General features: G+C 40.1%; 95 protein-coding genes, 1 pseudogene and 1 riboswitch (1 of these 97 running past the window's edge). Of the genes and pseudogenes, 50 read left to right on the top strand and 46 right to left on the bottom strand.

What is annotated here, in order from left to right:
* Both MWU56_RS00475 and MWU56_RS00470 read right to left on the bottom strand, forming a co-directional pair.
* Positions 1–2,721, bottom strand: partial view of a SusC/RagA family TonB-linked outer membrane protein gene (locus MWU56_RS00475; protein ID WP_247041124.1) — the 5' portion only. Its footprint begins 777 nt before the window's first position; only the first 2,721 of its 3,498 coding nucleotides appear in the window; it begins with the start codon at positions 2,719–2,721; the stop codon falls past the left edge of the window.
* Between the two features lie 102 nt (positions 2,722–2,823).
* Complete coding sequence (locus tag MWU56_RS00470) at positions 2,824–3,981, bottom strand: FecR family protein (RefSeq protein WP_247041108.1); 1,158 nt, start codon at positions 3,979–3,981, stop codon at positions 2,824–2,826.
* Positions 3,982–4,096: 115 nt separating this feature from the next.
* Here MWU56_RS00470 and MWU56_RS00465 point away from each other — a divergent pair, with 115 nt between their 5' ends.
* Complete coding sequence (locus MWU56_RS00465; RefSeq protein WP_247041106.1) at positions 4,097–4,702, top strand: RNA polymerase sigma factor; 606 nt, start codon at positions 4,097–4,099, stop codon at positions 4,700–4,702.
* Between the two features lie 1,074 nt (positions 4,703–5,776).
* On the opposite strand, the pseudogene MWU56_RS00460 reads toward MWU56_RS00465, so the two are convergent.
* A pseudogene (locus tag MWU56_RS00460) lies at positions 5,777–6,148 on the bottom strand (ATPase); the annotation flags it as partial.
* Positions 6,149–6,610: 462 nt separating this feature from the next.
* Here MWU56_RS00460 and MWU56_RS00455 point away from each other — a divergent pair.
* Positions 6,611–7,366 carry a hypothetical protein gene (locus MWU56_RS00455; protein WP_247041104.1) on the top strand — a complete coding sequence of 252 codons (756 nt, stop codon included), beginning with the start codon at positions 6,611–6,613 and terminating at the stop codon, positions 7,364–7,366.
* A gap of 1 nt (position 7,367) precedes the next feature.
* Positions 7,368–8,825 (top strand): pyridoxal phosphate-dependent decarboxylase family protein, encoded by a 1,458-nt coding sequence (locus MWU56_RS00450; RefSeq protein WP_247041102.1) that lies wholly within the window; start codon positions 7,368–7,370, stop codon positions 8,823–8,825.
* Here the strand turns inward: MWU56_RS00450 and ccsA are convergent, their stop codons facing one another.
* The 7 genes from ccsA to MWU56_RS00415 all read right to left on the bottom strand — a co-directional run bounded on the left by ccsA (position 8,826) and on the right by MWU56_RS00415 (position 16,809).
* Positions 8,826–11,939 carry a cytochrome c biogenesis protein gene (gene ccsA / locus MWU56_RS00445; RefSeq protein ID WP_247041100.1) on the bottom strand — a complete coding sequence of 1,038 codons (3,114 nt, stop codon included), beginning with the start codon at positions 11,937–11,939 and terminating at the stop codon, positions 8,826–8,828. It abuts the gene before it with no gap.
* Positions 11,940–12,062: 123 nt separating this feature from the next.
* The gene (locus tag MWU56_RS00440; RefSeq protein WP_247041093.1) at positions 12,063–12,845 is read right to left on the bottom strand and encodes a CPBP family intramembrane glutamic endopeptidase; all 783 of its coding nucleotides are present in this window, start codon (positions 12,843–12,845) and stop codon (positions 12,063–12,065) included.
* Positions 12,846–13,111: 266 nt separating this feature from the next.
* Positions 13,112–14,464, bottom strand: coding sequence for a hypothetical protein (locus tag MWU56_RS00435; protein WP_247041091.1), 1,353 nt, complete (start codon positions 14,462–14,464; stop codon positions 13,112–13,114).
* 89 nt (positions 14,465–14,553) lie between these two features.
* Positions 14,554–14,904, bottom strand: a complete 351-nt coding sequence (locus tag MWU56_RS00430) for a plastocyanin/azurin family copper-binding protein (protein ID WP_247041089.1) — start codon at positions 14,902–14,904, stop codon at positions 14,554–14,556.
* On the bottom strand, positions 14,904–15,425 hold the full coding sequence (locus MWU56_RS00425; RefSeq protein ID WP_247041088.1) for a DUF4142 domain-containing protein: 522 nt from the start codon (positions 15,423–15,425) through the stop codon (positions 14,904–14,906). Before MWU56_RS00425 ends, MWU56_RS00430 begins: the two co-directional genes overlap by 1 nt.
* Before the next feature lie 51 nt (positions 15,426–15,476).
* Entirely contained in the window at positions 15,477–16,136 is a 660-nt protein-coding gene (gene folE, locus MWU56_RS00420; protein ID WP_247041087.1) for a GTP cyclohydrolase I FolE, read from the bottom strand.
* A gap of 7 nt (positions 16,137–16,143) precedes the next feature.
* Entirely contained in the window at positions 16,144–16,809 is a 666-nt protein-coding gene (locus MWU56_RS00415; protein ID WP_247041086.1) for an FAD-binding oxidoreductase, read from the bottom strand.
* Between the two features lie 201 nt (positions 16,810–17,010).
* Between MWU56_RS00415 and MWU56_RS00410 the strand changes: the two genes are divergently transcribed.
* From MWU56_RS00410 to MWU56_RS00300, 23 genes are all read left to right on the top strand, one after another.
* Positions 17,011–17,691, top strand: coding sequence for an RNA polymerase sigma factor (locus MWU56_RS00410; protein WP_247041085.1), 681 nt, complete (start codon positions 17,011–17,013; stop codon positions 17,689–17,691).
* A 99-nt stretch (positions 17,692–17,790) separates the two neighbouring features.
* Entirely contained in the window at positions 17,791–18,159 is a 369-nt protein-coding gene (locus tag MWU56_RS00405) for a hypothetical protein (protein ID WP_247041083.1), read from the top strand.
* A 518-nt stretch (positions 18,160–18,677) separates the two neighbouring features.
* A complete protein-coding gene (locus MWU56_RS00400) occupies positions 18,678–20,480 on the top strand; it encodes a cbb3-type cytochrome c oxidase subunit I (protein WP_247041081.1) in 1,803 nt (600 codons plus the stop codon).
* 10 nt (positions 20,481–20,490) lie between these two features.
* Positions 20,491–21,504, top strand: coding sequence for a cbb3-type cytochrome c oxidase subunit II (locus tag MWU56_RS00395; RefSeq protein ID WP_247041080.1), 1,014 nt, complete (start codon positions 20,491–20,493; stop codon positions 21,502–21,504).
* 3 nt (positions 21,505–21,507) lie between these two features.
* Entirely contained in the window at positions 21,508–21,795 is a 288-nt protein-coding gene (locus MWU56_RS00390; protein WP_247041079.1) for a hypothetical protein, read from the top strand.
* On the top strand, positions 21,782–22,204 hold the full coding sequence (locus MWU56_RS00385) for a cytochrome C (RefSeq protein ID WP_247041078.1): 423 nt from the start codon (positions 21,782–21,784) through the stop codon (positions 22,202–22,204). The genes MWU56_RS00390 and MWU56_RS00385 overlap by 14 nt, the downstream gene beginning before the upstream one ends.
* Complete coding sequence (locus MWU56_RS00380) at positions 22,204–22,593, top strand: group III truncated hemoglobin (protein WP_247041077.1); 390 nt, start codon at positions 22,204–22,206, stop codon at positions 22,591–22,593. Before MWU56_RS00385 ends, MWU56_RS00380 begins: the two co-directional genes overlap by 1 nt.
* Complete coding sequence (locus tag MWU56_RS00375; protein ID WP_247041072.1) at positions 22,590–23,027, top strand: hypothetical protein; 438 nt, start codon at positions 22,590–22,592, stop codon at positions 23,025–23,027. Before MWU56_RS00380 ends, MWU56_RS00375 begins: the two co-directional genes overlap by 4 nt.
* 2 nt (positions 23,028–23,029) lie before the next feature.
* Positions 23,030–23,998 (top strand): tryptophan 2,3-dioxygenase family protein, encoded by a 969-nt coding sequence (locus MWU56_RS00370; protein ID WP_247041071.1) that lies wholly within the window; start codon positions 23,030–23,032, stop codon positions 23,996–23,998.
* Positions 23,943–24,236, top strand: coding sequence for a cupin domain-containing protein (locus MWU56_RS00365; RefSeq protein ID WP_247041070.1), 294 nt, complete (start codon positions 23,943–23,945; stop codon positions 24,234–24,236). The genes MWU56_RS00370 and MWU56_RS00365 overlap by 56 nt, the downstream gene beginning before the upstream one ends.
* A 103-nt stretch (positions 24,237–24,339) precedes the next feature.
* Positions 24,340–24,756 carry an OsmC family protein gene (locus MWU56_RS00360; protein ID WP_247041069.1) on the top strand — a complete coding sequence of 139 codons (417 nt, stop codon included), beginning with the start codon at positions 24,340–24,342 and terminating at the stop codon, positions 24,754–24,756.
* A 30-nt stretch (positions 24,757–24,786) separates the two neighbouring features.
* Positions 24,787–25,101, top strand: coding sequence for a carboxymuconolactone decarboxylase family protein (locus tag MWU56_RS00355; protein ID WP_247041067.1), 315 nt, complete (start codon positions 24,787–24,789; stop codon positions 25,099–25,101).
* A gap of 12 nt (positions 25,102–25,113) precedes the next feature.
* Positions 25,114–25,572 (top strand): carboxymuconolactone decarboxylase family protein, encoded by a 459-nt coding sequence (locus MWU56_RS00350; RefSeq protein WP_247041065.1) that lies wholly within the window; start codon positions 25,114–25,116, stop codon positions 25,570–25,572.
* 4 nt (positions 25,573–25,576) lie between these two features.
* Positions 25,577–26,296: an SDR family oxidoreductase gene (locus tag MWU56_RS00345; RefSeq protein ID WP_247041063.1), complete on the top strand. Its 720-nt coding sequence runs from the start codon at positions 25,577–25,579 to the stop codon at positions 26,294–26,296.
* 19 nt (positions 26,297–26,315) lie between these two features.
* Positions 26,316–26,675 (top strand): DUF488 domain-containing protein, encoded by a 360-nt coding sequence (locus MWU56_RS00340; RefSeq protein ID WP_247041061.1) that lies wholly within the window; start codon positions 26,316–26,318, stop codon positions 26,673–26,675.
* Between the two features lie 356 nt (positions 26,676–27,031).
* Positions 27,032–27,484 carry a hypothetical protein gene (locus MWU56_RS00335; protein WP_247041058.1) on the top strand — a complete coding sequence of 151 codons (453 nt, stop codon included), beginning with the start codon at positions 27,032–27,034 and terminating at the stop codon, positions 27,482–27,484.
* A gap of 35 nt (positions 27,485–27,519) precedes the next feature.
* Entirely contained in the window at positions 27,520–27,900 is a 381-nt protein-coding gene (locus MWU56_RS00330) for a hypothetical protein (protein ID WP_247041056.1), read from the top strand.
* A gap of 105 nt (positions 27,901–28,005) precedes the next feature.
* A complete protein-coding gene (locus MWU56_RS00325) occupies positions 28,006–30,321 on the top strand; it encodes a TonB-dependent receptor (protein WP_247041054.1) in 2,316 nt (771 codons plus the stop codon).
* 54 nt (positions 30,322–30,375) lie between these two features.
* The gene (locus tag MWU56_RS00320; RefSeq protein ID WP_247041052.1) at positions 30,376–31,608 is read left to right on the top strand and encodes a PepSY-associated TM helix domain-containing protein; all 1,233 of its coding nucleotides are present in this window, start codon (positions 30,376–30,378) and stop codon (positions 31,606–31,608) included.
* Between the two features lie 277 nt (positions 31,609–31,885).
* On the top strand, positions 31,886–32,815 hold the full coding sequence (locus tag MWU56_RS00315; RefSeq protein ID WP_247041051.1) for a helix-turn-helix domain-containing protein: 930 nt from the start codon (positions 31,886–31,888) through the stop codon (positions 32,813–32,815).
* 549 nt (positions 32,816–33,364) lie between these two features.
* A complete protein-coding gene (locus MWU56_RS00310) occupies positions 33,365–36,421 on the top strand; it encodes a SusC/RagA family TonB-linked outer membrane protein (RefSeq protein WP_247041050.1) in 3,057 nt (1,018 codons plus the stop codon).
* A 12-nt stretch (positions 36,422–36,433) separates the two neighbouring features.
* Positions 36,434–37,936, top strand: a complete 1,503-nt coding sequence (locus MWU56_RS00305; protein ID WP_247041049.1) for a SusD/RagB family nutrient-binding outer membrane lipoprotein — start codon at positions 36,434–36,436, stop codon at positions 37,934–37,936.
* Between the two features lie 12 nt (positions 37,937–37,948).
* Complete coding sequence (locus tag MWU56_RS00300; RefSeq protein ID WP_247041048.1) at positions 37,949–38,731, top strand: hypothetical protein; 783 nt, start codon at positions 37,949–37,951, stop codon at positions 38,729–38,731.
* Positions 38,732–40,009: 1,278 nt separating this feature from the next.
* On the opposite strand, the gene MWU56_RS00295 is transcribed toward MWU56_RS00300, so the two are convergent.
* Both MWU56_RS00295 and MWU56_RS00290 read right to left on the bottom strand, forming a co-directional pair.
* Positions 40,010–40,489, bottom strand: coding sequence for a carbonic anhydrase (locus MWU56_RS00295; RefSeq protein WP_247041047.1), 480 nt, complete (start codon positions 40,487–40,489; stop codon positions 40,010–40,012).
* 12 nt (positions 40,490–40,501) lie between these two features.
* Positions 40,502–41,128 (bottom strand): carbonic anhydrase, encoded by a 627-nt coding sequence (locus MWU56_RS00290; protein ID WP_247041046.1) that lies wholly within the window; start codon positions 41,126–41,128, stop codon positions 40,502–40,504.
* A 468-nt stretch (positions 41,129–41,596) separates the two neighbouring features.
* Here MWU56_RS00290 and MWU56_RS00285 point away from each other — a divergent pair, with 468 nt between their 5' ends.
* A complete protein-coding gene (locus MWU56_RS00285; protein WP_247041044.1) occupies positions 41,597–42,130 on the top strand; it encodes a universal stress protein in 534 nt (177 codons plus the stop codon).
* A gap of 1,417 nt (positions 42,131–43,547) precedes the next feature.
* The gene (locus tag MWU56_RS00280) at positions 43,548–45,221 is read left to right on the top strand and encodes a potassium channel family protein (protein ID WP_247041042.1); all 1,674 of its coding nucleotides are present in this window, start codon (positions 43,548–43,550) and stop codon (positions 45,219–45,221) included.
* Between the two features lie 349 nt (positions 45,222–45,570).
* Here MWU56_RS00280 and iolG read toward each other — a convergent pair whose 3' ends face one another.
* From iolG to MWU56_RS00210, 14 genes are all read right to left on the bottom strand, one after another.
* Complete coding sequence (gene iolG, locus MWU56_RS00275; protein ID WP_247041040.1) at positions 45,571–46,578, bottom strand: inositol 2-dehydrogenase; 1,008 nt, start codon at positions 46,576–46,578, stop codon at positions 45,571–45,573.
* A gap of 17 nt (positions 46,579–46,595) precedes the next feature.
* Positions 46,596–47,501, bottom strand: coding sequence for a sugar phosphate isomerase/epimerase family protein (locus MWU56_RS00270; protein WP_247041038.1), 906 nt, complete (start codon positions 47,499–47,501; stop codon positions 46,596–46,598).
* 10 nt (positions 47,502–47,511) lie between these two features.
* Positions 47,512–48,984 carry a CoA-acylating methylmalonate-semialdehyde dehydrogenase gene (locus MWU56_RS00265; protein ID WP_247041036.1) on the bottom strand — a complete coding sequence of 491 codons (1,473 nt, stop codon included), beginning with the start codon at positions 48,982–48,984 and terminating at the stop codon, positions 47,512–47,514.
* 40 nt (positions 48,985–49,024) lie between these two features.
* On the bottom strand, positions 49,025–50,623 hold the full coding sequence (locus tag MWU56_RS00260) for a solute:sodium symporter family transporter (protein ID WP_247041034.1): 1,599 nt from the start codon (positions 50,621–50,623) through the stop codon (positions 49,025–49,027).
* Positions 50,624–50,647: 24 nt separating this feature from the next.
* Positions 50,648–52,507 (bottom strand): 3D-(3,5/4)-trihydroxycyclohexane-1,2-dione acylhydrolase (decyclizing), encoded by a 1,860-nt coding sequence (iolD, locus tag MWU56_RS00255; protein ID WP_247041032.1) that lies wholly within the window; start codon positions 52,505–52,507, stop codon positions 50,648–50,650.
* A gap of 91 nt (positions 52,508–52,598) precedes the next feature.
* On the bottom strand, positions 52,599–53,612 hold the full coding sequence (gene iolC, locus MWU56_RS00250) for a 5-dehydro-2-deoxygluconokinase (RefSeq protein WP_247041030.1): 1,014 nt from the start codon (positions 53,610–53,612) through the stop codon (positions 52,599–52,601).
* A gap of 7 nt (positions 53,613–53,619) precedes the next feature.
* Positions 53,620–54,495 carry a 5-deoxy-glucuronate isomerase gene (gene iolB, locus MWU56_RS00245; protein WP_247041029.1) on the bottom strand — a complete coding sequence of 292 codons (876 nt, stop codon included), beginning with the start codon at positions 54,493–54,495 and terminating at the stop codon, positions 53,620–53,622.
* Entirely contained in the window at positions 54,492–55,457 is a 966-nt protein-coding gene (locus tag MWU56_RS00240) for a ketose-bisphosphate aldolase (protein WP_247041025.1), read from the bottom strand. Before MWU56_RS00240 ends, iolB begins: the two co-directional genes overlap by 4 nt.
* A gap of 139 nt (positions 55,458–55,596) precedes the next feature.
* The gene (locus MWU56_RS00235; protein ID WP_247041023.1) at positions 55,597–56,622 is read right to left on the bottom strand and encodes a LacI family DNA-binding transcriptional regulator; all 1,026 of its coding nucleotides are present in this window, start codon (positions 56,620–56,622) and stop codon (positions 55,597–55,599) included.
* Between the two features lie 280 nt (positions 56,623–56,902).
* A complete protein-coding gene (locus MWU56_RS00230) occupies positions 56,903–57,775 on the bottom strand; it encodes an alpha/beta hydrolase (protein ID WP_247041021.1) in 873 nt (290 codons plus the stop codon).
* A gap of 34 nt (positions 57,776–57,809) precedes the next feature.
* Entirely contained in the window at positions 57,810–59,717 is a 1,908-nt protein-coding gene (locus MWU56_RS00225; RefSeq protein WP_247041019.1) for a hypothetical protein, read from the bottom strand.
* A 69-nt stretch (positions 59,718–59,786) separates the two neighbouring features.
* Positions 59,787–61,310, bottom strand: coding sequence for a BspA family leucine-rich repeat surface protein (locus MWU56_RS00220; protein WP_247041017.1), 1,524 nt, complete (start codon positions 61,308–61,310; stop codon positions 59,787–59,789).
* Positions 61,311–61,326: 16 nt separating this feature from the next.
* Positions 61,327–62,703: a RagB/SusD family nutrient uptake outer membrane protein gene (locus tag MWU56_RS00215; protein ID WP_247041015.1), complete on the bottom strand. Its 1,377-nt coding sequence runs from the start codon at positions 62,701–62,703 to the stop codon at positions 61,327–61,329.
* Positions 62,704–62,716: 13 nt separating this feature from the next.
* A complete protein-coding gene (locus tag MWU56_RS00210; protein ID WP_247041013.1) occupies positions 62,717–65,878 on the bottom strand; it encodes a SusC/RagA family TonB-linked outer membrane protein in 3,162 nt (1,053 codons plus the stop codon).
* 364 nt (positions 65,879–66,242) lie between these two features.
* On the opposite strand from MWU56_RS00210, the gene MWU56_RS00205 reads away from it, so the two are divergent.
* On the top strand, positions 66,243–68,066 hold the full coding sequence (locus tag MWU56_RS00205) for an alkaline phosphatase (RefSeq protein WP_247041011.1): 1,824 nt from the start codon (positions 66,243–66,245) through the stop codon (positions 68,064–68,066).
* A gap of 711 nt (positions 68,067–68,777) precedes the next feature.
* Here the strand turns inward: MWU56_RS00205 and MWU56_RS00200 are convergent.
* From MWU56_RS00200 to MWU56_RS00180, 5 genes are all read right to left on the bottom strand, one after another.
* Positions 68,778–69,440 (bottom strand): ATPase, encoded by a 663-nt coding sequence (locus tag MWU56_RS00200; RefSeq protein WP_247041010.1) that lies wholly within the window; start codon positions 69,438–69,440, stop codon positions 68,778–68,780.
* Positions 69,437–69,979, bottom strand: coding sequence for a hypothetical protein (locus tag MWU56_RS00195; RefSeq protein ID WP_247041008.1), 543 nt, complete (start codon positions 69,977–69,979; stop codon positions 69,437–69,439). Before MWU56_RS00195 ends, MWU56_RS00200 begins: the two co-directional genes overlap by 4 nt.
* Before the next feature lie 3 nt (positions 69,980–69,982).
* Positions 69,983–70,261, bottom strand: a complete 279-nt coding sequence (locus MWU56_RS00190) for a helix-turn-helix domain-containing protein (protein ID WP_247041006.1) — start codon at positions 70,259–70,261, stop codon at positions 69,983–69,985.
* 273 nt (positions 70,262–70,534) lie between these two features.
* Positions 70,535–71,374: an RteC domain-containing protein gene (locus tag MWU56_RS00185; protein ID WP_247041004.1), complete on the bottom strand. Its 840-nt coding sequence runs from the start codon at positions 71,372–71,374 to the stop codon at positions 70,535–70,537.
* A 12-nt stretch (positions 71,375–71,386) separates the two neighbouring features.
* On the bottom strand, positions 71,387–71,668 hold the full coding sequence (locus MWU56_RS00180; protein WP_247041002.1) for a hypothetical protein: 282 nt from the start codon (positions 71,666–71,668) through the stop codon (positions 71,387–71,389).
* Positions 71,669–71,867: 199 nt separating this feature from the next.
* On the opposite strand from MWU56_RS00180, the gene MWU56_RS00175 reads away from it, so the two are divergent.
* The 4 genes from MWU56_RS00175 to MWU56_RS00160 all read left to right on the top strand — a co-directional run bounded on the left by MWU56_RS00175 (position 71,868) and on the right by MWU56_RS00160 (position 74,052).
* On the top strand, positions 71,868–72,245 hold the full coding sequence (locus MWU56_RS00175) for a hypothetical protein (RefSeq protein WP_247041000.1): 378 nt from the start codon (positions 71,868–71,870) through the stop codon (positions 72,243–72,245).
* A gap of 26 nt (positions 72,246–72,271) precedes the next feature.
* Positions 72,272–73,198: a helix-turn-helix domain-containing protein gene (locus tag MWU56_RS00170; RefSeq protein ID WP_247040998.1), complete on the top strand. Its 927-nt coding sequence runs from the start codon at positions 72,272–72,274 to the stop codon at positions 73,196–73,198.
* 96 nt (positions 73,199–73,294) lie between these two features.
* Positions 73,295–73,747 (top strand): MauE/DoxX family redox-associated membrane protein, encoded by a 453-nt coding sequence (locus MWU56_RS00165; RefSeq protein ID WP_247040994.1) that lies wholly within the window; start codon positions 73,295–73,297, stop codon positions 73,745–73,747.
* 59 nt (positions 73,748–73,806) lie between these two features.
* A complete protein-coding gene (locus MWU56_RS00160) occupies positions 73,807–74,052 on the top strand; it encodes a DUF6520 family protein (protein WP_247040993.1) in 246 nt (81 codons plus the stop codon).
* A 120-nt stretch (positions 74,053–74,172) separates the two neighbouring features.
* On the opposite strand, the gene MWU56_RS00155 is transcribed toward MWU56_RS00160, so the two are convergent.
* The 3 genes from MWU56_RS00155 to MWU56_RS00145 form a co-directional block, all read right to left on the bottom strand.
* On the bottom strand, positions 74,173–76,476 hold the full coding sequence (locus tag MWU56_RS00155) for a zinc-dependent metalloprotease (RefSeq protein ID WP_247040992.1): 2,304 nt from the start codon (positions 76,474–76,476) through the stop codon (positions 74,173–74,175).
* Positions 76,477–76,551: 75 nt separating this feature from the next.
* On the bottom strand, positions 76,552–77,985 hold the full coding sequence (locus tag MWU56_RS00150) for a RagB/SusD family nutrient uptake outer membrane protein (RefSeq protein WP_247040990.1): 1,434 nt from the start codon (positions 77,983–77,985) through the stop codon (positions 76,552–76,554).
* Between the two features lie 16 nt (positions 77,986–78,001).
* The gene (locus tag MWU56_RS00145) at positions 78,002–81,034 is read right to left on the bottom strand and encodes a SusC/RagA family TonB-linked outer membrane protein (RefSeq protein ID WP_247040988.1); all 3,033 of its coding nucleotides are present in this window, start codon (positions 81,032–81,034) and stop codon (positions 78,002–78,004) included.
* A 729-nt stretch (positions 81,035–81,763) separates the two neighbouring features.
* Here MWU56_RS00145 and MWU56_RS00140 point away from each other — a divergent pair.
* The 8 genes from MWU56_RS00140 (at position 81,764) to MWU56_RS00105 (ending at position 94,203) form a co-directional block, all read left to right on the top strand.
* Entirely contained in the window at positions 81,764–82,072 is a 309-nt protein-coding gene (locus tag MWU56_RS00140; protein ID WP_247040983.1) for a helix-turn-helix domain-containing protein, read from the top strand.
* A gap of 206 nt (positions 82,073–82,278) precedes the next feature.
* Positions 82,279–84,540: an AAA family ATPase gene (locus tag MWU56_RS00135; RefSeq protein WP_247040981.1), complete on the top strand. Its 2,262-nt coding sequence runs from the start codon at positions 82,279–82,281 to the stop codon at positions 84,538–84,540.
* 206 nt (positions 84,541–84,746) lie between these two features.
* On the top strand, positions 84,747–86,309 hold the full coding sequence (locus MWU56_RS00130) for a type I restriction-modification system subunit M (RefSeq protein WP_247040979.1): 1,563 nt from the start codon (positions 84,747–84,749) through the stop codon (positions 86,307–86,309).
* Between the two features lie 2 nt (positions 86,310–86,311).
* On the top strand, positions 86,312–87,523 hold the full coding sequence (locus MWU56_RS00125; RefSeq protein ID WP_247040977.1) for a restriction endonuclease subunit S: 1,212 nt from the start codon (positions 86,312–86,314) through the stop codon (positions 87,521–87,523).
* 11 nt (positions 87,524–87,534) lie between these two features.
* On the top strand, positions 87,535–88,719 hold the full coding sequence (locus tag MWU56_RS00120) for a PD-(D/E)XK nuclease family protein (protein WP_247040975.1): 1,185 nt from the start codon (positions 87,535–87,537) through the stop codon (positions 88,717–88,719).
* Between the two features lie 225 nt (positions 88,720–88,944).
* The gene (locus MWU56_RS00115) at positions 88,945–89,910 is read left to right on the top strand and encodes an Abi family protein (protein ID WP_247040973.1); all 966 of its coding nucleotides are present in this window, start codon (positions 88,945–88,947) and stop codon (positions 89,908–89,910) included.
* A complete protein-coding gene (locus MWU56_RS00110; protein WP_247040971.1) occupies positions 89,907–92,741 on the top strand; it encodes a type I restriction endonuclease subunit R in 2,835 nt (944 codons plus the stop codon). Before MWU56_RS00115 ends, MWU56_RS00110 begins: the two co-directional genes overlap by 4 nt.
* A gap of 388 nt (positions 92,742–93,129) precedes the next feature.
* Entirely contained in the window at positions 93,130–94,203 is a 1,074-nt protein-coding gene (locus tag MWU56_RS00105) for a nuclease-related domain-containing protein (RefSeq protein WP_247040969.1), read from the top strand.
* A 315-nt stretch (positions 94,204–94,518) separates the two neighbouring features.
* Here MWU56_RS00105 and MWU56_RS16500 read toward each other — a convergent pair whose 3' ends face one another.
* Positions 94,519–94,641: a hypothetical protein gene (locus tag MWU56_RS16500; protein ID WP_262917760.1), complete on the bottom strand. Its 123-nt coding sequence runs from the start codon at positions 94,639–94,641 to the stop codon at positions 94,519–94,521.
* A gap of 269 nt (positions 94,642–94,910) precedes the next feature.
* Between MWU56_RS16500 and MWU56_RS00100 the strand changes: the two genes are divergently transcribed.
* Positions 94,911–95,477, top strand: a complete 567-nt coding sequence (locus MWU56_RS00100) for an AAA family ATPase (RefSeq protein WP_247040962.1) — start codon at positions 94,911–94,913, stop codon at positions 95,475–95,477.
* A 30-nt stretch (positions 95,478–95,507) separates the two neighbouring features.
* On the opposite strand, the gene MWU56_RS00095 is transcribed toward MWU56_RS00100, so the two are convergent.
* The 11 genes from MWU56_RS00095 to MWU56_RS00045 all read right to left on the bottom strand — a co-directional run bounded on the left by MWU56_RS00095 (position 95,508) and on the right by MWU56_RS00045 (position 104,996).
* A complete protein-coding gene (locus tag MWU56_RS00095) occupies positions 95,508–96,527 on the bottom strand; it encodes an acyl-CoA dehydrogenase (RefSeq protein WP_247040960.1) in 1,020 nt (339 codons plus the stop codon).
* Positions 96,520–97,113 carry a nicotinamide riboside transporter PnuC gene (gene pnuC, locus MWU56_RS00090; RefSeq protein ID WP_247040958.1) on the bottom strand — a complete coding sequence of 198 codons (594 nt, stop codon included), beginning with the start codon at positions 97,111–97,113 and terminating at the stop codon, positions 96,520–96,522. The genes MWU56_RS00095 and pnuC overlap by 8 nt, the downstream gene beginning before the upstream one ends.
* A gap of 60 nt (positions 97,114–97,173) precedes the next feature.
* Positions 97,174–97,279, bottom strand: a riboswitch (TPP riboswitch).
* Positions 97,280–97,340: 61 nt separating this feature from the next.
* The gene (locus MWU56_RS00085; RefSeq protein ID WP_247040956.1) at positions 97,341–98,927 is read right to left on the bottom strand and encodes a type IV secretion system DNA-binding domain-containing protein; all 1,587 of its coding nucleotides are present in this window, start codon (positions 98,925–98,927) and stop codon (positions 97,341–97,343) included.
* 11 nt (positions 98,928–98,938) lie between these two features.
* Positions 98,939–99,958, bottom strand: a complete 1,020-nt coding sequence (mobB, locus tag MWU56_RS00080; protein ID WP_247040953.1) for a MobB family relaxase — start codon at positions 99,956–99,958, stop codon at positions 98,939–98,941.
* 1 nt (position 99,959) lies between these two features.
* Positions 99,960–100,547 (bottom strand): BfmA/BtgA family mobilization protein, encoded by a 588-nt coding sequence (locus MWU56_RS00075; RefSeq protein WP_247040951.1) that lies wholly within the window; start codon positions 100,545–100,547, stop codon positions 99,960–99,962.
* 265 nt (positions 100,548–100,812) lie between these two features.
* Complete coding sequence (locus tag MWU56_RS00070) at positions 100,813–100,974, bottom strand: hypothetical protein (protein ID WP_247040950.1); 162 nt, start codon at positions 100,972–100,974, stop codon at positions 100,813–100,815.
* Between the two features lie 102 nt (positions 100,975–101,076).
* Positions 101,077–101,256, bottom strand: coding sequence for a hypothetical protein (locus MWU56_RS00065; protein ID WP_247040947.1), 180 nt, complete (start codon positions 101,254–101,256; stop codon positions 101,077–101,079).
* Positions 101,257–101,712: 456 nt separating this feature from the next.
* On the bottom strand, positions 101,713–102,162 hold the full coding sequence (locus MWU56_RS00060; RefSeq protein WP_247040945.1) for a JAB domain-containing protein: 450 nt from the start codon (positions 102,160–102,162) through the stop codon (positions 101,713–101,715).
* A gap of 67 nt (positions 102,163–102,229) precedes the next feature.
* Positions 102,230–102,577, bottom strand: a complete 348-nt coding sequence (locus tag MWU56_RS00055) for a single-stranded DNA-binding protein (RefSeq protein WP_247040943.1) — start codon at positions 102,575–102,577, stop codon at positions 102,230–102,232.
* Between the two features lie 872 nt (positions 102,578–103,449).
* Positions 103,450–104,706, bottom strand: coding sequence for a type II toxin-antitoxin system HipA family toxin (locus tag MWU56_RS00050; RefSeq protein ID WP_247040942.1), 1,257 nt, complete (start codon positions 104,704–104,706; stop codon positions 103,450–103,452).
* A gap of 2 nt (positions 104,707–104,708) precedes the next feature.
* Entirely contained in the window at positions 104,709–104,996 is a 288-nt protein-coding gene (locus MWU56_RS00045; protein WP_247040941.1) for a helix-turn-helix domain-containing protein, read from the bottom strand.
* A 496-nt stretch (positions 104,997–105,492) separates the two neighbouring features.
* Here MWU56_RS00045 and MWU56_RS00040 point away from each other — a divergent pair, with 496 nt between their 5' ends.
* From MWU56_RS00040 to MWU56_RS00005, 8 genes are all read left to right on the top strand, one after another.
* Positions 105,493–106,632, top strand: a complete 1,140-nt coding sequence (locus MWU56_RS00040) for a tyrosine-type recombinase/integrase (protein WP_247040940.1) — start codon at positions 105,493–105,495, stop codon at positions 106,630–106,632.
* 182 nt (positions 106,633–106,814) lie between these two features.
* Positions 106,815–107,669: a bifunctional helix-turn-helix domain-containing protein/methylated-DNA--[protein]-cysteine S-methyltransferase gene (locus tag MWU56_RS00035; RefSeq protein WP_247040939.1), complete on the top strand. Its 855-nt coding sequence runs from the start codon at positions 106,815–106,817 to the stop codon at positions 107,667–107,669.
* A complete protein-coding gene (locus MWU56_RS00030; RefSeq protein WP_410548909.1) occupies positions 107,659–108,207 on the top strand; it encodes a GNAT family N-acetyltransferase in 549 nt (182 codons plus the stop codon). Before MWU56_RS00035 ends, MWU56_RS00030 begins: the two co-directional genes overlap by 11 nt.
* A 406-nt stretch (positions 108,208–108,613) precedes the next feature.
* Entirely contained in the window at positions 108,614–108,811 is a 198-nt protein-coding gene (locus MWU56_RS00025; protein WP_068452248.1) for a helix-turn-helix transcriptional regulator, read from the top strand.
* Complete coding sequence (locus MWU56_RS00020) at positions 108,812–110,671, top strand: DNA methyltransferase (RefSeq protein ID WP_247040937.1); 1,860 nt, start codon at positions 108,812–108,814, stop codon at positions 110,669–110,671.
* Between the two features lie 2 nt (positions 110,672–110,673).
* Entirely contained in the window at positions 110,674–113,241 is a 2,568-nt protein-coding gene (locus MWU56_RS00015; RefSeq protein ID WP_247040935.1) for a DEAD/DEAH box helicase family protein, read from the top strand.
* A 332-nt stretch (positions 113,242–113,573) separates the two neighbouring features.
* The gene (locus MWU56_RS00010) at positions 113,574–114,206 is read left to right on the top strand and encodes a hypothetical protein (protein ID WP_247040933.1); all 633 of its coding nucleotides are present in this window, start codon (positions 113,574–113,576) and stop codon (positions 114,204–114,206) included.
* Between the two features lie 152 nt (positions 114,207–114,358).
* A complete protein-coding gene (locus tag MWU56_RS00005; RefSeq protein ID WP_247040932.1) occupies positions 114,359–115,195 on the top strand; it encodes a hypothetical protein in 837 nt (278 codons plus the stop codon).
* The last annotated feature ends 148 nt before the right edge of the window (positions 115,196–115,343 follow it).

Raw genomic sequence — 115,343 nt, 5'->3', positions numbered from 1 at the left:
ATTGGTACTTATTGAAAGGGTTAAGTCGTCCGTTTCAATTAGTTTACCAGTTAAATCTATTTCAAAGCCTTTGTTTTCTATAACAGCGGCGTTTTTATAGTTAAAGTTGAAACCTGAGCTCGGATTGGCTTTCACAGCGAAAAGGATATCCTTGGTCTCATTCCTATAGTAGGTTACACCCAATCCCACTCTATCCTTGAAGAACCGAAGGTCACTTCCTACTTCCCATTCTGTTTTGATCTCCGGCTTCAAATTGGGATTCCCTTTTTCCGAATCGACCATAAAACTTCCGCCAAAGGTGGAAAATCCTGTAGTGGCCAAGGTCTCGAACTTATAGGGTGCCGGTTGGATACCTACTTTTCCCCAAGCAGCCCTAAATTTTCCAAAACTCAAGAAATCGGAATCCATAAAATCACTGAATTGCCATGCCATGTCGACAGATGGATAGAAAAAACTACCCTTTATAGTAGAAGAAGCTTCCATGGCTCCTGAAAAGTTGATAAACAGTTGATTGTAAAGGCTTACACCCAATATACCATAGCCACGGTTGGAACGAATGTGTTGAAGAGTTCGATTCCACGCAGAAGCCGCTTGATCTGGATTAAGATCAGGTGTGGGCAATCTTGAATCAACAGCAAAAGGGCTTATTGTGTTCGTATTGATGGTCCTCTTCCTATCATTGAAGTTCACACCGAGGGTAGCTGACACCCCAAAATCACTGTTAAAATCATGGGTAGCGATAAGAATCCCATCCAAATTGAATTCTTTACTGTTAATGTCGGTCTGGCTCCAATATCCCCCACTTCTTAGTCCGCTTGCCGATCCAATCGGATAAAATTGGCTTCTTGAGTCCGTATAGTAATCCAGACCTCCCCTAAGGATGACTTTTAGCCAATTTACAGGGTCAATGGTCAGTTCAGGATTTATGATAAACCTATTGACATCATTGGGTGCCTTCTGTTCATTGAGGGTCCATAAGGGGTTGTTGTAAATGGGGTTTTCCGACTCCCCAAGGTGTCTTCTGTACGAGCGTTGGCGATTTGTAAATATTTCCCCATTGGATGCGGTATAGGTACCGTTATAATCCGTAATGTCAAAATCTGGCGCGGCTCGTAAAAGCCCCAATAGGATACCGTTCGTAGTATTACCGGCCTGTTCTATACGATTGGATTTGGTATTGGTATAGGATAACCTATTGTTCCAAGATAACCAGTCGGTGACTTGGAACTTCGTGTTCAACCTAATATTTTGTCGTTTGTAATCATAATTTTCGATGATTCCCTTTTGATCGAGGTTTTCATAACTAAAAAAGTAGGAAGCTTTTTCCCCTCCACCACTTACCGATACATTGTGCTGTGAAAAGGTTCCTATCCGAAAGACTTTGTCATAATTACTGTCGGTATAGGTTTCCCTGGAATTTTTAGTAATCACAGGAAAATATCGTTCCCCTGTGGTATTCGGTACAAAAAAGGCCCCAGAGTTATCCACTTCATCCGGTCCACCGGCACGATCTGCTATCTTATCCCCCCATGATTCTGCGAACGATGCACTATACGCCCCATTACGCCCCTGTCCATAGGAATCTTGTAACGGCGTTCGGACATTGATGTAATCATAGGATTGTGAAAAGGAATATTGTACGGATGGTTTCTTGCCCAATTGCCCACTCTTGGTGGTGATGACAATAACCCCATTGGCCGCCCGGGAACCCCAAAGAGCGGCTGCGGATGCTCCTTTCAAAATTTGTACCGAGGCTATATCCTTGGGGTTAATGTCGTCCAATCTAGACTGTTGGCTCAGGGTAACGTCCCCGATATTGTCGTTGCTAACAGGAATACCATCCAGGATGATTAAGGGTTGGCTTGACCCTTGAATGGTATTGGCACCACGTATTTGTATTGATGAACCTGCGCCGGGATCTCCATTGGACTTACCGATCCGAACCCCGGAGGCCTTCCCTGCCATGGCATTGATGAGACCTGCTTCCCCTGCCCTTTCTATATTGTCCGATTGGATAGAGGAACTTGTGGAACCTGATTCATCTTTGAGCTGCTTGGTACCAATTGCCGTTACCACCACTTCTTCCAAGTTGCTAACACTAGGAACCATGGCTATATTGATGGTCGCTTCATCACCAACGATAATTTCAGTGGTTTGGTAACCAATGTAAGAATACAATAGAGCATCGTCTTTGGACGCTTCGATTGTATATTTCCCATCAAAATCTGAAGAAACCCCCTTGGTCGTACCTTTTAAAACAATACTTACACCCGGTAATGGAGCATTTTTCTCATCGGTAACGATACCGGTTACCATCATACTTTGCTTAAGTTTCCCTGAATTGATTGACTCGTCATTATCTGGGATTGATTCTTTTTTCAAAAGCACGATGAGCTTTCTTCGTACTTCGAAGGAAACATTGCTTTCTTTCAAAATAAGGTCCATAAGGGTTCCTATTTTTACTTTCTTCACATCGATAGTGATTCTTCTATTGATATCAAGAGCAGCGTTTTGATATAAAATATTGTAATCCGTATTCTTTTCTATTTCGATGAAAATCGATGAAAGGGTAGCATTCTCCATTTTCATGGAAATGAATTTCTGTGAATAGGAGCTGTTGGCTTGCAGTTGGAATAGTGCAACCAACAAAAACAATGCTGAAATTTTCATTTTCAAATCTATTTTAAGCGAAAAATAGTTTTTGCATAGTGCGTTTTTCATATTTTTGAAATGTTTTAAAAATTGGTCATTCAGTTTTTAAATTTGTTTGGAATCCAGGGATTGTTCCAGCAATTCCTGGTTCTACTAAGTTCATCTCATGGGCTATTTGATTTTTTGAGTTAGTATTATTTTTTTGTTGGATATATTGTAGTCAAAACCTTTGATTCTTTGGAAACCTTGGAATACCTCTTCGATGGTCTCTGTTTCAAACCTTCCGGTGTATTTTTCCTTTCTCAAAAGTTCATCATTGATTTCAATTTCTATATTGTAATGTCTTTCCAGCTTTTTCGTGATTTGGTAAAAATCTTCGTTCTTGAACAAGAGTACACCTTCCTTCCATGCAATGTGGCTACTCACATCGACACTGTCAACGACCATCTCTTTGGTAGAATCGGAATATGATGCGATTTGGTTGGGTTTTAAAAGAACAGGGGCCGATGCCGATAGACCATTATTTCCCCCAACAGTAAGACTGCCTTCCACCAAAACTACCTTGGTATATTCATCATCCGCGTAACCTGAAACATTGAATTGAGTCCCCAACACTCTGGTCTCTACCGTACCCGTACTCACAACAAAAGGCCTCAAGGAATCTGATTTTACTGTGAAATAAGCCTCACCTCTCAATACCACATTCCTTATTCCTTTTTTAAAAAATGCCACGGGATATGTTAAGGATGAGCCGGAATTAAGATAAACTTCAGAACCATCCGATAAGACCACTTGGAATTTTTTACCATAGGGCACTTCCAAGGTGTTGTACACCAATTGTTGGTCATGATTTTTATTTTCAACACTCATTTTATCATAAACAATTTTTGCCCCTTCCTGTCTGGCTACAAAATTGTTTGAACGGGACACTATTCCAATCGTATTGTCTTTCAAAGTTTCTTTGGTTTGTCCATTCCCCAAAGTAATGGTAACTTCCTTTGTCTTGGTCCTTTCGCCCCCATTATCGTGTAAATAGAAATAAATGGAAATGGAAAATACACCGATAAATATCGCTGCATATTTCAACCAGACCGTATTGCGTCTTCTTTTAGTCTTAATGTTGTGGTCAAACTTTAAAATCAATTCTTTTTTGTATTGCTCAATATTGTCTTCCCTCATGAATCGTGCAATCAAATAATGGAGTTCTGCAGACTCTTTAAAAGATGAGGGATTATCCTTTACCCATTGGGACAATTGTTCAATTTCTTCAGGGCTTGATGCATTTTCAAAGAAATTTAATATGATTTTTTCTATTTGTTTATCTTTCATTTTTGTTAAATGCGAATTACCAAATTGTTACTTGTTAAACGATTTGATTTTTAAAAACCCTTGGTTTTAATCAAAAAATATTGATAATATTGGGGAGACTTTGAAAATAGTCGGTATGAATTCGCAAGATCATAAGGAAAATATTGATATAGTCGCGATTCGGAAAGGAGACAGGGTGGTGTTCAAAAAGACCATGGTACTGTACTATGACGAACTATATATTTATGCCAAAAGTCTGTCAAGGGATGAGCTTTTGGCAAAGGACTTGGTCCAAGAGACTTTTTTTGGACTGTGGCAGAAAAAAGAGAATATCAGTGTCAATACTGTTCTAAAGGGCTGGCTATATAAAACCCTTAAAAATAAGTATCTGGATCATATTAAAAAGTACCGTAAAGAAACCTATTTCTTTGAAAGGACTTTTTCTGAAACGATGGATTCCGTAGTGAAAGAAGAGTGTCAAAATAATTTGAGCCAAAAACTTGAATTGTTGGATATAGAAATCCTGAATTTGCCCAAAAAATGCAAACAGGTCTTGATTATGAGTAAAAAGGAGGGATTGACGAATATTGAGATTTCAGATTACCTTGGAATATCTGTAAAAACAGTTGAAGGCCATCTCTCCAATGCCTACAAGATTTTAAAGGAAAAATTATATGGAAAATTCCAAATATTGTTCACTTTGATCTGTTTTCGAAAAAATGAAGCCACCAATTCATCATAAGACATGTCCGAACATTTGATTTTGGACAAAGTCGGAATGGAATAAAAAAACACACGCACACCTAATACAATTAATAAGTAGCATTTTTCAAATCTGTTAACCGAGTAGTCAACTTTAGACCGTTTCGATTGATTATATATAGTAGACGTAACAAAAAATATGGACTTACTATATTTAAATAGACATAAAGATAAATACATGTCGCCTGCTTGAATTAATTTGGAAACATGTCAAAAGAATATAGAATGACACGGTAGAGTTTTAAGAAAAGTTGTGGTACTCAGCTATGTTCATGGTTGCGTTGTGGAGATATACAGGGAACTGGACATACATACATCCGCATTGAACCGATAGCGATAGCGACGGGAATTCATCATTAAAGGGACAATAGTTCTCCCTGGATGGGGAAACCCGAAGTTGATGGACGAGAAACATGAAATGGCTGAATTAATTAAACATTTAAGGGGTACAGATCTGGAGCGGGATATACTAAAAAAGCCATCGCCTCTACAACAGCTGTCCCCTCGCTAAATAGGTATGCAATACCTTTTCCAAAGCAGGGTCCTTTTCTAGGACGGCATGAAAAATATAGGTTTCCTAAATTTAGATTTGCAGTTGGGAAGTTATGCAAAATGTTTAAGATACGTAAACGCGTTTCTCATAGAAATGGAAATCTAAAAAGTAACATATAAAAGTTAGAGTTAAAAGGGTCGATTAAAACTGAAAGGAACTTTTTCTAAAGGTGATTAGTTTGGTCCTTATGTGGCATATTGCCAAGGTGGTCAGGTTAAGGAAAATGGAGTCCTGAATATCCTTTTAACAAAAAAAGTTCTAAAAATTCTAACTAAAAATCTCTATCAATTACTTAAGATATGAGTATTTATCCATTTCTTTAATCATAGAGGTTGATAGGGATTCAGTTTTAGTTTTTGAATTAGAAAATTGAATTATGTTTAACCTACTTATGGAGATCGCTTTGATTAATCTGATTTTTGTGGTGACACTAGCCACTGGAAACAGATGGACTAAGAAAATCTCCAAAAGCACATGAATGGTCTTAGAACGGATCAAGGGTCAATACCGTTTGTCGCAGCTCTTTGCATCAAAAGCCATTAGGTTGAATAGTACACGCATCCTTGACCTTACTCGATTTCCATAACGCTCTTCCAATTCCCCCGCATTCAAATTGGTCGTGGCATGGGTCTTCCTTATCTCATATACTAACAACTCGTACTTGGAAAGTAATACTTCTCCCATGACATTGCACGATTTACCAAAATGTACACCATCTTGTTCCACGCCCAAGTCATCAAAACATAACAACTATGTAGCCCCATAGTCATGTATATCCTTGTACCCAAGGTGATTGAATCCAAATACGATATTCCTGCAGGGAATCACTTGATAGGGTCTTCGATGTGGCAGAACCAATAAAACCAACTTAATCTATTATTTTCCAGATATTTAACTTGTTATTTCCAAAATAGGACATACCATGGGACATCTTCATATGATTTTTGGACCTTCAATAATCAAATGTAGGGGATTTTACTCTATTTAGATCAATCATAGGAAGATGAAATCAAACATAATGACAATATTAAACAAGTACATATTTCTATAAATACCATACCTATTTATATTTAGTGAAAGACATACAATCGTAGACTCACTTGAATATCTGCAGAATTTTGCTAATACCAAAAGGCACAACTAAAATACCTGACCAATTTTCAATAGTTTCAGCATCAGAAGTCTTCCTTTTAAAGTGTCCAGTTCAACGGGAGGAGGTTACTACATATAATAAATTCACTTATTCAATCAAGCAGGTAGTCAATTTCAAGAACTATGACAGAAACCCTTGAAAGCCGTTTTGTAACCTGATAGGGTATTTTTAATCCAAATAGTATGCAACATACTAACAATTCAATAAAAGGTTTCGTTTTTCCTTACCAATCACGACTTATAAAAAAAGAGAATATCAATCAAAATATAATTCATCTTTTTATTCAAAAACCTTTTGGGTTAAAATTTATCGCAGGACAAGCTATGGATATAAGTATTGACCTACCAGGCTTTGAACTCGAGGTTGCTCCTTTCACCATCATAAGTTCCGAAGGTAATCATTGTTTAGAATTTATCATCAAGGTCCAGCCCCATAAACATAGTTTGACCTATCAATTGTCATTACTAGGGCCTGGAGCTATTATCCAGTTGAGCCAACCATGGGACACCTTTAAGTATAGGGGACAGGGTATTTTTTTTGCTGCGGGAACCGGAATAATCCCATTTGTGCCGATTATAGAGAAAATAAACGAAAAAACTGAGGGGTTCAAGTATGAACACACCTTGGTCTATGCCTGTGACCACCAAGAGAACATTTTGTTTGAAAAAAAACTTAAAGCAACTTTTGGTAATAATTTTTTAAAGTATATCAGTAGGTCGAAGCACAAGGAACCTTTATCTCAGCGAATCAATTGCAGTTTTCTCAAACGAAAGATTACGAAAAATGAGCAGTACTTTTATGTCTGCGGCCCCAAATCCTTTGAATATGACATTAAAAACTATTTAGTTTCCATGGGAATTGAAAGATATCGAATCCAAACTGGGTACAAGTTTGGACAATCAGAGCCCGTTATTTCAAATATTGCAATATCTGTATAGTATGAACAACAATACCACCAAGGACAGCAACTACCCACAAGATCTTATTTTGGAAGAAACCAAAGAACAACGTGAGTTCATGGAAAAAATTGTTTTGGATTTTGGACATAAATTTATCCATAATTTGGAACAGGATAAGGTTTACCATGGCCATCCCGATGTTCATGGTGACCAATTGCATGAGTTCGAAATTGATGCACATACGCAGAGCTTGGAGGAGTTATTGGACACCTTCGATAGAAATGTGTTGAAAACAGGGTTAAATCCCGCCTCGGGCGGCCATCTGGGGTATATACCCGGAGGTGGTCTTTACAGTTCTGCACTGGGAGATTTCCTTGCTGCACTAACCAACAGATATGCCGGTGTGTTCTATGCTTCACCAGGGGCGGTCAAAATGGAAAATGCCTTGATAAAATGGGCAGGAGAATTGATTGGATATGACCAAGGGTTTGGAGGCAATTTAACCTCAGGGGGGAGTATCGCCAACCTCATAGCACTTACATGCGCCAGACACCATGGTAAAACACTTTTCAATGAAATGAGCAAAAGTATAATTTATTGCTCGCCACAAGCCCACCACAGTATCTTCAAGGCCATACAAATTATAGGTATGGATAGCTATGCAATACATAAGATCCCTCTTGACAATGCTTTTAAGCTCTCGGTTGCCCATTTAGAGCAACAAATTGAAGTTGATCTCAAGGCCGGCCTCAATCCTTTTTTGGTAATCGCCAATGCGGGGTCTACAGATGTGGGCGCTATAGATCCAATTGAACAAGTAAGTGCAATATGTAAGAAACATTCCATCTGGTTCCATGTGGATGCGGCATATGGCGGTTTTTTTGCGTTGACTAAAACAGGAAGGGACAAACTTAAAGGACTACAGCACGCAGATTCCATAATTTTAGATCCACATAAGGGACTTTTTCTACCTTATGGATCAGGTATTGTATTGGTAAAGAAATTAAAACACCTGACAAACACTTTTAAATTTGATGCCAGTTATATGCAAGACAGCTACAAAATGGACAGAATCTCACCTGCCGATATGTCCCCTGAGCTAAGCAAGCATTTTAGGGGTCTACGAATGTGGTTACCCTTAAAACTTTATGGTCCTCAAGCATTTGCAAATTACTTGGACGAAAAATTGGTTTTGACCAGCTATCTATATACCGCTTTATTGAAACTAAATTTTCATGTTGTCTGTGAACCTGAACTCACCGTAGTGGCTTTTAGATATGAGGCCAACATTCATGAATTGGGCGAAATAAACAGAATCAACAAATTCATTTTGAAAACTCTTCTCGATGATGGCCGCATCTTTCTTTCGTCCACCATGATTGACGATAAATTCACCCTTCGTGCCGCCTTATTATCATTCAGAACACATAAAAATCATATAGACCTCCTTTTAGATCTACTTGCAAACAGTTTGGATACGTATTCCAAACGTTCATAGCTATATACGATATCGCGTTTGTTTGTATAGGGACACACTTGCCAATATAACAATGACGGCTATGGAGTAATATAAAAAGCTGGGCGTTACTATATTGTCACCTTGTGCATAGGAATGTAGCCCCGATAAATAGAAATTGACCCCAAAATATGTCATTAAAATGGCATAAAAACCTAATACTCCCATCAATGAGAATATCCATTTTCCCCTTAGTCCGGGAACCAATCGCATATGTATAATAAAGGCATAGACCAAAATACTGATCAATGCCCAGGTTTCTTTTGGATCCCAAGCCCAGTACCTTCCCCAACTTTCGTTGGCCCATTGTCCTCCCAAAAAATTACCAATGGTCAGCATGACCAAACCTATGGTCAATGACATTTCCGTGAGCAACACCAGTTTTTTAATGACCTTCCGCATATAGACCTGGTTGGTCTTTTGGACCAAAGACATCAACAGCAAGGCCAAAACACTTAAAACCATTCCCAACGTAAAAGGGCCGTAACTGGCAACTATGATGGCTACATGAATCATCAACCAATACGAATTGAGCACAGGTTGTAGGTTAGCTATTGCCGGGTCCAGCCAATTCCAATGGGCAACCATTAATATCATGGCATTTACAAATGCAGTGGCAGCCAATGCAAGATCAAATTTTCTTCCGAGTATGATACCAAAGAGCATTGTGGCCCAACTGATATAGATTATGGACTCATAGGCATCGCTCCAGGGGGCATGTCCTGAAACATACCATCTTGCCAACAAGCCCAAAGTATGCAAGGCAAAACACAAATATATCCCCACCCGTGGAATCCACATTGACAACTCAAAGGAATTATTTCTCTTAAAGAGCCCAATGACAGACATAGTCAACAATAGCATACCAAGTACCAGGTACCACGAAAACAAATTTTTGAATATATCATATTTGTTATAGCGAATCTCCCAATTAATTTTTGAACGTTCAGGAATGATATCATGGCCAAACTTGTTTTGGTATTTTTCTATTTGCCCCAACAAACCATAAGACTTACCGAAATCTCCTTTTCCATGTCCTATTTCCTCGGAAAAAGTATTAAAATAAAGCGGAAATATGTTGGCAACAAACAAGGAATCCTTTCTCTGCAAATCATGTTTCGATAAATGCAAAGTTGAAATCCAAGTGTTGTTTTTATCATTTGGGACAGGGAATATCCTTAAATCATTCCCATTGAGGGCATTATACAACAGGTTTACCCTTCGGTCAACTTCGATAAAGTCTTTTTCAAATTGGTTGGGAACAATGGCCTTGTACGCTACGGCCACTTGTTCTTGAAGTTTATAGTTTCCTTTCTTATCAAAGAACTTTGCCAGAGGGACCCGTTTCATACCTTTAGGAGTTTCCAAGATAACACGAAGACTATCATTTCCACTTTTTATGTAGACCAAGGGCATATTGATCCAAATATCCGGAAATTGTAGCATTGACAAAACTGCTTGGTTGGCATTTAAATCCTTATACCGGTCATCCTTGCTAATTTTTCGCAGTAGCTCAGAGGCGTAGGTGTCCATGGGTTTCATCCTTCCATTGACATCCTGTATGACCAATTGGGCAAATTTTTGTGCATGTGCATCGGGAACTTTATAATAAGTCACAATGGAGTCCAATTTATTCAAGACCATGGGGTCTATGGGATCTATTTCTTGCTGGCCAAATCCATGGAACGCAGATAGCAGTAATACAACCAGTATAGCCGATTTTGAACTGGAATTGAGTTTTTTCAACTGTTTGATGATATACCCAAACCTTGAATTTTTACTGAACAATATGGCCAAAAGACCCAAATACAATAAAAAATACCCTATATATGTAACCTGTGTACCCCAGTTATCATGATTCACCGATAAGATGGTACCTCTTTCATCGGGATGGAAAGATGACTGAAAAAACCGATATCCCTTATAATCCAAAACATGGTTCATGTAAATTTCCGCATCCATATCCATAGAGTCATCCAGCACCCTTACCTTGCTTTCAAATGCGGCATAACTATTTGTCGTACCAGGGTATTTCTTTGCAATAAACTTGTGTAGTTTTATTTTAAAAGGGAGCAGGTGGGTCTTACTTCCGTAAGAAAATGAATATGAAATTCCATCTAAAATGAGTTGGGTAGGATTACCGACTTTTCCTCTCTTTCCAAATATGATCACTCGCCGGGACCTACCATCAATGGTCAGTGTGAGAACCAGGGCATGGGGTCCACTGGATTGCTTAATATCGGTTCCATCGGTAAGTAGTGACAACTTTCCCCTTTTGGCTGGTTCGGGCACAACGAACTTTAGTTCACCAAAATCATAAAGTGCTTTGAACTTTATAGGTTCCCTATATCCCGCAGTTATTTGTGTTTCATTGCCAGATAACATCTGCAGTACCTTACCTGGCAATGGTGCATCCAACCATAATTTGTTAGCCACCATTGAAAAATTATAGGAACCCGATTGTGGGTTGTTGAACGTATAACGATTATGTCCACAATGCAGTATTTCCCCTTCCTTGATATAATGGTCATGCCGCTCCCCATCATGGGTCTCCACTATCTTGATATGTTGAGCATCCCCATAACTCGGAGAAAAACTCCATTGGGCATTTTCTATAAAGTTGTCATATGCTATGCCAATATTTTTTCCATTAAACTCTGTTTGTATGGCAAATGGGTTGAAGCCGGCGGTTGCTTCCGACAACAATACCTGTTTTTCTATTTGCTGTGTATGCTTTATTCCATCCTCCTTCACGTCCATTCGAAGCTGCAGATATGTTTCATCTGAAATAACTTTATTGGAGGAACTTCCCTCTCGAATGGACATTAAACCGGTAAAACCGTAATATCGTGTTATGAAGGCACCCATTATGATAATGACAAATGCCAAATGAATCACAAGCGTAGGCCACTTAGACCTCCTATTCAAAGAATATTTGCGAATATTGAATAAAAAATTGAACACGAACAATACCATCATCCCCTCGAACCACCAGGTATCGTATATATAAATCCTAGCCACGTCAATTGAAAATGAATTCTCAATAAAGGTTCCAATGGCCATGCTGAGCGCAAATGCAATAAAGAGTATGGCCATAAGGCGTGTTGAACCTATAACTTCTATAAGTCTACGGTATATCATTTTACTACTTAAAATTCATATGTTCAGGAAATGATCCTTCAGTTGATAAAAGACAATTCAACCAGCATTATGGATGAATCAATTACTTCGCTTCATCCAGAGAGACGAACGATTAATCCGGATCCCTTCCCCCTTACAACTCTTGTTATAAATGGTTACAACAATAAATAAGAAAATGGTCGTGAACCTAAAAATATTGGCATACCAACCACCCAATGCATCGGTATCCACTGAAAACAAGGTCCAGCTCAAATTCATCAATGCATGTGCAAATATGGGGACCCATAGGTTGTTGTTCCATTCGATATACAGCCACGAAAATATTACAGACCCCAAAAAAGTGACACCAAAGATTCCCAACGCCGTAAGTGGATCATTACTTTGATACAAATGCAAGAGACCAAATAGCAATGCCCCCAAGAAAACAGCGGGTATAAAACCAAGTTTTGTATACCTAAATAGCTGACCAAATAAAAAGCCCCTATAAAAAAGTTCTTCAAAAAACCCGGCTGCCACCACCGATATCAGGATACTGTTCAAAGTCACTTCGGAATCAAGTTCGTACAACAACCAAAACCCGAGAAACATAGGTGCAGTACAAAGCACTGAAAATATCATAGCTTTTCCTATGTTGCCATCCAATCCAAGATATTTATGGAAATGCCAATTACCATGAATGGCCCAAATCCCTATTAAAATTGGGATACTTGAGAAGGTATAAGCAATGATATGGCTAGTCCCGCTCTGTCCCAATAGTTCGTTTATAGCTGCACGGAACTGACCAAAGAACAGTGCATCCAGCACCCAATAGAGCACAAAGAAACCAATGGTCAAAACAATAATATGGCGTCCCCGTTTCATACGTTTCCTTTATTATCTCCCAACAAGATATCAATGGACAGACTTGTTGAATCACAGAGTGAGCAAAAAAACAAAAAGGGCATACTTCCAATCATAACTCAGTGTTTTACTAAAAACCAACTTCATCAACCTTTATCTTCTTAAAAAGTTTTATCTAAGAATCAGTCAAAACCCCATTGATCTATACTCAATGAGGTATTTGACGTGAAACAACTAAACATCAATCAAACCTTGGTTCAATTTCAATTTAACCAACCAACCAATAATTAAATAGACTTTAAATATTCTTCTAGGTCGTTTTTATCATCCTGTGAGAGCTGTAGATCCAAATGCCCATCATAATGTTCGATAACATCAGCTAAGGATGCAAATCTTCCATCATGATAAAAACCTCCTTTCATTCGTGCGAACAGACCTCTTAATGGGGTCGTTCTATACATACCTGTCGGTGACCTATTGGCCTCAAAATCATCGATTCCTATTTCTTCCGCAGTATGCAAATTAAACCCTGCATCGGTAAATATGGGTGCAATGTGACAAGTAGCACATTGCGCTACCCCATTAAACAGGTCCTCACCCCTCATTGCCGCCTCTTGGTCAAAACTGCCCTCCGGTGGTGTTGGGGCATCCAATGACAACTGATAGGCCTGTAAGGCCGGCAATTTACCTGTTATGAGGTCTGGCGAGTTGACCACATTGCCAAAATTATTCTCAGAAGCTATCGGAAATTTAATGGGATCGTTAAGTCTCTCATCTGTAAAGTTACCCTGCCCGTGCATTTCCAAATTTGCGACAAAGGCATTCCAGTATACCATATCCCCCCAACCAGTGTAAGTCGCCAGGTTAACGCCTTGAAGACCATAAGCTGCAGGCAGTAAATTGGCGGCAATGGATCCATCAGGTCGGGTTGCAACCCCATCAATAAACAATCCAGCATTGAATTTTCCTGGACCCCAACCATTTAAGACCGTATTGACCGTTGGAACATCAACATGTAAGAGATCTGCTAAAAATTGTGCATTATCGGTCAATGAGACAATGACCCCTACATTCAAGTCCCTATTGGGGTGACCGTCCAATCGTTTCCCAATACCATCACTAAATGAGTTGTCCACAGTCGAATGACAGAGTGCACAGGTAATCCCAATGGATGACAAATCACCTTCATCATCGAAATTACCTTTAATTCCAACTACTGAATTCAATCGTAAAAGTTCCACAGTAGTTGCTGGATCGTTCAAATCGATTTCCCCTGCCTGTATTAGATCAACAACTTCAACCGGCAATGCTTCGGCATCGACCTTAAGCCCAACCGCCAAAGCAGTTACGGGGCTTACACCGTCACCATACCCTCCATTGTCCGCTCCAAGGATGGCCTTGTCCAAGTGAAGCACATCGCTCCAAAATGCTTCATCCCCAAATGTATCGTACCTAAACACATCTTTTCCTTCCGCTACCAATACAGGGTCTAAATGCAAGGTATCAATCGTGGTCTCAATAATGGTATCTGTAACTGTTTCAGTAATCGTTTCTGTAATGGTTTCTGTCTTTGTACAGCTGGATACCCAAATAAGTATCGCAACCAGTATTGGTAAGTTATAAATTAAGTATTTCTTCATGGTAGTTTAAATTAGATTGTAATAAGGTTCATTGAACCGATTTGTTTAAAGTTTCAAATTGGTTGAATTTTAATTTTCCTTTTCAAAAATTACTTTATATCAATAGCTCCTTTCATTGTCTTGTGCAGATTGCAGAAATATTGTTCGTCTTTAGTGATAACTTTGCTCCAAGTCTCATTTTGATTAAAAGGTGACGATGTCCATTCCTTATTCTTTTCATCAGTCACATCATGTTGATAAAAATCTTTGTTTATCCATTCAACAGTGTCCCCTTTCTTTACGGTAAGATGATCTGGTATGAACTTCATCCTAAATATCTTTACGGTATGTTTAGTAGGAGGCTCGGTATTTCCAGAATAATTGTTGTACGCCCATATCTCCATAAATAATGTAAAGAGTACAATTGCGGATACCGTTATTTTTGCAACGAATGGTTTCATTAGTGGGATTTAATATTTTTCTGCACCATTTCTGCATGTCCCAAATGCGCTTCCAAGGCAGGAACCACATCGCTTAGTAATTGTTTTAACTCATCATTTTCAGTCTCTGGAATTAGTACACTATTGATTGCGTTAATCACTGCTTTATGATAGGTCACTTCATTATTGATATATGCCATATCAAATTGCCGTTTGGATGTTCGTTTAAGTTTCTTTATGGTTTCTTGCGCATCTTTTAACAAGGATTGACTAACGACATTGTCCTTGGGGTCGACTCCCAATTTTTTCACCAATGCTGCAGCTTGACCAATGACCGCCTTATGATCATTGACCATTCGATTGGCAAATTCACGTATTTCCTTGTTATCTGATTTTTTTAGAGCAATTTGGGCATAATCAATATCAATTTGGTTCGCAACAACAGCCACGGATGCCACTTCAGTATCTTCCAATTGTGTCCCCTGCCCGTAGGAACAAATACTTATTGTTGCAATCATCAAAAGACTTAAAATATTTTTCATCGTTTATGTTTTAAATGTTTATACCTGTTTGATGCATCATATCAAATACGGTTACAAATTATTTTGGGTAAAAGAGCACATGAATTCATTTCTAACCTTTTTACTTTTGAACTTGCCCAAATAAGTTCCTGTTTTTGTATAACTATTATAATCTTTGATACCTCGTGATGCCACACAAAGATGATCGGCCTGCACATAAACAGCCACATCCTTGGTTTCCAATAATTCCGCTAGCGTTTGGGCAATTTCAACAGTAAGCTTTTCCTGTACTTGAGGTTTTTTACTAATAAACTCCACCACTCTGTTTATTTTGGATAGACCGATAACCTTTTTATTGGGAAAATAAGCCACATTAACCTTTCCTATAAAGGGTACAAAATGATGTTCACAATAGGAATAAAGGGTTATGTCATTTACAATGACCATTTCATCAAATCCGTAATTGTTATCAAAAAATGATACGTCCGGAAATTGGGATGCGTCCAATCCCACAAACAATTCCTCGAGGTACATCTTTGCAACTCTTTTCGGGGTTCCCTTAAGACTGGGATCATTTAAATCAAGTCCCAATACTTCCATGATCTTTCCAAAATGATGGGCTATTTTTAATGATTTCTCACTTATTCTACATTGCTGACAATCAAATTCATTACAATCCCCTTGGTCCGCCTTTACCTTTACCTCACATGGCTTCGTATTACTTATTTCCATATAGTACTTAATATCCTATTTGAATTTTATCCTGGTGTACGCCAAGGGTTATTAAATAATCTTTGATTTTATCCGAAAAACTTTCTGGTCCGCATACATAGAAATACTGCTCCATATCAACTATCCTTATACTCAAGTACTTTCTGTCTATTCTTCCCTGGGAATATCCTATGATGCTTTGTTCACTGAGGATATTGTAAAAATGCTGTCCCAACAAACCCTCCAGTTCATCCTTTAAAATGATGTCCTTCTCACACTTGTTGGCATAAATCAGTTTATGTCCAATGGTACCGCCGTCCTTTTTTAATTGTTCTAACATGGGGATGAAAGGAGTAATGCCCGAACCTGCAGCAATAAAGGTTCCCTTACCATGGTACTGGTACGAATCCCATGGGTCGCTTATACATAGTACATCCCCTTCATTCTTCTTGGAGATCGCATAGGTAAATCCCATTTTTTTGGGGTAGATCTTGATGATGAGTTCCAAATATTTTGAATCAGTTAGATTGGTCAATGTAAAAGGCGCTGTTTTTTTAATCGATCCATCAATATCCAATTCAACTTCCACAGCCTGGCCAATGGAATGTTCAAAACCTCCTGGTCGTTCCAATCTGAAACGGATCACATTGTGGATCAACCACTCTTTTTTTACAATACCTACATTATGAAACATAGTTTATGATTATTTTTGATTTATAACAAGCTGACATCCAACACTTATGTGTCTTTTTTTAGCACGCCATTGATTGTTGGACCTATACAAGGAACACTCCTTGGCATTCTTTAGATGACAAATTCTTTCTTCGGTTACATTTTTGTAACCCATAGGTGAAAATTGCATCTAATTGACAGAATCAATGTAAAAACCGATATCGTGAGGTCTATTCAAAACAATTACACACAGACGGGTAAGTCGTTACCCGATTACTTGGTTGTGCAAAAAGTCCTAGAGGGGCAAACAGAGCTATTTGAAATTTTAATGAGAAGGCACAATGAGTTGTTGTTCCGTACTATACGTAGTTATTACAGCGAGGATTCAGATGTTGAAGATATCATGCAAGATGCCTATATCAAAGCTTATGAAAAGTTGTATCAATTTAAGAACAAATCTGCATTTTCCACGTGGTTGGTACGGATTGGGATCAACGAGGCATTGCAGCGAAAGCGAAAACAAAAATATCGAAGGACTACAGATATAACCCAAGAATCAGGTATACTTCAAATTGCAGACACTTCAATCATGAACCCAGAAAACAATACCATTTATAAAGAATCAACAGCTTTTATAGAAAAAGCAGTGGATACATTACCTCCTAAATACAAGATTATTTTTTTGTTGCGGGAAGTAGAGGGCATGGAAATCTCAGAAATATCGGCCAGCCTCGATTTAACCATCAGTAACGTAAAGGTTAGATTGTTCAGGGCACGTAATATGATTAAGGATAACATATTCAAAACAACCAACACCACGAATATATTCGAATTTGGCAATCATAAATGTGATCGTCTTGTGGAAGTGGTTCTTAAAAGAATACAGGGTAAAAAGTTAGACTGACCCACTCCACGAAGGCTATAGAAAAACAAATGATATCATAATTTTTGTAACCCTACCCTAGCATCTGTATCTAAAACATACATAAAAACAATAAAGATTATGATACATTCCAATGTACAAAAAGTGCAAAATTTATTAAAATATACTTTTGGAATTGTTCCAATCGTAGCTGGACTGGATAAGTTCACAAACCTATTGACCGATTGGTCCCAATATATGTCAACAAGCCTTATAGACATGCTACCTTTGGATATTGGGCTTTTTATGGGTGTTATCGGAATAGTGGAAATCATTGCAGGAATAATTGTCTTGGTCCGCCCATTTATCGGAGGTTTTATTGTTGCATCATGGCTCAGCCTTATTGCATTGATTCTTATTATCAGTGGAAGTCATTTTGATGTTGCAGTGAGGGATTTGGTAATGGCTATTGCTGCCTTCTCCATGGTTAAATTATATGAGAACAGTTAGTAATATTCAACAGTTTACTCATAATGAGTTTTACAAGGCCATGTTATTATTAAGACATGGCTTTTTTAATGGAACATACCTCCTATTTATGTTCATTGGTTGAATACGATAAACTGGAAATCTTGAACCGTATAATTTAAGACATTTTTGTCCTTTATTATTTTTAATATTATATTTGATTCGATTTTAAGAGTCAGGTAGCGATAAAACAAGAGGTGTGCTTTTTTCTATCCATGGAAATCAATACAACAGTTGTTCGAAACCACTGAATCTCTCATTGAGGTGACAATTATGGCCCCGAATAAAACAATAGAAATCCTTGAAAACAAATAGATGGTTACAACCATTTTAAAAATATCCAATGAATATCACAAAAAAATGTACCACAACCATACTGAAAAACCATGAAAAATAAGGGCAACTATAGCGATGATAGCAGCTGTCGGATATTTCAAATGACAACCGACCATTAAAAAATTTATCTATAAATCGGACAATTTTATCTTAATTAAGACATAATGGATTCCTTCCAATTTTTATCATTAACCCTTGACTTTTCAACTATTCCCATAATAGTACAAAATACTCAGATCAATTCGGACAATTGGATAGCAAACCCAGGCATCATTGGCACCCTGATATTGATTTTTATAATACTATTTGTCGCAGTGTTCATTCTAATGGCCAAACTCAACTCCTATGTCAATTTGATCAAGGAAAGACAAATTGAAAAGAAAAATTTGGCATTCAATGAAGAATTACTTTCCCTACAAGAGAACGATATTGATGATATTCTCCATCAACGAAAACGAGGATTGAAGTATCGTCTAAAAGGAACAGAACTTGGAAGTGACCAAAACGCCCTGGATGAAAAAGGATTGATAGAATGGGCCACCCACGAACCGGAAAACCCCTTGTTCGATGAAAAGAAAAAGACACTTTTAGGCCTCGAGACGTCCCTTGCGCTCAAAAAAGTTGTCACCTATTACTTAGGTGCCTCGATCTTCTGGTTAGTATTTGGAACATTAGTGGGCCAGTATGTTGGAATGAAATTTATGTGGCCAGAAATGGATCATTTTGCTTGGCTTTCCTTTGGAAGGTTGCGCCCTGTACATACCAACGCAGTATTTTGGGGTTGGGCTTCCTTGGCAATGATAGGTCTGGCCTATTTTGTTGTCGCCCGCACCTCCAATACAAAAATCCATAGTTACCAAAGCGCATGGTGGACCTGGCGCCTGATCAACATTTCTGTACTTTTGGGTACGCTATCCTTAATGTCCGGAATCAATAACGGTGGTGGTGAGTACAGGGAATACACTTGGCCGGTAATGTCCATTTTCGTCATTGGTCTTATCCTTACATTTTGGAATTTTTACAAAACAATTGCCTCTCGTAAAATAAAGGACATCTATGTATCCAATTGGTACATACTGGCTGCATTGATCTGGACAACGGTATTGGCCATAATCGGATACATGCCCTTTTTCTCGAATGGGCTGGGCGAAACCATTATTCAGGGCTATTATATGCACCAAGGCGTGGGTATGTGGTTCATGACATTTACCTTGGGATTGATCTATTACTACCTGCCATCCTCACTGAACAAGCCCATTTACTCCTATTCGCTTGGAGTATTGGCTTTTTGGACTCAAATGTTGTTCTATACCATGATCGGTACCCACCATTTCGTATTCAGTCCCCTTCCATGGTGGTTGCAAACAACAGCCATCGTCTTTAGTGCAGGCATGTTCATTCCCGTCGTTGCGGGTACGACCAATTTTTTGATGACCATGAGGGGAAGCTGGAGCCATATATCAAAGAGTTATGTCCTACCCTTCTTTTTGGTCGGGGTCGTCTTTTATTTTGTTGGTTCCACCCAAGGGAGCGTACAAGCTTTCAGGTTCACTAATTATGTTTGGCATTTCACTGATTTCAATGTGGCCCATTCACACATGACGATGTATGGCATCATTACCTTTATCCTCTGGGCCTGCATCTACACCATTTTACCAAAACTTACCGGTAAGGAGCCACCACAGGCCCTGGTAGGGGCACATTTTTGGATGGCCTTTATAGGGCTATTCGCTTACATGATATCCTTAATGGTAGGCGGAACCTATAAAGGTTTGAGTTGGATCGAGGGTAATGCTTTCCTCAATTCCGTCATATTGATGAAACCGTATTGGTTATGGCGTGCTATAGGTGGATCGTTGATGTTCACCTCGCATTTGATCTTTGCCTACAACTTTTACATCATGGTTTCCAAAAGAAAGTCAGTTGAACCAATTCATGTTTCCAGTGGGGAACATGTGAACAATTAAGCTTAAAATTATGTTCGATTTTCATAAAAATCATAAAGTACTGGTGATAACGGCCCTGGTCGGGTTTGTCACCCTCAGCTTCATTGTGGCAGTGTTTCCTGCCTATCAAATGCAGAACGTACAACCATTGCCCCAGCAACCGGAGATGGCGCAGAATGAAAGAGAAGGCCTAAACATCTACATTCGAGAAGGGTGTGTCGCCTGTCATACCCAACAGGTTCGCAATATAGAAATGGATAATATATGGGGAGACCGTCCTTCCATACCGTCCGATTATTTTTATAGCAAGAAACGCATGGGAATTTGGAGGCAATCCCCTTCCCTTTTGGGCAGCGAGCGGACCGGACCCGACCTGACCAATATCGGAAAGCGACAGCCCAGTATTGATTGGCACCTGCTCCATTTATACAACCCACGTTCGGTTGTTGCCCCTTCGATCATGCCCTCCTACCCTTGGTTGTTCGACATCGTTGACACTACTTCCATAAAAGAAGACGACAAGGTCGTCAATCTACCAGATGCCTTTGCACCGTCCCCTGGTAAGACCATAGTAGCCAAAAAGGAAGCTTTGCAATTGGTCGCCTATCTTAAATCATTACAACAAACCACCCTTCCCGATGGCCGGGAGGAAAAATTCATTCCCGCCATAGAACCAAAGCAAATGGCCGGTTCAAAGGACATCGACAATAGCTCCTCCCTTAACGGGGAACAATTATACCTACAGACCTGTGCCGTATGCCACCAAGACAATGGCAAGGGAGTGGCCGGTGCCTTTCCCCCTTTGGAAGGAAGCGATATCGTCAACGATAAGAACCCCGAACTGATGATCAAGATTATCTTGCAAGGTTATGATGCCCGTTCCGAATTTGCGACAATGCAAGCCTTTGCCGATCAACTTTCCGATGCGGAGATTGCGGCCATTGCAACCCATGAACGGATCAGTTGGGGCAATACCGGTTCGGCCGTTACGGAAGAAGAGGTTCGCAAAATACGAGAATATATAACCCAAGATCTAAACCCCTAGGAAATGAAACGATTGATTCCGATATATTGTATACTTTTTGGGCTTGGTCAACAGTTTGTCATAGCCTGTGACCTTTGTAAAAAAAACCAGCCCAAAGGATTTGAAAACATTACACACGGGCAAGGCCCAACAGGCAATATGGATTATATCATAACGTGGTCCGCCATAATCCTGGTCATTATCACCTTATTTTTTAGCATTAAGTTCTTGGTAAGACCCAGGGAGAACAACCCTGAACATATCAAGCATATCGTATGGGATCAAAATCTAAGAGAGCATGGAGGACAATAGGATCATTAAAGTCTATTTGGATCAAGAAACCAGACCTTTCGCTGAATTCTCCCCTCCGGTGAAATTTGTTTTGGATACTACCAAGATACCCGATGGAAAGCACAGTTTGCGCATTGTGGCCCGTTCATCCAATAACGTGGAAGGGATAAAGACCATACCATTTGAGGTGCGCAATGGCCCGGAGATAGCCGTTGTGGGCCTTAAAGACAACGAAGTGGTCGATACCCAAGTTCCCATTACCATAAATGCCTACGGTAGTGAAACAAACGATTCATTTGTTATCCGCGGGTCTGAAACCCCAAAGGCCATACCGGCATGGGTATGGGCACTATTGATCCTTTTTATTGGTTTTGCGCTTTTTTATGCGATCATGTACTGGAACTCTGAACTCTATACATCTTTTTTCTAATGAAACGTGACTTACAGCCCGCAGATGATATTGAACTTCTTGTTGACACCTTTTACGGTAAGGTTCATAACAATGATTTTTGGGGGGGCATTTTCAACGAAGCCCCTCAGGAGGAGTGGCCCGTACATTTGAACAAAATGTACAATTTCTGGCATACAGTATTGTTGGATGATCCATTATATTTTGAGAACCCGTTTTTACCACACGTAGACCTTCCAAATGGAAAACACTATTTTGATCATTGGTTAACATTGTTCCATAGCATCTTGGACCAGCTCTTTGAAGGTGAAAAAACTAAAGAAACCAAAAGACAGGTGAACAGAATGACCGAAATGTTCCACCATACCATTATGGCCTTCCCGAAAAATAATAAAACGACATGGAGATGAGGACTTCTGTAAAATTTCCGTTTGCCCTGCCCGTTACCTTTCTTTGGATTGGTTTTATCGGGGCCATTAGTTTTATGGAAGCATGGCTAAAGTTCCAGGCGCCGGGGATTACGATACCCTTAGGATTGGGTATTGGCCAGCTGGTGTTCAGTGCCCTGAACAAAGTGGAATGGGTATTTGCATTGGTCATACTTGGAAACTTTATACTGTGGAAAGATCATTATTCCCTATCTAGGAACAAGCTTTATCCCATGGTTTTGACCCTATTGATTCTTCAGACCCTCTGGTTGTTGCCGGCCCTAAATTCGCGAGTGGAACTACTTCTTCAGGGACAGAAAGTCGAAAACTCATATCTGCACCTTTATTATGTAGGTATGGAACTTATCAAAGTAATTAGTCTTTTCCTATTGGCTATCAAACTTTTAAAAAAATAAATATGTCCAATACTATTGATCAAATCATCAAAAAGTACCAAGAATTGGGGGAAAACCCGGAAACATATCTGGAAGGACTCCTACATGCCGACCCCATCACGTATTGGGACTATGTCGAAGTGGATACCCTACTCAGCTTACAAAAGCCACGCACCCCATTTAAGGATGAAGTCATCTTTATCATGTACCATCAGGTTACCGAGCTCTTATTGAAATTGATAAGACATGAATTGGAACAGCTTGTGGACGGGGATATTATCGATAAGAACCAAGTAACCGTAAAAATTGGACGGTGTATACGGTATACCGAAATGCTCATCAGTTCTTTTGATATCATGAAAGATGGCATGGACCCTGGGGAATATCAAAAATTCCGTAAGACCCTTACCCCCGCCAGTGGTTTTCAGAGCGCCCAATTCCGATATATTGAGATCCTGTGCACTCCATTGGAAAATCTTATAAATGAAGAGGGCAGACAAAGGCTCCCTCAAAACCCGTCGGTTGAGGAATATGTTGACCATATCTATTGGAAAGATGCAGGGTATGATCGTTCTACTGGAAAAAAGACCCTGACCCTCCAGAGGTTTGAGGAAAAATATCTAGAGGATTTCATCACTTTGGCCAAAAAAGTACAGGGGCTCACCCTAGGGGACAAGATTAGCCAAATGGGGGACCGGTCAAGCTTGCTGGTGCAAACCCTCAAGAAATTCGATTATCTCTATAATGTGGAATGGCCTATGGTACATTTAAGAACGGCTGCTCATTATTTGGAGGAAAAAAATGGTCAAATAGCTGCTACCGGAGGTTCCAAGTGGAAAAAGTATTTGCACCCAAGCCACCAACAGCGCAAATTCTTCCCAGCGCTGTGGACTGAAATAGAAAAAGAACAATGGGGAGAACCAAAGACAATTGATCATGGAAACAAAGAGCAGACCACAAGTACATATTATAGTCGAAGGCAAGACCTATAAAGCCTTGGAAGTGATAGGGTATCCGGGTACCGTAATGCCTCATCACTATAGTACCGGGGAAGCGGTAATTATGGTCAAAAAAGGAAAAGCGCTTTTAAAAATGTGTGATGACGAACATAAGCTCGAAATGGGCAGTGTGTACATCATCCCAGCAAAAAAGGAACATTCGCTCACCATATTGGGGGAGTTTGAGGCGGTGGTCATAATGGCTATAGATTCAGCCATCCAGTTTATTTGATCCTAGCCAACTCTTGAACAAGGATCATGATTGATGTATGTAACTATATACGTTGGACAGCAGAGGAATCCATTAGTATAATAATCGATAAAAACAGAAAAATATGAAACGTAAAGCAAATGCCGTTTGGAGCGGCTCCTTGATGGAAGGGGAAGGAACCATCACAACACAAAGCAAGGTGTTGGAGAACAATAAATATTGCTTCAACTCTCGGTTTGGAGAAGGAAAATCCACTAATCCCGATGAATTGCTTGCCGCTGCCCATGCTGGATGTTTTGCCATGGCCCTGAGTCTTTTTCTCAGCGAAGTCGGGGTAACGGCAAAATCCTTGAATGTCACCAACGAAATCACACTGGATGTAGACTCCTTGGAACTCACCAAGTCACATTTGACTCTAAAAGCCCTAATTCCAGGCATTGATCAAGAGACTTTTTTAGATTGTGCTCATAAGGCCAAAGATAACTGTCCAGTAAGTAAAGCCCTGGATTTGGAAATAATCCTGGATGCAGAATTACTATAATTCCATCCCTAATTGTAAAAGTAAAAAGTAATGAAAACAGAAAAAGAATTGGCAAAGAGAAAAGCCGGCCTCGCTCCAGAACAGATAGATGCTTGGCGCAAGTTCAGTCGCTCGGTCTTTAAAGCTGGGGTTTTGGATGAAAAGACAAAGCAGCTCATAGCGGTAGCGGTGGCACATGTTACACAGTGTCCATGGTGCATCAAGGCACATACTCCCCTAGCCCTGCGCAAGGGAGCTAGCAAGGAGGAAATTATGGAGGCCATTTGGGTGGCCGCTGAAATGCGGGCAGGTGCCGCCTATTCCCATGCCAGTATTGCCATGGAAGCAATGGAAAAGGATGATTGAAGCCTTGTGTATATGAAAGAAAGATTGGATATACTCAAATCAAACCCTTTGGCTTTAAGAGGGCTATTGGACATGGAGCGATGCGCTTCCAAATCCAATCTCAAACCCTCGCTATGTGAACTGGTGCGACTGAGAGCATCACAAATCAATGGTTGTACCCTCCACCGGGACGTTCATTTCAAGAATGCCTTGGCCATGGGGGAAAATGAACAGCGTTTGGAAGCTCTGGACAAGTGGAAAGCCTCATCATTGTTTTCGGAAAGGGAAAGGGCAGCTTTGGCATGGACCGAGGCGCTGACCATGATATCTAAAAAAGGAATTTCAGATGAACTGTACAAAACCACTCGGGGGTACTTCTCGGAAGAAGACCTTGTGGCATTGACACTCTACATCATTGCCATCAATGGATGGAACCGTCTGTCCCAAAGTTTCCTCGTGGTTTACGAACAATATCAACAAGAAGTAATATAAGGTCATGGAACTCAAAAATAAAATCGCAGTGGTCACCGGAGCTGGCAAGGGTCTGGGGAGGGCAATTTCAACCTCCCTTGTTAAGAAAGGGGCACTGGTTTATGGGTTGGCCAGGCACCCAGAAGACCTAGCTTCCCTTCAAAACATAGTAAGCAGTAGTTTTATCCCGGTACTACTGGATGTTTCCAATCGGGAACTTGTAATGGAATGGACGACAGATACTTTTTTAGAAGTACGATCACCAGATATCCTCATCAACAATGCAGGTGCAGGGTATTTTTCGAAAATTGATGAATTGCCCTGGGAGAAATGGGACGAAATGATTGGAACCAACCTCAATGGCCTATTCTATATGACCGCTACATTGGTCCCTTTGATGAAAAAGCAAAAAGGGACATGCCATATCATCAACATAGGTTCTATTCTCGGAAAGACCTCAAGACAGGAAGCTACGGCCTATTGTATGACTAAATATGGCATACAAGGTTTCAGCGAGGCCCTGTTCAAGGAACTGCGACCCCACAACATCAGGGTAAGTTGTATAAATCCGGGGTCCATTGCCACCAGGTTCTTCGAAGACTCCGGTATCCATCCCCACGACAACATGATACTACCCCAAGACCTTGCGGATATAGTGGTCCATGTTCTCGAAACACCCAATACCCTGTTGATCGATGAACTGACCGTACGCACGATGTTTAACAAGAGGTCGACTCAAAAATGACCAAAACACCTATACAAGAATGTCGAAAATAAAGGTAAAAAGAATATATGAAACGCCTTCCGATAGGGATGGATACCGCATTCTAATTGACCGTCTTTGGCCCAGGGGAGTATCAAAAAGCAAAGCGGAAATCGATAGCTGGAACAAAGAGATCGCGCCTTCGGAACACTTGAGAAAATGGTTTGGCCATGACCCTAAAAAATTTGTAGCGTTCGAAAAAAGATATAGGGAAGAACTAGAAAACAAACAAGAGGAACTGAATACTATTTGCAAACGTGCCAAGACTCAACATATAACATTGCTTTATGCTGCAAAAGACATCAAACACAACCATGCACTGGTACTGAAATACATATTGGAAAGTAGGCTATACTTTTGATCTAGTATCTTTTTTTAATGAGGCCCATTTTTGCCTAGTCGATATTATGTTCCCATAAAAATGCCTAATAATGAGGTGTCCATTCCTTGCAATGGAAACCGTGCGTTCCCACAATTCTTAAGCGAACTGAACTCCTTATAAACTGTCCAAGTCAAGAAAGTCGCATACTAATTATAGCATGCCAAGGACCACAAACATGTCTTAAACTTCTTAAAATTTGTAACCCAAACTGTTTTATGACATCCAATCTACCAGTAACAACATCACCATTATCAGAAATATATAGGTAGCATTCGGTATTAAAACTCAAAATAATCGATTGTTTCAATCAACCACAACCAGAACGAAAGCTATTCATGCCATTTCAGATGTTGTTTGAATTCATCAATTATAGAAAAGCTTTGATTCAATCAAAGGTTTATAAAAAACATAAAACACCCCAAAAAGAAGCGGGAGACAAGACTTTTAAAATAGAGCTTCTTTATGTCAGGGGGCATCGGCAAAATAAATACAAATTTCATGTGCAACGGCAAGCGTACCTATATCAACAATCATGGCAACAATTATTCGATAATCCAAAAAATTGTTTTTGGTCACCTCATTCGTTGCCAATTAAAACAGAAAAGCCTGGACGGATGTCCCGATTCCCATCCTCCAAAACCAGACACACAACCTGTCATCGAGGAGCCGCGAAAACCATGATGACAAGACCTGTATTTATCCATAAACCTAACCTACCCGTGACCTTTGTCTTCGATAAATTGAATCGACATAGCACTTTGGGGGTTTCCCGGAACGAAGATCGTTGAAAGATGTACTTTATTCTAATCATATAGGACCGATCATGAAATGTCAGGTACCACTTTTTTTAATACTGCTTTACCTCATTGGTTTGGCACGACCTATAGTACCTTTGATCAATTTTGCTGTAAACCAGGATTATATAGCCAATTTTCTTTGTATTAATTCGGATAAACCAGAATTGGAATGTAATGGAAAATGCTATTTGATGAAGAAGTTACAGTATCAAAAAGATCATGGGGATCAACAGGACAGTTTTCCTGAAATCAATATCTATGAGTTCCCCATAGGATTGATGGTCATTACATATATCACTTCAACTATCATCTTTACCATGGAAAACAAAACCTTTTTTGGACATACCGAAAATTACTTCTATCTCTATAGTTTTTCGGATTTTCATCCGCCGAGCGTTCTCCTTTAACATTGCGCTACAACAAAAATAGACGATACCCTCCTTATCAACAGATAGGGATATGCCTTCTACTTGTTATTGTCAACATAATCCAATTACTTAACAATAAGATAAATGAAACAAATATTATTTGTCCTTGTCACCTTATTGACAGGGGCGGTCGGAAACGCCCAAACCATATACCAAGGATGGGTGACCGACCAAAATCTAGTTCCACTCATGGGCGTGGACATCGTATCCGTTTCGGATAAATCCATGGGTACCATAACGAATATGGATGGCTATTTTAGCATAGCCCTTGACAATCCCAAGGTAACAGTTAGCCATGTGGGTTTCCAGACAAAGGTGCTATTGTTAAGCGATGGAACCAATCCAATTATCCTCCAAGAGCAGAATACAAGTTTGATCGAGGTGGTGGTCACTGGGAATCGGGAAAATCAAAAGCGATCTGAGGTACCCGCGGCAATCAATGTTATCGGTACCAAGGATTTGGCGGAGACAAAAGCTTTTGGCATCGACCAGATCGTCAACCAGGTTCCAGGGGTATTTATGATGACTTCTCGCACTGCTAGCAATGAGCAGCACATGATGTCTGTCCGATCTCCCATTTCCACCAAAGCACTTTTTTTATACTTGGAAGATGGTCTGCCAATACGCCCGACTTCCGTTTTTAACCACAATGCCCTATTGGAAATGAACGACCTGTCCTATGAGAGAATCGAAGTCCTCAAGGGGCCAGCTTCGAGCATTTATGGAAGTGAATCCATTGGGGGAAGTTTTAATTTTATTACCAAGAAACCTACGCAGTACTTCAGTGGAAATTTGGGGATACAGGGAAACGACCTCGGTCTTCTGCGCTATGACCTTGAACTTTCCGACTCACCCAACAACAATTTGGGCTTTTATCTGGGTACCCAATATGTACAGCGTAGTAATGGGCCCATTCAACATAGTGATTATGAAAAAATGGCCTTGACCTTCAAAACCGTATTGGATATCTCCAATGGCCTAAAATGGACAAATGTCCTGGACCTCGTCGATTACCGTTCTGATATGACAGGATCCCTCAGTGAAGAAGATTATTCATCTGAAAATTTCGAGAGCGACCAAACCTTTACGGACCGGGAAGCTCTGGCGTTTCGTATTCGGAGTACTCTGGAGACCCGTTGGAATTTTCGCAACAAGACTTCGTTCAACCTTGTTTTTAGAAACAACCGGATGGACCAGATTCCCTCCTACCGCATTGCGCAGTTCAGGGAACAGGGTATACTCACGGGTCTTGGTTCAGGAGAAATCAACTCCAACCATTACAAGAGTTATATGGCCTTGATCCAACACAAAACAGATTTTGGGTTGCTAGATTCCAAAATGGTATTCGGGGGGACCATCGATTATTCCCCTCAGGACTATATAGCGGAAGCTACGTCAGTGACCGTGGATACGGAGACTGGAAGAAATAGTGATTTTACAGTACAGCATGGAAATTATATCCTGAACTACGAAGCCGCTATCCTTAACTATGCAGGTTTTGCCCAGTACGAATTCATACCCATGAGAAAAATGAAGATGACAGCCGCGATCCGTTACGACCGCTTTCAATACGATTATAGAAATCTAGCCATCGGGGTCGGTCCGGACGATTCCAAGGACACCTATGATAATTTTGCACCCAAATTGGGATTGAACTATAATTTTGGGACACAATCTGGAATCTATGCGAACTATTCTCAAGGTTTTTCCCCACCACAGGTATCGACACTGTACCGTAACCGGAACGTTCTTATGGATATTAGGCCCAGCATCTACGACAACTATGAAATCGGTGGGTATTTAAGCTTGTCGGAGCGAATAAAACTTGATGTATCCCTATACCTACTTAATGGAAAGAACACGCTAATCAGCATTAGGGACGTAGATGATACCATCATCAATACAAATGCAGGACGGACAAGGTCATATGGTCTTGAATATGGACTAAGGTTCACCCCTACCCAAAAATGGACACTGTCGCACAGTGGCAGCTATGCACGACACAGATATCTTAGTTTTTTTGACGGTGGGTCCGATTATTCCGATACGGACAGGGAAACGGCCCCAAAGTTATTGGGAACTACCCGGTTGACCCATCGCCCATCGGACAAAATGAGTATTACCCTGGAGCATGAATTGGTGGGTCGCTACGCAACAAGTTTCGAAGGACAGGTGGACCATGGTGATGGCACTTTGGGTACTGCCACCTATAAGGGGCACAGTATTTTCAACTTACGTGCCACCTACCATTTTAAGCATGTCGAACTTTGGGGGCATGTGTTGAACGTTTTTGACGAACTGTATGCTGCCAGTGCAAGCTATAGTAGTTTCACAGGTCAGAACAGCTACTCTATAGGTAACCCTTTAGCTTTGCATGGAGGCATACGATACTTTTTTTAGAACGGATTGGGTGCTACCAGGGTGTAGCCAGGCGGAACCCCAAGATTTGGATACATGAAAAAAAACAGATTATTGAACCAATGGCTCTGGAGATGGCATTTTATTGCAGGACTCATAACGCTCCCCTTTATCCTTGTGCTTTCCATCACCGGGGGCATCTATCTTTTTAACCATGATTACGAAAAAAAGGTATATGAACCGATCAAGAAGATTGAGGCATCGGGGATTCCCATACCCTATCAACAGCAATGGGAGATGGCATGCAAGGAGCTATCCAAAAGTCCCAATGTCATGAAAGTACCATTGGAAAAGGACAGGGCCACGGAATTTGTATCCGGGAAATTTTCCCGGGAATCCAGCCTCTTCATCGATCCTTATAAGGGTAAGGTAACCGGTAAGATCAAAACCCAAGAAGGATCTATGTACAAGGTCCGAAAAATCCACGGTGAACTTCTTATGGGGCGTTTTGGTACTAAAATCGTTGAATTGGTGGCCAGCTGGCTCATTGTATTGATCATTACCGGTATCTATATATTTTGGCCTTCGTCCAAACAAGGATTATTGGCCTTAATCCTTCCCAGGACAAAAGCAGGTCGGCGTATTTTTTTCCGAGATCTTCATTCCATTATTGGATTTTGGATCTCTGGATTGTTGTTACTGGTCCTGGCCGGAGCATTTCCATGGACCGATATTGTGGGCAATAATTTTAAATGGATCCAGAAAGTGACCCATACCGGTTATCCCCCTACTTGGTCAGGAATTGGTCTGCAATCGGAAAAAATCAGTGGCAAAGTACTCTTGGATGATATCGTTGACATTGCAATAAGCCTGAATCTTCCGGGGGAGACCAACATCGAATTACCAAAGAATGAATCAAGTACATACAGTATATTCAACACGTATTACAAAGACCTTGGACGCCAGGTGAAATATCACTATGATCAATACAGTGGCGACCTAATTTTGAAACAGACATGGTCCGATGTAGGTGTGCTGATGCGGGGTAGGATGTGGCTCATGGCTTTCCACCAAGGCCAGTTTGGTCCATGGAATTGGTACTTGATGCTTTTCATAGCATTGGTGGTGGCGATTATGGCGATTGCTGCCCTTGTTTCCTATAGCCTACGAAAAAAGAGCGGGCAATGGGGAACGCCTAAGTTGCCAAAAAAAAATTGGCCCGGTCAATGGTGCAATAATTGCCATGACGGTTTTAGGCATAGTTTTTCCCTTGTTCGGAATGAGCCTCATTTTGATCTTATTAGGATTTCTGGTCCAAAGCAAGGTTAAAACTAGAACTTAGGACTTGGGTCGGGGGACATGACTGTATTCCCTTATTTTCAAATGAAAAGCCCGTTTATATTGAAAAAAGGGCTTTCCAATGGTTCTTTAAAATATTGTAACCAAAACCTGTATGGAACATCTAATGAAACAACGTACCTATCGATGGTTTGGGATACCAATGGGCATACCATTGGATAACCTGCCTTTATTAGGTACTATAGATATAACTGAAGTCTATCTTGTTTTGCGATAGCGTTATACGTTTTAATTAATCATATTGGAGTTGGCTGTAGACGTAAATTTTAATAGAACACTACTTTTTTATTCCTTGATCCTAGCTCCACTTATTCATGTTTTGATCAAGCAAAGAATATGTAATAAACTGACGAAAAAGGATATAGTACATTTCACCCCATTTGCCATTGCCTTGGTATATTTCGGTCTTAGTGGGGTTTTCAATTGGTTTTATTCACCAAAACTGTCAAATTGGTTCGGTATTATCCAGATTTCCTATTTGATGCTTTATACCGCATTATCCTTTGTCCTGATATTTAATTCTTTTAAAGGTGTAAAGACAGTGGCACAGAAAATTTTCACATATAAGGCCATAGGTTTATATTTTGCACTGTTCATTGTTTTTTTTGGGGTCAACATGGACCATTGGATTACCGATCTAGGCCAGACAATATTGGCTTACAGTCTTGCTTCCATTTATGTATTCGCTAGCTTCGTAATGATAATTACGGATTTGACATTGGTATTCTACAAGAAAATACATACATCCAAAAAGGATTCCTATCTCGACAACAATGAAGCAAAATATGTTAATTCTGGATTATCCAAAGAGCTCATGATTCAGTTTGTCAATAAATTGGACAGATTGATGATCGAAGAGAAACCTTTCCTTGACAATAACCTAAACCTTGAAGATCTGGCCAAAAGACTTTCCATTACAAGATATCATCTGTCCCAAACCATAAACCAAAACTACGCGTTGGGCTTTTACGACTATATCAATAAGTTTCGTATCAACGAGGCGAAGGAACTTATTCGGCAAGACCGGTATTCCGGTGTAACAGATATTGGATATCAAGCGGGTTTTAACAATAGGGTATCTTTTTATAAGGCTTTTAAAAAATTTGAAGGCTGTACCCCGACCCAGTATCGAAAAAATCAAAAAAAACTCCCAGAATTATACAATTGTAATCATTAACCTCTTGTACCCTATTCCAGATAAGGCCTGATGCTTTATGTTTTTCTTCCATTACTCTCTGGATAAATAATTTTTTATCACTTTAAATTGCTACAGATATAATCGGAAATTTTCATTTTATAAGTCCCAATAAAACAAAGATCCTATATGTCACGGTAAAGAGGTTGCATGGATTATTCCTCTATCCCATTACAATAAAAAGACTTTAAAAACGCATCGTATCCACACAACTTTGTGACACCGTATAGCTCCATGAAATGATAATTCCCTGTTATCTCCAATATGATTATAAATCCGTTAATCTACATCGGTAATATGGTTAATCCCGTTTTTGATAAACATAGGTTAGCTCCACCACCTTTTCATTTGCAGTGCACAATCATTCGGGGTCAGCATTGAAGCCTTTACAAGTTAAGAAGGACCAAGTCCATATTAAGTTGAGTTTTTTGAGTTAGTTCCATACTAGGTAACAGTGCTTTCCCCGGAGTCGTGCAAAAAGTAGTCTAACTTAATTATGTAAACTCTATGAGAATCAAATTTGTTATTCTGATGCTTGTCTTCATAGGCATATCCCATGCCCAGGCACAGGAAAAAAGAATCACCGGGAAGGTGACGGATCAATATTCCTTACCGTTGCCAGGAGCAAACATCCTTGTCAAAGGGACCCAAAATGGAACATTGACGGATTTCGATGGGAATTATAGCATCAACGCCCTTGAAGGCCAAGTTCTGGTTTTCTCCTATGTCGGCCAGGAAACAAAGGAAATCAGCGTAGGCAGTTCCAATATCATTGATGTACAACTTAATGAAAGTGCCGAAGCTTTACAGGAAGTGGTGGTCACTGCCGCTTTGGGTATTGAACGAAACCCAAAAGAATTGTCCTATTCCATTGACAATTTGGGGAATGACGATATCACCCAGACCAAAGCCGTAAATGTAGCTACGGCCATGGTCGGTAAGGTTTCCGGCTTACAGATAAACACCTTGAACAATGGGGTAAATCCTGATACCAGGGTCGTTTTAAGGGGAAACAGATCCTTACTTGGAAACAACCAGGCCTTGATCGTTGTGGATGGATTTCCATCATCAAGAGGGGTATTGGATAGAATAAACCCCAATGATATAGATAATGTCAGTATTTTAAAAGGGGCAAACGCTTCTGCACTATACGGATCTGAGGCGGCAAATGGGGTCTTGGTCATTACGACCAAAAAAGGGAAAGGTAAATTGCAGTTTACCTATAACAACTCCATCCAATTCGAAACGGTTTCCTACCTGCCCGAGCTGCAGGATGAGTTTGGCGTTGGAGGATTTCCTGATGGGACCCTTTGGCCTTTGGAAAATGTAAACTGGGGACCACGCTATGATGGAAGAATGGTCGCTGCAAGTGAAACCTTGGATGATGGATCGGTATTTTTAGTCCCCTTCAGCCCTATTCCGGATAACCATAAAAACTTTTTTGAGACCGGATTTTCCACAAGGCACGGAATCACTGTAAGCGGTGGGGACGAGAACAGTGACTTTTTATTCTCCTTGGACCAGACCAACACCAGTGGGACGGTACCAAAGGATCAATATAACCGAACCAATGCGCGGTTAAAGGCTAGCCGTGAATATGGTAAATTCAAAATTGGTGGTAATTTGTCATTTTTCAGGTCACATGCCAATCTTGTGGGTAGTGGGGGTCGTCAGGACCGTCCCCTCTATTGGAATGTGCTAAATACCCCATTGCACATACCCCTCAGTGAAATGAAAAATTGGCGGACCGGAAAATTTACCAGCAACGAGGTTTCTTATTATCGCTTCTATGAAAACCCTTATTTCATTGTCGATACACAAAGGGAAAAAACAGATCTTCAAGAATTTAATTTACTGGTCAATGCATCCTATCAAATAACCGATTGGTTGACCGCTACCCTAAATACGGGGTATACAGGAAGCTCACAAAATTTCAAACGGGAATTTGGAGCCTTTACCTATGCGTTTCATCTTCAGGAAACTTATTCTGAAATTGATCCTTATGGTGCCAGGACAGAGGACGCCATGGTCAATTCCACTCGCTTGAACAATGATTTCATCCTCAGGTTTGATAAGGATATTACCAAAGACATCAATACGAAGTTGACCTTGGGACACAACACCAGGCTTACTACCCGAAAGGAAATAAGGGTCAATGGGGCCAACCTCATCATTCCCGATTTCTATAATGTTTCAACAAGGACAGGAGATCTTGTGGGATCGGAAGGCACTGAACTCTTCAGAAAAGTTGGTGTTTATGGTGACCTTACCATAGGCTACAAAGACTATTTATTTCTGAGTGCCACAGCCAGAAATGACTGGTCCTCCACCTTGCCCGAAGACAATAGATCTTTCTTTTATCCCGGTGCCGGTGTCTCTTTTGTTGCATCCAACGCATTTCCCGCGATAACCGGGGACAAGGGCATAAACTATTTGAAAACCAGTTTTAATATTACCAAGACCGGAAACGATCCTGGAATCTATGCTACCCAAGGGATATTCTTTGCCCCTGATAATTTCCCATATGGCTCCACAGCGGGATTGTCACAATCAAGCAGGGACCCGGATTCAAACCTTAGTCCGGAGTTCACCACTTCCATTGAAGCAGCTATGGAACTAAGCATGTTCAAAAGTCGCTTGAACTTAAATGCGACCGCTTATAAAACCAATTCAACCGATCAGATAATACCGGTCAATGTATCTTTTGCATCCGGAGCTGCCTCAAGCCTTATCAACATTGGTGAAATTGAAAATCTCGGGCTGGAAGTTGACCTGAACGGCACCCTATTGAAATCCACTGATTTTTCATGGGATTTGGGTATAAACTACTCTGGGTATAAATCAAAGGTCTTGTCATTGGCCAATGGCGTGGATGAATTGGACATCGGAGGATTTGCTTCCGCACAGATCATTGCTAAAGTTGGTGAGCCCTACCCACAAATCAGGACAACCGCTTATTTAAGAGATAATCAAGGGAGGGTTATTGTTGATGACGATGGTGACCCTATCCAAGACAGCCAAAACCAAATCCAAGGTAAAACCACACCGGACTATATAGTAGGGTTGAATACCACCATAAAGTATAAAAATTGGAAGTTATATGCCGTGGCGGATTATAGGACCGGCCATGTTTTCTTTAACGATATTGTAAATGCCTTGGAGTTTACTGGATTGACACAGCATAGTGTAACAGCTGGCCGACAACCATTCGTATTTCCAAACTCATCTTACTCAGATCGTAATGGAGGATTCGTGGCAAACACCAACAGACTGACTTCCGGAGGCGGCAATGCGTTTTGGGATGCCTACAATGAGGTAAAGGAAAATTATGTAACTGATGCAACCACGCTTAAATTAAGGGAAGTGGCGCTCTCCTATACGTTCAGTCCAAAAATATTGGAGCGATTGGCCGTGGAAAACCTAAGCATTGGATTGTTTGGCAGAAACCTGTTGACCCTTCGCCCAAAGGATAATATATATACTGATCCGGAATTCAATTTTACCACAGGTAATGCCATTGGTGTTGGAACACAATCCCAAACACCCCCGACCAGGCAGTATGGTATGAATTTGACGGTAACCTTTTAAAAAAATTAATCGATGAAAAAACAAATGATATTTCTAAGAATTACAGCGATGACTGTATTTTTTATGACCGTAATCGGGTGCGATGATTTCTTGGATGTCAATGACAATCCGAACGATCCCCCAGTATCCACCCCAAGTTTGACACTTCCGGTAGCTGAACAAAGTCTGGCCAATTTAAATGCCACGAGTATGACCTATCTGGGAAATTTCTTGGCATACAATTGGGCTACCCCCTCCAACTGGTCCGCCAATGCTGATTTTGCGAGATATAATGTGACGTCAAACTTTTTTTCCAACGTATTTGAAACCTCATATGTGGATATCCTTAAGAATCTTACGTATATCGAACATTTTGAAGACGAAACAGGTGCAATTGACTATACCATGTACAGGGCCATAGCATTGGTATTGAAAGCATACCAATACCAGTATTTGGTAGATCTTTATGGTGATGTGCCTTATACCGAAGCCAATAAGAGAGGGGAAAATACCACTCCAACTTATGATGACGCGGAGTTTGTATACAACGCAAACATCGATGCCTTGACTGCTGCAGTGGAACTTTTACAGAATTTGCCTGAAAATGCAGAAAATCCAGGAAGCCAAGATATCATATTCAATGGTGATGTCAGTCACTGGTTACAGTTCGCAAATACCATAAAATTACGAATGTTGGTACGCTTGAGCAATACGGGGCAAGATTCCTATATCAACGAACAGATTGATTTGATCGATCAAAATGGTGCAGGGTACATTGATATGACGGTTTCCGCAAATCCCGGCTATTCGGACAATGAGGACAAACAAAGCCCATTCTATGGGTATTTTCGTTTGCCCTCTACCAATGAAGAAAGTGATCGAGGGGATTTTACCGTGGCGAGTGATTTCACCATCAACTATTTATTGGATACCAATGATGACCGAATTGCAAGATTGTATACCACATCTGCATCCAATGATGAATATAAAGGAGTGGAACAGTCAACTGTACTCCCTGGAAGTGGTTTTACTTCCAACGATCTTTCAAAAGTTGGACCTGGATTATTGATCAACGCGGAACAGGACCAACCCATAATGCTCTTGGAAGAGAGCTTGCTATTACAGGCCGAAGCAACGGCAAGGGGATACTTGCCTGGTGGTGATGCGGCAGCGGAAGAATTGTACCATATGGCAATCAGTGAATCTTTTGCAAGATTGGGGGTCGAAGACCCAATGCAAAGCGCTATTGATTATTATGATCAACCTATCAAAAATGTGTCCTGGAGTTCATCCCCAAATAAGATTGAAGCCATCATTACCCAAAAATGGGTTGCCCTGAATGGGACCTCTTCCATTGAACTATGGATAGAAAAAATTAGGACTGGTTTTCCCGCTGACCTTCCAGTCCCAGTTGAATCCAATGGGACAAGGCCCGTAAGACTATTATATCCAGCATCGGAGATTGCGCGTAATTCAAATAACGTACCTCAGCAAACAACTCAAGATGCATTTACACAACAACCATTTTGGAACTAAAGCTCAATAACTATGTATAAAAAAATAAACAGCAAGATTAAATTATTGATGGGCCTTTTACTCATAGGGGTCACAGTTTCTTCCTGTATTCTTGATGATGATGTCACTGATTTTGGAAAAGGTCCCCATATTGTTCAATTTGCAGCACAACAAACAATTGAAAATTTTTTACAGACCGAAGAAAATCCTGTTTACACTCTGGAGGTGCCCATTGCGGTCTTGGGAGGGGATGGAACACCATTGGGCCAGGATGTCCAGGTAAGTGTATCTGTAAATGCCGCATCCACAGCCCAAGAAGGTGTTGAATATGCATTACCGGCGACTTCTCAAATAACAATCCCTGGAGGTACCGGTCAAGGAATTTTTTCGCTGGAGATCATTTCCGAGAACCTTGATGCCTTTGACCCCAAAAAGGTCATACTCCAAATTGATGGTGCTTCAGAAAATGTTGCGGATTTCAATAGAACGGAGATTACCCTTCAGGCAATCTGTGAATCTCATATTGTGGGGGATTATACCTATGTCAATGGGGAAACTAGGGATGTCACGATCAGCGAGGTCAGCGAAGGGGTGTTCTCCATAAGTGGGGACAATGCCTTCACTAGTGAATTTGCAATTCTTATTACCGACGTATGTGGTACCCTGACCGTGGTGGGCGGTGATATTCCAAGTAATTTTGGAATTGCTAATTCTGGTCATGGATCTGTTGACGAAGAAACAGGCGACATCACCCTGTTTTACACCGTTGATACCTTCTTCAACGAAAGGGAAATGATTTTGACCAGAAGAAATTAAAGATAATCTAGAAAGGATGATCTAGGTTTACTGATTTAGTTATTTAATTGATTTAGGGAGGCTTTGCCTCCCTTTTTTAATAAGCAGCATAAAGAGTTTTATTCGGACATCTAGCTTTTCAAGCGTTTCACATGCATATCATGTGGAAAATACTGGACTTAGCATACTACCTTCTCGTGGAAAAATTAAACATATCAGCCTAACTGTTAAATCAAATATCGGCATGGAATGCGCTCAAGATGATTGTAAGTGAGATTGATAATATTACGAGTATGATCCTAAACATAAGGCAATAACGCATTAAATTCGGTTCAGTCATTCTTTGCTTTTGAACGTGCCAAACCGGAATAAGTTCGTGCCAAAAATAGATGGTACTCTGAAACTATTTTCGTAATGATTTAGATTGGTTGAGCTTATTGTTTAAGAAATGAAAATTCCTATAATTTTAAGCTATAACTTAATAGTTTCATCAATATAAATTTATCTTCCAACTTATTCAAATCGCTGTCATTTCTTCTCATGATTAAAACAAATCGCCCTCGATTAAGTTATACGTAAAAACTATGGTGTGGTCAGATGCTACGCCAAGGTCCAGTAAAATATCAAAAGGCCCAGCGGATAATTCAGACAGTTTGGTACCATTATTATAGCGTTTGGAAATCCAAGTTGGTCGTTCGGTGTACTTCCCATACTAATTTAATACAACTGGCTAGATTTGGGAATGATTCAAATCATTACCGATAAAAGGTTGTTCGAGATCAACTTGATAAACTTATTGGAAACCTCGCGATAATCCTATAGAAGTTGAGTGAAATTGGTTTTTGGAAGTCTTCCTTCGACAGGCGGGTAACAATAACATCCATCAGTTCGACTTCTTTAAACGGCTTGGACAAATAGTCGTCTGCCCCAAGGTTTATCCCTTTTCGAAAATCTGATTTCAACGCAAAATTGTAAACCGTATTAATGCCGCTACACTGTCAACTTTATGTTTTATTTGGCTCTTGCACCTACTAATTTCACACATTTATGCAGCCCATTTTGAATATTCTTTTCGGCTTGTCCAATTCTATAATTGTTGATATAAATCCATGTAAATTTCGTAGGACCCTCATGACCAAATTCAAATGGGTTCTATTCTTTATGGATAAACTGTTTTAAAATTCAGAATTGAAAATTGCTTTTAATAAGTCATTTTCTTAGACATTAGGCACAACAGCTTTCATATACGCATGCGCCCTGAAATGGGTGGTTAACAGATCTGCAATGTGGTGATCGGTTTCATTTCTTTATTCGAAATTCATCAAATTTGTCTTTATCCCTATCGTAGACTAATCCAATTACTTTTATAAGGCCGTCTTGGACTCTATTTCCAATAAACGCGACTTCCATTATCTCAAATGCCTGCCGGTAAATATTTAATTTCGCTAATCTAATCGCTTTATCATCAACTGATTTCATTGAGGTAATATCTTCTCTATTAGACTTTAAAAGAAGTTTTAATACCTGTTCTGATTTGGTGTTGAAATCATTTTTATGAAACAAAGCATTTTGAATGAAAGAGCATTTATAATCATTGACGAGAAATATTGAACTAACTTCTTCATTCGAAATGAATTGACTGACTTCTTCTACATATTCAAAAGTTTCAATGCCAAAGACTGACCCTAAAGCGGTGAGGAAAAAACTGTTATTTCCGTATTTAGCTCTAATTGACTGTTCTATATAGCAGTCAGGACAAATTAAAAAAAGGTTATGCATAAAACAAAGTTTTTAAGCCAAACGATATATTTCCATAATTTCATGGAGAATACTTTCAAAGTCAATTTTCAAATCAATCAATTTTCCCGAATAGATGTCAAAAACCCACCCATGAACCTTTATATTTCGGTCAATCGATGCTTTCTGAACCGCTGCAGTTTTAATTATATTAATGCATTGTTCCTGTACATTTAACTCCACTAAACGTTTGTAGCGCTCTTCTTCATTTTCTATTGAATTCAATTCTTTATCGTGAATTCGATACACATCTCTGATATTCCTAAGCCATGGATTTAATATGCCCAAATCAGCAGATTGCATGGCTGCTTTAACACCGCCGCAATAGTAATGTCCACAAACGACTACATGTTTCACTTCAAGATGTGAAACCGCATAATCAATTACCGACATGGAACTTAGATCTGTGTTTGGAACCATATTTGCTATATTTCTATGCACAAAAACATCTCCGGGACTCGCACCAATTAATTCTTCGGATGTAACCCTACTATCTGAGCATCCTATATAAAGAATTTCTGGGTTTTGACCTTTTGATAGTTTCTTAAAATATTTTGGATCTAGATTCAATTTTTGATTTACCCACTCTTGGTTGTTTTCAAAAACGTGTTCAATCTTCATAATATTAGTTTTAATTAAAATTATAATTTTAATTATGCATTGCTTTGTTTGCCAATAATTTATATATACAAATCAAAATACATTTTTGTACCTCCAATTTACTTTAAATATAAGTAAAATATATAAACAGCGTCCAGATTCGAAATCCCTAAGCCAAGTAATTACTTCGGTGTTATCATCACCTCAAATATTTTATTTTAATATCTAAATATCAAAAAGTTACAATATAATTACACCTATTATTTTATGTTTATGCACTTTGCGATTAATGGCGTGAACTAATTAACCGTTTTATCATAGCTATTTGAATTTCGAAAGAAAGGTAGATACTATTTGCTATCCTGCAAAAGATATAATATGTTTACTCAAATGTTCAATTACATGGACAAATACTATTTGTTAAACATAACTTTTATCATTTAGAACATCACTAATGACAGATAACTTTGTTATTTAAATTCTAATGCCATGAAAACTATTCTTTATGCCAATGATTCCACTGAACAATCAGTACCGGCATTGCGATTTGCCCGTGACATGAGCAGTAATTTAGGAGCTGAACCCGTTATTTTTTATATCCACCAGACACCCATGATTAGGATTTCGGTGACGCATTTACCCAACCAAATCGAAAATCAGGTAATCGAAGAGCAAAAAAACATTTTAAAAGCCTTTCGACTCAAACATCTTGGTAATGACATTGACGGATCACATAAACGGTTTGAAGTCAGACCCCATCGCTCAATATCAATCAGTATTCTTAAAAAATTGGAGGAAGATTCTCCAGATCTTGTCCTAACCGGTAGGAAGGATAATCATACCGATAGGGGAATTTTTACTGGCAACATTGGGCAGAGACTTGTAAAACAATCATCAAGCCCGGTTTTGATTGCTCCTTATGATATAAGCAACGTACCTATTGATACAATTCTATATACTTCGCATTGCGAGGAAGCGGATATTTTACCATTAAAAGCTTGGTATCGATGCCAAAGACCGTAAATCCAAAAATACATGTTGTTCATATCGCCACGTAAAAGCAATACACCGGAAGAAACTGATGCAGTTGATTTAAGGAAATACTATCGCAACAGGTAGATTACGATAACCTTGAATACAAAGTTATTTTCTCCAACCATATCATCAAAAAACTTAATGATTATTCGCAATTAATAAAAATCGATCTTATGGAGGTATTAGATTTAGAAGAAAAAAAATCATAAAAATCTCTTCTGCAAGAGCCTAGTAATCAAAATGGATTCACAAATTGGCATACCACTATTGAGCTTTGTCAAGGCAAATTAATTTCTTAATTATTGAATATGAAACCTAGCAAATTGAAAATTATTTTTCCGCAGTAACGGGCACCCACGAGTGTGCCTGTAAATTCCCTATATGCTTTAGTATACACTACCAATTCCTGTTCAACATGTTTGAATCAGGTAACTCGTTACGTAAAAACATTAGACCACATATAGGGTCAGGTCGTAGTTTGATTAATTATTAGATTAAATATTCTATTATGGCTACTGCTAAAAAAAAGCTTTCCAAATCAGATTTGAAAGCTAAAAGACAAGAGAAAATTCAAAGAAAAATGGAACAAAAGATGATGAAAAAACGTAAATCTAGAGTGTAATAAAGGTTTAAGTTTTATAAAAACGTCCGCAACATGTATTTTGTGGACGTTTTTTTGAATTGTACTCAACAAAATTTCAATTACATCTTTAAAATCCCTTTATTTCAAGGATTTGCCGGATTATTTGGTGTATAAGTCCCTATTCGTTGTCATACTAGGTCAATACTTTGAGATGGTCGCCATCAACTACCTTTGTAATGCCAATATCGACCGCGTAAACAAATGGATTTTTTACGATTTCGGATGAAATCAAAGGCTCAATCATTTACTAAGATTAAAGGATACGAAACGGAGTTTGCTCCCTATCCTTCATTTAATAAAAAATAAATCTTCCCGGTAACGACTGACTTATAACTATTTCATTCCAATTGAGAAGCCCATTGTACATTAGTGAAATTTTTTAACTTCCGTAATAGACTATCATCATTTGACAATTTTTGTTTTACTATGGTATTCAAGGTTCAATAATTAAAAAGAATGGTTAATTCATTAGTTTCTCGCTCCATTAAAAAATCAGTACATCCATCTTTTGATAACAAAAGCCAAACAAGGCTCATGAAATCCATCAACTATAATAACCAATGTGCTTTATAGCACAATCAGCTTCCTGTAGTCTAATGTAAGCAGTATCTTCGCCCCTTTAAAAGTAGAGTTGAAATATCTTTGATGATACAGGTTGATAGGATGTAGATTCTATAGATTTGGATACTAGGATGCGCAAATTATGAACCCATTATAATAATATAGATTATGAAATTTGTCGGTAGTCAGCTGGCTTATTATATGAGTGACAAAGACTTTAAAAATAACTCCAAGATATTATTTAAGTATTTGCTCTTTCTAGGAATTGTCATCGTAATTTATTCTATTGTATTTCATATTATAATGCAAATTGAAGGACACTATCATTCTTGGATTACCGGTTTTTACTGGACCCTTACTGTTATGAGTACCCTTGGGTTTGGAGACATTACATTTGCCTCCGATGTTGGTCGCAGTTTCAGTATAGTAGTTTTGCTTACCGGTATTTTGATGTTAATGATCGTATTACCGTTTGCATTTATACGACACTTTTATGTGCCTCTTTTGGAATCGAAAAAGAACAAGAAGGTTCCACGTCAAGTTCCTACCGGAACAAAAGACCATATCCTAATATGCTCTCAAGATGTTATAGCGATAGATCTTACGGAGCGATTAAGACAGGAATCTATTCCATATTTTGTCATAGAAAACCAAAAAGCTAGAGCCCTTAAAAATCATGATGACCAAGTACCAGTAATCTTTGGAGAACTGGATAATATAGAAACCTTTAACCTTGCCAATATTAAGAATGCCAAACTGGTTGTTGTCAATAGAGACGACTTTTTAAATACCAAGATCATCCTCACCATTCGGGAAGTTGCACCTACTATTCCCATTGTTGCAATAGCCTCCGATATTGAGTCAATAGATGTACAGCAACTAAGCGGTGCGGACCACGTGTTACCAATCAAAAAATGGCTTGGCGAACAATTGGCTAATAGAATAAACGCAAAACATGCCAAATCTAAGCCTATAGGACAATATGAAGATCTCTTAATTGCCGAATTGCCTATCCATAATACACCGTTAGTTTCCAAGCTCACCAAGGAAATAGAATTAAGACATAAATTTGGGGTTAGTATTGTGGGAATTTGGGAGCGAGGGAGATTGCAAGCTATAACCGGAAATGAAAGGCTTACAGACGATAGCGTTCTGGTAATTATTGGAAACAAAGCACAACTTCACAAGATTGATGAGCTTTTCCATGATTACAACATAAACCCAAATCCCGTATTGCTGATAGGAGGAGGTCGTGTAGGACTGGCGGCGGCACAATCTCTACATAAAAATGGGGTTTTAGTAAATGTAATTGACCAAGACCCGGATATTTGTAAGAAAATTAGCCCGTTTTGCAACAAGGTATTCAATGGTAGGGCATCAGATTACGACCTATTAAAAAAAGCAGGAATTCTAGAGGCTCCATCTGTATTGCTTTCTACTCATGACGACACCATAAATATTTACCTTGCCTCCTATTGCCGACAATTGAACAAGGAGGTACGAATAGTGAGTCGTATATCTGAAGCTCGCAATGTAGATATTATTCAAAAAGCAGGCGCTAATTTTGTATTGAGTTACTCAACCTTGGGTTCTGAAGCCATTTTATCTGTTTCCAAAGGTCAAGAACTAACAGTGCTCGGTGAGGGCTTTACCCTGTTTATTATCCCTATACCAAAATCACTGGAAGGCAGTACTCTTAGAGAATCCGGGATAGGCACCAAAACTGGATTATCCGTCATAGCTTTAAAAGAAAATTCAGAAGTCATAACGTTAATATCATCAAACACCATACTGCCTCATGGCGCAGAAATTGTAATGCTTGGAAACATTGAAATGAAACACAGATTTAATAAGATATATGTTAACTTCAATTGATCACTATAAGTTAATTCTTTAGATGATATGAACAACTTTGAATTTATTCATGTTGTACAGTCTCAACCAAACTTTGTATTTACGCTCCAAATCCATACCATAATTAGCTATGCTCCGAACACTATTTCGATTTCATGTTGTTCAAATAGATAATTGTTTATTAAGATCAAAACATGGCGTTATATTATATATAATGAGTTTTAATTTTTAATTTTTAATTAAAAAAATGGCATAAAAAGCATAATCGTCGATTGTGAGCAAAAAATCGGTCATCGTATACCACCCAGATCGGGTCAAAGTGGTTCTTCGAATCCTACTCTTTCATACTCAACAATCATATCCAAATTGCTTAACAAATCTCAGCCAACTTTACTGGTCTATTCTCTTCTAGTGACTTTATTGCAGCAAGACCAATTTTCAAGGATTCAAGTCCATCATTACCATTAACAGGTACATCCGAGTCGCTTCCAAGGCTACTTATAAAATCTTGTATTTCAATCCTATACGCCTCTTTATATCGTTCTAGAAAGAAATGCAATGGAAGTGCTGCATGTATTCCTTTTTCATTGTACAACTTATGGGAATCCATGAAATTATTATTTGACTGCACCATCCCATTTGAGCCAAATACCTCGACTCTTTGGTCATAGCCATAAGAAGCCTGTCTACTGTTGTCAATCACCGCCATTGTTCCATCTGTATAGGTAAGGGTGACGATGGCAGTATCAATATCTCCAGCTTCTCCAATGGCCTTATCAATTAGAACCGCACCTTTTGCATATACCTCTTCGACTTCCTTATCGACCACAAAACGAGCTACATCAAAATCATGAATTGTCATATCCAAAAACAATCCACCTGATTTCTCAATATAACTTATTGGAGGTGCACCTGGATCTCTACTGGTAATTTTGACAAGGTGAGGCTGGCCAACCGCACCGTTTTGCACAAGTTCTTTTACTTTTTTGAATTCTTTGTCAAACCTACGATTGAATCCCAACATAAGCTTAACATTGGATTGCGCAACCACCTCAAGAACTTCAACCACACGTTCCAAGGACAAGTCCAACGGCTTCTCACAGAATGCGTTTATCCCAGCTTTAGCTGCCATTTCAACATAATCGGCATGGGTATCCGTAGGCGAACATATTATGACCGCATCTATGTGAGTTGTTTCCAGCATTTCTTTATAAGTAGAAACAATACATGGTACATTTTTATTTTTTGCATATTGTCTGCCCTCTTCCATAGGATCCATGGCCGCTACAATTTCTACTCCTTTCATTTGACATAGGTTTCCTAAATGGATCCTACCTATTCTGCCTAAACCAGCAATGGCTATTTTTAAATTTCTCATCTATAATTTATATATAACTATAACCCCAATGTTTTAATATAATCCCTATTTGCTTTCGCGCATTTCTTTGGATCACCCATTCCTGGCAGAATATCTTGTTCCACAACAATCCAATCCTCATATCCGATACCGTTTAGGATATCCACAACGGATTTAAAATCTACGCTTCCTTTACCCAATTCGCAAAAGACACCTCGTTTCAAAGCATCAAAATAATCTCCTTTATTACTCCTAGATTCCTCTGCTGCTGCAAAATCATAATCTTTAAAATGCACATGCCATATCCTGTCTTTATACTTATTTAAAGCCATAACCGGATCTCCACCCCCAAATGCATAATGTCCCATGTCAAGGCATAGACCCAAAATATTTGGGTCCGTCAATTGCATCAAGGTGTCTATTTCATCGGGTGTTTCAACATATCCTGCACAATGATGATGGAAAACGGTTCGAATACCAAAGGTCTTTTTAACACTTCGAGCTATTTCTTCAGCTCCTTTTGCAAAAATCTTCCATTGCTCCTTGTCTAACCCCATATCCGGGTTTATCCTACCAGCATTCTGCGTTCTTTCCAATACTGAGGCATTATCATCTGCAAGAACTATGAAAGCATTTTTGTACCCAGCCATATACATTAGTTGAGCCACTCTCATGGCAGACTCCAATCCAGCTTTATGTTCATTTTCCTTTGCTAAGGCTACAGGTACAAAAGCACCCAATAACTCCAAGTCGCGTTTGGCTATTTCTTCCCTCAGGTGTTTGGGATCTGTTGGCATATAACCCCAATCGCCGAGTTCTGTACCCAAATAACCTGTTTCCTGTATTTCATCCAAGACTTGCATAAAGCCAATCTCCTCAGATTTTTTTTCTAGATCAAATTCCAGTGCTCCCCATGAGCAAGGGGCATTTGCTATTTTAATCATATTTCGAATCTTAAAATTTACGGGACCAAATATTTGGCCAACGTTCAATTACCACTTTGGTTTGTGTAAAGAATTCTATGGCGTGTTTACCCTGCCCATGCAAATCCCCAAAGAAGCTATCTTTCCAACCACTAAAAGGAAACTGTGCCATCGGTGCAGCTACCCCTATGTTTATTCCAATATTCCCCGCATCCGCTTCATTTCTAAATTTCCTGGCATTGGCACCACTCGTTGTGAACAAACAAGCCATGTTGCCATAGTTTCCATTATTAACAAACTGTAGCGCTTCTTCGATGTTTTTCATGGAGATAAGGCTCATAACCGGTCCAAAAATCTCGGTCTTTATCAGTTCCTTGTCCAAGGCCACATTTTCCAATATAGTTGGGTTAATGAAGTTTCCTTTTTCATAGCCCTCGATCTTGGCTTTTCTTCCATCTAACAACATATTGGCACCTTCATCAACACCTTTTTGTATAAGCTCTTCAATCCTAGCTTTACTTTCAGGTGTAATAACCGGCCCCATATCAACATCATTCAAACCATAACCGGTAGTTCGTTGTTTAACTGTTTCATAGAGCGATTCTTTAAACGCTCCCTTTTCATCACCTACAGTAATAATGGTGGATGCCGCAAGACACCGTTGCCCTGCACACCCATAGACCGAGTCAGCAATGATTCTCGAGGACATTTCCTTGTCTGCATCAGGTAACACAACCACAGGGTTTTTAGCCCCGCCTTGTGCTTGAACACGTTTTCCATTGGCCGTTCCTTTGGAATAAATATATCGAGCTACAGGAGTACTACCCACAAAGCTTATACTTTTGACCAATGGATGTTCCAAGAGACCATCTACCGATTCTTTGCCCCCATGTACCAGACTTATCAATCCTTTGGGAAGATCTAATGCATCGATAAGCTCAAACACCTTCATCATTGTCATAGGAACTTTTTCCGATGGTTTTACAATAAAAGCGTTACCTGTTGCAATGGCATAGGGTAAAAACCAAAACACAATCATTCCCGGAAAATTGAACGGGGTAATACATGCCGCTACTCCAAGAGGTTGTCGAATCATCATTTCATCGATTCCCCTTGCTATATCTTCTATAATATCCCCTGCCATAAGCATTGGAGTTCCACACGCAACTTCTACGTTTTCAATGGCCCGTTGTATTTCTCCAAGTGATTCGGCCTTTGTCTTTCCAGATTCATTCGTAATGATTACGGCCAGCTCTTCCTTATGCTCTTCCAACAACGCTTTTAATTGGTAGAGTACCTGAACTCTTTTCATTACGGGCACCTTACTCCACTCTTTATAGGCATTTTGGGCTTTTATCACCGCACGGTCAACATCTTTTACCGTATCACTACCTGAAGGAACCTGTGCCAAAATATTTTGATCAGCTGGGTTATAAACTGGAATTGTTTCTTTTGATGCACTTGCAGACCACTGTCCGTCAATGTAATTTTTTAAAATATCCATTATTCTTACGCTTAAACTATTTATAAACTTCTATTTTCAATTATGAATTACTTCCTAACAATATGTATATCAGAACTGTGACCAAACATAGTCCTATGGACATTACTTTGGTGTATTTCCACGAAACGAGACTTACAGCTCCGACATCGGCCATTTGATATGTATTCTTTCTCGGATAAAAATGCGAAACCGCAAACATGATGATTATGTTTAAAACAAATTCAATACCCCACAGGTGTACAAAATGAATACCGTGGCCCGTATATACCCATGACATAAAAATGTAAAACAACAATCCAAATACCAACGCTGCTTTTGCTCCTGTTGCCGATATTCGTTTCATAAAGAATCCAGCCAATAAAATGGTTGCAATCGGAATAAAATATATTCCATTCAGTTCCTGTAATAGTTGGTATAAGCCATCAGGTGCATTGGCCATCATGGGAGCCGTAAAAATTGCCACTACGGCCAAAATGGCGGAGGTCACCTTACCAACCATCACAAGTTTACTATCACTGATGTCGTTCTTAAAATGCTTTTTAACAATATCAACACTAAAAAGAGTCGCTACCGAGTTAAGTACAGAATTGAATGTACTTAAAACAGCACCCATAATGACAGCGGCAAAAAAACCAATCAACCATACCGGTAATACTTTTTTTACAAGTTGGGGGTAAACACTATCTTGCTGGTCATAATAAGTATCTTGAAAATAATAAAAACATATTACGCCGGGCAGTACAATAACCAACGGTATCAGAATCTTGAACAGCCCCGTTAACAACAACCCTTTCTGTGCTTCTTTTAAATTTTTTGCTCCCAATGCTCTTTGTATTATAGCTTGGTTCATACCCCAGAAATACAATTGATTTATAATTAAACCGGTAAAAAGTACCTCAAAAGGTAAAACTGAATCAGGAGCCCCTATAACATTGAATTTCTCGGGCGCAAATTCGTAAACTTTGGTAAGACCATCCATTGGGTTTCCATCCCCAATGGCCACAAGCGCAAGAATTGGGATAAGAAGCCCCCCCAATAAAAGTCCAAAGCCATTGATGGTGTCCGAAAATGCAACTGCCTTTAATCCTCCGAAAATCGCATATATGGAACCTATCGCCCCTATGACTACGACAGTAATCCATAAACCTTGGGATTTATCAACCCCGAGAATCTCCGAAACCCCGAACAAGCTTTCTATCCCGATAGCTCCTGAATATAGGACTATGGGCAATAGTGTTACAACGAAAGAAAAAATGAGAATGACCGCTACCAATGACCTCGTAAAACTATCGAACCTATTTTCTAGAAACTGTGGTATGGTGGTAAGTCCCATTTTAAGGTATTTAGGCACAAAAAACACAGCTGCCACGACCAAGGCAATAGAAGAGGTAACTTCCCAGGCAATCACAATAAAACCGTTGACATATGAATTTCCATTCATCCCAATCAAATGTTCGGAGGATATGTTTGTCAACAGCATAGATCCGGCTATTACAGTACCTGTCAAGCTTCTTCCTCCCAAAAAATACCCTTCTGAGGATTTTAAGTTGGTTTTTCTAAGGCTGTACCAAGTAAAAAAGGCAACACCTCCTGTAAAAAGGATAAATGAAACCAACATGATAATTAAATCAGTATCCATAAAGTTTGTTAGTTAAGTGATTGGTTACAGGTAGTATTTTTGAGTTTTCTTGTTTTCTTGATAGGATTGGTAGGAAGCATTAACCTCTTGTTTTTCAGAAATTTCAGCGACTGCAACGTCCCACCACGCAAATCCAGGCACTGCTTTTTTACGGTCTACATCTATATAAATCAATGTAGTTCGGTCAATGGTCTTAGCTACTTTAAGGGCCTCTTTTAATTCATTTACATTGGAGGCTTTTATAACATGTGCACCCATACTAGCGGCATTGGCCGCATAATCCACTGGTAACATCCCTCCATCCAATTGTTGGGTTTCCTCGTTCCTATATCGATAATAGGTTCCAAATCCTTCACTCCCCAATGATGCTGATAAAGACCCAATACTAGAATAGCCATCATTATTCAATAGCACTATTGTAAGTTTTTGTTTTTCTTGTATGGATGTAACGATTTCTTGAGACATCATTAAATAACTCCCATCGCCTACCATCACATAGACCTCGCTATCGGGACGGGCCATCTTGGCACCCAATCCCCCCGCAATTTCATAACCCATACAGGAATAACCATATTCCAAATGAAACCCTTTGGGGTCTCTGGTTCTCCATAATTTATGAAGATCACCAGGTAAGCTTCCAGCTGCACAAAGTACAATATCCTTGGCGTCAGAAAAATTGTTCACCGCTCCAATAACCTCACCTTGAAAAGCAGGGGTTTGGTTTTTTTCCTCATAAATATTTTCTACAAAACTGTCCCAACCCTGATTGAGTTCTATTACTTTTTTCTTATAAATTTCTGGAACTTCAAAAGTTGATATTTGTTCATAGAACTCTTCTAGTATTACTTTTGCATCACCTACCAATGGCAAAGCACCATGTTTAAAACAATCAAATTCAGTAACGTTTATATTAATGAACCGAACCTTTGGGTTTTGAAACCCTGATTTTGAAATCGTGGTAAAATCACTGTAACGTGTACCAATCCCGATAACGACATCTGCCTCTTTTGCTATTTCAATGGCTCCTGGGGTTCCCGTTACTCCAATTGCACCCAAATTTTGAGGTACATCAAATGGCAGTGAACCTTTTCCGGCATATGTTTCGCTCACTGGGATGCCAGTTCGTTCAACGAATTTTTTCAAAATTTCAGTAGCTCCACTATAAATTGTGCCTCCACCTGCGATAATAAGGGGTTTTTTACTTGCTTTAATCAAAGCAATCGCCTTCTGAAAAAGGGAGCGATCGGGCAGAGTCCGACCAATGGGCCATGTCTTTTTACGGAACATTTCTATTGGATAATCAAATGCTTCTGCTTGTACATCCTGAGGAATACTAAGGGTTACGGCGCCAGTATCCGCTGGAGAGGTCAAGACACGCATAACTTCTGGAAGAGCGGTAATCAATTGCTCAGGTCGGTTGATCCGATCCCAATATTTTGAAACGGGTTTAAAGCAATCATTCACCGAAATATCTTGAGAGGCACTGGATTCGAGTTGTTGAAGGACTGGAGCCACCTGTCTGGTTGCAAAGATATCACCTGGAATCAGTAATACGGGGATTCGGTTTATGGTCGCCAAAGCCGCACCAGTAACCATATTGGTTGCTCCTGGGCCTATAGATGTCGTGCAAACAAAGCTCTCCATTCGATTCTTTACTTTTGAATATGCCACTGCGGCGTGTACCATTGCCTGTTCATTACGCGCAACATAAAACGGAAAACCTGGTTCCTGATGCAAAGCCTGCCCAATTCCCGCCACGTTCCCATGACCCAGAATACCAAAACATCCAGCAAAAAATTTGTGTTCCTTTCCATCACGTTCCACATACTGATTCTTCAAATAAGCTATGGTTGCCTGTGCGACCGTCAATCGTATTGTCTTCATTCGTTTTGTATGATATTAAATAAATCGGTACACTATGGAACTATCGTTTGAGTACCTTTTGTTTTACTACTATGAACTGATGTTACAACAATTAAAATCCCCCTTTAGCCTCAATGAACTTTAAGGATTCTTCAATGGTCGGCATAAAATTTGCACAACCGTTCTTCGTTACCACTTGCGCTCCACTGGCGTTCCCCATTCGGCAGGATTTATACAAGCTCCAGCCCTTAAGGAACCCGTAAAGAAAGCCACCTGCAAAAGCATCACCAGCTCCCAGTACGTTTACAACCTCAACAGGAAAGCCTGGAACATCTTTCCTGGAACCGTCCTTGGAATAGATACTTACTCCATCTCCTCCTCTTTTTACCAAAAGTGTTTCTATACCTGAGGATAAGAGCCACGCTATTGATTTGTTGATATCTCCTTTTATCTCAGGCGCCGAAATCTGCTGATGCTTGATAACAACCTGGGATGCTTCACTTAGGGTAGCTGCCAGAATTTCTTCTTCCGTACCAATGGCAATTTTCACCTTAGGCAATATCGCTCTCATCGTTAGTCCAAAAGCACGATAATCATGCCATTGGTCGGCTCTAAAATCAAGGTCCAACACTACGTCAACATCATTTTTATTAGCTATTTCAGCAGCGAAGAAGGTTGCACTTCTACTAGGCTCAACATTCATTGCAGTACCATTTATCAACAATACCCTATAATCTGGGATATTTGCATCCAAAACATCATCAATATCTAGATGACTATCTGCGGCATTATCGCGATAAAATACCAACGGAAACTTGTCCGGTGGTTCAATACCGAGAACAACGGCACTACTTCTCGTTCCGTTTTTTATGGGAATGCATTTGGTATTCACCTTTTCGGATTTCAAAAAATTAATTATAAAATCCCCCACTTTATCATTCCCTACAGCTGTAAGGAGACTGGCTTGAAGTTCAAGCCTAGCACAAGCGACCGCAATATTTAACGGAGACCCACCAACGAAGGCATCAAAACCTTTTATATCATTGAAAGAAGAGCCTATGTTTTGAGAATATAAATCGATAGATGACCTACCAACTGTAATTACATCGTATTTTTTACTATCCATTATTTGATTATTGTTTGTTCATTTTTGCCGTTACCAAGGGTAATCTAGCGTCCTTGCTTTTCCACGAATCATATATCCATTCATGATCGGGATCGGTCGTGTTGGCCAAACACTGATCTGTTCCTGCCAAGAAATTCAAATAATAACAATGGAAGCCGTGTTCAGCAACAACGGGATGAAAACCTTTCGGAATCAATACCACATCATTGTGGTGTGGCCTTACGATTTCATCCAGTGATCGGTCTAAGGTATAGACCTGCTGTATGGCGTAAGCTTCTGGTTTCTGGAATTTATAAAAATAAGTTTCCTCTTGTATGGGTTCCAGAACATTGCCTTGTGGATCCAGGATTCTTTCATCATGTTTGTGCGCAGGAAAGGAACTCCAGTTTCCTGAAGGCGTATAGACCTCCCTTACCACAATTTTACTGCAGCCAAAACCTGGAGGAACAAGATCATTGAATTGACGGGTAGCGTTATCGCCACCAAAAATCACCACTGGGGTGTCCTCAGGGGTGACAAATTTAGGAGGGTATTCCTCTTCGGCAATGCACCATCCATATGCTATATCTAGTATTTCGCTAGTTGCCGTAAGGGTAAAATTACTTCCCTTGGGCAAATAAAGCGTGTGTGCTACTCCACTAAACACATCTTTTCTACCATTTAAGGTTTCCCATGATCCTTTATCACTTTCAACTTTAAAATTGCCTGCTAATAGCACAATAACCATTTCATTGTCCTCTGTGCTATGTTCCCATCTTTCATCTTTGGACATTTGTCTTGCTCCAAAATTCAGGTAGTTCCATTGGGCTGTATCTGGCGTCACTTTATGGTATTCTCCACTTGACCTTTCTGGTCTTACAAGTAAATGGGATGCTTTGCTCATTTGTTCAATACTATTTTGTTGTTTTTTTTAATTTGATCTGCTTTCCCTACGGAACCGAACAAATCAAACTTGTTCAGCATAAACTTTTCATACTCGTTCATATATTCCTTACCTGGGATAATTGGATCGAACAATTCTGGTGAATCCTTAAAGAATTCCCTATGCACACGTGTCCAAAGTAAACGTGCATCGGTAGCGATATTGATTTTACAAACCCCATACCTAATAGCTTTTACAATTTCATCCGTTGAAACACCTTCCGCCCCATTGCTCAATTGACCACCGGCCTGATTGATTCTTTCAATTTCTTTGGTATTGACCGCGGACCCCCCGTGCAGTACAATGGGAAACCCACTGAGTTTATCTTGAATTTTTTCGAGAATATGGAACTGTATGCCTTGTCCACCTGAAAATTTATAAGCTCCATGACTTGTACCTACGGCAACCGCAAGACTATCACAATTGGTTTCTTGGACAAACTTGACCACTTCCGAGGGTTTGGTATAAGAAGAATCTTCCTCAGAAACTGAAATATCATCCTCCACACCCGCCAAAACACCAAGTTCAGCCTCTACCACTACATTGTGCCTGTGTGCCTTTGACACTACAGCTCTTGTTCTTGCCACATTACGATTAAAATCATCATGTGAAGCATCTATCATTACAGATTGGTATTCCTTAGAATCTATGGCATCAAATGCATGGGTTTCGTTACCATGATCAAGATGAACTGCGTATGTCGCATCCGGGTAACATTTGGCCGCCGCTCCAATCATTGCACTCAACATTCTAGCTTGGGCATAATCCCGTGCTACAGGGGTCAATTGAACTATAAAGGGTGCATTGGCCTTTTGTCCCGCACGAAACAAACCATGTATCTGTTCCATGGTAAACACATTTACCGCCGCTATTCCATAGGAGCCATAACAATTTTCAAAAAATACTTTCGGAGAAATAATCATGTTTTAATTTTTCTGCACAACACTAATCTAATGCTGAGGATAAAAGAACAAAAAAAACACTATGACTGAAAGGATTACAACAAAAACTCCATGCAAAGGTTTGCATGGAAACTGCGCTTTTTTTACCAGTAACAATTACTTAATCTTCCTTGGAAGATGCCCTGACCACAAGTTCTGGTTTAAAGACTTCTTTGCGGAAACATTCTACTGGTGTTTTATCCTTTAAGCGTTGTAACAATATTCTAGCCGACAACATTCCCATACTATAAACGGGTTGCCAAACTGTGGACAAAGAAGGAGAAAAATATAAGGAGTGAGGATCATCATCAAACCCAACGATAGATATATCTTGAGGTATCCTCATTCCTTTTTTTTTGGCTACATGTATGGCAGAAGTAGCTATGTTGTCGTTAATTGCAAATATGGCATCAGGGGTATCATCCAGTGCTAACAATCTTTTTGTGGGTTTCAGACCATCTTCATGGGAAAAACCTTTGACGTGATGTATGTATTCATTTCTAATCGGCATATTGTTTTGTTCCAATGCGTCCAAATACCCTTGCATTCTATGCTTTGTGGTACTCAGATTTAAAGGTCCACCTAAATGGGCAATTTTTTTGCATCCCGAACCAATCAGATACTCCACGGCCTGAAAGGCCCCTGAATAATCATCCACCAAAACTTTGTCCGATTCCAATCCTGGGCAATCCCTATCAAACACTACAACTGGGATATCATTTTTTTGCAAGTTTTGGAAATGTTCAAAAGTTTTAGTCCCGGAAGCAGGAGAAACTAGAATACCATCAACACGCATACCAGATAATTTTTTCACCAAAGTAACTTCTTCGTCAAAAGATTCATTGGATATACAGATCATGATATTATACCTTGTAGGTCCAACAACATCTTGTATCCCGGTTATTATAGCAGAAAAAAAATGACTGGTAATTTCTGGAACGATGACTCCAATCGTGTTCGACCTTTTCTGTAGTAGGCCCAATGCCATGGGGTTCGGCTGATAATCCAAATCTGCGGCCAGTTCCTTAACCGCTTTTTTGGTTCCTTCTCCTATAGCTGGGTGGTCATGGAGAGCCCTAGAAACAGTAGAAGGTGATAAATTTAGTTCTACAGCAATATCTTTTAAGGTAACACGTCCCTTCCTCATATTTCATTCATTAATCATTTCATCATGGTACTGTTCATTGTTATTGAACAAAATAAGGGGTTGGCATAACACTAGACCAAGTTACCAAATCAATAAACAAAATACAATAAATATCCGATACGGAAATCACTTTTTTGATAAAGAAACCTAAGTCTGAATACTTTTCAGTTTATTGGACTCTCATACCGACCAACCAAGATTCCATATGAGACCTCCACCTTTTTCTTTGGAGTGGCCACGCCACTAGTTCTTTCGATAGCAAAAATAAACCGATAGATATTTAAATGGCTTTCAGCCATTCCTGCAACAGCAACATCCAGGTAGCCAGTCTTCCATGTTGAAGCCCCATAGCAAATCCATGTCCTCCATGTGGATAGAGGTGCATCTCTACATCTATCTTCTGCTTTTTAAGTGCTTTGTATAATTGTAAGGTGTTTTCCACAGGTACAACTAAATCGTTTTCACTGTGAAGTATAAAGGTAGGAGGAGTGTCTGGTTTGACCTGTAATTCATTTGAATATAAATCTACCAATTCATTGGATGGATCTAGACCTAAAAGATTAGTCCTGGATCCACTATGTGTAAAATCTTTTTTCATTGTCACCACAGGGTAGATCAACACCATGAAATCAGGTCGATTGGTTCCTTCAAAATGGGTTCCCAATGTAGCTGCCAAATGTCCGCCGGCAGAAAAACCCATCACTCCTACCTTACTGGGATCGATACCCCATTGCCCTGCCATGGAGCGAAGTATTTCGATTCCCTGTTTGGCATCCATCAATGGAGTAAGGTGTGGCACTTGATTGGATTCATCTTCCGGTAAACGATATTTTAGTACGGCAGCAGCGATACCTTGACCATTCAACCACTTTGCTATATCAGTTCCTTCTTTGTCATATGCCAGCGCACCATACCCTCCCCCAGGACATATCATTATCATGGTTCCGCTATTGATTACCGATGAAGGCAAATACACCTCCAAGGTTGGGTCGGTCACCTTGGAAATCACACGTGCTTCGGGATTTTTTAGTTGTTCTTCAAGACTAGACACTTTGGCATTGGGCACCTCATCTTCCCATAGATGGATAATTTGATCCTGGGCAACACCTGAAGATAGGTTAATAAAAAAAAGTATAACAAATAAAAATCTCATGGTTCAGTTTTTTAGATCAATAAACAGCAGTGAATCAATCACAACCGACAACACTTTCCAAATCATTCTTCACTTCCTGCTCTTGCGCATAATCCACATATAGTCCTTCATATGGTTTGTCCGATACTGCGAACATCACATCTGTGCAACGTATATTGTCATACTGTCCATCCCCTTCCGAACTTTGCATATGGAAGATGCGACTGATATAACTATCGTCCCTTGCATCGATATAAGCACCGATATCATTGCCATAATTGTTAGGTTTCCTCCAATCCGGGGACACCAGTTTGTTGTTCTCTCTATATCGCCTGAGTTGCAGAAAATTCTCCTGAAGTATACCACTTGAAGTACCAAAAGGCTTAAAATTATTGGTATGCTCACTTTTGGTAATGTTATTGTTGGGCTGGATATAAAGTACAACTTTACCGCGCATACCCCCTTCCTTAGAGCCGTTTTCATCCATAAAATACAGGGTTTTTCCATCAACAATCTTATTCTGATCCACTATAGATTCAGTATAAAAACCACTGGAACTATGATATCTCAGCTTATCACCAAATTTGTTCTGCATCAACTCAATTATATCATGCCATTTGGCATCTGCCAACCACTGTTCATATTCTTTTAACTCGGTCATAATAAAAAGGGGTTCATGGTTTGGATGATCTTCGCTCCATTGTTCCATATAATCAATCCAGTCGGACAGCATTATGGAGGATGGGTTATCTACAGTTAGATCCACTTCATCCCCAGGGGCATCATGTCCTAAGACTAGATCTCCTATATGTATGGTGGATAATTGAACAGCACTCCCCTTTTGTAAAAGTAAATTATAACCCCTTTGTGTTGGGGTTAATTTTACCTCAGCACTTACCAATACATCTTTCTCATTGTTATATTCATAAACTAAAATAGGGACACCATCATCTATTATCAATTGTGAACCGATCACCTCGCCATTGGCTGTATAAGAATTGACATAGACCTTGCCATTGGATCGAACTGCTTTCACATTCCCTTTTAATAGGTCGGAACTGTTCGTTTTAGAAGTGTTTAACGACCATAAAGTACCATTAACATCAATGGTCTCCACTCTATAATTGGTCACTGTATTGACATTGTGCCGAAAAATATAAAGCGTGTTGTCTTGTTCAAAGGGATAAAATGATTCTCCGGCTGGTACGGATTCGACTTTATAAAGTGTGGTCCCCAATGTAATTTCACTGTTATCAAAAATAATCTCCTTGATTTCATAAACTCCCGTATCACTTGAATACAGGGTAATAAATGCTTTTTCTTCAAAAATAAAACTAGACAATCGAGCATCCACAACCCCTGTATCCTTAGACCCTATAAAATTTAAAACCGTTCCATTGTAGTTATGTACGGTTAAAGTACCACTGGTTGGGACATAATCTAAAACATATTGCTCGGATTGATAATTCAACACATTGAATTCCCTATGTTCTTCCGTCCATGGATCTGCGCTGTTATCATACCTTAATTCCTGTTCCCCATCGACCACTTCATATATTTTAAAAAGTCCATCCATACTGGAGTAGGAAAATAGATAATTCTTATCCACATAATGGAACGAGGAGAGGTAATCAACGTCTTCAGTCCAATTGGTCTGCAATTCCTCTTCGGTGTAAAAACTAAAAAGGTCAAATTCAAAGAACCTGAGACCACTTTCCAGTTGGGTAGTCAATCCTTCCCGTTTCATTCCTCCTTGGTTTCCTGAGTATGAATTATGGGTGCCCCTAAAGAAAAAGTGTCTATATATAGCAGTTGTAGAATCTTGTACTACTTGTTCTGGGGTGGGGTTCTCTTCTCCTTGGGAAGGTGGAGGCGTTGTTTCGAGCTCACCTGCATCCGATGAACAACCATTTACCAGCAATAAACTGAACAAACAAATACTACAGATATATATTTTTGTCATGATACCAATATAATGCATTGGAAGGGACCCCAAAACTGAAGCCCCTTCTTGCAATGAGAAAAAACAACTTTAGTTGTCCCTGTTACAAAATTCATTATTGTCTGTGTTATCAGCGACGAAATTTGGTTTATGGGCCTCCTCCCATTGGGGTGCATCCGTATCAAAATCATAGTTACACATCACATTGTCCACGTTCCATCCGGAAATATCTTGGTTGAAAGCTTTATTTTCCTTGAACAAGTTTTGCATATTCACCACATTGCTCACATCCCATCCGGAAATATCTTGATTAAAAGCACAGTTTTCACCTCCAAACATCGTTTCCATATTGTCTAGGCCACTCACATCCCAATTATTGACCGAACTGTTGTTGAATCCACTGTCTTTAAACATATCCCACATACTCACTACCTTGCTAACATCCCATGCACTTAAATCGCCATTAAAATCAGACTCGCGAAACAATTCACGCATTGTCACAATATTCCCCAATTTATCTCCCCATCCAGAAAGATCTTGGTCAAATGCATCATTACCTCTAAACGTGGATTGTAAACTGGTTACATTCGAAATATCCCAATCTCCAATTGGCTGATTGAACGGACAATCCCTGAACATATTTTTTAAGGTTGTTGCACTACTTACATCCCATCCAGAAATATCTTGGTCAAAAGCAGACTCCCTAAAAATAGTTTCGAAAGTGGTAACATTCCCCACATCCCACTGATCCATGGGCTGGTTATAGCTGGAAGCCTTATAAAAAAGGTCCTGTACATTGGTTATTCCGCTAACGTCCCAATGGTTTATATTGCTATTGAAGGAAGTGGCTTCTCTGAACATCGCCTTAAGTGTAGTTGTTCCACTTAAATCAGGTGCATCGGTTGCCGAGATTTGCAGGTTGGAACAACCTCTGAAATAGGCTTCATCATTGCCCAGCTTAAGCTGACCCCAGCTGGTTACATCTATTATATTGTCCGAGCTCTGGTCTGTTTCATAAAAATTAAACCCTTCAATGACACCCCACACAGTCACTGTGTAATCGCCAGCTTCCGTATACGTGTGGGAGGCAGATTCAAGGTCATAAGTAGCAACGATACTTTCCGCTCCATCTCCCCAAAAGACCTTAAAATTATAGGCTCCAGACTCAATCAATGGAAGCGTAATACTCTCATCAGCGCTCACCCGCCACACCGTAACGAATTCTTCATCGGACTCAAAAGGCTCCAAGGGTTTCAAATTAACGGTATATTCTTCCTCTAGACCAAATCCTGACACCAACAAAGAAGATGTACCTGTACTAAAACTGTCTCCTGATGCAGGGGATGTGGTTATCCCTTCATTAAGGTTTATGGTCAACACCAATTCGCTGGCATCACATTCATTGGGCAGCGAAGCAGTTATACTCCTGGAAGGGTTGGATACCGAAACTTCAATATCTTCCTCTATACAATCATTCTTTGCAGCCTCAATTACTATGGATTCAATATAAACATCCCTGTCGTCCAAGGAATAATCTGTACTATCCACATCGCAAGAGGATACAGTTGCCCCAATACATGCAGCAATCAAAATAAATTTATAAAAACGTTTCATGTACTATTTTTTTTTATTAATACCCTGGGTTCTGTTCCATTTCTGTAATGTCCACTTCAGCTTGTGGGAGTGGTGACAACAAACGGATAGGTTCTACGGTTATACTTTTGTTCTCATTCTGAAAAAAGGTGTTCATTGTGCTAATCGCACTACCTGTTCTCAAAAGATCGACCCATCGATGACCTTCGCCTACAAGCTCCAACCTTCTTTCGAGGGCTATCGCAGATCGCATACTAGCCTTATCGGTTGCCGTGGTACCCTCGAGATTGGCTCTGTCCCTTACCAGGTCAAGATAAGTTCCTGCCAAAGGCGTTTTATCGTTCTCGTTCAAGCATTCTGCATATAACAATAAAATATCCGCATACCTTACAACATAATGGTTATCTCCCCCATCACTCCTATCACTACTTGGTGACGGTGTCCATTTGTCTAAATAGTAGACATTGTTTGATTCATTGATGAAATCTCTTCGTAAATCGTCCGTTTCATAAAGATCATACAAGGAACTCTCCATTGCCATGGCACCCATGCCACCTTGATCGTCCGGTTGTGTAAACAAGTAATGAAACCTACTTCCTTCACTCCTTCCGTCCAAATCCGAAGCATACTGAACACTAAAAATATCCTCATCATTTCCTTCGTTTTCCACTCCAAAGAGTTCGTCGATCGGAGCAAGCTCATACTGCTGTGAATCAACAATGATTTCCAATTGATCCTCTGCTTGACCGAACAACTGTCTTTTCATATAATGTTTGGCCAAAATGGCTCTAGCGGCATACTCATTGGCCCTACCCGTACTGTTATTTTTGGGCAGTAGATCAATGGCATCCAACAGATCGTTTTCAATTTGTTCATAAATCTCCTCAACCGAGGTCCTGGTATCATCAAATGCATTGGTAGGGTCGTCTATGGTCAACACTAAAGGTACAGCTCCGTACATGGTTGTCAAGTGATCATATAAGAATCCCCTAATAAATTTCATTTCGCCAATTCTAACACTTTTTAGAGATTCGCTGTCGTATAAGACTTCATCTATAATATCCAAAACGGTGTTCGCATAAAAAATGCCTTCATAGCAATTTTCCCAGATGCTTCCGACAAATCCATCTGTACTCGTCCATGAAAAATCTTCTAAGGCTCTAGCACCACCATTAGAGTTTGGTGCTTGGATATAGGCATTATCCGTAGGGATTTCTCCCCAAAGAATCATATAGTAATCATAAAGGGCCTGAAGTTCGTTGTATGTAGCGTTCACGGTGGACTCCACATTATCCTGATCTGTATAATAATTATCTGCCAGTATTCCTGTTTCAGGTAACTGGTCCAACTCGCTTTCACAAGCAATGCACAACAGCAATGCTGATATGACAATAAATGTTCTTTTAATAATCATCTTTTTATTTTTTTTATTGAAATGATAGATTAATACCTGCGGAAATTAGTCGTGGAACAGCAGTGGTTCCCTGTATGTGCCCTCTATTGAGTGGGTTTCCAGTGTTACCCCCATCTGGATTCATACCTCTGTAGTCAGTCCAAGTATGTAAGTTATTGGCAGACACATACACTCTCAAGCTTTGAAGGTGTAATTGCTCCAAAATTGATTTGGGCAGGTTATACCCCAATTGCACACTCCTCAACCTTAAATAATCCGCATCCAACACATTATAATTGGTAGGGTTCCTACTGGCCTTTCTTGTTGCTGTGTTTCCATATGCATCAGGGGGTGACAAGAATCCTTCCGGATTTCGAGTAGGGTCCCAGTAATTATTGAAATAGTGATAATTGGTATTGGTGAAAGCCTCTCCATATTCCAAATAGCGTGAGGTCATTTCATCAAATGCAACCCTTCCCATGGTTCCATTAAAGTTCATGTTGAAATCAAATCCTTTATAAGCCAGATTGATTCCAAAACCATAGGTCACCTCGGCATTGTAATCGCCCAAAAGCACCCTATCATCGGCATCAATGACATCATTGCCATCAGTATCCTGGAAAATATAGTCTCCCACTTCTGAGGAAAGCGTCGTGTTTTTTCTGCTCCTGTATTCTTGTACCTCTTCTTCGGATTTTAGAATACCCACAATTTTGTAACCATATAAATTGGCCAAAGATTCACCCACTCTGGTTATAAACCTTTGATTGCTTCCTTCATATAGCTCATCAGCCCCTCCCAAGGAAATGATTTCATTGTTATTTGTCGCAAGATTGGCATTTACACCAAGGCTAAGATCGCCTAGCTTGAAATCCGAGGCACCAATATTAAATTCCCAGCCCTTGTTCTGCATTTCACCGATATTTTGCAATGATTCATTAAAGCCAGTATGTTTGGGAACCGGTCTATCAAGTAGTAAGTCGGTTATGTCCGCTATGTAATAATCAACACCCAATCTGATCTTATGGAAAAAACTAAGGTCTACACCGAAATTATTGGATGTATTGGTTTCCCACCCTAAATTATAAGATGGGGCACTAGATGGTGCTGCTCCTGGATGCAATGTACTGTCATATGGATAATCCCTTCCTGTGCTTATCGAAGCATATTGTGCGTAATTCCCAATCTGGTTATTTCCTGTCTGCCCCCAACTATATCTTAGTTTGGTATATGTAAGGATATCATTTTCTGGAAAAAAGGATTCATTGCTCAGTACCCAACCTGCCGAAAATGACCCAAAGGTACCGTACCTATTGTCACTACCAAAGCGTGAGGATCCATCAGTTCGAATGGAACCTGATAGAAAGTAGGTATTGTCATAATTGTACATTAGTCTCCCGAAATAGGACAATTGTGTCCATCTACTCCTAGAGGCACCTGCTGTTTGTAATGTTGATCCATCTATATTTTCAATAATATCATTGGGAAAATCAAATCCATCTACAGAGAGTGAGGCATAAGTACTTTTCTGGAAACTCTGTCCCAACAAGGCATTGAACGAGTGTTTTCCTGCATCAAAAGTATAGTTTGCCGTATTTTCAATCAAAACATCACCTTGGTCACTTCTGCTCTCTGACCCCTGTTGTGAGTTCCGTTCGCTAATTAATTCCCTATAAGCTCCTGTCAACATCGGGGCGAATTGATCTGTAAAGCTTGAATGGTAGAGAAAGCCCAAAGATGTTTTCAGTTCCAAATTCTTGATAGGCTCATAAGAAAGGTATGTGTTCCCAAAAGTTCTGAACTCCCTTCGTTGGTATTTGGATAATTCGGCCATGGCCACTGGGTTTTCCTGCATATTGGCATTGTAAGGTCTATTTGCCCGAATCTGTGCCTCGATATTATATCCTGTGGGATGGGTGTCATCATAGGCTGAAAAGAAAGGATACATATACACCATTGCTCTTCCTGCAGGATCTATGGGGTATCGATATTGGTTGCTTCCATTAGTGAGTCCGCGTTCCGCATAATATCCATTGACATTGACCCCATATTTGAAGTGTTTGCCCAATCTGGTATTTACCTTGATGTTCGCTGTATAACGCTGTTGATCTGCTGAAGTTACAATACCTTCCTCATCGGTATACCCAAGCGATACCGCATAATCGGTATTTTCGGTAGCACCGGAGACACTTACATGATGATTCTGTACAATTCCGGCCCTGTATACAGCATCTTCCCAATCAAAATCAGTCAACCCTTGTTCATTATTAAGGTAAGGCACTGTATAATCAAGTATTAACTCTCTAACATTGGCACCATTGGCAATACGTTCTGCTTCCGTATCGTTGATATTTGCCCCAGGGTGGTTTTTCACATATGCATTGTTACGGGCATCTTTAAAAAAGACCGCTGCATCATAGGCATTCAACAAGTCATAAGTACCGGTACGTTCCTGGATTCCCATTACGGAACGTAGCTGTACGGTTGGTTTCTTGCTTCTTCCTTTTTTGGTTGTTACCATTATCAGTCCATTGGCTGCACGTGAACCATATATGGCGGAGGAAGCAGCATCCTTAATAACGTCGATACTTTCAATGTCATTGGGGTTGAGCACGTTTAAGGAACTTCCTTCTGCCAATGGAAAACCATCCACGACCACCAAAGGATTGGCATCCCTTGTGATCGAACCTGCCCCCCTAATAGTTATTGTATTGCCATCTCCAGGGTTTCTGGCGTTGGTTAAAATATCCACCCCTGGTAATTTCCCAACAATGGCTTGATCTATATTGGCGTTTGAGTACTGTTGAATCTCCTCTGCACCAACACTAGCCACTGCTCCGGTTATTTTTTCTTTCGAACTCGTTCCATAACCAATTACGACCACATCATCCAGCACATTGCTAGACTCCTCCAAACTGAAATCAATCGTTTGAGTAGCCGGAGATGCCTTCTTTTCCATTGTTTGAAACCCCAAGTAGGAAACCACCAATGTAGGGGCATTCGATGAAGTTGTAATAGTGTACTGCCCATTAAAATCTGAAACTGTACCGATGGTAGTACCCTTTTCTATAATACTTGCTCCTGGCAAGGGTACCCCCTCACTATCGGATACCGTACCGCTTATTGTTTGTTGTGCCCACACAGAGGTAGAAACACCAATAAGAAAAATGAATATCAAAAATTTAAATTTCTTCATGTTTGGATAGTTGTTTTTGTTAATTCGCCAACCAAATAACAATAAAAAAACGATTTTGATAACAAGGCAAGATTAAAACTTTATGCAAAGGTTTGCATTGGTTAATCTTTAATTTGCAAGTATTTAACCTTGTATTCACATACGTTTTTTAATTCAACAAACGGCTCCATTTCAGTCTATATCGGTGGCGGATCAATTTATCACTTCAACTATTTGAAAATTAATGAACAACATTCCTATTTTGTGCAAAGGTTTGCACAATTATTTTTTTGCAAATAGGAATTTTGTTGTTGTTTTGGAGGGATAGTTGTTTGATTACAATTATACTTTCTCGTTATATTTTCGTTTAACAAAAACTTATTTTATGTACTTTTCTTTCGGAGGTTTCAAATATGTCAAATTCCATGTAAGCATCTTTTTTTGTCTGACATCTTTGTTCCTCACACAAATAGCTGCACAAGAGGTACATTCACACAATGACTATGAACAAGATTTTCCTTTCTGGAAGGCTTTGTCTGGAGGAGCCAGATCTATTGAAGTGGATATATATTTAAGAGATGGCAAACTGTATGCTACCCATGAGGCCTCTGAAATAATCAATGACCGAACAATTGAAAACCTATATTTTCAGCCGATACAAAAAGCAATTACCTTGGACTTGCTAGGCCAAACGCCGTTACAACTGTTGATTGATGTAAAGTCCGAAGCGGTATCGACCTTGGAAAGTTTGATATCGGTATTACAAAAATATCCTGAGATTCGAAAAAATCCGAATATCATCCTTACCATCTCCGGGAACCGCCCTCCCGTTAACACCTATTTGAACTATCCATCTTACATTATGTTCGATTATCAAAGCCTGGAGAACATCAATGACCCAAAACAGTGGAGCAAGGTCGCACTTATCAGTCTCAATTTTAAGAAGACATCCAAATGGAATGGATTAGGCAGATTAACAACAGAGGACTATACAAAAGTAAAAGCGACGATTGAAAAAGCGCATAGCTATGGCAAACCATTCAGATTTTGGGCCACACCAGACACCAAGTCGGCATGGAGGGCTTTGGCCAAACTTAATGTAGACTATATAAATACCGACACACCTTTTGAATGTAGGAAATTTCTCGCCTCTTTGCCAAAAAGGTCTTTTCAAACCAAACAGATTTCGAAAATTTATAAGCCACGTTATACTTCCGATCAAAAAGAACGCACCGTTGAGAACGTTATTTTGCTTATCGGTGACGGAAATGGGTTGTCCCATATTTCTGCTTCCGTTTTAGCCAATGGCGGAGCTTTGACCCTGACCCAACTTAAGAGTATCGGTTTTTTAAAAACAGCCTCCGCAGATGATTTTACCACTGACTCGGCCGCTGCCGGTACAGCTTTGGCAACAGGGGCAAAAACCTATAACCGGGCTGTTGGATTGGATACCCTGAGGGCTCCCTTGGCCAATATCCCAGAAGTCCTTTCCAAGGCAGGTTATATTTCTGGATGTATAACCACTGACAAGTTAACAGGAGCCACTCCAGCATCCTTTTATGCACATCAAGAAGATCGATCATTAACCGATGGTATTGTTTCTGATTTATCCAAGAGTAAACTTTCGTTGTTCATGGGAGGTGGTGAACTGGATTTTGACAACAAGGAGACCCTAAAAGGTTTTCAAATAATGCAAAGTGTAGAGGATATAGGCAGATCAAAAGATAAAAAAGTCGGACATTTCTTTGCAAAGGGTGATTTGCCTGGAATTATAGAAGGCAGAGACAATCTATTGGCCAGAGCCACCAAAAACGGCATTGCTTTTCTCAACTCAAAAAAACAACCTTTTTTCTTGATGGTGGAAGGCGCCAAGATTGATAAATATGCCCACCAAAACAATGTGCCAGGCATTGTAAGTGAGGGCATAGATTTTGATGAGGCCATAACCGAAGCTATCAAATTTGCTGATAACTCTGGTAATACGCTCGTAATTATAACTGCGGACCATGAAACTTCAGGGTTTAGTATTCCGCAGGGAAATATCCAAGATAACTGGGTCGAAGGAGATTTTACTACATATGACCATACAGCCGCTATGGTTCCCATTTTTGCCTATGGCCCATATTCGCATAAATTTCAGGGCATTTACGAGAATAGCGAAGTTTTCCATAAAATCATGGAAATTCTAAATGTACAAACACATAAGTAAAATTTTACAGTTAGTTTAGTTAGCTTTAAGTGCTGTTGTTAAGTGAACTTGGGAACAAACCCGTTCCCAAGTTTTCACCCATCAAGGTCCATAATCATGAAATCTTGACTACAATTCCGGAAAACTTCATTTTATTACATAATGTAGGAATGACAAAAGCTTTAAGGTTCACGTCTCCTTTTAATCATCGCTTCGCACATTTTAAAGGATGTTTGTTTGCTTATTCCAAACTATAATTAAATTATTCACATGGAACGTACTGAACCATTCACCGAACTCTACACCTTTTTATGATATCAGATGAATACTTAAAAACTAAATACCTTTAAATCAGTCCGTGGACTTTACTTAAACACCACCTATTTAGTGATTCGTCGGGAGTGCCAGAACCAACAGCCAAAGCATAATCAATTTATATACAGATGTTTAAGTAGACACCCCCAAAACACCTCTCTAGCGGCATCTTCAGGTGAATTATAGACTTTCTAAATTAGAATATAGTAAAATACGCTCCCATAAATGTCCAAAAACCTTTCCAATCCAGGCCCTATTCGAACCCAAATATCAACATATTGAAAAGCAACACTTTAAAAAGCCACAAATAAAAGAGGGCACCCATTAGGACATCTTAGATCGGTACCTGACTACAACTTAGAATCTTCGAATCCCTGTGCCACTTCGGCAACAGGTGTTCACTGTCCCAACTATAAGTCAGATGCGCTTGTCCCTGCTCCTGTTGTCAAACGCAACCAGATTGAACAGTTCCCGCATGCGCGACCTTACCCGATTTCCGTAACGTGCTTCCAATTCCTCGGCATTCAAATTGGTCGTGGCATGTGTTTTTCTTTTTGCATTCCGGAACAACTCGTATCGGGATAGCAAAACTTCCCCCATTACATTGCATTCCTTGCCAAAATGAACACCCTCGGGCTCAATGCCCAGGTCATCAAAACAATACAACTGGGCGTCCCCGTAGTCCCCAATGATCTTGAACCCGAGATGATTGAACCCGAACACAATGTTCCGGCTTGGAATCACCTGATAGGGCCTTTGGTGCGGGACCATGAACTTCAATAATTTCATCAAGCTGGTCTTACCACATCCAACGGGTCCTGATAGGAGCACGCCCTTGTCAATATCGATTCCCAACTGCGAACACCGTGCCCTGTCCCGTATAAAATAGAGGCACAATTGGTAAATGATTTCTCGATCTTCCCTATAGATTTTGAACTTTTTTCCGAACAACAGCTTGCCCTTGGCCTCCAAATAGACCAACATCTTCTCGAAATCATAGTGGATCTCACGCCCCTTTAGTGTTCCCAGTTCATATTGGACCGTATCCTCGGTGATGATATGTGGTGATCGATAGTTCAAAGCGGCTGATGGTAATCTTTGTCCGTGGTGGTCCTGAGGTTGTCCCTATTTGGGACAGTGGCCCTAAGCTGTTTGTCCTTGCTTTCAGAGGTATGGGAAGTTGATTTTTTTGAATTTTCCGGTTTTTCACTGTTTCTATTGTTTTTCTTGGTTTGTATAGGTTTGTTTATAGGTACCAGTGCTTGTCCACTGCTTGTCCCAAAATTGGTATGGCTTGGGTACACTACTTGTCCACCACTTGTCCCAAAATCGAACATCTTGATACGGCTGCCCTTGAACGGGTTGTGCGATGGCTCATAGCGGATATAATCCCAATGGCTGAGCTCCTTGATACAACGGTGATAGGTGGATTTGGACCCGATCTTGGAAAATTCCATCACCTCTTCCCTATTGATGTAAAAGGACTCCCTGAAAAAATTATTGTTCCAAAGCTGGAACAGGGCTACATAAAGACTGATATGGGTCGGGTTCAAACGGCCGTCCTTGGTAAACTGTCCGAAGACCCCGTTCAAATGTTTGATGTAATTGATATCGCCCAAAGCCTAGATCCGATTATGGACCTTGTTCTGTTCAAGGACCTCCTGGATCTCTCCCTGTTCATAGTACAGCACCCCGCCTATCCGTGTAAAGGGCAAAGTGCCGTTGACCCTAAGGTTTTGCAATGTCCCCGGGGATATGCCCAAGAGTTTGCGTACTTCCTTTGATCTGAGCCATTTTTTATTGGCCGTCCCTGAATTGTGCTCCAATAACGTTTTAATGTCCTCCAGTAGTTCCAGTTTGAACTCCATGAGGTCTTTTGTCGTAACAATGGTCGCTCCCATATGATTTGAATTTAAAAGAAAGGACCACCGCATTAGTCGCAACAAATTTGATGGTCCAATCACTGATTTGACTTTCGGGTACAAATCTTATAAAGGATTTTCAATAAACTTCTAGAGTTGGGCCTCACCTAGGGAACGATTTATGGACATTATTTCTGATGCCGTTTGACCTTATTTGAAACAAGCATCCCGAAAAAAAAACATGAAACAACCACCCTCACCCTTCCAATACCAAAATTCCCACCTAGGTACCCACTTGGGAAAGTTCTGCATTCATTCATCCAAGGAACGCATCCGTTGGTTGAGCATTTCGATAAGCTTGTCCAAAAAGCGTGTTTTGCTGTTTTTCCTCGCCCGTATCTCGATAAAGGTATGGTAGTAATTGCCCAGGTCCACATTGTAAAAATGCTCAAAATGGGAAGCCAGCTCCTTGATGTCGACCGTTCCACTATTTACGGCATTACTGGCATGGAGCGCATAGAGCAATTCGATGAGATCGGTCTTGCTCCCGGTCCAGAATAATTTAGAAGGTTTTTCCATAGGTGTGTTCTTTTGGGGTTCCAGAGAATTGTTTAGGTCATCTACCTCCTTTCGTAAGTATACAATGAGCATATCGTAGGCCATGATAGTGGCCACTGTACCGTCCTGACAGGTGGAGAACTGATCATCGATCAGAAAGTGAAAGGATTCCAAGGGCATGCGCAGGTCCCGATTGCCCCGGACAAAATACTGTTCGTCCATGGACATCGCACCTCTCCGGTAATAATTGTAGAATTCGAGATTGTCATTGAAAAAGGTCTGTAACTTATCGATCTGCTGCTGGAGGTATTTGATTTGGGCCATATTCTTGCCACGGGGACGTTTGCTTTCAATACTAAAGAGCCTGACATAATAGATGAGCTTGCTAAAGATTTGTGGTTTGACATGCTTAAAAAAATAAATCTCGTCAGATTGCGTCTCGAAGACCTTCCCTCCTATTTCCTTTTGTAGTTTGCGTATACTTTTTTCTACCAGTGCAATCCCCTTCTCCGCTTTGTAGAGGATATCACCGTTTCCACTCTCCAAGGACTCTAATTGGCCCTCAAATACTGATAGCAGTTTTTGGTACTTCATAATAACCAACCATTAATACTGCACTTCCATGACCCTGATTACTTCCACAATGAAATTGCCATTGGCCTGGAAATAGGCATATTTATCCATGGCAACAGTTTTCAATCTCGTAAGCTGTTCCAGTCCCAAGTATCCTTTTGTCCCAGAATGGTAAAGTTTCCGTCCCCCGACGTCTATATTCTTACCGGAAAAGGACTGGTCCCCGGCATAAAAGTGCAATGCTACAGCCTGTTTTGTATCAGGGTATACTTCATATACGGTGTTCAAAAAATTGTGGTGTTTGATCTTTGCCATATCGTTTGGTTTAAATTGTCATAAAAAGTAATGGCATTTGTAGGATTAAAGCGTATACATTTTTAAATGACTCCTTTTGAGATAAGTATTATTCCTTTTTAGATAATCACTTGTCAATAAAAACGGGCTATTCAATTCATTAACAGTTATCTATAACCAATATTTTTGTACATTCAGTTGGATTACCAGTTTTTGCATTATGAATACATCCCATGAAAACAAATACGCAGTGTATCTGTTGACCGACAACCTTTTACATGTCATTTATAAAAAAGATCATATGATTGATCTCGAAGCTGCACAAATCATCGTGAGAGACCGTATGAAGGTCCAAGAAGGCCTGTCCATGCCTGTGCTCTGTGATATCCGGGAAATCCGTATGGTCAACAAGCCCGCTAGGGATTACTTTGCCATGGAAGGGTCGCTTTTAGTCAAGGCACTGGCCTTTTTGATCGACCCGCCCGTGACCGATGTGATCAGTGCCTTTTATTTGGGCACCCATCTGGTCTCCTTTCCCACGGCCTCCTTTACGGACAAGGCCGAGGCCATTGCCTTTTTAAAGGAATCCACAACATGAATTGACAGCACCTTAAACCGATCGCCATGCTAAACACCGATGATTTCAACGTAAAACGCATACAGCAGATGTTGATGGAAATGGCACGCGGCAACTTTTTCTTTAGTCTGGAACCCAGTGCAAAGAATGACAATGTCGCCTCCCTTATCGTCATGCTCAATATGGTCAATGAGGAAATCAGGGCCTCCTTTGTACATCAGGGATTTGCGAGGGCCGAGGATACGCCCCAATACTTGGTACAACTATCCTTTTTGCTGAATGCGGAGGGCATCATTGAAATGGCCAATCAAAAAACAAGTTCGCTCCTTTCCCGATTGCCCAAGGACTTGATCGGCACCCATATCACGGAACTATTGACCAAAGGTTCCCGTAAAATTTGGCAAAAGAAACAACAACAACTGTTGAAAAAGGAGTATTCAGACACCAAAATACCCTTGGAACTGACCACTGGCGAAGGGCTGATCATTCGCAAGGAATTCAATGTCACCTGTTTTCAGGACTTGGACGGCACCCACCAAAAAATCCTGATGGACACCGTACTGTTCTCCAAAAGCGAACCTTTTGGAAAAGGACTCTGGAAACAGGCGTTGAAGGTTAGCAAGGACACCAGGTCGCCCAAGGTACGTCTGAGCCAAAAGGACATCCGAATGATCCGTGGCGTCCATGACATGATCATCAATAACTTGGACAACGACCTTCCCAAGCTCAAGGACCTGGCCCTGCAAATGGGCACCAACGAATTCAAATTGAAATATGGGTTCAAACAATTGTACGGCACCTCTGTTTTCAAGTTCTTGACCCAAGAGCGCCTGCGCAAGGCCAAGACCTTGACCCTCCATACCAGTCTGTCCCTAAAGACCATAGCCCATATGACCGGCTTCAAGAGCATTCCCCATTTTTCTAGGGCCTTTAAGGAAAAATATGGAAGTCCGCCCAGCAGCCTTAGAAAATAAACTGATCATCCCAAAACGATAAATCCCTACAGGACAAGTATTTATCCCTTAGAAATAATTTCGACTATCGAACTTTGTCATATCAAATCAAAAGATATGTCAAGGAAACCATGTTACGCCAACATCATATACATCATCGTCCTGCTCTTGAGCATACTGTTCCTCTATACGGCCACCAGTAAATTGCTGCACCTGGATATTTTTCAACTGCGGCTACAGCGGATGCCCTACATAGCCCCTTTGGCCACCGGTCTTGTTTGGTACGTGCCCTTTATGGAACTGCTGATCGCCGGACTATTGCTGATCCCGAAGTACCGGATCTTGGGACTATATGCCAGTTTGGTACTATTGGCCCTTTTCACCGGCTATATCGGGACGGTCCTTCAATTCAGTGACTCCATTCCCTGTTCCTGCGGGGGTGCATTATCGGCCTTGGGGTGGAAGGACCATCTCGTGTTCAATGGGGCATGTATGGCCATGGCACTTTGGGCCATTATACTGAACAAAAAACTGCACCAGAAGACCTTTCTGGATCAAAATACTACGTAGTGCCAGGGGAAGCCGAAAACCTAAAAAAGAGTAAGCATTAATTCATAATAGTTTATATCATGAAAACAAGTTTTTTAAAAATCGTATTACCTGCCTTAGCCATAGTACTGGCGGTAGGCCTGGCCTTTGCCACTGAGGACAAATCGGTAGACCGTGAGGCCTTCTATAACGTCACTGGTCAAGGTTGGCAATCCACCATGGTGGAAGAATCATGTTATGCCGGTGGTACCATTCCATGTAAGATCGGTACGTATCAATTGTATGCCGAACCTGATTTTGGCAGTACACCATTGCACAAGGACTAAATCCTTGAAGCGTGTTCATCAACAAAAGGTGCCTTGTTACAAGGCACCTTTTTTAACTAACTCAAATACATCCATAAACTAAATGGGGTTCCCCAAAGTCCATGGCATACCTTTAATACACTACTCCATGGCACTGATTTTTCGTAAGCACAATTGCCAGTGCCCCCCATTGGGTCCTTTCTTGTTTCTTTTTAATGTGCTCTTGATCTCCTTTTTCAACTCCATCAATTGTTGCTTCAACAACCCTTTGGCATAGTCGGAATGGATAAAGAACTGTTCCTGGGGATCTATACTGGGGCCTTCTTTCTCAAGTATCCTTATAACCACTCCGATATAAAGTTGCTGTAGTTCCTGACGTCTTGCATTTACGGGAAAAGTATTTGACCGCAGCTCTTGGAACAGCCCTGATCGTAGTTGGGACAAAAATGTAACAACCAAGTTTTCATAGCCCCAAAAAGACTCCATATATTCCAATCGTTTCAACCTATTGGCCGATAAGAGTTCAAAAAGCAATGTCCGCTGATAATCCAAGATCTTGTCCGAAAAAGTGGAAAACCGTGTCCTTGTATGAAAACTTGGTTCATTCAACCACTTTGGTGGATCAAAGGCATTAGACAACAGAAAGTGCAAAGCTTCCTCCTGCATTTCCCTATCCAACGGATCGTACATGGGCCCTGGTTGGTCAATGGATTTATAGTGGATATCATAGCCCCCGACCAGGCTCAACACATGTTTCATATGATCCAACCACAACAATCCCGTTCGCTCATATAAGCGTTCCAATCGGGCATTGTCATTTTGATCATGACAGGCGGCCGGCAATAGTGCCATCACCCTTTCCAGGTTTTTAAGGGCCAGTTGGGTACTTTGTACCGGATTATTGGTTTCCACCACTTCATTGGAGGCCGCGGGACCAATAACTTCCAACCTTTTGGAATTGAACCGATACCAGGGTACCGAATCTTGCCATCGGACCATTTGCTCCAAGGCTTCCGCTTCTGCTTTCTTGGTGGTCCCTTTCGGGAATTCCGTATAGGCCCATTGGATATTATAGTGGTCGGTTGGCCCTACTCTTTGCAGTAAGAGCGATGGAGGTATACTATCCGATGGCTGTGGAATATTGGACGATCGGCTATAGTTCATGATACTGGGGGTATGGCCCATCTTGTGAAGCCATATACTATCGTTCATCTTGTCCCAAGGATAGGCAAACTCTCCAAAATTGCCATCTACCAGTCCAAATGCATGACCCGCCTCATGGGCCGCTATCACTTGAAACAATTGACCGGTCAGGGTTTCGGGAAAAGGAAATCGTTGAGCCCTTTGATCAAGGGGCGCTGCCCGTACAAAATACTTTTCCATTACGGTCCTTGCCGAGGCCCCCATAAAAATATCGTTCCGTAATATCTCCCCTGTCCTGATATCGATCACTGGCCCAATCGTTCCCCCATAGTTTTCTTCCTCGGAACCACGCAGGTACTTTTTTTGGGACCAGTGTACCCTATTGAAATGGATGCGGTGTGCTTGCCAGGGATCCAAGCTGTCCAGTTCCTTGACCACTAGTGCATCTTTGAACCCGGCGGACTCAAAAGCGGGAAGCCACTCCGCTATCCCTGCCTTGATATAAGGTCTCCACGGTTTGGGTACTTCGGGGGATATCCAAAAAGTTATGGGTTCCACTGGCACACTGACCTCTTGGTCCTTGAATTTCTTTTCCAAGCGCCATCGGGTGATGTTGGCCTTTTTGTTGATCAGATCAAAATGGATTTGGTCAATGGCATCATCAAAAAAACCCATACGGTAATCAAACCGTCTGGACTTCATGGGACTTGGCAGAGCGGCAAACCCATAGAATATGGGCACCGCTATCCTGGATTTGTCCATGACCAGTCCCTTGCGCACCTTAATGACCACCTCGTTGTCCCAGTTCTTGGCTCCCAGGACCAGACTGATTTGTGGCACAGGGGTTTCCGTATACCCAGGTTTCCATTCGATCGCTTGGCTCAAGAGCAGCTCTGTTACGTTGATGGTATGACCATTGACCGCCTCCACCGTCTGCTCCACAGGATAAATACCAATGATATTATCCTTCTGGGCAAGTCGTTTCCTAACCGGCAATAAGATACCTGCGGTAGACTCGATCCGCGGTATTTTCAATAGTATGTTATTCCCTTGTAAAGACCAGACCACTTGAAGGTATTTGGGTGTTGGCACATGATCATATCGAACGAACAACATGGGTGTCTCCAAAAGGTTATCCGGTATGGTCAAAAAAAGCTGATCATTGTGAACGGTAGTGGTCAAAAAGGAGGACCCTTCCCTTGGCACATTTCCCACATAGTTCTCTGATAAATGCAAATTTGGCTCTCTGGCAAGTCCTAGGAAAGGCATGATTCCTAAAATATAAAATATAAGCTGTTTCATCGTATCTCTAAATATGTTGTTATAGTTCTCTTGCCAACCAGGACCACATGCACCCGATTGGCAAGGGAACCCGGTTTAATAACCGCTGTTCTGAGGCAATAAATTGGGATTGGTTTCCAGTTCGGACTCCGGTATGGGAAGCACGGTGTCCGTAGGTCTCCAATTGGGCTTCAAGGCACCCAACACCGCTTCCGCACTGCCGGTCCGCTTCAGGTCGAACCAACGATGTCCTTGCTCGGTAAAGAGTTCCACCCGTCGTTCCCGCAGTATGGCATCCAAAAGTGCATCTCTCGTGTTGGCCACGGTGTTCGGCAATCCCGCCCGGTTTCGTATTCTGTTGAGATCGGCCTGTGCCCCTTCAATATCACCAAGGTACGCCCTGGCCTCAGCGCGGATCAAGAGCTGTTCCGCCAAACGAAAAAGAATGGAATATTCCACGGATGCCGTTTCATTGAGGTCGGCCTTGTACTTATGGGCATAAAATAAAGTGATGGTATTTTCCGAATCCGAGATACTGCTCACCCATTGGTCAAACCGTTGGTCGCCATCCTCAAAGGCCGCCACCAGCCCATCCGTCAAGGCGTAGGTCTGACCGGGTATGGCCTGTATGATCAACTGGGTCGCCTCCCTGGTATTCTTTGGAAAGTCCGCATCCGATTTTAACTGCCAGATCGTTTCCGGGGAATCCTTTAGGAATACACGCTCAATAGCTTCCTCCAAGGAAAAGGCATTGATCAGTTCCGTGGAAAATGATGCGGCCATTTCCCATTGCCCCGTGTACAGATACATTCTGGCCAAAAGGGCCATGACCGTTTCTTTATCGGGAAAAATCTTTTCATTGGAAGCCACTTCTTGCCCATCCAACACATCCTTGGCTTCGTTCAGGTCAGCGATGATCTGTTCATAAACGGCTGACACCGGTGTTCGTGAAACCGTATTGTTTTCCAAATAATCCGTAGTAACAATATAGGGTACATCCCCGTACACGGCCACCAATAGACTGTGCATATAGGCCCTAACAAACAAGGCCTGTCCCTTGAACCGTTGCTTGTCCTCACCCACAAGGCTTTTCGATGCTTCCACGCCCCTGATGATATCATTCGCACTGTAGATGAGATGATAAGCCTGGGCCCACCAACTCTGGACCAGGCCGTTTCCTGCAATGACATTATGTTGGTACATTTGGGAATAATCCGTATTGGAGCCGTAATAATCCAATTCATCGGCATAGATGCCCATGCATGGGGTCAGCCCAAAATTGCCCGAGACCATACCTTGTTCCCGCATATCAAAATATAGGTTTGCCAAAGCGGATTCCACGGTGGCCGGATCATCAAATACCGTTGCTGAAATCAAGGTGTTCTGTGGCGGTTTCACTTCCACAAAATCGGAGCAGCCCATAAAGAGCAGCCCCACAATGATCATGGAAAGCTTTCGTAAAAAGTACTGTGCGGACCCTAAGGGTCGCTGCCCCCTGGTCGTGTAATGTATAGGTCTAAAAAATCTCATAGTATTGTTGTTATCGTTAAAAACTAAATTGAAGTCCAAGGGTAATCTGTCTCAAGGGGGGCAACCGAATATTGGAAGGTTGTTCGGGGTCAGGGCCCAAATAATCGGTAAGTGTCCACAAGTTCTGCCCTTGTAGATATACATTGATATCCGGTCCATGGTCCGAAGTAGGGACTTTATAATTGATGGAAATATTGCGCAAGCGCACAAAGGAAGCATCCGATACGGCAGCATTGCTCTCTTGCTGGAACGCCCCTTGATTGTTACTGGGATCCAATCCACTGGAAGCCCTTTGAATATCGCTCACATCCCCGGGCGCTTCCCATCGGTCAAACAGGCCGACCAGAGAATTGGTCTGTAATCCCGGGGTGGCATTGTACCGCAGTGCATTATAGGCCTTTTGCTTTTTAAACTGGAAGAACACCTCCAAGGTCAGGCTTCCCATACGGAACGAATTACCAAGTCCCCCGTAAAAATCAGGGGCGAGGTCCGCTATCCATTCCCGGTCGTTGGTGCTGCCAATATCCCCATCCCCGTTATAGTCCTCGAATTGGTACATTCCGGTTTCGGAATCGACCCCTAAGGATTGGTAGAGTTTCACGATGGTCAAGGGCTCCCCCACCACATAGCGATTGGCAAATGTGGAGGATTCCAGTCCGTCAAAAGCCACCAATTTATTGTTGGGAACGGTCAAATTAAAGGTGGTGGTCCACCTAAAATTGTTCGACCTGATATTCACGGAACTCAGGTCCACCTCGACCCCGGTATTTTCCACAATGGCATCAAAATTTCCCGTCAGTTCGGAAAACCCTGTTGTCGCCGCCAAAGGAATCCCGACCAATTGATTGGAGGATCGGTTCCGGTACCAGGAGGTATTGACCATTAGCCTGTCCTTAAAAAAGCCCAGCTCCAACGCAGCTTCCAGTTTACGGTTCTCCTCCCACCCAAACTGGGGGTTGAATATGCCGGTGGGCTCCACGATAGTTACCCCATCATAGTTGTTCCCGCTAACCGTATAGGTGTCCAAAAAACTGTAATCACCGATATTATCGCTCCCTGTGGTCCCATAGCTGGCGCGAAACTTCCCAAAACTCAACGGGGAATCTGCCCCAAACAGGGGTTCCTCCGAAAAGGTCCAGGCCAGACCGACGGCCCCAAAGTTTCCGAACTGCTTGCCCGGTCCAAAGCGGGAAGAACCGTCCCGACGTCCCGTGAGGTTGATTACATATCGATCCCAAAATTTAAGATTGACCCGACCAAAGACCGCATTGTACCTGTACTCTCCATTCGAATTTGAAAGGACCTCCAAGGTTTCCGCTGCGGCCAAGTTCCTGATCAATTCATTATTGGGAAAACCACGTCCCCTGAGCACCAACTGTTCAGAAGTCTCATTTTGAAAGGTCGTTCCCAACAGCACGTCCATGGACATCCACTCCCACTGCTTCCGCCAATTCAGTTGGGGTTCCACGATCCAGGATTCCCTATCGGAAGCATTGGACATCAGACTGGAATAGTTTTGTGGGGTAAGACCAAAACCAGGGTTTCTTGCCGAACTTGGCATGGTCCGATAGGTGTCCAATCGGTATCTGGTAAAACCAAAACTGGATTTCAGTTCCAAATTGGGGCGTATCGCATAGGAAACCACCGCATTGGATATCAATGTTTTGGAAGTCACACTGTACTCCTCCTCCAAAGTGGCCAAGGGATTGTCCCAGGTATTGTTCTCCCAATTCAAATTCCCTGCCTCATCATAAAGTGCCGGGGCATTGGGTGGCAAGGTATAGGCACTGCCCGTAAAATCAGCACTGGGCAATTGATTGTTCTCGTTGCTATAAGTCGTGGACAAGTTCAACTTAAAGCGACCGTTCTCCGATCGATTGTTGAGATTGGAATGGACGGACCCCCGCTTATACTTTAAATCCCCGGGGAAGACCGTGGTCTCCTGTTGATAGGCCCCACTGACCAAAAACTGGGTACGATCATTGCCCCCTGAAACGGATAGCTGGGCCTTGTTCCTGTAGGCCGTTCCCCCAATAAGTTCCTCCTGCCAATCGGTATACCTGTCCGGGTCCCAAGTTTTAAGATCGGGCCAGAAAAAATCAAAGATGGGACTTTCGAACATATCCTCAAACCCATCATTGGCAATTCCTTCCTTTCGGAGTTCCAAGTACTGTGGGGTATTCAGCAGATCCAAAAAGTTGGATACCTCCCCGAGGGTCGTACTGAAATGAGCATCAAAGCGTGTTTTACCTGCCCCGCCCTTTTTGGTGGTGATCAATACGACCCCATTGGCACCCCGGGACCCATAAATGGCGGTGGCATCGGCATCCTTGAGTACTTCAATACTTTCAATATCGTTGGGATTGATGGCATTGAGTGGACTGATATCCCCGCCCACGATCTGATTTGATATCCTTGCCGATCCCAAGGACTGGGAACCAAAGGGCACCCCGTCCACGATAAAGAGCGGATCGGAAACACCACTGAGAAAATTCCGCCCACGCACCTCAATTGAAAACCCGCCACCGGGCACCCCGGTATTCTGAACGATGTTGACCCCGGACATTTGACCCTGCATGGCCGCCAAGGCATTCCCAACGGGCTGTTTATCGATTACTTCGGCACCGATGGCCACGATATTTCCGGTACGTTCCTTTTCGGAAACGGAATAGTACCCAGCATTGAGGACTACTTCCCGCAACTGGGTCACATCCTCTTCCATAACGACCGTAACCGCTTCCCTACCCCCAATGGGTACGGAAAGGGTCTTGTAACCGACCATGGAAAAGATCAGGACATCATCAGGTGCAACATTAATTGTAAAGGAACCGTCCAGACCGGACATGGTTCCGATATTCTTGGATTCCACCACTAGGTTTACACCAGCCAAGGGCTCTCCCTCAGTACCGGTCACGATACCGGAAACAGTGGCCTGTGGTGGTTCCAAGGCAGTGCCCGCCTGCATATTAAATAAAAAAAAGGGCATTAAAAAGACATAGAAGAGCACGGACAGGAAGGCCCTGTGCATGCGTATTATTATAAGTTGCATAAAATTGAGTTCTTTTAATTAAAGCGTTAGTTATTCTCCACACTGTCCCATAAGTCACGGAAAATCCGTAACTTCAAAAAGGACATCAAGGTTCGGACATAGGCCATCCTGTCCGGGTAAAAGCATACCCAGAAATAGAATTCCTAAACCAAAAAGACCATGGTTTCGTGATTGGGCCGGTTGACCTCAAAGTGTACGTCAGTTATGGGACTAAAAGGTATCGTGAACCGGAAAAGTATGTAACGTGTATCCCACAACTACAGATCAAGGTTTAAACGGGGTTCTTTGGCTTTTTCTTGAACAGGATATCGAATACCGAGTGACAGGCCCCAAAAATGGAACAAAAACACGGTGTGAACCCTACATAAAAAAGTTGCCAAATGTTTCCCATAACCCAAATGGTTGGGCGATGCCCCGAAAGGAAAAAAGAAACCAAACGCTAAGAAAAAGTTGGGCGTGAAACTCAACTTACCGACTTGAGGTACTGGTATACCTGTACACGAATAAGAGAGCTCACGCCCGGGTCGTGAGCCAATCTGCTTATCCTCTCGTGTACTAAAAATTACCAGTTTTCAAGTCGAGATTCAAAGCGATAGCTTCAAATATGTTCTAAACGAAGAATCGCAAATGTATTTATAACAATGGCAATATAATAAAAAAACACAATCATTCGCTATCGCGAACAGATATTTTTTTGTTAACAGCTTCTTTTGATAAAAAACAATTAAGTTGTCACGGACTAATTCCAATAAAGACGAATTAAAAAAAATCAATGCTTTAGTAAATAAGCATTTGTGCAACTTTATTGCTAAAAAATTCTTCACTCCTTTTTATAATCAAGACGGTCATGAAATATCCCAAAATGAATACGCCAGTGAATGTGGCCTTACATCTTCAACATTAAGTAAGATTAAAGAACCAGATGGTTACAATATACCATTAACGACCATTTATAGTATTTGTCGATTTGAAAACTATTCATTAGAAGAATTTTTTTCAGAATTTGAAAAAGAATTTGGCACAGATATACGACCCTAAAAATTCCAATTTAATTCTCCTTACAGGATTTCACATTTCCTTATTTATCGAAAATTCTTACATTTAGTATCTTCCTTAAACTTTAATAATATGGCTATGTTTTGTTTACATATGCAAATTTGATTAAGTCCATCACATTAGGTGATATGCATAGTAAAACGGGAGAAATAAACTAGTTATGCCATCATGCAGAAAAAAAGAAACCAATGAACAAAATTGAAGCGATTCAAAACATTAAGAAGGTTGGAAAATTTGTTGATTGTCAAGCCGCAGGTTCTCAATTTCAAGAAAATACAATAATTTACGGTCGAAACACTTTGGGTAAAAGCACCCTTACTGCTATTTTCAGGTCTATCAAAACAGGTGACAAAAAAATCATCGAAGGGAAAAAATCATTCGGAATAGCAGGAAACCCTGATATAAAAATCCGATTCACCGATGGCTCCACTAGAACAATTCTTGACTTTAATAGCAATCAATGGACAACAGGAAATCCTAATATTCAAATATTCGACACTCAATTCATTACTGAGAATGTATTTCAAGGGGAAGAAATAACCTTCGACAACCAAAAGAGCTTGAATCAAATTATTATTGGCGAAAAAGGAATTGATTTAAACTCTGAAATCCAACAGCTTCAAAAGGAATTGAATGAATTAACGGAAAAGAAACGACAGCTTACCAATAACTTTAACAAGCTTTTACCTAGTTCAGATTATGGAAATATCACAATTGAAAAATTTTGTGCAATACCAGAAACAACCCACCTAAATGATCAAATTAAAGCCAAAAAAGAAGAATTACAACGCCTGCAAAACAAGGAAGTAATTACAACAACTATTCGCAAACATTTATCTTTTTTCAGTTCCCTATCAGGCTTAGATATAAATAAGATTTTAAATAGTCGAATAAACTTCAATCCGGAAGAAATTAACCGACACATTTCTGCTCATTGGAAAAACAAGGATGCAAGCAAGGATTTTTTGAGACAGGGTCTTGACTTAACAAAAGAAGAAAAGGAGACTTGTGTGTTCTGTGGTCAAAACCTTAATGCAAAAGAGCTTAGATTATTAGAAACATATGAACAGTTCTTTAAAGGTGAATATCAATCACTTCAAAAACAAGTCCAACAAACAAAAAGGAAATTGGATTCAGCTAATTTCGAAAACACTGTAAATCTTTTGAATGCTGACTTTGAAAAATATTCTCTTGAAACTGAGTTAACGCAAGAGTTTTTTGAACAGATAATCTTAGCCTTTGATTCATTAAAAAAAGATTTTGAAAGCAAATTCCAAGACTTGTATTTTATCCCTTCAAATGATTACGATTCATTTTTTGAAGAGTCATTAAAGACTCTGATTAATGAAATTAAAAGAGTTCTTGAAAAATATTTCCCTTTAGATGGTAAAACGATAAGTCAATCACAAATCATTTCTGAAATAAAGGATTTGGAGCTTCAAAAGCATAGAATAAGTAAAGCATTCAAAGATATATGCAAAGAATTTGAACAAATAAACAATTCATTTAAAAACAAAAGAACTGAAAGGGAAAATAAAAGAAAGGAATTAGAAGAGTACTCATTAGAAGTTTTTGGCTTACATAAAACTTCAATCAACAACTATTTAAAGCGAATGGGGGCAAATTTTAAGATTGATGATTTACAACCAATAAAGAAGCTCAAAGGTTCCGATGAAAGACTTTTCACAATTAAATTCTATGATAAACACCTTGTCAGTCTTGATTCTGAAAATAGCGATATTCCTAACTTTAAAAATTCATTAAGCGAAAGTGATAAGCGGGTTTTGGCATTTGCCTTTTTTCTCTCTCTCTTAAAACACGATGATAAATTAGATAAAAAGATTTTAGTTTTTGACGACCCATTTTCTTCATTCGATGAAGAAAGGAAAAGAGATACTATTCAATTACTTGCTGATGTAAAATATGAAAATGAAGGTGTTGAAAAAAAGCCATTGCAAAAAATCATATTAACTCATGAAAAAACATTCTATAGGGATGTTTACCTTAAGTCATTTAGCGACTGTTCTACTCAAACTTTAAAAATCGACTTTGATAAAGTAATCGATGGTATAAACACTAGTAAAATAACATATTGCTATATAGAAGAAGAGTTTCCAGATGACAAAATAATAGCTAAAATCAAACGAGTAAAGGAAATTCACGACAACCAATCCTATGGTGAAAAGTATAATAGTGATTGCAGGGTAATCCTGGAAAACATTTTTAAACGGAAATATTATTTTCTGCTTGAAGATGCTATAAAATCAAGAAAGAGTGTAAGAACATTTACAACAACTTTAGAAAAAAAATATCCGAAAGAAGATTATAAAAGACTATTACGACTATGTGATGACTTAAACATTGAATTACATGACAATGGTTCGGAACCTTCAAATGGAGACCATGCTTCAATTTTGAGAGATTTTTTCGATTGTATTGAGATAATATAAAAAAGCACGAAGGCATTACTATAGTGACCACTGCACATCTCCCAAATGTGCAGCAAAACAAATCCATTAACTTTTCTTATCAGACGAACAGAGTTGAACATATTAAAGAGCCCTAGCAGCATGTAAAAGACATAAACTGAAAATACCCACCATTTCCATATATTTGAGAACAATAAGAATACACCTACCCAAACAAACTACACTTCATGTCCGAAGAACAAAAGAAACTGCTGGAAACGCAATTGTGGAACATTGCCAATGAGTTGAGAGGCAAAATGGATGCCGACGAGTTCAGGGATTACATTCTGGGCTTTATTTTCTATAAATACCTATCCGAAAAACAATACCTGTACGCCAACAAATTATTGGAGACCGAAGCGGTGAAGGATTATCTTTTGGTGACCGATGCCGGCGATCTGGAGGCCATTAAAGAAGAATCACTTTTAAAATTGGGCTACTTTCTAAAACCCGAAGAGCTTTTTAGCTCCATCGCCAAAAAGGGGAATGCCAATACAGAGAACGAAAGCAATTTTATCCTTGCCGATCTGGAAAGCATTCTCAACAGTATTGAGCAAAGTACCATGGGCACGGAGAGCGAGGACGATTTCAACAAGCTTTTTGAGGACCTGGACCTCAACAGCACCAAACTGGGCCGAAGCACCGAAGCCCGAAACAGCTTGATCTCCAAAGTGCTGTCCCATCTGGATAAAATAGACTTTGCGCTGGAGGATGCCGAAGCGGATGTGCTGGGCGATGCCTACGAGTACCTGATTTCCCAATTTGCCAGTGGTGCCGGTAAAAAAGCCGGGGAGTTCTATACCCCGCAGCAAGTCTCCAAAATATTGGCCAAAATTGTGACCATCGGCAAAAAACGACTTAAAAACGTGTACGATCCCACCTGTGGCTCTGGCTCCTTGCTCTTGCGTGTGAGCCGGGAGGTGCCCGTGGATGACTTTTTCGGGCAGGAACTCAACCGGACCACCTACAATTTGGCACGGATGAACATGATCTTGCACGATGTGCATTTTAGGCGATTTGACATAAAGCAGGAGGACACCTTGGAGCAGCCCCAACATTTGGACATGCGGTTTGAGGCCATTGTGGCCAACCCCCCATTTTCGGCCAAGTGGAAAGGTAAGGACAACCCGTTGAACGAAAGCGACGAGCGTTTTAGCCAATACGGACGATTGGCACCCACCAGTAAGGCCGATTTTGCCTTTGTGCAGCACATGATCTACCAACTGGCGGAAAACGGCACCATGGCCTGTGTGTTGCCCCATGGCGTATTGTTCAGGGGAAGTGCCGAGGGTACGATTCGGGAATACCTGATCAAGGAGCTCAACTATTTGGATGCCGTAATAGGCCTGCCCGCCAACATATTTTACGGCACCAGCATCCCCACCTGTATTTTGGTTTTGAGCAAATGCCGGGTACACAACGATAACATATTGTTTATTGATGCCTCGCAAGATTTTGAGAAAGATGGCAATAAAAACAAGCTCATGGAAGCCCATATTGATACCATTGTGGACACCTACCGCACCCGAAGCGCCAAGGACAAATATAGCTATGTGGCCCCATTGAGCGAGGTGGCCGAAAACGATTACAACCTCAACATACCCCGCTATGTGGACACCTTTGAAGAAGAGGAACCTGTGGACTTGGACCAAGTGGCCACCGATTTGCAGGCATTGGAACAGGAGATTACCGAGACCGATGCCCTTATTGCCGACTTCTGCCAACAGTTGAACCTTAAAACACCGTTTTGACCATGAAAGAACAAAAATTGGTGCCGAAGTTAAGGTTTGAGGAGTTTTCGGGGGAGTGGGAGACTATAAAGTTGGGTTTACTTTGTTCTAAGGTGGGTAGTGGGAGTACACCATCCGGAGGTCAAGAAGTTTATCAACAAACTGGTATTCCATTTATCAGAAGTCAAAACGTAATTAATAATGAGTTAGTTCTAGATAATACTTGTATCTCAGAATCAATTAACTCAAAAATGAAAGGCAGTATAGTTAAAGGCAACGATATCCTATTAAATATAACAGGAGGTTCTATTGGTAGAAGCTGTGTAGTACCTACTGATTTTAAAATAGGAAATGTTAATCAACACGTTTCTATTATTAGATTAAAACAAGATGAACCTAAGTTTGTACAATCATTTTTAGCTTCCTACAGAGGACAAAAACTAATTCTAAGAGGTCAAACTGGTAGTGGAAGGGAAGGATTGAATTTTCAAAGTATCCGTGGATTTAAAGTTAACATCCCCACACTCCCCGAACAACAAAAAACAGCTTCTTTCCTTTCATCCGTTGATAAAAAAATAGGGCAATTACAACAAAAGAAAAGTTTGTTGGAAGACTACAAAAAAGGGGTGATGCAGCAAATATTTTCTCAGAAACTACGGTTTATGAAAGAAGATGGGAGTGCGTACCCGGATTGGGAGGAGAAACGATTGGGGGATTTTTGTGAATTCTTTTCAGGAGGAACTCCAAGGAGTACAAATAAAAAGTTTTATTTGGGGACCATCCCATTTATTGGTTCCGGGAATATTTCAGATGAAAAAGTATACAGCTACATTTCTGAAGAAGCTTTAAATTCTTCATCTGCAAAAATGGTTGTTAAAGGGGATTTGTTGTATGCCCTATATGGAGCAACAAGTGGAGAAGTTGCATTATCTAAAATTAATGGAGCAATCAACCAAGCTGTTATGTGTATTAGGACAATTGCTGATAAAAAATATTTGTTTCACCTATTAAAATATAATAAAGAAAGAATTGTCAAAACTTACATTCAGGGGGGGCAAGGAAATCTTTCGGGCAGAATAGTATCGGATTTGAAATTTAATTTCCCCTGCCTCGAAGAACAAACCCAAATCGCCCACTTTTTAAGTGCCATCGATAAAAAGATAGCCGTGGTACAGACCCAAATAGAGAAAACCCAAACCTTTAAGAAAGGGTTGTTGCAGCAAATGTTTGTATAGACTTTTATATTATGTTATTCACCAACGAAAAAAAACTGATCAAGGATGCCAAAAGAATCATTGCCCACCACAATGAGGTGTCGAGGCTGAAAGGGGAAAACTTCAATGTGTTTTCCATTCTAAACATGGAACACAAAGAGAATGGTACCCATTCCGCTTTCTTGGGGGAACTGCTCGATCCAAAAGGCTCACATGCCAAAGGGAACTTGTTTTTACGATTGTTCTTAGAATCCGTGGGCAACAGCACCATCCATTTGGACAAGGCAAGTGTCGTCTTGGAAAAATATATTGGAAAACGGGACGATTCCAATCTAACAGGTGGCAGGGTGGATATTTACATTACCGACCAAACCAACAGTATATGTATAGAGAATAAAATCTATGCAGCCGACCAAAATGTGCAACTACAACGGTATTGTAACCACAACAAGAAAAACAACACGGTATATTACTTAACCCTTGATGGTTCAGATGCTTCACCCGAGAGCAAGGGCACACTGGTCATGGATAAGGACTACCATTGTCTTTCGTATAAAACGGACATTGTGGATTGGCTGGAGGCCTGTTTAAAGGAATCGGCAGAAGAACCGATTCTTAGGGAATCTATAAAGCAATACATCGTCCTATTAAAAAAACTGACCAACCAATTAACCGATAAAGCAATGGAAAAAGAAATGCACAAGCTTGTCAAAGAAAACTACAATGCGGCCCAGACCATCAGCAATGCCATATCCGAAGTTGAATTGGAAGCTGCCCAACAATTTATAGGTGAGATTTCGGAAAGGCTCCGGGATGCATTGAACGACGATTGGAACATAAATGTGGACGATGATTTAAGTGATTCTTGGACAGGGATAAGCATTACAAACAATAAATGGCCCAAGAATATAGCCATCAAACTTGAAGGTGAATCCAAAATACCGTGGCAAAAATCCATCTATGGCATCATAGGAAATAAAGATAAAGTGGAAAGAGCCCCCTTAAAAGCCGCCTTGGGCCAACTTGAATATTTTCAGTCAGGGTTTAGGGAAAGCAAGGTTTGGCCATATTACAGGGATATATTGTATTTCGATAATGTAAATGAGCGGTCTAAACTGTTCAATGCCCAACAACGGGAAGGTTTGATCGAGTTTGTCAAAGAGATACTAATGGAAATCTGTAATGTCAGCGAAGCTCCGTTGGCATTTTTGAAATAGCGTAAACATCACTATTTCATCATTTTACAAATGGGTTTCAGCACATATTTGTATAGCGTGTAAATGTTAAAAAACAATCAATTGTGGTAAATTGTAGTAAAAATATGGTAGAAAATAGTAATTTTGCATCAACAGTACACACCACGCTACACCATAAGAACAGCGTCCCAGGGTGTGTCTTTTGCTTTATATACCTTCCTCTTACATTCTTAATGCCGTTGTCATATGTACAATAAATCGGCATTTACCAAAGAACAACAGATTGCCCGTCTCAAAGAAAGAGGCTTGTTGGTTCCCAATGAGGCTTTGGCCATAAAGTACCTTTCGCATATAAGTTATTACCGGTTGGGCGAATATTGGTATGTAATGCAATCCGATAAAGAACAGCACATTTTTAAGCCCAACAGTACTTTTGAAGATGTGGTGGCGCTCTATAATTTTGATGCCGAATTGCGCTTGTTGCTTTTTGATGTCATCGAGAAAATAGAAATCAGCTTGCGCACCAAATTGATCTATCACCTCTCTTTGGAGATTGATCCATGGTGGTTTCAAAATAGCGATTTGTTTGTGGATACCATGGCACACGCCAAAACCTTGGCAGGTTTGGAGGAAGAAATTACCAGAAGTAGAAGCAAAGACCCCACCATAAAAAAACATTTCAAAAAACACAAAGATGACAAACGTTTTCCACCATCATGGAAAACCTTGGAGCAAACCAGTTTTGGAACCTTGTCCAAGTTATACGGTAATCTAAAACACACCATCGAATCCAAGGATGTTATTGCCCAAGAACTTGGTGCGGTCAACCATACCTATTTACCCAGTTGGTTGCAGTCCATAGCCCAAATACGCAATTTTTGTGCACACCATTCCAGACTTTGGAACCGTAATCTGCCCGGTACGGTAAAACTGTTGTCCAAACCACCATACCCGTGGATTGCCGACAAAGTTAATGTACCCAAACAGCACGAGTTTATCCATCTGTACGTTCATATGTGCTTAATGAAGTACATGTTGAACATCATACAGCCCAATAACCAATTTACGCCACGATTGGAGGCGTTATTTCATAAATACCCGAATGTTGACCCCAATGCACTGGGTATGAAAGCTAATTGGGAAAAAGAACCATTATGGTCGTATGAATCCGATAGTCAACCTTGTTTGCCCTTTAAAAAAAGTAACAAATGACCGCACAACCCGAACACATATTAGAAGAAAACCTCGTTGAACAGCTCCAGGACTTAGGTTATACCAAAGTTACTATAAAAGACGAGGCCGAACTCATTGCCAACTTAAAAAGGCAATTGGAAAAACATAACCAGACCACCTATTCGGATGTGGAATTCAGGCAGATACTCAACCAACTCTCCAAGGGCAACATCTATGAGAAGGCCAAAACGCTGCGTGACCGTATCTCCTACACCAAGGACAATGGGGAAACAGGATATGTTGAGTTGATCGACCGAGTGCACTGGTGCAAAAACCAATACCAGGTCACCCACCAAGTCACCATGGAGGGCACGTATAAAAACCGGTACGATGTGACCTTACTCATCAACGGTCTGCCATTGGTGCAAATAGAGTTGAAAAAACGGGGCTTGGAAATGAAGGAGGCCTTTAACCAGATCAACCGGTACGAGCGGCATTCGTTCGGTTCGGGCAGTGGGCTGTTCCAATACGTGCAGCTCTTTGTCATCAGCAATGGGGTAAATACAAAGTATTTTGCAAACAACCCGGTAAAGGCACGTTCCTTCAAACAGACGTTCTTTTGGGCGGACAGGGAGAACAATATCATTACACAATTAAGCGATTTTGCCAATGTATTTTTGGAGCCCTGCCACCTCTCCAAGATGATCACCAAGTACATTGTGCTGAACACCGCCAAAACCTTAATGGTGTTGCGGCCCTATCAGTATTATGCCACCGAAGCCATCGTGGAGCGTGTAAAGAACAGCAACAAATTTGGCTATATCTGGCACACCACGGGCTCGGGCAAGACATTGACCTCCTTTAAAGCGGCACAGATACTGACCAATTTGGAAGATGTGCTTAAAGTGGTCTTTGTGGTGGACCGTAAGGATCTGGACTACCAGACCATCAAAGAGTTCAATAGTTTTAGTGAGGGCAGTATCGATGCCACCAACAACACCGGCACATTGGTAAAACAGCTCGCCGATGATACCAAACTTATTGTCACCACCATACAAAAGTTGAATACGGCCATCTCCAAGCCCAAGCACATGGCCAAAGTGGACAAGCTAAAAAATGAACGTATCGTGTTCATTTTCGATGAATGCCACCGCAGCCAGTTTGGCGATACCCACAATGCGATTAAAAACTACTTTGCCAATGCCCAGATGTTCGGTTTTACGGGCACTCCGATTTTTGCCGATAACTCAGTAAACAATAAACTGGGAAGACGGACCACCAAGGATCTGTTTGAGGAATGTCTGCACAAATACGTGATCACCGATGCCATACGGGATAGGAACGTTCTGAAGTTTTCCATTGAGTACATGAACACCGTCAAGGTAAAGGAGGAGGTCGTTGACATCAAGGTGGAGGACATCGATACCGCCGAGGTTTTGGAGGCCCCCGAACGATTGGAGAACAATGTGGATTTTATCATCAACAACCACAACCTAAAAACCCATAACAGGAGCTTTACAGCTATTTTTTGCGTCCAGAACGTAAAGACGCTTATAAAATACTATGAACTCTTCCAGGCAAAAAAGGAAGCAGGGGAACACGATTTAAAAGTGGCCACGATATACTCTTACCAAGCCAATCAATTGGATGAGGATGCCCAGGGTTTTATCCCTGATGAGGATTATGGGGATTTTGCCGCGGAGCCTTCGTCACAATATGACACAAAGCATACAAGGGATAAACTGGAAGAATTTATTGGGGACTATAACCAAATGTTCAAGACCAATTATTCCACCAATGAGTTTTATTCCTATTACAAGGATATTGGGAAGCGGGTAAAAAACAGACAAGTGGACATTTTGTTGGTGGTCAATATGTTTTTGACAGGCTTTGACAGTAAACTGCTCAATACCATCTACGTGGATAAAAATTTAAAGTACCACGGGTTGATACAGGCCTATTCCCGTACCAACCGAATCTTGGACGAGGTGAAATCCCAAGGGAATGTGGTGGCCTTCAGGAATCTAAAAGAAGCCACTGATGAGGCCATAACCCTGTTTTCCAACAAAGAGGCCATTGAAGAGATCATTGTACAGCCCTATGGGGATTATATTGAAAAGTTTGATGAAGCCGTGGAACGTGTAAGGGCCATTGCACCCACCTTTGACAGTGTAAATGATTTGGTATCCGAAGCGGAAGAACTGGAATTTGTAAAGGCTTTTAGGGAGTTGATGCGGGTAAAAAACGTACTTGGTACGTTCACGGAGTTCAGTTTTGAGGATTTGGGCATGGACGAGCAGACCTTTGAAAACTATAAGAGCAAGTACTTGGATCTATATGACACCATACGATCGGAAACCCAAAAGGAGAAGGTCTCTATATTAAACGACATCGATTTTGAACTGGAACTGATTCGAAGGGATGAAATAAATGTCACGTATATTTTGACCCTATTGGCCAAACTTCACGATTCGGAGCCAAAGGAGCAAGAAGAGCAACGAAAAGCGATTTCGGACATGTTGGGCTCAGAAACACAATTAAGGAGTAAAAAGGAACTGATCGAAAAGTTTATAACAGAAAATCTACCCTTGATAACGGACTCGGATATGGTCGCCAATGAGTTCGAATCCTTCTGGACAGTAGAGAAGAAAAAGGCCATACTGGAATTGGCCAAAGAGGAAAACTTGGATTACCAGAAGTTAGTTGATCTGGTCAGTAATTACCTATTTACGGAAAAAGAACCTCTTCGGGATGAGATCATTACCGTAATGAACGAAAGGCCCAGCCTACGGGATAGGGCCACCTCATCCGACAGGGTATTGGGCAAGGTAAAAGACTTTGTGGAAACCTTTATTGATGGGATGGGGTAGGGAATTCTTGTTAGCTCCCCCTTTGTTGTCTTGGTCTTTACTATTGGATTCATTTAAAAAAGACCGTAAAATTCTTAATAATTGTGCACAAAAAATTGAATGGTACCAAAGGTTAAATCATCCCATTAATCCCGCCTTATTCAACGAACAAAAGATACTCAACTCATCCTGTGAATCGTCCACTAAAGTAGAAATCTGAAATCCTCCGATATCCAATTAATAAGACATTAATAGATGATTGTTAGTTGACTCGATAGTTTACTTGCTAGCCCATCACAGAAATATCCATTAGCTTTATGCGACCTTTAGCTATACAATAAGCTACAACATTACCTGAATAACAGCCTCATACTAAGTTTGCTGTCAAAACGTTAGTAACTTACCAACCATGACACGTATCCACGGCCAAATAGAGTCCTTAAAAAGAATTCGGGAAACCTTGAATCAAGAAGGAATCACCCGATTCAACTCCATTGGTGAAATCAAAAAATTCCTCAAATACTATGACAACGAAAAAGAGGAACTGATCTTCAAGATTGAGCGGCAATTTGATTTGGAATCGGATGTCCTCCAGACCAAATGCCACTATCTTCAAAAGGGTTATGAAGAACGTAAATCCAGTACATCAACTAAACTTAACAACACAATCTCCCGATTAAAAATAAAGTCTGAATCACTATCACACCCCACTAAAAATGCCCTATTAGAGCTTCTTAATTGGTACCAACAGCAAATCCTTCTAGCTTACAAATTCATCCTAGAGAAAAACTTTGCAACCATCGTTATGCTCAAAACCTTTCAATACAAAAAAAAACTGGATGCCGGCCTTAAAAAGCTCTACAGTCACATTACCAACCGTGAGGAAATAATTTCGGAACGTAGTGCCCCAAGGTTCAAAGAGCTCGATCACATGAAAACTATCTGTACGAACCTATATCCGATTATTGCCGGAGCAATAGGGGAAAATCTAGTAGCAAAAGAACTCGAAAAACTTTCAGATGATTGTGTCCTGTTCAATGATTACTCCATAAAATTCAATAAACCAATTTTCTACAAAAAGGAAAAACATCTTATCCACAGTATACAAATCGACCATTTATTGGTTACCCAGGCCGGGATCTTCATCATTGAGACGAAGAACTGGAGCAAGGCATCCTTGGAGCGATATGACCTTCGTTCTCCAATCAAACAGATACAAAGGGTTAGCTATGCCCTATTTGTTTTGCTGAATCCAAAGGAACGCCATCTAAACCAATTATTGAAAAAACACCACTGGGGCAATAAAAAACTGCCCATTCGCAATATTGTAGCAATGATACGTCATAAACCCAAGGAAAAGTTCAATCATGTCGCTGTCAAAAAGCTTAACGAACTCAATAATTATATTGCGTATTTCGAACCAATCTTTGATTCCACCGAAGTTCAAAATATGGCCGACCATTTATTGAAACTAAAAAGTTAACAATGGCATTAAACGCCAATTGCTATGGTCTAGCCTTAAAGCAATTGAATCAACGGACAAAGTTTAATTACAGACCCATACTCTACCTCATTCACCATTCCACATACCTTTCTCGTAAAATCTTGGATATTTGAAATCAACCTTTTAAATTGCCTCCTAGCAATCCTTCCCAGCCTATAGAATACCTGAACAGCTATTCCAGTATTCGTTTTGTTAGGGTTATCCCCTTATTGTGTTACCAGTATTTCCATCATGGCCTTGGAGGATGCCATGCCAATTTCAACGATTCGTTCCTTGAGTGTATGATCTCCTATTTCATAGGTTATTCACAATGGCCTTTTCCATCCCTTTCCTGGTGGGCATTCCGGTCAATTCTTCCAAAGGTCTGAGCTGTGTCGGCACAAAGACCTCGTCCTGTTGCAATCTGTTTAAATACATAATTTATGGATTTAAGGTTAAACAATATGTGCCGCAGGTACCAAACGGAAGGCAGCTTGTGCAGTGGCAAGGAAACGGAATATAAAGAGACGAAAGGAACGGCTTTATGCCGTCCCTTGTCCGATTGCAGGCTGCGACGTTTACCTTGCGACAAATATTGATGGAACCCTTACCACCGAACATCCGATCACGGCCGCCCGATTCCACAGAAGTTTGTAATATTGCCGACCAATAAAAAAACAGGTGAAACCAGACCAAAGACCTTAACATTGAAACATACCAAAAACACTAATCCGTTTTATATCATCACGGGCGGCCCGGGAGTCGGCAAGACCACGTTATTGGGTGAGCTTAAAAACCGTGGCATGGCAGTGGTTCCGGAAATTGCCCGCGAACTCATCAAAGAACAACAGGCCATAGATGGTGAGGCCCTACCTTGGAAGAACAAAAAGCTTTACATGGAACTGATGTTCCAACGTTCCGTTGCAAGCTATGAAGCGGTTTCGGAAAGTTTCAAGGACGGTTCCCCCCTATTCTTCGATCGCGGCTTTGTGGATGCCCTGTGCTACGCTGCCCTAGAAGGAATTCCCATTGACCAAGAAATGAAAACCTATGCAGAAAATTACAGGTACCATCCCCAAGTCTTTATTTTACCCCCATGGAAGGACATCTACCAAACCGACGACCAACGCAAACAGGATTGGAACGAAGCCGTGTTCACCTTTAACAAAATGATACAGACCTATCGTATGTACCAATATGATTTAGTGGAAGTTCCCAAAGTTTCCACTAGTGAGCGTGCTGATTTCATCCTGGACTACCTAAGAAATCATTAAGGCTTCTTGTGACACCATAAAAACAACAAATTACAATTGATTTCTTCTGCCCAATGGACTGAAGATATGATGTTGCGTTGCCGTAAAGTAATCCCTGAAGACTTGATTCAATGGATGGTCCAAGGTACTGGCCCGTATTCCCAATATAGGGAACACCTGTATGATCTCATTGGTCAAAGTACGAACGGAATGCGATGCTTTTTGATGTATTTCTTCGACATAAGCTTCTGGAATATTCTGTACTTCCAAGACCATAGATTGTATATACTGTGCATCCCTCATGCATTCGCTAATGGCATGCCATATGATTTTCTGTAAGCCATTTAACATGCCATTATCGTTACCGATGCGTTCAGCTTCTTCCAAAAAACGCTCTGCCATACCTATATAGTTGACCCATAAGGTCAAATCGGCAAACGCACTAAATGGAATCTTAAAAATGGGCTGAGGCAGGTAAAATGTATCATATACAAAACAATGCCTTCCATCCACCCATTGGGAGTTAACTTTAAAGGAATCAGTGGCCGTGGCCTGAAGCCCCATGGTTTTCCAATCATGAATAATCTCCACTTGTTCCCTTTTCAAAAGGAAAGAACGTACTACAGGGCTACCATCATCCATCAATACATCAATACCATTTTCCCGGATTTTCGCATTCAAGGTAAAGTGAGTAAGGTATGGGGCTCCCGTGGCATACTTCCATGTACCGTTTATCACAAATCCATTACCTACCTTATCAGCGGTTCCAAAAACACCACCGCTTCCACCAAAAATAGGTGTGATATTTCCGTTAAACAGTTCATCGGCCACCTCTTTTTGCAGGTTCCCGACAAAGAAATTGGCACCGCTACAAAGGGTCAATGTCCAGCCCAAGCTACCATCCAATTTGGCCAGGGACCGTAAGGTCTCCAATCCGTCGATCAAGGGCACTTCCAGACCACCGTGGGATTTGGGCACCCATAGATTCCAAAGATTTTCTTTGGCGACCCATTGCAACACCGGTTCAGGCAGAACTGCTTTTCCAAAGCAAAGTTCACTGATCTTATGCATATGCATTATCCTTTTCATTATCGATAATTCTTTTCCATTTGATATAACCTGATATGGCCACGGCGAACAAGAATGCTGTCAATCCCGCATAAATATAGAGTTCCTTATAGATCAACAGGGGTACCGAAATCAGGTTGCTAATGTTCAAATAGATCCAGTTTTCGATTTTTCGTTTGGCCATCAACCACATGCCGGCCCAAGCAAATGCAACGACAAAGGCATCCCAATAGGGTACATCGGAATCCGTATGCTGTCCCAACCAATAAACCATTAGCATAAAACATCCCAGAACAATGCTCACGGCAATCCCATGTTCTTTTCCATTGGCATAGGAAATCGGTGCTTCACGTTCTTGTTTGCCCATCTTCCAATAGAACCAACCATAAATGCTCATGACCAGATAATATAGGTTCAATAGGATATCGGCATACAATTGGGATTGGTACAGCACATAGATGCTTATCAATATGGCCACGATACCAAAAAGGTAATTATGGACATTGTTCTGACGGGCCATAAGTACTTGGACCACCCCAAAGGCGGTTCCGAGCCACTGTAAAATAACGATTTGTGAAAATAATTCCATCTGGGGTTCTCTAGGTTCATTACTACCATAGGATACCCAAAAACTGAAAACAAAAGCCAGTTAAGGCCTTGCCCTTTTCCCTACGCCAGCATTACCTGGATCAGGTGTGAAGTAATTTACTTCCGGGTATGATCTCAGCCCATTTAGGGCACCCCATATAATGATCAAAGGTAGGGAATTGTTCCTATTTCAATTCTATCGAACACTATTAATTCTAAAGAATTTACTCACTGAAAAATCGACCCCACCTCCCGGTGCACCTTCAAATAATGTTGTTCCAAATCCTCCTCCGAAACCTCCAACGGATCGGGCAACGCCTTAGCAATCTCGGGCTTCGCAAACCTAACCTTCCGATCCTTTCCATCTGCAAACACTACAAATTCCCCCTGTTTTAACCGAAAGAACACCTCCGCCCGTCGTTTGGACACTTCCTTCTCCCCTTCCGTGATCCTACGTTCCAGGTTTAGGCCAGAACTTTTGCTCACGCTTCGGGTAGGTATCTTTACCAATTCAAAAAAGCGTTCATAATATCGGGCGGTATCCGGGTCGTTCACCTTCCCAAAAAACTGATAAGAAAGGTTGGAAAGTATCGCCTTGCTCGCTTTCTCCCCGTACATCATATCATTCTGGATCTTATCCTGAAGCACATAGACACTCACAATATCATAGCTCCGTAGCGTGGCCGGTATGCGGTGCATATTCAACAAGCGCAAGGTCGAAGCCTCTTCCAGCAACATAAAGGAAGGCTTTCGGTTGCGTTGGCTCATCTGTTTCGAGATGGTATGGATTATCGTGGCGATCACCGGGGAAAGGGAAGCATCCTTTTGGGGATTGTTCACCAAACAAATGATGGAGGGGTGCTGCTCCGTATTGATGTCCAAGGGAATCTCATCCTTGGACAGGACCATGAATATCTTTCGGGTAGCGATCTTTTTAATGGCATTGGCCAGGGTACTGAGGACCCCTGCAGTCTGGCGATCGGAACCCATCCCGCTAATAAAGGCATCGGCCATGGCACGGGAGGTGATATTTCCGCGTAAAAACTTGATCAAGCTTTTGGTGGACAACTGTTGGTAAAGGGCCATCAGATGCGGCAAGGTACAGTATTGGGGATAATCGGTCTTCAGCCGCCATATGAGCCCACTGAACAAGCCTTCGGCGGCATCCTTAAAAAAACGAGAAGTATTGTTCCCATCAGAATCTCGATGCTCCATGAGGTTTTCCAAGAGTACACGGGAGACTTCGTGTACGCTTTCCTCATCGGGCAGGTACTTGGGGGCAATGGGATTGACCCGATGGTATATGGGGCCAAAGGACACAATACGAAAAGGCACCTTTTTATCCTTCCAGAGCGGATAGGCCATTTCTGTAATCTCAAAATCCTTGTAATCGTGGATAATCCCGGAAAACCGTTCCTTACGGAAATGCTGTAACAGCCCGTAGATGATACTTTCTGTCTTTCCGCTACCTGCCGAGGCTATCACCGAAACCCCTCTTCGGATATTCCCCAAGACCAAGGGCCTTCCACGGACCTTTAGTTTCACCTCAAAGACTATGGATTTTTTAGGGGTGTCCTTATGGTAATCCACTAGGCCATAGATTACGGTATGGACAAAAAACAAGGGGAGCCAAAGGGTCAAGACCCCTATTAAAAAACCATCCCAATGTCGTGCCCAACCGGTGGTCAAAACCACAATTCCAAGGATTCCAAGAAAATATACATACCCGTATTTTACATACCGATTGAATACGACCGATACCCCTCCACCCAGTAGTATTGACCATAGACTGTGCATTGCTCCTAATTCTTCCATAATTGAAAAGTTTAAATTCCTATCGACCCTGATTCCATGGCCTTGCCGATACCCTTTTTCAATTTCATGAGCGCCTTATAGGCCAACTGTGCTTTATTGGTGGGAATGGTAGGCACTTTGACCCCCGCCTTGAACAACAACTGTTTGGCGGCCTGTTTTTCATTGGCGGGAAGTCCCAAGAGCGCCACAAAGAAGCTTTTAGGGTCTTTGTCCAAAAGGTTCCGGGCATGGTAGGTCTCCACAAAATTCCTGCGATAGCCAAACTGTTTGTCAAAGGTCTTTTCCCCGGCCCGGTAGAACTTGTCCCGATCAAAGCCCTGTTTTACCTTCTCCCCATTGAGGATGGTCTCGGAAGTCCGAAACTTGGAACCTGGGGATAGGCTATGGCCGTTGGTCACATCCTTGCGGCTGACGATGATATGGATATGACTCTGATGTCCTTCCTTACCCATCCCGGGAACGATGCGTTTCCCATTCTGCCGATGCGGCGCTTCCCTTTCCAAGGTCTGGATTTTTTCATGGAGTATGCCCATATCCCCTTCCTCCCTACCTTCCTTGATGGCCCTGACCTGGTGCTGGAGTTCCAATATCATTGTGGCATAAGGCTGGTTTTCCTTGACCGCTTTATCCTTTTCGGAATAGGTCCGTTCCCGTTCCAGTTTCGCGAAATACAGCACCTCCCTGACGGTTACCTCCTTGTCCCGATAAAAAGAGGCCGCATAGGACTTCATGAGTTCCCGGGTGTAGTGTTTCAGTTTTTCGGGATTGTCCCCGATATGTTTGAGCTCCGCTTGTGAAGGGCTGACCATTATAGAATAGAACTTGGGGTCCCGTTTGGAAAGCTTACCGGTATTGGCATCAATCTCTGCGATGACCCTGTCGGCCTCAATATTGTTTTCCGTCTGGTTAAAGAACAGTTCCCGGTCTTCCGGGGATTTCCCCTCGTTCTCCTTTTCCAGATACTTGACAAAATCCCCGGCACTGCCCCGATAGTTGTTCCCCAAGTGTTGACGTGTGATGGCGATATACATGTTACAGGTTTTTGATTTTTTGTTGGTATCGCTCAATGGCCTCATAATCCAAATCTAACTTCAGATAATCCTTCCCCAATCGATTTTTGACCAGGGACACATGATCCAGGACATATCCAAAGTCCCTTTTTAATTCTTCCATTTCCTCCTTCAAGTGTTCGTGCAGGATCTTGGGAATATGGACTTCGGTATCCAAGAGTTCGGGATTGGAGGGGGCTTTCTTTTCGGTCAACTGCTGCTCGAAAAAATCGAAATCCCCTTCCCACTCGTCCACTTCCTCGGGCTCCAGTTCCTGCTGGAAAAGGGCCTGGATCATACTGACCGTGGGCAGGGTCTGTTCCTTTTCGATACTGCGCATAATGGCCACCATGGCATTGAAGCGTCTTTTGATCAGGTATTTGAGGCTGGCAATGGTCTCGTACATCCGCTGATCGGGAGAGATGCCATTGTGGTCAAAGAACTCCACCATGGCCAATAGTGTCATGGATTGTGACTTTCCTTGCCGCTTGGAAAAACTCCTGAATTTTAGGGCCACAGAGATTTTTATCCTCAGTCCCGCAAACGTCTCTTTTTCGTACCCTTCATCCATTTTTTCAACAAAAATTCCTTGATTTTACTGGGCCCAGTCCATTTTTTCAACAAAAATCGAACTGCCCTATATTTCAATAAGACCTCAAATCCCCATAAACAGGGACCTGCGAAGCACATATGATCGGTAGCGCTGCGCGAGCACGCTATCCTCTTGCTGCACCTTTTTGTCCCGCAGGGACAAAAATGATTCGCACAACATGGTTCAATCCTGTCCTGAAACTTCCGATAGGAATCGGGACGGGGATATTGGAACCCGTTGTATTTTATCTAAAAGTCAAATCGAACAGTACGGTCCTCGGATAGTCAAATCGGTCTGCCAAGGCAGAGCAATGGGATGCCGTACAAATGGTGTTGCCATGCAACAGTATAAATATACCCAGGTTTTCTTTGGTACTAAAATGTGTTCTGCCGGCAAATAACATCATTTGCCCGCGTATTACATGTGACGGGGATTTTTTGGTTTCCCAAGCGTCAGGTGTTTCGCGAAACGACAAAAAAAAGGCCCTTTTTATAGGGCCATTTTCCGGTCATTTTTCCGATGGGGCGTTAACGGTCTGTTCCCTATAATACTCATACCGGAATATCCAGAGATTCACCACTAGGGAGAAGGTTTTGTCCACCGTGGTATCCGTTGTCTTTTTGACAGTATTTTGCTTTGGATGTTTCTTCGCTGGGATTTCCAGCGACTTTTTTACGATTGCTTTCATAGTACATGATTTTAAATTATACATTATTTGATGGCGAACCCGTTCTTCATAAATTTCAGCTCAAAAGGAAACGGAATAAAAAGTGAGGCACAAACGGTTTATGCCGTAGTCTTTTGATGGGAATATTTATAAAGGACGAACTTGCGGTCAAATAAGGGATAGGTTTCCATTGGGCATGGAAACGGTCGGTATATGGGCGTATCCCCTAGTGATCTTTGGGGGGTCGATTCCCCCAAAGATTGAACATGGAAAAAAAAGACCCTTGGAAGTGCAAGGGTCTTCGGATCTCCATGGTCATCAGATGGGAACACCTGATCACAGGCGTACAGCTTGCGGATGGCTTAGAGGTCATACAGGCTTGGATCGAACCCATAAGGGTAATCCATTAAATCCCCCTGGTCTTCCAACCATCTTTCAAAATGGGTCATTTTATTTGACTGTTCCATAGCGCTTTGTTTATAAAATCCCGTTATCTGCAAAACTGTAATAACGTCCATCGGGTGCAAGGATGATATGGTCCAAGACTTTGACATCAAAAAGCAGTGCAGCCTCTTTGATCTTTCTGGTCAATTGTTTATCGGGTTCACTTGCCTTGAGTTGCCCAGAAGGATGGTTATGGGCGAGGATGACCCCCACGGAAAGGGTTTTTAAGATTATGGCAAAAAGGATGCGCATATCCACCAAGGTACCCGTGATGCTGCCATGGGAAAGGGGATAAATACCCTTCACTTTGTTGGACTGGTTGAGCAACACGATTTTAAAGGTCTCGTGCAATCCTATGGTATCGATGTCCCAATTCTTGAACAACAACTCCCCCACTTCCTTGGAATTGGTAATGGAAAGGGATTTCAGGGTGCTGAGTTTTTCCCGATAACTGATTTGTATTTCGTTGACTTTATGTTCCATTGTGGTCGGATTAAAGTTAAAAAAGGAATGGAGTGCCCGTGCAGGATACCCGGGCACCCCATGGCCTTTATTCCTCGTTGGTAGATCCTCCCAACAATAAAATTTCACTGGCCACCACTTCGGTAACGTAGCGTTTGTTGCCCTCTTTGTCCTCATAGGATCTGGAGGTCAATTTCCCTTCGATGGCAATCTCCTTGCCCTTGGTCACAAATCCCTCGATGATGTCGGCCAATTTCCCCCACCCGATCACAGTGTGCCATTCGGTGTTGGTCACACGTTCACCTTCGGAGTTTTTGTAGTGTTCGTTGGTCGCCATGGTCAGGCGTGCCACACGCTTCCCTTTTTCAAGGTCTGTGATTACGGGGTCTTGCCCCACGTTTCCGATAAGTTGTACTTTGTTTCTCAATGTACTCATGATAAAAAGTTTTAAAGATCTGCCGTCTTCCACTATGTATAGATCAGCAAACAGGATTAAAAATTTCCCCTATTTTTTTGGTTTTTGTTTCCCAAATTTTAAGGGGCGTTTGTTTGCTTCTTACATGCGCAGCAGAATGAAAGAAGGGGGTTCTGTCAAGGCTTTTGGGCGGAAATCGGGAGGCTCCACGACGTAGAAAAACCCTGGGGTTTTCAAGGAAGTGGAAACCCTATTTCTGGACAAAACAGGGCATGGCCTTGACAGGTTCGATAAGGGCCTTAGGAATTCCATCCGACCCATTGTCATGGGAGCGTACGGGAAGTTAAGCGACTGAAGGCAATGGTGTCCTGATAGGAATTCCTTGGGCACTGCCCTGTTTTTCGATGCACCGAAAAACAACCCGGGCTTCTTTTATTAAGGACCCCTTAAAATTTGTTGGGCGGACGAACGGATTGGCGGCCTTTCCCGGCAAAGCCCCAAGAAGGGTTTGCGAAGGAAGGGCCAATCAAAATCCGTTTGGACGACTTCCTTATTGGATTTATTGCTATTCTTCCACTATTACGATAGCCATTAGAGCAATACTCCAGTTGCAATAAAAGTTAAGTGAAAGCACTTTTGTTTGTTCATAACCGTTCTTCCTGATTGTTCTGGTAAGATTTGGTATCTGGAAGCTTTGAAGTTTTCATGTTGACTTTTAAAGCCTGCCGCTGTTTTGTCTAGATTCAGGGCCCTAGCCTTTTCAAAAGGTCCTTCTCGTACTCGGAAAGTTGTTTAGGTCACCTACTTTCGTTGGTTTTTTAAGCGTAGGTACGCTACATTGATGAATAGTTGTATGTAAATTCCTAATGCATTCGCTTTTTTGGTAATCCATTTTAAATTTCAGTGGTAAAAGCGGGTTTCATTAAAAGTTGTTCCTTATTGGAAATACCTATTTGTTTGGCGACAGATTTCCAATCCTTGACTACTTTTATGATTTCACTAATAATAGCATCCATTTCACCATCACTTAAGCGGAAAAATTTCCCAACACTTTTTGCAAGTTCAAAGTCAAGGGCATTATCATCCGCATCTATGTTGAGTGCCAATCCGTCTTTTTCAATTGAAGGGTTTAAATCATAGGCCGGGGAAAGTTTCCAACCTTTTTCATTTAGAATAAAACCGTGGTTCCGCAGATGGTCGTCCGTATTGGATACGGCAATATTAAAAATAATTCTCCGCCATAATTGATGCAGATTTTCTTCTACGTTAGTTCCATAATTCTCGATTACATCGACAATATCCAAATAGCTCGGAGAGAAAGACTTTAATGTTTCTTCCGTATTTCCGGTCATTGTCATAGCGGATGCAAAATGGATGCGACCGCCATTTTCACGGTCAAATCTTTTAGTAAGAAAGGTGTGATATTGGCCAGCTATCATTTCAATTTTGGATTCCGCCATTTCGATACCGCAGCTGACCGCAAGTTTATAGGTCAGAAATTCCCAAGCAGCTTTATCCACTGTATCTGTTTTTAAAGGGAATTTTGCAATCCATAGGTTTTTATCATTATCCAATATATTCGCTTTTGGGCGTTCGCCCCCTAAAGAAGAACCTGGTGCTATAAGTACTGCTATGCATTGGCGTATGGCGTCGTTCTGCGTATCACTTTCCAATTGGTCCACAGCTTCCTGTAAATCCCCGAGAGATGACCAAGGTGGTGTTGGGATTTGTCCATCATTGTCCAAAAAAGGGCCTTGGGGGTCTGTCTTAAAGCGCAGCGCACCCATTCGGCTCTCGTCATATACACCAAGAAGATAATCTATTTCATATAGCGTTTTTGCCTTCTCCTTGCGAGCTCTGGCATCCTGTGCCTCACGACGTTTCATCAAGGTCTTTCCCCAAGTATCGGGCATACTGTCCAAAAATATCCCAAAGTTTTCTTTGTCTGCTGGAAATTGAGGCCCTGAATAAAATGCAATATCCGGGTCGAGTAATTGGTACAAACCTTTTCCCAACCATGCTTTATTATACTCAAAACTGAACGCTTTTTTGGCTTTCACAAAATGGGCCGATAGGACACCTATTTCGATAGGAGCATCCAATCCTATCCAATCGGCATAAACATAAATATCAAATTTTCCTTGTGACATAACTATAGTAAATCCAAATCTTGTAGTTTACGACCGAATTCATCATCCAACGCTAATTTTGAAAAATCACTTTCAAGACTTAATACCTTTAGCACGTTGAAATAGATGCCCATTGCGACAGTTGGGTCGCCTTTCTCAACACGATGCAAAGTAGCACGGTGAATACCGGCACGTTCCGCAACCTGTTCGGCAGTCAATTTTCTACGTTTTCGCGCAAGCTTGATATTTTGACCTATTCCATCAAATATCTTTTGATATTTGGGAAGAAGTATTGCTTTCTTAGAATTCATAATGTTGCTTATTAACGACAAATATCCTTTTTTTGTTGCAAATAAGCGACATTTTTTTATCAAAGACTATTATATCATTTCTTTAGAATTGGAAATCGAATAGCAAACCGTAAATGGTCCGAATCGGCAGGTTTAAACCATTGGACCATCAATCAGGTCGAGAACAGGGATTCAATTTCATGGAATACGTGACGCCAAAGTAATAATCATGTGCAAAAGCATGGCTTGATAATTACAAACGCAAGAAAGGCGTTCCATAACCTATTCCTCCGCTTAATAAAGTGAAAAGTCCCTGTTTTGGTGGCTTTTGTATTTTGGTCGACAATCTAGGTGACAGAACTCAATCCTTTATGATTCCTTGAATAAACTGTATGAAATTGAAAAGTTTATACTATTTCTCCAAAAAACACTTCATTTTCTTTATCTTAACCTTGGATTTATTCCCAACCTCTTCTCGATATTGATTTCTTTTAATCATATTTTAAATTAACTTTTCATGGGAAAGCCTATTATTTTATTCTCAAAATCCAACTATGAGGGCCAGGAAATACTACTTGTTAATTTTTCACACAATTCTAATCTGCATGGATATTTAAAAAAGTTTGACGGTATAGAATGGAGCAAATCACTTAAATCGTTTTACCTGCCTTTTTCCAGACCCACCACAAATGCCCTGTTCCAGTACCTTAGAAAAGAAAACTACTACATTGACTATTCTTCGCTAACAGCTAAAGACTCATCCAATCATAATATTGGAAAGGACAAAAAAGTGCATGTGGGAAATCAAATTGCCGAAAGCGTCAAACATAGTATTGACCTCCTTAAAAAATGGATGGAACAAAAACGGTATAGTGAGAACACCATTAGAACATACGAGGGAATGCTTCTTATATTCTTTCGTTTCCATTTCCCAAAAACAGAAACTGAAATTACAGAAAAAGACATCCTAAAATTCAATATAGATTATATTTTGGCAAATCGGTATTCATATACCTATCAAAACCAAGCCATCAATGCTATAAAACTTTTTTACCGCCAACAAGGTAAAATGCATTTATTACCAGAAAATTTGGAGCGCCCCAAAAAATCCAAAAAGCTACCTGCAATTTTAAGTCTTGAGGAAATAAAGTCAATTCTTGAGAATACAACAAATCTAAAGCACAAAACCTTGCTGAGCCTACTTTATTCATGTGGCCTTAGGATTGGTGAAGCTCTAAAACTCAAAACAAAAGATATTGATTGTGAAAGAAAGTTCATGCATGTAAAGTCTGCGAAAGGCTCTAAGGACAGGTATGTGCCAGTTTCAAGACAAATGATTGGGTTGTTAAACAAATATATTATCTCTTATAAGCCCAAAGACTATGTTTTCGAAGGACAGAACGGCGGTAAATATTCAGCAGTTAGTGCGCGCCAAATTTTGCAACGCTCTATACGTTTATCTGGCATAGAGAAATCCATTACTTTACACACTTTGCGCCATAGCCATGCTACACATTTATTGGAAAATGGCACAGATATTAGATATATCCAAGAACTCCTTGGCCATAACAACCCGAAAACAACTATGATTTATACACATGTAAGCACAGCAAGCCTTGATAAAATAAAGAACCCCTTTGATGATTTTGAGATTTAATATAGAAAACAACTCAAATCATCGGTTTTATTCCTATTTTGGGTGTATAGAGATGTATTTTACATCTCTATAAACAAGTTAGCGACAACTCAAAAAAAAAATCATCCGAACTCAAAATATAGCAAGAAACGGATTTTTTATAACTTAAATCCTATCTAAATTTGTGTCGTTAATCAAATCAAATGAACGACCAGAAACATCAAAATTATTATCGTATTGCAAAGGCAATCGAATTTATAAAAGACAATTTCAAAGAACAACCTACTCTTGAGGAATTGTCTAAAAAAGTAAATTTGAGCCAATATCACTTTCAAAGGATATTTACGGAATGGGCGGGAACGAGCCCTAAAAAATTTCTTCAATACGTTAGTCTTCAATACGCCAAAATTAAACTTGCCAAAGAAAACACACTTTTCGATACAGCATTTGAAACTGGACTTTCAGGAACAAGCCGTTTGCACGATTTATTTGTCAAAGTAGAGGGAATGTCACCAGCCGAGTACAAAAATGGTGGTAAAAACTTAAAAATTAATTACAGTTATTCCTCTAGCCATTTCGGGAAATTAATAATAGCATCCACCAATAAAGGAATATGTTATTTATCATTTTTTGATGAGGAAAAAGAAGATGCGTTTCAGGTATTAAAATCGGAATATCCAAACGCTCAACTGCAAGAAAGTAGGGATAAATTTCAAAAGAACGCTTTAAAAATTTTCGAAATTAAAAATAAGGGAATTGACGAAATTAAAATTCATTTGAAAGGAACAGCTTTTCAATTAAAAGTTTGGGAAGCATTATTAAAAATACCACCTGCATCACTTGTTTCTTACAATTCAATTGCAAAATTAATAAGCAAGCCTTCTTCATCGCGTGCAGTAGGAAACGCTTTAGGAAAAAATCCAATCGCATATATTATTCCGTGCCATCGTGTAATTAAATCCACAGGAGAACTGGGAGGTTATAAATGGAAGGAAACAAAAAAAATCGCTTTGATAGGTTGGGAAGAAACTGAAAATCAAATCTTAAATGAAAAATAAAATGGAAATTAGAAACTGCACAATTAACGATATTGATGAAATTTTTAGACTTTACAAAATTGCATCAGATTATCAAAAAGCAAAAAAGAAAGTCGTTGTTTGGCCAAATTTTAAAAGAACACTTGTTGAAACTGAAATAGCAGAAAACCGCCAATGGAAAATGCTAATTGATGGAGAAATTGCCTGTCTTTGGGCAATTGCTTTTCAAGACGAGCAAATCTGGGAAGAGAAAAATAAAGATAGTGCTATTTACATTCATAGAATTGCAACCAATCCAAACTTCAGAGGTAATAATTTTGTGGAAAAAATTGTGAATTGGGCTAAGAAATATGCTAAATCAATGGATAAACAGTTTGTAAGACTTGATACCTTAGGAAACAACGTCAAATTAATCCAACACTACGAAAACGCAGGATTTGAATTTTTAGGTATGTTTGACCTAAATAATACAGACACTTTACCTGAACATTATCATAATGTACCAGCTTGTTTATTTGAAATAAATTTGAACAAACAAACAGAAAAGAGCAGTCGCTAACACCGTATATAATGAATAGCGGGGTTCGGTTCGGTTCTAAAATTTTGTTATATTTGGTTGGTCGCCAATTTTTGTTTTAATCACTTTGGAACAAAAAAAGATAAAAGTTCAAAAACAAAAATCGGCTTGTGTTTAGCGGAATAATTCTCGCGTATTTGCCCGCTACTCATCATATACAAACACGTTGTGTGTAATGTAAAAATCGTGCTAAAATTGAACATTTGAACTAAAAAAGCCAACCCTCAAACAGCACATTTATTTTTTTGCCAACGCGAAATGCCAACGCTCAAAAAAAATAAAAGAGCTGTTTCTTCCCAACGCTCACTCACGAGAATACAACGAACATTTTCACTACATTTCAGCGAATTATTATTACATTGCGTCTGATTAACCAAAAAGGTTACAAATGAACCGAATAAAAGAAGTTCTGAAAAATAAAGGAATATCTCAAACTTGGCTTGCAGACCAAACTGATAAAAGTTATACGACTATCAACGAGTACGCAAGAAACAAAAGACAACCGAGTTTGGAAGACTTATACAAAATAGCAGAAATACTAAATGTACAGGTCAGCGAATTATTAATTGAAAGAAACGACCAATAAATGAAACTATACGAAACGTTAGAAACACAACTCAAAACCGAAAACAATTTTGTTACGGACAATGGCGAGTTAAAGAAATGGGTAGTAATTAATAAAGCACAAAATTTCGATGCTGATTTAATAGCATTATTGCTTGACAATAAAGAATTAAAAGAAAAATTCTTTTTGGATATTAAAGGCACGTTAGTTTTTAACCAAAATTTATTTGTACAGTTTCTGGAACAGAAAAACTACCTAAACGACAGTTATACACAATACAAAAACAAAGTTGGATTAACAATTGACGGAAAATACCTAAAACAACGCAACGAAGTTGCGTTAGTTTGGCCATTTAAAGATTGTATTTTGGAAGGTGGACAAAGTCGTGAGGAAGATAAACGAGAAGAAATTTTCTTTAACGAAACCTTGGCACAAGACGAAATCACTCAACTTTTAGAACCTAAAGTGTTGACAAACGCTAAAACCTACGATAAAGATGGCGAACACGAATTTAAAGGCTTTACAAGAGATGCTGAACTAAACAAAAAAAGAGGTTTAACAGAAGATACCATTACAGATAACCTAATAATTAAGGGAAATAATCTTTTAGCTTTACACTCTCTGAAAAAAGAATTTGCTGGAAAAGTAAAACTGATATATATCGACCCACCATATAATACAGGTGGTGATAGTTTCGGGTATAATGATAAGTTTAATCATTCTTCTTGGTTAACATTTATGAAAAACCGTTTAATCATTGCTCGTGAATTATTGAGTGATGAAGGAGTTATTTTTGTAAGTCTTGATGATAATGAAGCTCACTATTGTAAGATTCTTATGGATGAAATTTTTAAAAGAGAAAACTTCATTGCAGATATTTGCCATAAATCAAGAGGCTCAATTTCAAATGATAAAATAATATCGCCAAACCATAACCATATACTTTTATTCGCAAAAAATGAGAGAAAAGTCTTTGCAAAAAAGTCTCTTTTTGGTATAAAAAAGAATTTAGATGGTTTTGATAAAACTGATAAAAATGGAGATTATAAATTAGTACCAGTTGATGGACCTGGAGGAGCATCAAAAGGCAATCCTTTTTATGAATTTGAAGGAATAGAAGGTTATTGGCGATTCTCGAAAGAGAGAATGCAAAGAATGTTTAATGAAGGCCTTGTTGTTAAAACAGCAACTGGTTTACAACAAAAATATTACAAAGAAAAAGCAGCCAAATCAAGACAAACTGTAACAACTTGGTGGGAAGAAAAATTCTTAACATCAAGCGCAACTACTAAACTTAAAAAATTAATGGGTGCAGATGTCTTTAAAAATCCAAAAAATACTGATTTACTTAAAAGAATTGTAGAATTATGGGCTACCGATAATGATATTATACTTGATTATCACGCAGGAAGTGGTACGACAGCACACGCTGTATTAGAGTTGAATAAAGAAGATGGTTTGAATCGAAAATTTATTATGATTGAACAAATGGACTATATTGAAAGTGTAACAAATCAAAGAGTTCAAAAAGTTATCGAGCAAAATAAACAGGGTTCATTTACTTACATAGAACTCAAAAAACACAATCAAACATTTATAGACCAAATAGAAGAAGCCAAAAACAGTAAGACATTATTGGATATTTGGGAGCAAATGAAAGCCAAATCTTTCCTTGATTACAATGTAGATATACAAAAACAAGATGAACATATTGCCGATTTTAAAAAATTGGAATTGGCACAACAAAAAAAGCATTTAATAGAACTGTTAGATAAAAACCAATTATATGTAAATCTCTCATCAATTAATGATAAAGATTTCGATTGTTCAAAAGCAGAGAAAAAAGTTACAGAAGATTTTTACCAACTTAAAAAAGATTAATTATGGCATATTTATATGATACATTAATCAAAGAATTTGGTAAAAGAGAAGTTGCAAGAACGGAAGTACCAAATTACATTTCTGACAACATAAAATACGATATAAGACCTTATCAAGAAGAATCTTTTAAGCGTTTTATGCTTTGTTACAACGAAGATTTTGACGCAAAACCAAATAAGCCTTTTCACCTACTATACAATATGGCAACTGGTAGCGGAAAAACGTTAGTTATGGCTGGTTTAATGCTGTATCTCTATGAAAAAGGCTATCGGAATTTTTTGTTTTTTGTGAATAGCAACAACATCATTACAAAAACAAAAGACAACTTTTTAAATCCTCAAGCTTCAAAATACTTATTTAGTGAAAAAATAGTAATTGACAATAAAGAAATTTTAATAAAAGACGTTGACAATTTTGAGGAAGCTGATAATGAAAACATAAATATCAATTTCACAACAATACAACAATTACATATTGACTTAAATAACACAAAGGAAAATAGTGTTACTTATGAAGATTTTAAAGACAAAAAAATTGCTTTAATTGCTGACGAAGCACACCATTTAAGTTCTGGAACAAAAAGCGGAAAATTATTTGGAAGTTGGGAAGGAACAGTTGAAGAAATACTGAAACAGAATTACGATAATATTCTTTTAGAATTTACCGCAACATTAGATTATGAAACACAGTCAATCGTAGAAAAGTACCAAGATAAAGTCATTCAAAAATACGATTTAGCACAATTTAGAATTGATAAATATTCTAAAGAAATAAATTTAATAAGGTCGTTGTATGATGAACAAGAGCGTATCATTCAAGCCTTAATTTTAAATTTATATCGACAAGAATTAGCAACTTCAAACAACATTAATTTAAAGCCTGTTATTCTTTTTAAGGCAAAAAGAACAATTAAAGAATCAGAAGAAAATAAAGAAAACTTCCACAAACTTATTGATGATTTTTCTGCTAAAATGGTAGAAAACATTAAAAAAACTTCGACTATTGGTATTGTTCAAAAAGCATTTGACTTTTTTGCGAAAATCAATCTGTCAAGTAATGACATTGCAAAACGCATCAAGTCAAACTTCAAAGAAGAAAATTGTATAAGTGCAAATAATGATAAAGAAGCTGAGCTAAACCAAATTAAACTAAACACTCTGGAAGATGAAAACAATCCAATTAGAGCAGTTTTTGCAGTTCAAAAATTAAATGAAGGTTGGGATGTTTTAAACTTATTTGACATTGTAAGATTATACGAAGGGCAAAATACAGGAGGAACGAATACAACAATTGGAAAAACAACGCTTTCAGAAGCCCAATTAATTGGTAGAGGAGCAAGATATTTTCCGTTTAAATTAGAAGAAGGACAAGACCTTTACAAACGTAAATACGATGAGGATTTATCTAACGATTTAAAAGTGTTGGAAGAACTTTATTATCATACAAAAGAAGATAATCGATACATTTCTGAATTAAAGAAAGCATTGGTAGAATCTGGAATTTATGAAGATGAAGATAAATCAATACAACTAAATTTATTTCTAAAGCCAGAATTCAAAAAGACCGATTTCTATAAAACTGGAAAGGTAATTTTCAATAAGAAAGTTGAGAAAAGCTACGATAACGTAAAATCATTTTCAGATTTAGGTGTCTCAAAAAGGAATATAAGTTTTACGCTATCTTCTGGAATAGGTAAAAAAAGTAGTGTATTTTTTGAAATGGAAAACCCTAAATCTAATGACGAAGTAATTAAAGAAAGAGACGTAAAAATTTCTGATATTTCAAAGCATATTATTCGCTTCGCATTAACTCAAAATCCTTTTTACTATTTTGAAAATTTAGAAAGATATTTTCCAAGTGCAAAATCCTTATCTAATTTTATTGACAGTACAGAATATTTAGGAGGTTTAGAAATAACATTAAGGGGAACAAAAACAAGACTTGAAGAAATTTCTAATTTCGACTATTTGTTAGCAGTTCAAAAGTTATTGCAAAGCATAGAATCTGAAATAAAATCGAACTTGACAGAATATGAAGGTTCTGAATACATAAACAAGAATGTTCACGAAGTCTTTAAAGACAAGGAAATTAAAGTTTACAAAGACAGCGAAAGAGCTGATGGACAATTTGACGTAGTAAGTGAACCAGAATGGTATGTGTATAACGCTAATTACGGAACAAGTGAGGAAAAGGAGTTTGTAAAAATGTTTGCCAGAAGATTTGAGCAATTAGAAAATAATTTTGAGAATATTTACTTAATCAGAAATGAAAGAGAAATTAAAATCATTGATAAATTAGGTAGAGCATTTGAACCAGATTTCGTGCTATTCTGCAAACAAAAAGCTGGAAAAGAATTGACTTATCAAGTTTTCATAGAACCGAAAGGAAATCATTTGAAAGCACACGATAAATGGAAAGAGGACTTTTTAAAAGAAATTAGAGAAGACAAAAAGACAATTGAAATCGACTCTGACAATTATTTAATAACTGGAGTTCCTTTTTACAATAATGAAAACGAAAATGAATTTAAGGAAACATTGGAAAAAACTCTGAATAATGCCAACGCATAAGCCATACACATTTGCAATTCGCTACAGCCAACGCACAAGCCCAAAATTGCAAAAGAGTATGTCTTGCCAACGCTTACATTTGAACTAAATAACAAACATCGGAAAACCAATCAGAACGGAAAAACACTACACACAACAACGTGTATAAAACATAGCTATTATAGGCTTTCCGAAAGGTTTTTGCTTATTTATTAAGTCCGCAAAATTTTTATTTTTGTATATTTAGAAATTAAAAGATAAATAGAAAAAATAAAAATTCGGCTCGTGCTAAATCCGAAAAGTTAGCGTTTATTTATACGCTACGTTTCATACACAAGACCGTTGCCCACAATTTGAAAAAGACCGTACTTAAAATATTAATTCTGAATTTAATTTTGATTAGTTGTAGACAAAACAACAAATCTGAATCAATTGCTGGTGAATTAACTCAAATTGAAATTACTGATGAATTCAAACTTGAATTTCTTACTCAAATCTTATCCGACAGTTCAAAATCTAGACTGTTATACGATAAAAGAGAATTAATTTCAAATTTGCCTGCAATGGTTCCACCGCAATTACCAATTGACCCAAATAACTCCAGTAGAACAATCTCGCATTTTGAATTTATATCTGACACTCTTAAAATTAATGATATTGACTTTGTTAGAAAACAATTTATAGAAAATGAAGACTTTGATATTTCAACAATAGAAAAAAATGGTTTTAAAGTCATTGATGTCGAAAAATATAGAGAAAATGAAATTCAATGGGATTCAATTAATAAGATTGCCGATAAATACTATGAAGAAAATAAAATGATTGATTTCTATTCATTTCTACATATCACAAAACCAATATTTAATAAAGAACTAAATTTAGCATATGTGCGATTTAGGCCTGGATCTGGTGGAATGACTCGAATTTATGAAAAGCAAAATGGAATTTGGGAAATGAAATATGAATTTGATGAATGGATTGAATAAAAAACTGTGGGCAACAATGTATAACCGCAATTACGGCGGATTCGACTACGTCCGAATCCACTCGGAATTGCTACCGTCGGTGCTTATCCGAAAAACATTAACTTTAACCCCATAACTGCGGTTATACTAAACGTTGGGCATAATACGAATAAATGGATATTAGATTATTATTCAGACAATACACTAGCTTTGCTTTAACCATAATTAGTCCAAGACTCTTTGAACTGACAGAAGATAAATCAATGTTATATTTTAACGATGAAGAAAGGTCTGATTTATTCTTCATACGCCTGAATGAATTTCTAAATGTAACTTTCCCATCACCTTTTGATTCCAACAAGAAAGTTTCACTTTTCAATTTAATGGAAGATTTTTGTTTACAGTACAATCAAATTGACGACTTTAAAAAATTTCTTTTTGCTATAAATGAAACAAAAGAATTCTTTTTCAAGAAAAGGTTCTACAAATACTATATATCACCTCACGAGATTGATTTTGAAATATCGTTTGCAGAATTAATAAATTTTCAATCAAATTACTCAAAGCATAGTTATTATCATCTTACAGGAATAAAGAATAAACTAAAAAAACATTTCAAGAAGAATAATATACCAAACTTTGAAAATGAAGACTACAATGAACATTTATCTTATTTTAAGGAAGCAGTACTTGATGATAGATTAAATTTTAATCAAACTCATATGGTAGAAAAATTAGGTGGATTATTTCTTTCTTATTGGGATTTATTAAATTCAAAACACCAGTCACGAATTTTAAATTTAATACACGAATTTATAGCTCAAAATGGAAGACTAGTACAATGGAAAATTGACAAACCTAAGGATTTGACTGAAGCAGAAGAGTTTTTTTGGGAAATAAAAGGTTTGTCCAGATTTGAGAGAAAGAGAATTTCTGATTTCATACCAAAAACGTGGAATCCATTAATTGAAAAGGAAACAGATAAAAATAATATGATTGATAAAAGCTAAAAGTACTATGCCCAACAAAGAACTGAGGTGAAAACCAACTCTTTTCTGAATTAAATTTGAGACATATTCATCCCTTGTTAATATCTGTAATTACAGATATTAACCGTTTCACCCATTCCTTTTTCGACTTATCCTTTAGCAAGAACAG

The organism is Allomuricauda sp. F6463D, assembly GCF_023015965.1.
In the GTDB taxonomy this organism is placed as follows: domain Bacteria; phylum Bacteroidota; class Bacteroidia; order Flavobacteriales; family Flavobacteriaceae; genus Flagellimonas.
This window is presented reverse-complemented; position numbering and strand designations above follow the sequence as displayed.

What these genes read in the sequence shown, in the direction of transcription:
- MWU56_RS00285 (WP_247041044.1), top strand. Translation starts at nt 41,597, where the DNA reads ATGAAAACTATTCTTTATGCCAATGATTCCACTGAACAATCAGTACCG.
- MWU56_RS00405 (WP_247041083.1), top strand. Translation starts at nt 17,791, where the DNA reads ATGATACATTCCAATGTACAAAAAGTGCAAAATTTATTAAAATATACT.
- MWU56_RS00350 (WP_247041065.1), top strand. Translation starts at nt 25,114, where the DNA reads ATGAAAGAAAGATTGGATATACTCAAATCAAACCCTTTGGCTTTAAGA.
- MWU56_RS00210 (WP_247041013.1), bottom strand. Translation starts at nt 65,878, where the DNA reads ATGAAGAAATTTAAATTTTTGATATTCATTTTTCTTATTGGTGTTTCT.
- MWU56_RS00330 (WP_247041056.1), top strand. Translation starts at nt 27,520, where the DNA reads ATGAAATGTCAGGTACCACTTTTTTTAATACTGCTTTACCTCATTGGT.
- MWU56_RS00395 (WP_247041080.1), top strand. Translation starts at nt 20,491, where the DNA reads ATGTTCGATTTTCATAAAAATCATAAAGTACTGGTGATAACGGCCCTG.
- ccsA (WP_247041100.1), bottom strand. Translation starts at nt 11,939, where the DNA reads ATGGCCATACTCTTTATTGCATTTGCGCTCAGCATGGCCATTGGAACC.
- MWU56_RS00375 (WP_247041072.1), top strand. Translation starts at nt 22,590, where the DNA reads ATGAGGACTTCTGTAAAATTTCCGTTTGCCCTGCCCGTTACCTTTCTT.
- MWU56_RS00125 (WP_247040977.1), top strand. Translation starts at nt 86,312, where the DNA reads ATGAAAGAACAAAAATTGGTGCCGAAGTTAAGGTTTGAGGAGTTTTCG.
- MWU56_RS00260 (WP_247041034.1), bottom strand. Translation starts at nt 50,623, where the DNA reads ATGGATACTGATTTAATTATCATGTTGGTTTCATTTATCCTTTTTACA.
- MWU56_RS00120 (WP_247040975.1), top strand. Translation starts at nt 87,535, where the DNA reads ATGTTATTCACCAACGAAAAAAAACTGATCAAGGATGCCAAAAGAATC.
- MWU56_RS00220 (WP_247041017.1), bottom strand. Translation starts at nt 61,310, where the DNA reads ATGAAACGTTTTTATAAATTTATTTTGATTGCTGCATGTATTGGGGCA.
- MWU56_RS00110 (WP_247040971.1), top strand. Translation starts at nt 89,907, where the DNA reads ATGACCGCACAACCCGAACACATATTAGAAGAAAACCTCGTTGAACAG.
- MWU56_RS00390 (WP_247041079.1), top strand. Translation starts at nt 21,508, where the DNA reads ATGAAACGATTGATTCCGATATATTGTATACTTTTTGGGCTTGGTCAA.
- MWU56_RS00020 (WP_247040937.1), top strand. Translation starts at nt 108,812, where the DNA reads ATGAAACTATACGAAACGTTAGAAACACAACTCAAAACCGAAAACAAT.
- MWU56_RS00320 (WP_247041052.1), top strand. Translation starts at nt 30,376, where the DNA reads ATGAAAAAAAACAGATTATTGAACCAATGGCTCTGGAGATGGCATTTT.
- MWU56_RS16500 (WP_262917760.1), bottom strand. Translation starts at nt 94,641, where the DNA reads ATGTATTTAAACAGATTGCAACAGGACGAGGTCTTTGTGCCGACACAG.
- MWU56_RS00300 (WP_247041048.1), top strand. Translation starts at nt 37,949, where the DNA reads ATGTATAAAAAAATAAACAGCAAGATTAAATTATTGATGGGCCTTTTA.
- mobB (WP_247040953.1), bottom strand. Translation starts at nt 99,958, where the DNA reads ATGTATATCGCCATCACACGTCAACACTTGGGGAACAACTATCGGGGC.
- MWU56_RS00040 (WP_247040940.1), top strand. Translation starts at nt 105,493, where the DNA reads ATGGGAAAGCCTATTATTTTATTCTCAAAATCCAACTATGAGGGCCAG.
- MWU56_RS00465 (WP_247041106.1), top strand. Translation starts at nt 4,097, where the DNA reads ATGAATTCGCAAGATCATAAGGAAAATATTGATATAGTCGCGATTCGG.
- MWU56_RS00190 (WP_247041006.1), bottom strand. Translation starts at nt 70,261, where the DNA reads ATGGGAGCGACCATTGTTACGACAAAAGACCTCATGGAGTTCAAACTG.
- iolD (WP_247041032.1), bottom strand. Translation starts at nt 52,507, where the DNA reads ATGAAGACAATACGATTGACGGTCGCACAGGCAACCATAGCTTATTTG.
- MWU56_RS00230 (WP_247041021.1), bottom strand. Translation starts at nt 57,775, where the DNA reads ATGAGATTTTTATTTGTTATACTTTTTTTTATTAACCTATCTTCAGGT.
- MWU56_RS00045 (WP_247040941.1), bottom strand. Translation starts at nt 104,996, where the DNA reads ATGAATTCTAAGAAAGCAATACTTCTTCCCAAATATCAAAAGATATTT.
- MWU56_RS00150 (WP_247040990.1), bottom strand. Translation starts at nt 77,985, where the DNA reads ATGAGATTTTTTAGACCTATACATTACACGACCAGGGGGCAGCGACCC.
- MWU56_RS00180 (WP_247041002.1), bottom strand. Translation starts at nt 71,668, where the DNA reads ATGGCAAAGATCAAACACCACAATTTTTTGAACACCGTATATGAAGTA.
- MWU56_RS00345 (WP_247041063.1), top strand. Translation starts at nt 25,577, where the DNA reads ATGGAACTCAAAAATAAAATCGCAGTGGTCACCGGAGCTGGCAAGGGT.
- MWU56_RS00095 (WP_247040960.1), bottom strand. Translation starts at nt 96,527, where the DNA reads ATGCATAAGATCAGTGAACTTTGCTTTGGAAAAGCAGTTCTGCCTGAA.
- MWU56_RS00050 (WP_247040942.1), bottom strand. Translation starts at nt 104,706, where the DNA reads ATGTCACAAGGAAAATTTGATATTTATGTTTATGCCGATTGGATAGGA.
- MWU56_RS00365 (WP_247041070.1), top strand. Translation starts at nt 23,943, where the DNA reads ATGGAAACAAAGAGCAGACCACAAGTACATATTATAGTCGAAGGCAAG.
- MWU56_RS00030 (WP_410548909.1), top strand. Translation starts at nt 107,659, where the DNA reads ATGAAAAATAAAATGGAAATTAGAAACTGCACAATTAACGATATTGAT.
- MWU56_RS00105 (WP_247040969.1), top strand. Translation starts at nt 93,130, where the DNA reads ATGACACGTATCCACGGCCAAATAGAGTCCTTAAAAAGAATTCGGGAA.
- MWU56_RS00175 (WP_247041000.1), top strand. Translation starts at nt 71,868, where the DNA reads ATGAATACATCCCATGAAAACAAATACGCAGTGTATCTGTTGACCGAC.
- MWU56_RS00385 (WP_247041078.1), top strand. Translation starts at nt 21,782, where the DNA reads ATGGAGGACAATAGGATCATTAAAGTCTATTTGGATCAAGAAACCAGA.
- iolG (WP_247041040.1), bottom strand. Translation starts at nt 46,578, where the DNA reads ATGAGAAATTTAAAAATAGCCATTGCTGGTTTAGGCAGAATAGGTAGG.
- iolC (WP_247041030.1), bottom strand. Translation starts at nt 53,612, where the DNA reads ATGGATAGTAAAAAATACGATGTAATTACAGTTGGTAGGTCATCTATC.
- MWU56_RS00265 (WP_247041036.1), bottom strand. Translation starts at nt 48,984, where the DNA reads ATGGATATTTTAAAAAATTACATTGACGGACAGTGGTCTGCAAGTGCA.
- MWU56_RS00025 (WP_068452248.1), top strand. Translation starts at nt 108,614, where the DNA reads ATGAACCGAATAAAAGAAGTTCTGAAAAATAAAGGAATATCTCAAACT.
- MWU56_RS00205 (WP_247041011.1), top strand. Translation starts at nt 66,243, where the DNA reads ATGTACTTTTCTTTCGGAGGTTTCAAATATGTCAAATTCCATGTAAGC.
- MWU56_RS00060 (WP_247040945.1), bottom strand. Translation starts at nt 102,162, where the DNA reads ATGGAACATAAAGTCAACGAAATACAAATCAGTTATCGGGAAAAACTC.
- MWU56_RS00450 (WP_247041102.1), top strand. Translation starts at nt 7,368, where the DNA reads ATGAACAACAATACCACCAAGGACAGCAACTACCCACAAGATCTTATT.
- MWU56_RS00115 (WP_247040973.1), top strand. Translation starts at nt 88,945, where the DNA reads ATGTACAATAAATCGGCATTTACCAAAGAACAACAGATTGCCCGTCTC.
- MWU56_RS00165 (WP_247040994.1), top strand. Translation starts at nt 73,295, where the DNA reads ATGTCAAGGAAACCATGTTACGCCAACATCATATACATCATCGTCCTG.
- MWU56_RS00370 (WP_247041071.1), top strand. Translation starts at nt 23,030, where the DNA reads ATGTCCAATACTATTGATCAAATCATCAAAAAGTACCAAGAATTGGGG.
- MWU56_RS00270 (WP_247041038.1), bottom strand. Translation starts at nt 47,501, where the DNA reads ATGATTAAAATAGCAAATGCCCCTTGCTCATGGGGAGCACTGGAATTT.
- iolB (WP_247041029.1), bottom strand. Translation starts at nt 54,495, where the DNA reads ATGAGCAAAGCATCCCATTTACTTGTAAGACCAGAAAGGTCAAGTGGA.
- MWU56_RS00155 (WP_247040992.1), bottom strand. Translation starts at nt 76,476, where the DNA reads ATGAAACAGCTTATATTTTATATTTTAGGAATCATGCCTTTCCTAGGA.
- MWU56_RS00430 (WP_247041089.1), bottom strand. Translation starts at nt 14,904, where the DNA reads ATGAAACCATTCGTTGCAAAAATAACGGTATCCGCAATTGTACTCTTT.
- MWU56_RS00435 (WP_247041091.1), bottom strand. Translation starts at nt 14,464, where the DNA reads ATGAAGAAATACTTAATTTATAACTTACCAATACTGGTTGCGATACTT.
- MWU56_RS00335 (WP_247041058.1), top strand. Translation starts at nt 27,032, where the DNA reads ATGCCATTTCAGATGTTGTTTGAATTCATCAATTATAGAAAAGCTTTG.
- MWU56_RS00070 (WP_247040950.1), bottom strand. Translation starts at nt 100,974, where the DNA reads ATGATGTTATTTGCCGGCAGAACACATTTTAGTACCAAAGAAAACCTG.
- pnuC (WP_247040958.1), bottom strand. Translation starts at nt 97,113, where the DNA reads ATGGAATTATTTTCACAAATCGTTATTTTACAGTGGCTCGGAACCGCC.
- MWU56_RS00235 (WP_247041023.1), bottom strand. Translation starts at nt 56,622, where the DNA reads ATGAGGAAGGGACGTGTTACCTTAAAAGATATTGCTGTAGAACTAAAT.
- MWU56_RS00325 (WP_247041054.1), top strand. Translation starts at nt 28,006, where the DNA reads ATGAAACAAATATTATTTGTCCTTGTCACCTTATTGACAGGGGCGGTC.
- MWU56_RS00170 (WP_247040998.1), top strand. Translation starts at nt 72,272, where the DNA reads ATGCTAAACACCGATGATTTCAACGTAAAACGCATACAGCAGATGTTG.
- MWU56_RS00305 (WP_247041049.1), top strand. Translation starts at nt 36,434, where the DNA reads ATGAAAAAACAAATGATATTTCTAAGAATTACAGCGATGACTGTATTT.
- MWU56_RS00400 (WP_247041081.1), top strand. Translation starts at nt 18,678, where the DNA reads ATGGATTCCTTCCAATTTTTATCATTAACCCTTGACTTTTCAACTATT.
- MWU56_RS00130 (WP_247040979.1), top strand. Translation starts at nt 84,747, where the DNA reads ATGTCCGAAGAACAAAAGAAACTGCTGGAAACGCAATTGTGGAACATT.
- MWU56_RS00280 (WP_247041042.1), top strand. Translation starts at nt 43,548, where the DNA reads ATGAGTGACAAAGACTTTAAAAATAACTCCAAGATATTATTTAAGTAT.
- MWU56_RS00005 (WP_247040932.1), top strand. Translation starts at nt 114,359, where the DNA reads ATGGATATTAGATTATTATTCAGACAATACACTAGCTTTGCTTTAACC.
- folE (WP_247041087.1), bottom strand. Translation starts at nt 16,136, where the DNA reads ATGGAAATAAGTAATACGAAGCCATGTGAGGTAAAGGTAAAGGCGGAC.
- MWU56_RS00240 (WP_247041025.1), bottom strand. Translation starts at nt 55,457, where the DNA reads ATGATTATTTCTCCGAAAGTATTTTTTGAAAATTGTTATGGCTCCTAT.
- MWU56_RS00085 (WP_247040956.1), bottom strand. Translation starts at nt 98,927, where the DNA reads ATGGAAGAATTAGGAGCAATGCACAGTCTATGGTCAATACTACTGGGT.
- MWU56_RS00160 (WP_247040993.1), top strand. Translation starts at nt 73,807, where the DNA reads ATGAAAACAAGTTTTTTAAAAATCGTATTACCTGCCTTAGCCATAGTA.
- MWU56_RS00455 (WP_247041104.1), top strand. Translation starts at nt 6,611, where the DNA reads ATGCAACATACTAACAATTCAATAAAAGGTTTCGTTTTTCCTTACCAA.
- MWU56_RS00215 (WP_247041015.1), bottom strand. Translation starts at nt 62,703, where the DNA reads ATGATTATTAAAAGAACATTTATTGTCATATCAGCATTGCTGTTGTGC.
- MWU56_RS00015 (WP_247040935.1), top strand. Translation starts at nt 110,674, where the DNA reads ATGGCATATTTATATGATACATTAATCAAAGAATTTGGTAAAAGAGAA.
- MWU56_RS00415 (WP_247041086.1), bottom strand. Translation starts at nt 16,809, where the DNA reads ATGTTTCATAATGTAGGTATTGTAAAAAAAGAGTGGTTGATCCACAAT.
- MWU56_RS00075 (WP_247040951.1), bottom strand. Translation starts at nt 100,547, where the DNA reads ATGGATGAAGGGTACGAAAAAGAGACGTTTGCGGGACTGAGGATAAAA.
- MWU56_RS00425 (WP_247041088.1), bottom strand. Translation starts at nt 15,425, where the DNA reads ATGAAAAATATTTTAAGTCTTTTGATGATTGCAACAATAAGTATTTGT.
- MWU56_RS00380 (WP_247041077.1), top strand. Translation starts at nt 22,204, where the DNA reads ATGAAACGTGACTTACAGCCCGCAGATGATATTGAACTTCTTGTTGAC.
- MWU56_RS00225 (WP_247041019.1), bottom strand. Translation starts at nt 59,717, where the DNA reads ATGACAAAAATATATATCTGTAGTATTTGTTTGTTCAGTTTATTGCTG.
- MWU56_RS00290 (WP_247041046.1), bottom strand. Translation starts at nt 41,128, where the DNA reads ATGAAGATTGAACACGTTTTTGAAAACAACCAAGAGTGGGTAAATCAA.
- MWU56_RS00145 (WP_247040988.1), bottom strand. Translation starts at nt 81,034, where the DNA reads ATGCAACTTATAATAATACGCATGCACAGGGCCTTCCTGTCCGTGCTC.
- MWU56_RS00065 (WP_247040947.1), bottom strand. Translation starts at nt 101,256, where the DNA reads ATGAAAGCAATCGTAAAAAAGTCGCTGGAAATCCCAGCGAAGAAACAT.
- MWU56_RS00035 (WP_247040939.1), top strand. Translation starts at nt 106,815, where the DNA reads ATGAACGACCAGAAACATCAAAATTATTATCGTATTGCAAAGGCAATC.
- MWU56_RS00355 (WP_247041067.1), top strand. Translation starts at nt 24,787, where the DNA reads ATGAAAACAGAAAAAGAATTGGCAAAGAGAAAAGCCGGCCTCGCTCCA.
- MWU56_RS00185 (WP_247041004.1), bottom strand. Translation starts at nt 71,374, where the DNA reads ATGAAGTACCAAAAACTGCTATCAGTATTTGAGGGCCAATTAGAGTCC.
- MWU56_RS00310 (WP_247041050.1), top strand. Translation starts at nt 33,365, where the DNA reads ATGCTTGTCTTCATAGGCATATCCCATGCCCAGGCACAGGAAAAAAGA.
- MWU56_RS00295 (WP_247041047.1), bottom strand. Translation starts at nt 40,489, where the DNA reads ATGCATAACCTTTTTTTAATTTGTCCTGACTGCTATATAGAACAGTCA.
- MWU56_RS00055 (WP_247040943.1), bottom strand. Translation starts at nt 102,577, where the DNA reads ATGAGTACATTGAGAAACAAAGTACAACTTATCGGAAACGTGGGGCAA.
- MWU56_RS00360 (WP_247041069.1), top strand. Translation starts at nt 24,340, where the DNA reads ATGAAACGTAAAGCAAATGCCGTTTGGAGCGGCTCCTTGATGGAAGGG.
- MWU56_RS00135 (WP_247040981.1), top strand. Translation starts at nt 82,279, where the DNA reads ATGAACAAAATTGAAGCGATTCAAAACATTAAGAAGGTTGGAAAATTT.
- MWU56_RS00470 (WP_247041108.1), bottom strand. Translation starts at nt 3,981, where the DNA reads ATGAAAGATAAACAAATAGAAAAAATCATATTAAATTTCTTTGAAAAT.
- MWU56_RS00340 (WP_247041061.1), top strand. Translation starts at nt 26,316, where the DNA reads ATGTCGAAAATAAAGGTAAAAAGAATATATGAAACGCCTTCCGATAGG.
- MWU56_RS00440 (WP_247041093.1), bottom strand. Translation starts at nt 12,845, where the DNA reads ATGAAACGGGGACGCCATATTATTGTTTTGACCATTGGTTTCTTTGTG.